Raw genomic sequence first — 114,317 nt, 5'->3', positions numbered from 1 at the left:
ATCCTCGTCGATCACGGCCTCGGCGGTCGCGCGAAGAAGTTGTGGCTGAAAGAGCGGCTGGGCTTGTTCGCCGCCTTGGAGCATTACACCGCGATCGTCGGCCAGTGGCTCCTCGATGCCGACGAACTCGACGAGGCCGGCATGCATCCGATGATGCTCGACCTGCTCCGCTGGCACGGTGCCGAAGAAGTCGAGCACCGCAGCGTCGTCTACGACGTCTATCAGCACGTCGACGGCAGCTTTGCCCGCCGTGCCCGGACCGCAATTCTCGCCAGCGGCACACTCGCCGCGCTGACCGCCTACAGCGTGACGTACATGATGCGCCACGATCCGTCACCCAAGGGAAAGCCCTGGCCGGTGCAGTTCGTCAGCGCGGCCGCTCGAGGGCTCATCCCTACGGGTCTGCACTTCCTCACCGAGATTCCGGTGTACCTGCGGCCAGGGTTTCATCCTTCGTCGATGGGAAGTCTGGATCAGGCATTGCGGTATCTTGCGACCTCGCCCGCGGCGAATGCCGACGCGCAGTGAGCGGATTGATCCGCGGCGCAACGAAACTCCCACCGCCGCGCGAAGGCACCGTTGGACCGGGCCTCAAGCTTGTCGCCGCAGCGGTAGGCGGCTACCGGCGTCTTGTTGCCGACAGCAGGCTCTCGCCGTTTCTCGCCCGCTCGAACAAGCTGCGGCATAACGACTTCGACATGGATCTCGTCGTAGAACGAGTGAAGGTCGAAGCCGACGATGTGGTGAGCCTGGCACTGGCAGCCCCCGATGGCGCCGATCTACCGGTATGGAGTCCGGGCTCGCACATCGACATATTTCTGCCGTCAGGTCGGCAGCGTCAGTACTCGCTGTGTGGGAATCCGCACGACCGCAAGCATTTCCGTATCGCAGTCCGGCTGATCCGCGACGGCGGTGGAGGTTCTCGGGAGATTCACCAGGCGCTGAAAGCCGGTGACACGCTGCATGTCCGCGGACCGCGCAACGCCTTCCGCATGGTCGAAGCGGACTCCTATCTCTTCATCGCAGGCGGAATCGGCATCACGCCGATCCTACCGATGGTGAAGGCTGCCAACGCACGTGAAGTGCCATGGCAGCTGGTGTATCTCGGGCGAACACGTGAGTCCATGCCGTTTCTCACCGAACTGGTGCGTTGCGCCAATGGTGTTGTCGAGATTCGGCCCGACGACGAGGTCGGGTTGCCCGACATCGGCGATCTGCTCAGCCGGGCGCAGCCGGGCGGTGCCACCTACGTCTGCGGACCGCCGCCCGTGCTGAACGCCGCGCGCCGGCTGATGTCGACCCTGGATTCCACGGGATCGATGCACACCGAACGGTTTTCGGCTCCACCCGTTGTCGGGGGTACACCCTTCGACGTGCAACTGCTGCGCACCGGAATCACCGTCGCTGTGGGCGCGGACGAGTCGGCGCTTGCCGCAATCCGTCGCCAAGTCCCCGCGGTGACCTACTCCTGCCAGCAGGGCTACTGCGGCACATGCAAGGTCGGCGTGCTCACCGGGGGAGTCGACCACCGTGACAACAAACTGCTCGAGTCCGAACGCGACGACTCGATGCTCATCTGCGTTTCCCGCTCCGACGGCGGGCCCCTCGTCCTCGATCTGTAAAGGAACCTCGTGACGGAAACGATTGCTTTCACCGCCGACTCTCTGACCTTCGACGTGCTCAGCCCCGCTACCGGTGCTGTGGTGGGGACGTTTCCGTCCCACACAGCCGATGACGTCGCCGCGACCGTCGAACGCGCACGCTCAGCTGCGGTGTGGTGGGCGGGGCTGTCGTTCGCACAGCGAGCGAAGGGTCTGGCGAGGTGGCGCAGCGAAATAGTCCGCGGCACAGACGAACTGGTGGAGCTGATCAATTCGGAGATGGGCAAACCGGTCTCGGATGCCAAGCTCGAGCTTGCGATGGCGCTCGAGCACCTGGCGTGGGGTGGCAAGAACGCGGCGAAGGTGCTCGGTCCCCGGTCGGTGCCGTCGAGTCTGCTGACCATCAATCAGGCTGCGAGCGTGGAGTTTCCACCGTTGGGCGTCGTCGGCGTCATCGGCCCGTGGAACTATCCGGTGTTCACTCCGCTGAGCTCGTTGTCGTTTGCGCTCGCCGCGGGTAACGCCGTCGTCTTCAAGCCGAGCGAATTCACTCCTGGGGTCGGCGCGTGGCTGGTCGCGGCGTTCCAGCGAGCGGTCCCCGAACATCCGGTGCTGCAGGTGGTGACCGGCGGTGCGGAAACCGGTGCAGCGCTGTGCCGTTCGGGCGTCGACAAGATCGGGTTCACCGGCTCGACCGCGACAGGCAAGAAGGTCATGGCCGCGTGTTCGGAGAGCCTGACGCCGGTTCTGATGGAGTGCGGTGGCAAGGATGCGCTGATCGTCGATGCGGACGCCGACATCGAAGCAGCAGCCGACGCTGCGGTCTGGGGCGGACTGTCGAATGCGGGCCAGACCTGTCTCGCGGTCGAGCGCGTGTACGTTCACGAAGCCGTCTACGACGCATTCGTGACCGAGGTCGTCAAGCGGGCGAAGGCGATTCGCGCCGGCACCGACAACGGTTCGAAGATCGGCCCGATCACGATGCCATCGCAAGTCGATGTCATCCTCCGTCACGTCACGGATGCACTCGAACGAGGTGGGCGTGCTCTGATCGGCGGGCTCGACACGATCGACCGGCAATTCGTTCAACCCACAATTCTGGTGGACGTGCCGGAGGATTCGCTGGCCGTCACCGAGGAGACGTTCGGTCCGACGTTGACCGTGGCGAAGGTGGCCGACATGGATGAGGCGATCGACCGCGTCAACGCAAGCCGCTATGGGCTTGGTGCGACAGTCTTTTCGCGCGCACGCGGAGTCGAGATCGCTCGTCGGCTCCGGGTCGGTGGCGTGGCGATCAACGCGTTCGTCGCATACGCGACGATCCCGTCGCTCCCGTTGGGCGGCGTCGGCCAGTCCGGATTCGGTCGCGTGCACGGACCGGAAGGTCTCAAGGAGTTCACCTACGCCAAAGCGATCTCGCGGCAACGGTTTCCGTCGCCGCTGGCACTGACAACGTTTGCCCGCACCGAGCGGACTGACGCAATAGCAGGAGCGCTTGTGAAGCTGCTGCACGGAAGGAACTGACAAGATGAGCGACATCGACGTTGCCATCATCGGCGCCGGCTTCGGCGGCATCGGTCTGGGTATCAAACTGCGCGAAGCCGGATTCGAGAACTTCGTCATCCTGGAGCGAGCAAGTGAGCTCGGCGGCACGTGGCGCGACAACACCTATCCCGGATGCGCGTGCGATGTGCCGTCGCACCTCTACAGCTACTCGTTCGAGCCGAATCCGGACTGGTCACGCACCTACAGCAAGCAGCCGGAGATACTGGAGTACCTGCGCACGGTCGCGGCAAAGAACGGCGTCGTCGGGCACATGCGCTTCGATACCGAAGTCCTGGAGGCGAAATGGGACGAGCGGTCGCGGCGCTGGACCGTCACGACGAACAACGGTGAGCTCCACCCGAGAATCCTGATTTCAGCCGCAGGTGTCTATGGCGAGGCCCGCTACCCCGACTTACCGGGCATCGAAAAGTTCGCAGGCACCGCATTCCATTCGCTGCACTGGAATCACGAGCACGACCTGTCGGGGGAGGTGGTCGCGGTACTCGGAACCGGCGCGTCCGCAGTGCAATTCGTGCCCGAGATCCAGCCGCTCGTCGATCGGCTGCTGGTCTTTCAGCGCTCCGCGCCGTGGATCATTCCGCGGCTGGACCGTACGACCTCGCGTATCGAACGTGGGTTGCTGCGCCGGCTCCCGCTGATCGGCAAGGCCATGCGCGGCGGCTACTACACCGGCATCGAAGGTTTCGGGTTGGTCGGCTTTGTAGACAAACGATTCCGCCACCCCTTCGAGGTCATCGGAAAGCTGCAGCTCCGCCGTCAAGTCCGTGATTCGGCGTTGCGTAAGCGGCTGACCCCGGATTACATGATCGGCTGCAAGCGCGCGATCTTCTCCGACTCGTACCTGCCCGCGTTGGCAAAGGAGAACGTCGAGGTGATCGACGACGCGATTGCCGAGATCCGTGAGCACTCGATCGTCACGCGAGGCGGTGTCGAGCATCCGGTCGACACCATCATCTACGGCACCGGGTTTGTCGTTCCGCCTGCGGTGGCAGAACGGATTCACGGCACCGACGGGCTCAGCATCGGCGAGCTCGTTGCCAAGCGGCCGCAGTCCTACCTCGGCACAGCGATGGCTGGGTTTCCGAACTTTTTCAGCACGCTTGGGCCGTTCGGCGCCGTGGGGAATCAGTCCGCGATCTACATGATCGAATGCCAGATCGCATACATCGTCGACGCGTTGGCAACGATGCGCGACGAAGGACTCACCCGCGTCGAGGTGCGCGGAGAAGTTCAGGAAGAATTCCTGGACGAAGTCAACGATCGCAGCGAGAACACCGTGTGGTTGACGGGCGGGTGCGCAACCACCTACTACCGGACGGCGGACGGACGCAATGCCGGTCTGTACCCGGGCTGGAGCTTCGAATATGCAAGGCGCACCGCCAAATTCGATCGCGATTCCTACGAGATGAGTGCAGTCTGATGTTTCCGTTCAACAGCAGTCCGTCCTACGACGTTCGCGACAAGGTCGTCCTGATCACCGGAGCGGGCCAAGGCATCGGGCTTGCGCTGGCGACCTTGCTGCACGACCGTGGCGCGTCGATCGCGATGGTCGATGTCGACACCGATTCTGTCGTTGCCGCCGCGGACGCGTTCGGGGAGCGTGCCTTGCCGCTGACCGCCGACGTGCGCGACCGGGCAGGCATGAAAGCCGCTGTCGCGCAGATCGTGGAGCGCTTCGGGAGGCTCGACGTTGTCATTGCCAACGCAGGAATCGCACCGCCCCCTGCAACCCTGCGGACCATCGACGAGGACGCCTTCGACCGCGTCATCGACATCAATCTGACGGGTGTGTTCAACACGGTCCGTCCGGCTCTGGAGCAGGTGATCGAGCACAACGGTCATGTGGTTGTGGTGTCGTCGGCGGCCGCGTTCGCGCCAGGTGCGGGTGGATCCCCGTACATGATCAGCAAGGCGGCGGTCGAGCAGTTCGGCCGCGCGCTGCGGATCGAGCTTGCTGCCGTCGGCGCGAGTGCCGGTGTCGCGTACTTCGGCATCGTGGACACCGCCATGACCCACGACACCATCGACGAGGACGACCTTGTCGGCGAAGTCGCCGCGTTGCTGCCGTGGCCCTTGAGCCAGCGGATCAGTGCAGCCGAGGCAGCGAAGTCGATCGCGGACGGAATTGCCGAGCGAGCAGCTCGCACTATCGCTCCCGCGTCGTGGCAGCCGTACTCGTTGCTGCGTGGCGCTGCGAACGTCCTCATCGATCAAAAGATGGCGGGCGACAAGGGTGTTCATGCACTCATCCGTAAGGTCGAAGCTCGCGTGATTGCACAGCGCCGGTAGGTCCGTCAGGCGTCGAGATCCGCTGCGACCAGCTCGGCGATGGCTGCGACCGCCTGGGGATCGTCGCTGCTGACGATGACTTCGGTTCCGACCGAGGCGCCGAGCGACATGATCATGAGCGCTGAACCGGCGTCCACCGGCTCGTCATCTTCGTCGGCGCCGACTACTGCAAGGGTGACTTCGTAGCCGAAGTTGTTGACCGTGTCGGCGATGATTCCGGCGGGACGGGCGTGCAGGCCGATGGAGGATCCGACGACGACTGTGGTGCTGGGCATTGCATTCTCCTGATTGTTGTTGGTTGTTGTGCTGAGATTTATGCGGCGACGAGGACGGGGGTTTCGGCCTCGACCGGCTTGCGATGGATGAGTTTTTTGGCGATGACGACGCAGGTCGCTGCGACGACAGTCCCCGCGACGAGGGAGGCAACGAACCACACCACGTGGCCGATCGCGAAGAAGACGAAGATACCGCCGTGTGGTGCACTGAGTGTCGTGCCCGTGGCCATGATCAGCGAGCCGGTGACCGCGCCGCCGATCATCATGGACGGGATCACGCGAAGCGGGTCGACTGCAGCGAACGGGATAGCACCTTCGGAGATGAAGGCTGCGCCGAGAAGCCAGGCGGCCTTTCCGTTTTCACGCTCTCCGGTGCTGAACAATCCGGGTCGCACGGTCGACGCCAGAGCCATCGCGAGTGGCGGAACCATTCCAGCTGCCATGACCGCGGCCATGATGCGCAGCGACGCAGGATCGTTGACGGACAGTCCGGCGACCGCAAAGGCGTAGGCAGCCTTGTTGACCGGTCCACCGAGGTCAAAGCACATCATGAGGCCGAGGATGATTCCGAGCAGGATCACCGAGCTGCCTGACAGTCCGTTGAGCCAGTTCGTCAGGCCACTTGTGATGGCGGCCAACGGCTTACCGAGTACGACGAACATCAAGGTGCCGACGGTCAGTGTCGCGATCAGTGGGATGACGACGACGGGCATGAGGCCGCGGGCCCAGCGGGGAACGCCGATCCGGCCGATCCAGAGAGCGGTGAATCCGGCGATGATGCCACCGACCAGACCGCCGATGAATCCGGCGCCGACGAACACCGCGACCGCGCCCGCAGTGAATCCTGGTGCGAGACCTGGTCTGTCGGCAATCGCGAAGGCGATATACCCGGCAAGGGCTGGTACGAGGAAGCTGAACGCCAGCGAGCCGAGTTGGAACAACACGGCGCCGAGGTAGATCTTCACGCCGCCGTCGGGTAGTTGGGTCAGCGAGTTGTCCAGCACGATCTGCTTTGCGCTGTCGGCGATCTCGTAGCCACCGAGCAGGAAGCCGAGTGCGATGAGAAGGCCACCCGCGGCGACGAACGGGATCATGTAGCTGACGCCGGTGAGCAGAATCTGACGCAGTCGCGTCCCCCAACCGATCGATCCGGCGGCCTTTTCAGGAGCGGTCGATGCGGCGCCCTCGACCTTCGCGGCGGACGGATTGAGTCCTGCCCGTAGGGCCTCGGTGATCATCGCGTCGGGTTCGTTGATGGCGCGTTTCACTCCCGACGCGACGACCGGCAGGCCTGCGAACCGCTCCTTACCCTTGACGCCGACGTCGGTGGCGAAGATGACGGCTTGTGCGGACGCGATGACCTCGGGTGCCAACGGCGTACTGCCGCTGGAGCCTTGGGTTTCCACGTGCACGGTGATGTCTGCTCGCTTGCCTGCCGCGACGAGCGAGTCTGCCGCCATGTAGGTGTGCGCGATGCCCGTCGGACATGCGGTCACTGCGACGATGTGCTTGGCGGACAACGGTTCTGGCGTGGGAGCTACGGTCTTCTGTGCAACGGCGGCCTTGGGTGCGGGGTTGACCACGCCTTGGACGAGTGCAACGACCGCGTCGGGCGTCGCGGCGGCCCGCAGGTCGGCGACGAACGTGGGCTTGACGAGGGCTCGTGCCAGCTTGGACAACAGTTTCATGTGCTCGGCGCCTGCACCTTCGGGTGCGGCGATGAGGAACACGAGGTCCGCCGGACCGTCGGGCGCGCCGAAATCGACCTTCGGGTCCAGCCGGGCGAAGCCGAGCGACGCCGTCGTCACGGATTCGCTGCGGCAGTGCGGAATCGCGATGCCGCCGGGAAGTCCGGTTGCCGACTTCGCCTCACGCGCGAGCGCGTCGTCGGCGAGATCGGTGGGACTCGTTACCCTTCCGGCGTCGGCAAGTCGCGTCGCAAGCGCGGCGATGACGGCGTCCTTCGAGTTGCCCAGATCTGCGTCGAGCGCGATGAGGTCCGGGGTGATGATGTCGGGTCGAGTTGTCGGTGCAGACATTGTGGGTCCTTACTTGTCGGCGGATCGGGGCGTCAGCCGAAGATTTGGGTGATCGACACCGACGCCGGGTCGGTGTCGTGGCGAGTTGGCAGGGCGGTTCCGGGCAGCGCAGCGGCTGCGGCGCCGTACGCAATGGCGTGTCGCAGGCATTCCTCGGGTCCGTCGCCGTCGATGTGCGCGAGCAGGTAGCCGGCGAGTGAGGAGTCGCCGGCGCCGACGGTGCTCCGCGGGGTGATCGGCGGGGGAGCGCCGTGCCACGCGCCGTTGGAGGTGATCAGGACTGCGCCTGCCGATCCGAGCGTCGCCAGCACGGTGTCGACTCCCCGATCGACCAGGGTGCGACCGGCCTTGGCTGCCAACGTTGGATCACCGTGTGCGGCAGAGCGTTCCAATTCGTCGGCGTCGATGCCCGTGAGCTGCGCCAGTTCGTCCGCATTGGGTTTGAGCAGGTGTGGTGCCGAGATCGGAAAGCGGGCCGCAAGGGCGCGGAGTGGCCCGTCGGACGAATCGACAGCGATACGAGCCGGGCTCAGCGCGAGCATCACGACCAGGTCCGCGTACCAGGTTACGGGTGCGCCGGGTGGCAGCGAGCCTGACAGCACCACCCAATGCGCTGTTGCCGCAGCCTCGCTGAGTACACGCTCGAGCCGCGCCAGATCGGCGGCGCCGAGTAGGTTGCCGGACTCGTTGATCTTCGTCGTGGTGCCGTCGGGTTCGGTGATGGTGAGGTTCGTGCGGGCATGCCCAGCAACGTCGACGTGCCGATGCTCGATGCCCAACTCCGTCAGTGTGAGCAGCAACGGATCTTCGAGGTTGCCGGGAAGCACGGCGACGGACCGAACTCCCGCCGCGCTGACAACCCGGCTGACGTTGATGCCTTTGCCGCCGGGATGCGAGGTTGCCGCTTGCGCGCGATGCAGAGCGCCGCGTTGCAAAGCTTCGGTGAGTGCGACCGTCCGATCGATGCTCGGATTTGCGGTCAGGGTGACGATCATGCGACGACGACCTCGACGCCGAGTTCGCGGATCGCGTCTCTGTCGGCGTCGGCGATGTCGGAATCGGTGACCAGTACGTCGATTCGATCGAGTGAGCCGAAGCTGATCAGAAGTTCGCGACCGATCTTCGACGAATCGGCTACGACGACGACGTGGTGGGCTGCGGCGACCATTGCTCGCTTGACGGCGGCTTCGTCGCTGTCGGGCGTCGACACTCCGTGACCGGTGCTGATGGCGTTCGTTCCGATGAACGCGACATCGACGCGCAGCGTGGCGAGGGCGCGGAGCGCCTCGTCGCCGACGGCGGCCTGGGTCAGCCCGCGGACCCGTCCGCCCAACACCTGCAGTGATACGCCGCCGAGTGTGGAGATACGCGCGGCGATCGGAATGGAGTTGGTCACCACCGTCAGATCCCGATCTGCAGGCAGAAGCGCCGCGATCCGGCCCGTCGTGGTTCCGGCGTCGAACAAGATGCTGCCGCCGGCACCAGGCAAGAAGTCGAGGGCAGCTTTGGCGATGCGGTCCTTCTCGTCTGCGTGCGCGACCTCGCGTTCTGCAATACCTGGCTCCAGTGCCGTCAACGCGGTAGCGGGCACTGCTCCGCCGTGGACTCGGCGGATGACGCCCATCCGGTCGAGCACCGCAAGATCGCGGCGCACCGTCTCGGTCGTGACGCTGTAGAGATCGGATAGGTCTGCTACCGAAACGCGGCCACGCTGACCGACAAGCGAGGCGATCGCCTGTTGGCGTTCCTCTGCGTACATGTCCGTCTCCTTTGTGTTTGATTTGGTTATATGTTGTTTTACGCCCGACTCTGTTGCTTTGTCAAGAATTTTGAGTAAGCTAGGTCACGTAAGGCACAAGACGTGACGAGGAGCTCACATGACACATTCGGTCCGGGATATAGCGCTCACGGTGTTGCGCGGCACCCCAGTGGTCCCCGGCGTCGGCTACGCGAGGGCGATCCGGCCGGGTGTGCGTCCCGTGCTGGATATCGATATCCGCCCTGTTGCCGAAGCCCTTCGATCCGCTCAGCGTGAGGAATTCACGCGCGCCACGTCGGCCGTGGCTGCGCGGTTGAAGGAACGAGCAGGCCACGCGAGTGGCGCAGCCGCCGAGGTGCTGGCCGCCAATGCAGCGATGGCCCAGGACCGTGGTTGGTTGCGTGCTGCCGAGAAACTCATCGACGCGGGAACTCCGGCTGCGGCCGCCGCGGCCGGCGCGACCGAGAAATTCGCCACGATGTTCACCAAACTCGGTGGGCTGATGGCCGAGCGGGTCACCGACCTGCACGATGTCCGAGATCGCGTCATCGCCGAACTCGCAGGTGCTCCCGAGCCCGGCATCCCGATACCCGATGAACCCTCGATCTTGCTTGCCGACGACCTGGCCCCCGCAGATACCGCTGGGTTGGACGCGTCGCTCATCCTCGGTCTGGCGACCTCACGCGGCGGGCCGACGAGCCATACCGCGATCATCGCTCGTCAGCTGGGCATTCCGTGCATCGTCGCCGTAGACGGACTCGACGACGTTCCTGCAGGTGCGGCTGTGCTGGTCGACGGTACGACGGGCGAGGTCCAGGTGGCCCCGGACCCGCAAGCTGCTGCCGCAGCCGTCGCCGCGTATCGAGTGAACGCGCAGGCTTCGGCGCGCTGGTCGGGTCCGGGCGCGACGAGCGATGGACGTCGCGTCGACATCCTCGCGAACGTGCAGGACGGGGCTGGGGCGCAAGCGGCCAGCCAGACTGCTGCCGGGGGAGTCGGACTCTTTCGCACCGAATTGTGCTTCCTCGACCGCGATACCGAACCGACTGTCGACGAGCAGGCGACGATCTACGAAGCAGTGCTCGACGCGTTCGGCGGCCGGAAGGTCGTCATTCGTACGCTGGATGCTGGGTCCGACAAGCCGCTGCGATTCGCGAGCCACCCCGACGAGCCGAACCCAGCCCTCGGTGTGCGCGGCATTCGAATCGCCATGCACGACAGCGGGATTCTCGATCGCCAGCTTGACGCGATTGCGCAGGCCGCTGCCGCGACCGGCACCGCACCGTGGGTGATGGCACCGATGATCGCGACCCCGGCCGAGGCGGCGTCGTTTGCGGCGAAGGTGCGGTCGCGCGGATTGTCGCCGGGCGTGATGATCGAAGTTCCCTCCGCGGCGCTGCTGGCGGAACGGATCCTGTCCCACGTGGACTTCCTGTCGATCGGTACCAACGACCTTGCCCAGTACACAATGGCCGCGGACCGTCAGTCGGCTGATCTCGCAGCGTTGACCGACCCTTGGCAGCCGGCAGTACTCGCGCTCGTTGCGCGAACCGCTGCGGCGGGTGCGGCGGTGGGCAAGCCGGTCGGAGTGTGCGGCGAGGCCGCTGCCGATCCAGTTTTGGCCTGCGTGCTCGTCGGTTTGGGTATCACTTCGTTGTCGTGTGCGGCTGCCGCAGTAGGGTCCGTCGGCGCGCGGGTGGCGTCTGTGACGTTCGACGAGTGTCGGCGCGCCGCGGAAGCGGTGCTCGCTACCGACGACCCGACGCAAGCGAGGGCGGTCGCGACGGGCATCCTGGGCTGACGGGTATTCTCGTTGGCAACGTGCCAACACCAATATTCAGGAGCCGCAATGGAGCGCACCCTTTTCGAGCCCGAACACGATCTGTTCCGCGAGTCGTACCGAAAGTTCTTGGAGCAGCACGTCGCCCCGAACCACGACAAGTGGGAAGAACAGCACATCGTCGACCGTGACGTGTGGCTGGAAGCAGGGAAAGAGGGCTTCCTCGGGATGGCTGTCCCCGAGGAATACGGTGGCGGCGGTGTCAAGGACTTCCGCTACAACGCGGTCATCACCGAGGAGACGACAAAGGGTCGTTACAGCGGATTGGGCTTCACCCTGCACAACGACGTGTGTGCGCCGTACTTCATCGACCTGTGCAACGACGAGCAGAAACAGCGCTGGCTGCCCGGTTTCGCGAGTGGCGAACTGATCAGCGCAATCGCCATGACCGAGCCTGGCACAGGCAGTGACCTGCAGGGAATCAAAACTCGCGCGGTTCGTGACGGCGACGACTGGGTGATCAACGGATCGAAGACCTTCATCACCAACGGCATCAATTCCGACCTCGTGATCGTGGTCGCGAAGACCGATCCTGACAAGGGAGCGCAGGGCTTCAGCTTGTTCGTGGTCGAGCGCGGGATGGCCGGCTTCGAACGGGGGCGTCACCTCGACAAGATCGGCCTTGTTGCCCAGGACACCGCCGAACTCAACTTCACCGATGTTCGAGTACCGGCGGCAAACCTGCTCGGCCAGGAGGGGATGGGCTTCATCCACCTGATGCAGAACCTGCCCCAAGAGCGGTTGTCCATCGCTGTCATGGCAATCGCCGCGATGGAAGCATCACTCGAGACGACCATCCAGTACTGCCGCGACCGCAAAGCATTCGGAAAGCCGATCGGCGCGCTCCAGAACACCCGATTCGTGCTCGCCGAGCTGGCGACCGAGACGACGATCGTGCGCGTCTTTGTCGACAAGTGCATCGAGCTGCTCAACGCAGACAAGCTGACCGTGCAGGAAGCCGCCATGGCGAAGATGTGGAGCTCGGAGGCACAGGTCAAGCTGATCGACCGCTGCCTGCAGTTGCACGGCGGCTACGGGTACATGAAGGAATACCCGATTGCCAAGGCGTACATGGACGCCCGCGTGCAGACCATTTACGGCGGCACCACCGAGATCATGAAGGAAATCATCGGCAGGGGCCTGAACCTGGCCTGAGCGCGAGCGTCGGGCAGCGTCACAGCTTGCGGATGACGGTGACCACCTTTCCGAGGATTGCCGCGTTGTTGCCGTTGATCGGTTCGAAGAGCGGGTTGTGGGGTAGCAGCCACACCTGCTTGCCGGACTTCTTGAAGGTCTTGACCGTGGCTTCGCCCTCGATCATCGCAGCGACGATGTCACCGTTGTCCGCGACGTTCTGCTGCCTGACGACCACCCAGTCGTCGTCGCAGATCGCGGCATCGATCATCGACTCACCGACCACCTTCAGCAGGAACAATGACCCGTCGCCGACGAGTTCGCGGGGGAGCGGGAAGACGTCTTCCACGGCTTGTTCGGCGAGGATCGGCCCGCCGGCGGCGATGCGACCGAGCACCGGCACGAACGTCGGCGTCGGCAGCTCGTCGTGTTCGGCGGACGGTGGTTGTGAATCGTCGTGCGGCGGCGGGCCGAACGATTCGTCGAGTCCGCGAACATCGACGGCGCGCGGCCGATTGGGGTCGCGACGCAGAAATCCCTTGCGCTCCAACGTGCGCAGCTGGTGTGCGACCGACGACGTCGACGTCAATCCGACCGCGTCGCCGATCTCGCGGATGCTGGGCGGGTAGCCACGCTCGTTGACCGATGCCCGGATGACCTCGAGAACCTTGCGCTGCCGATCGGTGAGACCGGACGCGATATCCGGCCCGTCGTGGTTGTCGTCGCTCATTGGTGTCCGTCCTTCATTTTCGTCGACCGTCCTCCCAGTTGGCTTGCTCGCGTTGAGCGAAATCCCGAGCGAAATCCCGGCCCTTGCGCCGGTGCTCGCCGACCTCGGTGTGTCGGTGTTGAATCTAGCGCGATCCACCGACTGTTTCAAACACCTGTTCGACACGTGTCGCGAATCTAGAGACTTTGTCGGTGGGCCGTGGTAGAAAATTCGAACAGGCGTTCATCGAACGCTTGATCGAACACTAGACGGACTATCGGAGGACGCGATGAGCATCGCAACGCACGAGTACCGCGACATCGACACCACGGCGCCTGCCCGAACACGCACTCGCAGCCGGGATTTCAGCAGGCCCGCGAACGGGCTTGTCGAATACGGCCACCACAGCGACGGTTTTTCGACCGCGCCGCATCGCAGCGCGGTCGGAACCGGGCATGGCTTCGGTGTCGCAGTTGCCACCGCGTTGCTCAGTGCGCTGGTCGTGTGCGGTCTAGCCGGTCTGTGGAATATGAAGACCGGTGCGCTCACCGACGGTCCCGCAGACACTGTGGTCGTCCAGGTGCAGGAAGGCGAGTCGTTGTCCGACGTCGCAGCCCGTGTTGCGCCGGATCTGCCGGTCGACCAGACAGTTGCACGGATTCTCGATCTGAATGCAATGTCGACCGCGAGTGTCGCGCCGGGGCAGTCGCTCATCACACCGGCCACGGTCGCCCAGTAGTTCGTGGGTCGGCCATGTTCGAGTCATTGGCCCAGGCCAGGTCTGGGCTCGCGCCACTGCTTGTGGGCGTTCGCGATGGGTTGGCAGTCGGACGGGTATCCTCGGATCCTGTTGGTCACGCCACGCCGAGTGGTCGCGTCGACTTCGCTGTTCCGCTTCGTGAGTTGTTGTTCGACGGCTCCCGAGCGGTTGCGCTGGTCGGTCGCGAGCATGTCGGCATCGAAGAAGGACTCGGCATGCACTGCCCATTCTGTCGACACCCTGATTCCAGAGTCGTCGATTCACGAGAGGCAGAAGAAGGCGCCGCGATTCGGAGACGACGGTCTTGCCCCAACTGCGGTAGGCGGTTCACCACGGTCGAGACTGCAGTGCTTGCGGTGGTCAAGCGAAGTGGCGTCACCGAACCGTTCAGTCGCGAGAAGGTCATGCGAGGCGTCAAGCGGGCATGTCAGGGCCGGCAGGTCGACAACGACGCGCTCAATCTCCTTGCACAGCAAGTCGAAGACACAGTTCGCGCGTCAGGGTCGGCCGAGATTCCCAGTCATGAAGTCGGATTGGCCATCCTCGGTCCGTTGCGTGATCTCGACGAGGTCGCCTATCTCCGATTTGCCTCGGTCTATCGGTCGTTCAGTTCGGCCGACGACTTCGAGCGCGAAATCGAAGATCTGCGGGCCCACCGGGCATCCGCGCCTATCGAATAGCGTTGCGGTAGCTGGTAAGTCAGCGGCCGGCTTCGGCGATCGCACGCTCGATGCGTTTCGCCGAGATCGGATACGGCGTCCCGAGCCGCTGCGCGAACAAGCTGATTCTCAGTTCCTCGATCATCCACGATATTTCGACCACGCTCGCAGAGCTGCGCCGGGCTTCCGGCAGCGCCTCGAGCAATCGGTCGTAGGCGGCGTATACCCGGTCCAGCACAACCATTCCGGCACGGTCGCGGTCCGCGCTTGCGGGCAAGGCGTCCAGGCGCGCGATTGCACCGTCCAAATATCTCGGCAGCTCACGCAGTCGAGCGCGGCCGAGATCAGTGACGAAACCGGCGAACACCAAGTTCTTCAACTGATCGGCGACGTCGTCGGCCGGCTCGCCTCGCGCTCCGTCGAGCCGACTTCGCAGCTCGCCCGCCTTGGTCAGGATCGGAACGACCGCCCGGACCAGTTCGCTCACCGCGGGAAACAGTTGCGGTCGAATTGTGGCGACGAGCTCAGCGAATCGCTCGGGGGAGCGCACGGGTCCACGGGCGGCGCTGAGCAATTCATCGACGGCGCATGCTCGGCAGTCGTCGATCAGCGCGTCGATTGATCCATGCGGGTTCTGGCTCAAGACGACTCGGGCGGAGGGCGACAGTCCGGCTGTGAGCTGCTTCGCGGGAGTCGGCACCGCAGCAAGAATCAGGGCGCGGGTGCCGGCCCGCATCGACGCGGCCTGTTCACCAGGCGTGCTCAGCACCCGAACAGCCACGCCAGTGCGTTCAGGAACCAGCGCTGGATAACCGGTCACCCGTTGGCCACCGACATCGCGGGTGATCGTGTCGGCGATCGTCCCGAGCGTGTCGGCGGTCCAGGTCGACGCCGGCGCGCGTTCGACCCCGTCAGCTGCACGCGCGACCGCGGTGGCGACCTCGGTGGCCAGCTGTCGACGCAGCGCGGTCAGGTCTTTCGAGCTGCCGACGATCTTTCCCGAGGCGTCGATCGCGGCGAAGGTCATCCGGACGTGGTCCGGCAGCGCGGCGACGTCGAAGTCGGCGGGCGCGATGGGGGAGCCCGCGAGGCGAGTCAGCTCCCGAGCGATGGCGTTGACCAGCGGTTCCGACCGCGGCCGAACGGCCGCAAGTGCCGCGCGAGCAAAGTCCGGCGCAGGAACAACGTTGCGGCGCAGGTGTTTCGGGAGGGTCTTGATGAGCGCGGTCACCAACTCCTCGCGCATGCCGGGCACCGACCAGTCGAAGCCGACTCCTTGCACGCGCGCGAGCTGCGCGACCGGAATACGCACGGTCACGCCGTCGTCGGCGGCGCCCGGCTCGAATTGGTAGGTGAGGCCGAACTGCAATTCACCCTGTCGCCACGCGTCCGGGTAGTCGCCGCTCAGAACCGGTGCAGCCGATTCGTGGAGGACCGCCTCGGGAGTGAAATCGAGCAGGGTCGGTTGTGTGCGGCGCGTCTTCTTCCACCACGTGTCGAAATGCTGCGCCGAGACGACCTGGGGTCCGATTCGTTCGTCGTAGAACGCGAACAGTGTCTCGTCGTCGACAACGATGTCGCGTCGGCGAGCACGGTGTTCGAGACCTTCGAGGTCGTCGAGCAACGCGACGTTGCGGCGGAAGAACTCGTGGTTCGTCCGCCACTCGCCTTGCACCAGGGCATGTCGAATGAACAGCTCGCGCGACGCTTCGGGATCGATCTGGCCGTAACCGACCGGCCGATTAGTCACCAACGGGATGCCGTAGAGCGTCACCCGCTCGTAGGCCATCGCCGAGCCGCGTTTGCTCGACCAATGCGGTTCGGAATAGGTCTTCTTGATCAGATGTGGCGCAAGCCTTTCCGCCCATTCCGGCTCGATGCGCCCGGCCATCCGGCCCCACAGTCGCGACGTCTCGACCAATTCCGCGGCCATAACCCACCGCGGCGGCTTCTTGAACAACGACGAGCCGGGAAATATCGCGAATTTCGCGCCGCGGGCACCGAGGAAATCGCGGGTCTCGGCGTCGCGCAGTCCGATGTGGGACAGCAGCCCAGCCAGCAGCGCCTGATGCACAGCGTTGTCGCCTGCGGGCGTGGAGTTCTCGTCCCAGCCGAGTCCGCGCGTGATCGTGCGGAGCTGGCCGTGCAGGTCCTGCCATTCGCGAATGCGTAACCAGTGCAGGAATTCCGACTTGCACATTCGCCGAAACTGGCTCGACGACAACGAATGGCGTTGCTCGGCGAGGTAGTCCCACAGCCGGGAAAAGGCGAGGAAGTCCGAGTTTTCGACGTTGAACCGTGCGTGCGACGTGTCAGCGGCTTGCTGGTGCTCCGACGGTCGCTCGCGGACGTCCGGAATCGCCAACGCCGAGACGATGATGAGCATCTCTTTCAGACACGCAACTTTGTGTGCCTCGGCGAGCATGCGTGCCATCCGCGGATCCACGGGCAGCTGGGCGAGTTCGCGACCGACCTTGGTCAGCGCGAGACCGTTGGTCGTGGTGATGGCGCCCAATTCTTCGAGCAGCGCAACGCCATCGCGGATGCTGCGGTTGTCGGGCGGCTCGACGAACGGGAACTTCTCGATCTCGCCGAGGCCGAGTGCGGTCATCTGCAGGATGACGGCAGCCAGGTTGGTGCGAAGGATCTCCGGCTCGGTGAACTGTGGGCGAGCGTCGAAGTCGTCCTCGGAATACAGCCGGATGCAGATGCCGTCGGCGACGCGCCCGCACCGCCCGGACCGTTGTCGTGCCGAGGCCTGCGAGATGGGCTCGATCGGCAGCCGCTGGACCTTGGTTCGCTGGGAGTACCGCGAAATTCGGGCGGTTCCGGGATCGACGACGTAGCGGATGCCCGGCACGGTCAGTGACGTCTCTGCAACGTTGGTCGCCAGTACGACGCGCCGACCCGTATGACCGGTGAAGACGCGATGCTGTTCGGCCGCAGACAAGCGTGCGTAGAGCGGTACGACCTCGGTGCGGGCGAGCTTCAGATCGTTCAATGCATCGGCGGTGTCTCGGATTTCACGTTCACCGGACAGGAAGACGAGCACGTCGCCGTCGCCTGCCGCGAACAACTCGACGACCGCATCGCACACCGCGTCGACGGGATCGCGATCGATCGTTTCGGTACTCGTCTCGACGGTCAGCGGTCGGTACCGGATCTCGACGGGGTACGACCGCCCGGATACCTCGACGATGGGCGCTGGTACGCCGTTGCGAGCGAAGTGCCGGGCGAACAGCTCGGGATCGATGGTCGCCGAGGTGATGATCACCTTGAGGTCAGGTCGGCGCGGCAGCAGCTGCTGCAGATACCCGAGCAGGAAGTCGATATTGAGGCTGCGTTCGTGCGCTTCGTCGATGATCAGCGTGTCGTAGCGGCGCAGCAGCCGATCTCTTTGAATCTCGGCGAGCAGAATGCCGTCCGTCATCAATTTGACGAGGGTGCCCTCCGACGCGTGGTCGGTGAACCGCACTGTGTAGCCGACGACGTCACCGAGTTCGGTGTCGAGTTCTTCGGCGATCCGCTCGGCGACCGTGCGGGCGGCGATCCGCCGCGGCTGGGTGTGGCCGATGGTTCCGCGAATGCCCCGGCCTAGCTCCAGACAGATCTTCGGAATCTGCGTCGTCTTGCCCGAGCCGGTTTCGCCTGCGACGACGACCACCTGGTGTGCGGCGATCGCCGCAGCGATGTCTTCTCGACGTGCGGTGACAGGCAATGCTTCGGGATAGCGGATCACAGGCACGGACGCCCGCCGGTTGGCGACGCGCACTTCGGCAGCGGCGATGTCGCGTTCGACCTTCTCGATCGCGTCCGGGGTGGCCGCGCGGTCGACTTGCCTGCGCAGCCGATGCTCGTCGCGGAAAGTGAGTGCCGCCAGTCTCGCGCGTAGCTCCGGTGCGTTCGATGTCCTGGTCATGGCAGGTCCAGGGTATCGAAGGAGACGGCCGACCTTCGCGCGCGACCGGCGACATGGGATAGTCGCCACACAGATCGTCAGGCTTGCGAAGGGGTCGCGACATGGGTTCGCTGTGGCACGGATTTGCCGATATGGGGGCCGTCGAGAAGGGCGCGTTCGTCATCGCACGTGGCGAAGGCGCCTACATCTGGGATTCCGCAGGGACCAGGTATCTCGACGCCACCGCAGGGTTGTGGTTCGCGAACGTCGGCCACGGCAGGCGTGAAATCGCTGACGCGGTCGCCGATCAGCTCGCGAAAGTGGCCCACTATTCGAACTTCGGCGACTTCGTCCCCGAGGTGACGCTCGCGCTTGCCGAGCGGCTGGGCGCCATCGCGCCGGTTGCGGGAAGCAAGGTGTTCTTCACTTCCGGAGGCTCGGATTCGATCGACACCGCGGCAAAGTTGGCCAGGCGGTACTGGGGTGAGGTCGGCAAGCCGTCGAAGCGAATCATCGTCGGCAGACAGAAGGCCTACCACGGCATGCACGTCGCGGGCACGGCGTTGGCGGGCATCCCGCCGAACCGCGAGGGCTACGGCGAATTGATGGCCGACGCGCGGACCGTGGCGTGGGACGACGCGAAGAGCCTGCTCGCGCTGATCGAGGAGATCGGGGCCGACAACATCGCGGCGTTCTTCGCCGAACCGATCATCGGTGCTGGCGGGGTCTACCTGCCGCCCGAGGGCTACCTCGCCGAGGTCCGCCAGATCTGCCGCGATCACGACGTCTTGTTCGTCGCCGACGAGGTCGTGACCGGTTTCGGTCGAATCGGTGGATCCTGGTTCGCGTCGTCGCGATTCGACCTGCAGCCCGACATCATGACCACGGCGAAAGGTCTGACGTCCGGATATGTGCCGATGGGTGCTGTCTTCATCGCGCCGCACATCGCGGAACCTTTCTTCGCCGGGGGAGTGTGGTGGCGCCACGGCTACACCTACGGCGGTCACGCCGGTGCCGCGGCTGCCGCGATGGCCACGCTCGACATCATGGAGCGCGAGGACTTGCTGGTCGAGTCGAAGCGGCTGGAAGCGTCACTGCACGAACATCTTTCGCCGCTGGCCGACGAGCCTCGGGTGCAGGAGGTCCGTAGCGGGATCGGTGCGGTCGCGGCTGTGCAGCTTGCCGACCCCGCCGAGGCGCTGCCGTTCGTGAAGACCCTCCGTGAGCACGGCGTGTCCGGCCGGGCTGCCGGTGTGGGCGCGTTGCAGTTCTCGCCGTCGTTCGTGATGACCGACGAGCAGGTCGCCGAGATGGCGGCGGCGGTCCGTCGGGCGCTGCGCGCCTCGTAGAACCGTGCGCGAATTTCACCCTTGCAGGGGTGAGACGCGCGCACGGGGTTAGAGGGTGAAGGTCCGCTCCGGCACGGTCCGGCCGCCGATGGTGACCCAGCCGTCGCCGTTGTAGGTCGTGAAGATCTGCGAGCCCCGACCTTGCGTGATCACGAGGTCGCGCTGCAGGCGCGACGTGATACGGACCGCGTCGGCACCGGTGGCCTCGTCTTCGCGAATCCCGAGGTTCGGGGCGAACATTCGTGAGCGGATCGCGCCTGCCGATTCGTCCGACCATGCCCATGCATAGTGGTGGCCGTCGGTGAAGGAGTCGGGATCCAGCGCGACGACGTCGTCAGCGGTCGGCAGGTCGAGGAAGGTGGCTTCGGCAGCCCACTCAGCGCGGGCGCGAACCTTCGTCAGACCGTTCGTCCGCGTCACCGCAACGAGGCCCGCGGGCACTTCGAGGCTTTCGACCGGTGTGCCCCTTTCGCTCAACCACCAGCCGAGCCCGACCGTGGGATGGCCGGCGAAGGCCAGTTCGGTTGCGGGAGTGAAAATTTGCGCCCGGACCGTGGAACCGAGGGCGGCGAGCTCGACGAAGACGGTCTCGCTGTAGCCGAGATGTTTTGCTACGGAGAGTCTTTGGTCTTCCGGGACCGCTGCGGCATCGATTATTCCGAGGATATTGCCGAACTCTCCTGTCGGATCGGTGAATACGCGTACGACGTTGACCTCGACTCCCATGTCGGCAGGTTACTGGAAATGCGAAACGACAGGCACGACGCAACAGGCGTCGTAGTCTTATCGGTATGTCGGACCAAGCGCATCAACCGACGTTGTCTCAGGTGCGCGCGTTCGTCGCTGTCGCCGAGTACCGGCATTTCGGAACTGCCGCGACGCGTCTGAACGTGAGCCAACCGACGCTGTCTCAGGCGTTGGCGTCCTTGGAACATGCCCTCGGCGTCCAATTGATCGAACGCAGCACGCGAAAGGTGCTGGTGACGACCGCGGGCAAGCATCTGTTGCCGGATGCACTGGCGACTGTCGAGGCTGCGGACCGGTTCTTCTCGGCCGCGGCTGGCGTCGGCAACAGCCTGACCGGCCGGATCCGCATCGGCTTCATACCGACCATCGGGCCTTACGTGTTGCCCGAGTTGTTGCCCGCGTTGCGGGAAAATGTGCCTGGACTCGCGTTGCAGGTTGTCGAAGACCAAACGGCACGACTGCTCGACGACCTTCGTGCGGGTGCGCTCGACCTCGCGACCGTGGTTGTGCCCGCCGACTCGCACGGACTGATCGAAATTCCCCTCTACCGTGAGAATTTCGTACTGGTGGTGCCGCAGGCTCATGTCTTGTCGGGCAAGACCGAGCTGCCGATCGACGTGCTCGGTGAGTTCGGGTTGCTGCTGCTCGAAGAGGGTCATTGCTTGCGGGACCAGACGTTGGAGCTGTGCCGATCGGTCGAGGCGCACCCCGACACCGTCGGAAGTTCGCGGGTGAACTCGTTGACCACCCTGCTGCAATGCGTCGCCGGCGGGCTCGGTGTGGCCTTGGTTCCGGAGATGTCGGTCGGGGCGATCGCGGGTGCGGGGCTGGCGATCGGTCGATTCGCCGAGCCGGTCCCGGGGCGGACGATCGGCCTCGCGTTCCGTGGATCGAGCGCCCGTCGTCAGGACTACGAACTGGTAGCCGAACTGCTGCGGGCTACGGCTCCGGCGACCGCCATTTTCGGGTCCAGTCGGATATCGGCTGATACACCGTCAGTAGGTCGTCCCCTGCCGCAGTGAGGCGGTAGCCGTCGTCGTGCTCGATGATCGCTGCGTCGCGCAGCTCTTGCAGGCGCGCGGCGAGCACGCTCGGCGACACGCCGTCGCACCGTTGCTGCAGTTCACGAAACGTTGCTGCGCCGGTGCGCAACTCCCAGATGATCCGCAACTGCCAACGCTTGCCGAGTAACTCGAACACCTCGGTCACCGCCCGGCCGTGCGCGCGCTCTTCTGTCGCCACGATCGTCTCCTCCCTTGTGCTACGGAAATAGTAGCGTTACCGTGGATGCTACTGAAACAGTAGCGCAACGAAAGGTCAGAACGATGGTCAGAATCGCTCCGGTCGAGCCCCCTTACGAGCCCGCTGTCACGGACATGTTGTCGAAATGGATGCCGCCGGGAAACGACGGCATCGAACCGCTCGCGTTGTTCCGCGTGCTCGCGATTCACAGTGATCTGTTCGGTCGTATGCGGCCTCTCGGTGCGGGGCTGCTCGGCAAACCACGCCTGACCGTCCGGGAACGCGAGCTGCTCATCGCGCGCACCACCGCTCGCTCAGGTGCGGGTTATGAGTGGGGCGTACACGTGACGTCGTTCGCGCGACCCCAGGTCGGACTGAGCGAGGCTCAAATCCGTTCGACCGCGGTTGGTTCCCCGGACGACGACGTATGGGACGACGAACACGACCGCGCCGTGCTGCGGCTTGCCGACGAGCTCCACGAGACCACGTCGATCAGCGACGAGACGATGCGGGTACTGCGCGAGCGGTGGAGCGACGACCTGCTGCTGGAGGCGGTCATTTGCTGCGGGTGGTATCGACTGCTGTCCGGGGTGATCAACGTCGCGGACCTGGAGTCCGAAACGTGGGCCGAGCCGTTCCCGTTGGCCGTCAGCCCGCGGTGACCGTGAGGTCCTCGAAGACCACCTCGCCTGCGGCGTCCGATTCGGCAACATCGACGACTGCATCGATCGACCAACCGTGATCGCCCGCGGGATCGTCGAGGACCTGACGCACCGTCCATGACGTCGGGGACTGCTCCAGTTGAAACAGCTGCGGACCGCGCGCACTCGGGCCGGTGCCGATCGTTCCGTACTCCTCGAAATACGGGTCGAGGAGCTCGGGGAAGTCGTCGGGCAACTCGTCCCATCGGCGAAAGGCCGCAAGCTCGACGCGCCGGAAGACGGCATTGCGGACGAGCACCCGAAAGGCGCGCACGTTCGCCGAAATAGGGCGTGGTGCAGCGGAGTCGAAGGCGATCTGGTCCGTGTCGGTTTCTGCGCCGGGGTTCGTCAGCTGTTCCCACTCGTCGAGCAGGCTCGAATCGACCTGTCGCACAAGCTCGCCCAGCCACTCGGTGATGTCGGTCAGCTCTTCGGTCCGTGCCTGCTCCGGGACCGTGCGGCGAAGAGCCCGGTAGGCATCGGCGAGGTAGCGCAGCACCAGACCCTCGGACCGCGTCAGCCCGTAGTGTGCGATCAGTTCGGTGAACGTCATCGACCGTTCGACCATGTCACGCACCACAGACTTGGGGGACGGCGCGAACTCTGACAACCAGGGGTGCCCGCCTCGATAGGTCTCGAACGCGGGAATCAGCAAGTCGGACAGCGGCTTCGGCCAGGTGACCTCTTCGAGAAGCTCCATTCGCTCGTCGTATTCGATGCCGTCGGCCTTCATCGACGCGATCGCCTCACCGCGGGCGGCATGCTGCTGTGCCATGAGGAGCTGCCGCGGATCCTCCAGTGTCGACTCGATGACCGACACGACATCCATGGTGTAGGTCGGTGATTCGCGGTCCAGCAATTCGAACGTGGCGAGGGCGAACGGTGACAAGGGCTGGTCGAGAGCGAAGTCCCGCTGCAGGTCGACCGTGAGTTGCGCATGGCGACCTGTCGCGTCCGGTTCGGGAAGTTGTTGCACCACACCGGCATTACGCAGACCGCGGTAGAGCTGGATTGCCCGCAGGATGTGGCGGCGCTGTGCGGGGCGCGGTTCGTGATTGTCTTCCAGCAGATGCCGCATCGCGTCGAAGCAGTTGCCCGGACGCGCGATGACGTTGAGCAGCATCGAGTTGGACACAGCGAAGCGCGAGGTCAACGGCTCCGGCGGCGCTGCAACGATGCGTTCGAACGTCTGCTTGCTCCATGACACGAAACCCTCGGGCGGTTTACTGCGTTGCACGCGTTTCAGCTTCTTCGGATCATCGCCTGCCTTGGCGACGCGCCGGGCGTTCTCGACCTCGTGCTCGGGTGCCTGCACGACGACGGTGCCCATGGTGTCGAACCCCGCTCGCCCTGCGCGGCCGGCGATCTGATGAAATTCGCGTGCCTTCAGCTGCCGCGTGCGGACGCCGTCGTACTTGGTCAGCCCCGACAGCAGGACCGTCCGGATCGGCACGTTGATGCCGACGCCGAGCGTGTCGGTGCCGCAGATGACCTTCAAAAGTCCGTCCTGCGCGAGCTTCTCGACCAGGCGACGATATTTGGGCAGCATTCCCGCATGGTGGACACCGATGCCGTGCCGGACCAGTCGCGACAGGGTTTTGCCGAATCCGGTCGCAAATCTGAAGTCGCCCAACGCGTCCGCGATGGCGTCTTTCTCTTCGCGGCTGCTGAAGTTGACGCTGGTGAGTGCCTGAGCGCGCTCCAGTGCGGCGGCCTGGGTGAAATGGACGACGTAGACCGGAGCCTGATGGGTGCCCACCAATTCCTCGATCGTTTCCCCGATCGGGGTCAGTGCATACGAATAGCTCAGCGGCACCGGACGTTCGGTGCCCTCGACCACTGTGGTCGGTCGGCCGGTCCGGCGGCGCAGATCGTCGGCGAAGAATTCGACGTCCCCGAGCGTCGCCGACATCAGCAGAAACTGCGCTTTCGGCAGTTCGATCAGCGGAACCTGCCATGCCCAGCCGCGGTCGGGATCTGCGTAGTAATGGAATTCATCCATGACGACCTGGCCGACGTCGGCGTCGGCACCCTCGCGCAATGCGAGGTTCGCCAGGATTTCGGCGGTGGCACAGATGATCGGGGCGAGCGGATTCACCGAGGCGTCACCGGTGATCATGCCTACTCGGTCCGCGCCGAAGATCTCGCAGAGTGCAAAGAACTTCTCGCTCACCAGCGCTTTGATCGGCGCGGTGTAGAACGTTCGCTGCCCTTTCGCCAAGGCCGCGAAGTGCGCTCCGACAGCGACCATCGACTTACCCGAGCCGGTCGGTGTGGCAAGGATGACGTTCGCGCCGGACACAAGTTCGATCAACGCCTCGTCCTGCGCGGGATACAGTGCGAGGCCGCGCTCGGTGGTCCACGCGGTGAACGTGTCGTAGAGCCAGTCGGGTTCGACGCTGCCGCCTGCAGGCAGTTCCTCGACCACGCTCGATAGTTGCACCGCTCCAGGCTAGTGGTGCCCTCGATCTAGGTTGCGCTTCGCTCGGCCGAACCGAGCGCGTTGAGCACCGCCATCCGCGCAGCAGTGCCGCCGGTCACCTGCGCGACCGCGAACCCCTCGGCCAGGGATTCGCGCCAGACCGATTCGTCGAACATGGCCGGCTGCGTCGAATCGATGAACTGCTCGACGAGTCGGACGAACCGAAGGGGATCGTCCCGGAAAGGGAAGTGGGCTGCGTCGTCGAAGATTTCGAGCCGCGAACCTGGCATGGCCGCATGTGCCAGCCGAGCGTGACTGACCGGTATGACCGCGTCTCGCGCGCCCCAGACGACCTGCACCGGCACGTGTTCGGTGAGGTAGCACCGGTCGAGAATCGTAATGGTCTGCCCACGCCAATCCGCCCCTGCTCGCAGCGTTTTGACGAAAGCGCGGTGCCCCATCACGTCGCTCTGCCCTTGCAGGACACGCAGCGCGTCGACGGCGTCGTGCATGATCGACGCGCTGGATGCGCCGGTCGCGGCATACAGCGCTGCGGCTTGCCGCCCGAGCAACCCGAGCAGTGGCGTGGCGCCGGGGAGTTGGAGAAGTTGCAACACGGACGCGACGCCAGGCAACGACGCGAGCCGAAACACTGGATGGACGTCGGCCCGAATGCCCGCTGTTCCGACTAGCACCAGGCGCTCGACCAGGTGGGGAAACTGGTACGCGAATTGCATGGCGACGCCGCCACCAAGGGAATGGCCGACGATGGTGGCGCGCTCGACGCCCAGAACGGTCAGCAGATCACGCAGCCCGTTGGCGTAGGCGGCCACCGAATAGTCCGCGCGCGGTTTGTCGGAGCGTCCGTGACCCAGCAGGTCCGGGGCGATCACCCGGTGGCTCGCCGCGAAATGCGGGATGACATCGCTCCACGTTTCGGAGTTGTCGCTGATGCCGTGGATCAGCAGCAGCGGCGGCCCGTCGCCGGCGATGCGGACGGCCCGACGGTACCCGTGAATGGTCCGAAAGATGAGCCTGGTGTCGATTTCCGATACCGGCCGCAGCGTCGGTGAAGTGCTCATGTCGACTCCTTGGTTCTTGGCGATTCGAGGAGGACGGTCGCGGCGCTGCGAATCCGAATCCGGCGGTGCGAGGGTCAGGTTGCGCTGCGTTCGGCGGTGTCGAGCGCGTCGAGGACGGCGATGCGAGCGGCAGGTCCGCCTGCTGCGATCGACTCCGCGACACCGTCGACCAGCGTGGTACGCCACGCGTCAGCGTCGAACGTTGCCGGTGAGGTCGAACCGATGAAGGATTCGACGACGCGCAGGAAACGAATCGGGTCGTCGAGAAATGGATAGTGACCGGCGCGATTGAAGATCTCGATCCGCGAACCGGGCATGGCCGCATGAGCGAGATACGCATGGTTGACGGGAAAGACCGAATCCTGCGCACCCCAGACTATTTGCACCGGAATGTGTTGATTCAGATAACACCGGTCCAGCAATGTGATGACCTGACCCCGCCAATCGACGACCGCTCGAAGTGTTTTCAAGAAAGCGAGATACGCGGTGCCGTCCTTGATATCGCCGAGTATTCGGACGAGGTCGGGCGTCTCGTTCAGAATGCCCATCGGCCGCAGCGTCGCAGCGTGTAGTTGTGCAGCGACATTTCCGGCGAGCTTCGCAGCGAGCCGTCCACCGGGGAGCCGGAAGAGGCGTAGCGATTCGTTGACCAGCGGAACCGAGATCAACCGAAGCAACGCGTGAATATCTTTGGTGACCGCGCTTGTCGACGTCAGCACCAGCCGGTCCACGAGCTGCGGAAACTGGTAGGCGAACTGCATTGCAACCGCCCCGCCGAGGGAATGGCCGATGACGGTCACCCGCTCGATGCCCAGCACGGCCAGCAGGTCCCGCATGCCGTTGGCGTATGCGGCCACCGAGTAGTCGGCGCGGGGCTTGTCGGAACGACCGTGACCGAGCAGGTCGGGGGCGATTACGGTGTGGTGCTGCGCGAGGTGCGGAATTATGTCGCTCCACGTTGCCGAACTGTCACCGATACCGTGAATCAACAGGATGGCTGGGCCTTCGCCCGCAATACGAAATGCACGGCGATAACCGTGAATTGTGCGAAATACCAGCCTGGTGTTCGCGTCCGGGACTCGACGGAGTTTGCGCACTCGCGGATCGGGCATGTCGCCTCCTGGCCTTATTTGACCAGTACCCTAATCCGCGAACTCGCTTCGTATGGGAACGACAAGTAACACCGATGTTTCGAACAATGGCGGTCAGACCGGACCGTCGCCGCCCTTGTTTTCGTCGTATCCACCCTGCTCGGCAAGGAATCGCTCGAACTCTGCGCCGATTTCCTCACCGCTGGGTAGCGCTTCGTCGCCCGCGAGCAACGTCGACTGCTGTTCTTGAGCGCTCACGAAACTGTCGTACTGACGCTCCAACGCGGCGACGACGGCCTCGACCTCGGTATTGCCCTCGATGTGCTCGTTGACCTGCTCACGCATGCGCGCGGCTGCCTCGCCGAGTGCGGCGAGCGGCAGTTCGAGCCCGGCGTTGCTGGCGACGTTCTCCAACAGCGTCTGCGCGGCCTCTGGGTAGTCGGTCTGGGCGAGGTAATGCGGAACATGCACCGAGAAACCGACGGACTCGTGCCCGTGCTGCGCCATCCGATATTCCAGCAGCGACGACGCGCTGCCGGGAACCTGCAGCTCACCAGCCCAGCGTTGATGGTCGGCGACCAGATCGCGGTTGCTCGAATGTGCCGTCATGCCCAGCGGCCGAGTGTGGGGGATCGCCATCGGAATCGCGTTGAGCCCGATCGTCCGACGAACACCGAGCTGCTCGGCCAGCAACCGCACCGCAGTGGTGAATCGCTCCCACTTCAGGTCCGGCTCCATGCCTGCCAGCAGCAAAAACGGCGTCCCGACGGTGTCTCGAAGCGCATAGACCTTGAGCTCAGGCTCGGCGTAGTTGGAAAAGTGGTCGAGCTTGAAGGTCATCGTCGGCCGACGCGAGCGGTAGTCGAGCAACTCGTCCACGTCGAACGAGGCCACAAGTTCGTGCTCGAGGCTGTCGCGCAAATGCGAGGTTGCCAGCCGGACAGCGTGGCCGGCATCGGTGAAGCCCTCCAGACCGTGAATGAGCACGGGGCCTGCGCCGTCGGCAGCAGACAATTGGGGCGCTGGAAACTCCAGTTCGTACATTCTCGACTGCTCATCCATGACGGACCCCTTCCTGCGGAATTATCTCCAGTGTCCCCTACGAAGACACCAACGCACGCCGATCTTCTAGTTGTTCAACGTCGGGAGGGTGCCAACACATTCCAGGACCGACACCCGGTTCTCTTACCGGGGTGGGAGGCGTCCGGATGGCACAGTGGGCGACAAGGGCTGAAATGTAACAGGAGGACAGACGTGAATCGACGAACGCGCAAGCTCCGCGTGGGCTTGTGCGCGAGTGTCGTGGCCGTCGCCGTGGCCGGATCCGGCTGCTCCGCGACGGTGAACGGCAAGGCCATGCCGAGTGCAACGACGGCTGCCGCCCACGTCGCAGGCGAGCTCGGTGGGTTGCTCCTCGACACGTCGAGTTTCGCGCCTCCGTACGACGCGGTGAAACTGCCTGGTCCCGCGGTGTCGCAGGCTTTGGGCGACCTGGTCGGCGATGCCGCAGGCGCTACGGTCGAACCGGCCGATTGTGCCCAAGACCTGATCGACCTCGACACTGCCGACGCTGCGATCGTGGTGGGGACGGACAATTCGACCCGCTCGACGATTTCGGTGGCGCTGGCGCGCACGACAGGTTCGTTGGCAGATCAGCGGGCACGGTTCGAGAAGTGCCCCGACGTCACGTCGACGGAGAACGGCACCGTCACGAAGATCCACGTGGCGTTGACGCCTGCAGCGCCTGTCGACGCCGACGAATCGCTGGCATTCAAGCGGACAGTCACATCAGGGTCGGGAAGCAAACCGCTGACGCAGACGAGTGTGCAGCTGTGGGCGCAGGTCGGCGACGTGATCATCGTGACCGCACACATCTCCTTCTCGAATGCCAAGCCCGATTCCGCTGCGTTGGACGAGTTGTTCACCGCACAGGTGCTGAAAGTCAAGAAGGCCTGACTGCACCCTGCTACCACACGCCGCCGACACGATCCCATTTTCAGGGCGCTGAAACCCGCCGAAACGCGCAGTTCTTCCACACCCCGACGGGTTATCCACAGATGAATTGAAACCGGCCTCTCGAGGCGTGTTTCGTCGGCGCGTTGGTACACGCTCTGACCCATGACAACTCGAACATCACCGCCCGATCCAGCAGCGACGGCGCATCGGCTGCGTGTGTCCGATCCCGCCGATGTGCTGGCTGCGTTGCCCGCGCTGCTCGGCTTTACTCCCGAACGGTCGCTGATCCTCGTCTGCCTCGGTGGGCCTGTGGGCACAGCACTCGGAGCAGTGCTACGTCACGACCTGATCCTGCCCGACGAATTCGACGACCCGTACGTCATCACCGACGCGATGGTGGCTGCGATCGACCTGTTCGCGAGTGTCTGCGCCCGGGAGCGCGCCCGAAAGGCCATCGCTTTCGTTGTCGACGAGGCGTCCGACGACGAATACGACTCTGCGGCAGTAGCTTACGAAGCCGTGGCGGAGGCTTTGTTCGACAGACTCGATGATGTCGGCACCGAGCTGGTCGGGGTCCACTCAGTTGCCGAGATCGCGAAGGGACGATTCTGGTGGAGTCTGCTCGACGATCCGAGGTCGGGCTTTCTGCCGGATCCGCAGACTTCTGCGATCATGGCTGCCCACGTTGCCGAGGGTCGGCAGATACGCCGTTCGCGCGACGAATTGGCAGCAACACTGCAGCGGGCCAGCGCAATCGAACGCGCGACGATCGCCGACCACATCGACAACGCCAGGGAATCGAGCGTCCTGGCGCGGAAACTTGCTACGGCCAAGCCGGATCCGACAGAGAGGAGTCGGCGCGAGTTGAACATGGTGCTCGCCCACATTGCGGTCGCGGAGTCGGGCCAGCGCCTCCTTGCACCCGAGATCGCCGAATTGAGTCTCGCTTTGGCCAATTCGATGGTGCGGGACGCAATGCTCGCTGTTGCTGTCGGTCCGTACGCGGTAGCCGCGGAGCAGCTATGGCTCACCATGGCGCGAGCGCTGCCCGACCCGGAACGGAGTACCGCGGCAACACTTCTCGGTTTCAGCGCCTACGTACGTGGCGACGGTCCGCTGGCGGGCATCGCCTTCGAGGCCGCGCTCGACTCGGATCCGGTCCACTATTTGGCACGATTGCTCGATGGCGTACTGCAGACGGGGATGCGGCCCACCGAGCTACTCCCGATCGCCGACGCAGGCTTCGAGGCCGCCCGTCTGCTGGGTGTGACGTTGCCGCCGGCGGTAATCGCGTGAACGCGTCGTCAGGCCCGCTTGGCCGCGTGGGAGCGGTCGCCGAGAGACTGCAGGAATTCCCATGCGTCGGAGACGATCTCGTCGAGCCCAGTGGAGGCAGGCCGCCAGCCCAGCTCGTCCATCGCGAGCGTGCTCGACGCAATGAGCACGGCTGGATCGCCGGCGCGGCGGGGGGCGTCCTCTGCCGCAATCGGCTTACCGGTCACGCGTTCGCACGCCGTAATGACCTCGCGCACAGTGAATCCGGCGCCGCTGCCGAGGTTGTAGATCCGGTGCGCGCCCTTCTCCGACGTCTGCAACGCGAGCAGGTGCGCGTTGGCCAAGTCGCGAATGTGGATGTAATCGCGCACCGCGGTGCCGTCTTTCGTCGGCCAGTCCGTACCGAAGACCGAAATCTTGTCACGCACTCCCGCGGCGACTTGGAGGACCAACGGAATCAAATGCGTTTCCACGACGCGATTTTCGCCGAAACCGGCGTATGCGCCCGCCACGTTGAAATAGCGGAGGCTGGTCGCGGCGAGGCCGTGGGCGATCGAATACGACGTGATCGCGTGGTCGATCGCGAGCTTGGAGGCGCCGTACGGGTTGGTCGGTCGGGTCGGTGCACTCTCGGTGATCGGCGACGCTTCCGGCTCGCCGTACGTCGCCGCTGTCGACGAGAAGACAAGCCGAGGTGTGTTCGTCGTCCGCATGGCGTCCAGCAGGGCCAGCGTCTTGACGACGTTGCCCTGCCAGTACTTCTCGGGTGCAATCACGGATTCGCCGACCAACGATTGCGCCGCGAAATGCAAGACGCCGTCGAAGGTGTCGCTGCCGAGGATCTCCGCGGCCAGGTCACCGACATCGCCCTCGACGAACTGCGCCCCCGAAGGGACTCCGTCAGCGTTGCCCGTCGAAAGGTCGTCGACGATGACGACGTCGTGGCCCTGTTCGAGGAGTACCTGAGCACACACACTTCCGACGTAACCGGCGCCGCCGGTGACGAGCAGTTTCATCACACGCACTTCACGGCGACAGCGTGTGCCATCTCGTCCGGCAGGTCGAATCCTTCGTGTCCGGGCACGGTGATCGTCACGACGCCGGACTTGTTCTCCACAGTGACCCTCGCATCCGGAACAACGCCGGCTTCGCGCAACTGCCCGATCACCTCTGGGTCGGTCTGAATATGTTCGGCCAAGCGCCGGACGACTACTGCGGTCGGCGTGCCAGGAGGAATATCGGTGAGGCGCACGAGCACCTCGCCGTTGTCGGCAGGCTTGTCGACACCGAGCTCGTCGAGGCCGGGAATCGGGTTTCCGTACGGCGACGTGGTCGGATTCTTGAGGACGACAACGAGCCGTCGCTCGACTTCCTCGCTCATCACATGCTCCCACCGGCAAGCTTCGGCGTGCACGTTCTCCCAGTCGAGCCCGATGATGTCGACGAGCAGCCGCTCGGCAAGCCGATGCTTGCGCATGACAGCCACAGCAAGGTTGCGGCCCTTGGCGGTCAGTTCCAGATGGCGGTCGCCGGCGACGAGCAGCAGGCCGTCGCGCTCCATACGCGCAACGGTCTGGCTGACCGTCGGGCCACTCTGCTCCAGGCGTTCGGCGATGCGGGCGCGCAGCGGCGTGACGCCCTCTTCTTCGAGGTCGTAAATGGTCCGGAGATACATCTCCGTGGTATCGACAAGATCCTTCACCCAATACCCCTTCGTCAGTCAAGGATTCTACCGGCCGCGCGGTCGGCGATAACCACACGCAATTCTCTGCCGCTCATCCTAGGAACACGACGACCGCCCTTTACCTTCCCACCGGGCACAGTAGCGTGAACAGCATGGTCTCGCCGCCGCGCAACGATGCCAATACCGTCATCTGGTGTCCGCAGTATCTGGGGTACAAATGGTCGCCGACGCACCCGATGAATCCCATCCGTCTCGATCTGACAATGCGTCTTGCGACAAACCTCGGATTGCTGGAAGGCGTGGAAACTATCGAGCCTGCGGCAGCGGGCGAACCCGACCTCCTTCGCATCCACACCGCGAGCTATATCGAGGCGGTCAAACACGCAGGCGACAACCCAGCCCAGCCACAAGGCCTCGGCGCACCGTACGGACTCGGCTCCGACGACAACCCGATCTTTCCCAAGATGCACGAGGCTGGGTCGATCGTCGCGGGCGGCACGTTGACCGCCGCACGCGAGATCGCGGCAGGCCGAACCAAGCGAGCGGTGAGCATCGGGGGCGGAATGCACCACGCGATGGCGAATATGGCTTCCGGGTTCTGTATCTACAACGACATCGCGGTTGCGATCTCCTGGTTGCTGGACAACGGCTTCGATCGCATCGCCTACATCGATGTCGATGTTCATCACGGTGACGGCGTGCAGGCCGCGTTCGCAGCCGACCCTCGGGTGCTGACGATTTCGCTGCACCAACATCCGGCGAGTTTGTGGCCCGGCACCGGGTTTCCCACCGAAGTCGGCGTCGGTGCGGCGGAAGGCACCGCCATCAACGTCGCCTTGTTGCCGGGAACCGAAGACTCCGCGTGGCTGCGGGCATTTCACGCTGTCGTTCCGGGAGCGATCGCGGCGTTCCGCCCCCAGATCGTGGTGAGCCAATGCGGTGTCGACACCCACCGGGAGGATCCGCTGGCCGACTTGCGGCTCACCGTCGACGGTCAACGCGCGGCGTTCCGGGCGATGCGCGACCTCGCAGACGAGCACGCAGAAGGCCGTTGGCTTGCCGTCGGCGGTGGCGGATACGGCCTGATCCGCGTGGTCCCGCGGTCGTGGACGCATTTGCTGGCGGCCGCGCTCGACCGCGATATAGACCCGGACACGCCTGTTCCACAAAGTTGGCGCGACCATGTCGGATCGATTGCGCCGCGCGCGGACCTTCCAACGACGATGGGTGAGGGGGCAGACGTATCGTTTCGACCGTGGGACGGCCCCGGCGGTGTCCAAGAAAACCTGGCCACCCGGCACGTCGATTCGTCGATAGCAGCGACCCGCCGCGCGGTCTTTCCGTTGCTCGGCCTGGATCCGGACGACCCACGTGACTGAACCCGAACCCGCGCCCGCGTTTCCAGACCACTGGATGGCCGACGTCCTCGCATCCGACGGCGGCGTCGTGCACATGCGGCCGATCACGCCCGCCGACGCCGATCGGCTCGTCGCGTTTCACAGCGGGTTGTCGGAGCGCACTCGCTACCTGCGATATTTCGGTCCGTACCCGACGATGTCGGCGAAAGATGTTGCGCGGTCGACGAATGTCGATCACCGCAACCGAGTCTCCCTCGTCACGATCCTCGGTGGGGAGATCATCGCGGTCGGACTGTACGAGCGCCTGAAAGACCCGGACTCATCGGAAGCGTGGTCCAACTCGGCCGAAGTCGCCTTCGTCGTTGCCGACGCACACCAGGGGCGCGGCCTCGGCTCGATCCTGCTCGAGCATCTGGCAGGCGCAGCGGCGGAAAACAGTATAGACGTGTTCGTTGCGGAGGTGCTAGCGGAGAACCGTGGGATGGTGACGGTCTTCAAAGAGGCCGGCTACCAGGTGAGCCGCAGCATCGACGGCTCGGTCCTGCATCTGGAATTTCGGATCGATCCGACCGAAGCGTTGTTGTCGGTCCGCAATTCGCGAGAGCGTGCGTCGGAGGCGCGCAGCGTGCGAAATCTGTTGTCGCCCACATCGGTTGCGGTGATCGGTGCCTCGACTCAGGTCGGGAAGGTCGGTAACACCGTCCTGTCCAACCTTCTCGGTGCGAACTTCACCGGTCCGGTCTTCCCGGTCAATACCGACCGCCGCTCGGTCCAGGGGGTGCGCGCCTATGCCACGGTTCGCGACATCCCGGACGACGTCGACCTTGCCGTAGTTGCGGTCCCTGCGACGCAGATCGACGCTGTGCTCGACGACTGCATGGAAAAGGGCGTCAAGGGTCTGATCGTGCTCTCGGCCGGGTTCGCCGAGACCGGCCCGGACGGGTTCGAAGCGCAGCGACGCCTCGTACAGGAAGCGCGTGGGCATGGGATGCGGTTGGTCGGGCCGAATGCGCTCGGTATCGCCAACGCCGATCCCGCTGTGGCCCTCAACGCCACCCTCGCGCCCGTGATGCCCGCCAGAGGGCGGGTGGGCTTCTTCTGCCAATCCGGTCCACTCGGTGCCGCCATTCTCGGCGAGGCACACGCCCGCCGACTTGGGTTGTCCACGTTCGTTTCTGCTGGAAACCGAGCCGACGTCTCCGGTAACGACCTGCTGCAGTACTGGGATTCCGATCCCGAAACCGACGTGATTCTGCTGTATCTGGAGAGCTTCGGTAATCCGCGCAAGTTCTCTCGGATCGCGCGGCGCGTAGCTCGGACCAAGCCGATCGTCGCCGTACGAAGTGGGCGAGGGGCCACGCGCGCACGAGGAGCGCATACGGAGATCATCGACAACTCGATCGCGGCGGACCTATTCGCTCAAGCCGGGGTCATTCAGGTCGAATCGATTTCCGAGCTGTTCGACTGTGCCGTGCTGGTCGGCTATCAGCCTTTGCCGACGAGTTCGCGACTGGCTGTTGTCGGGAACAGCGCCGCGCTGGCGTGGCTCGCTGTCGGTGCCGCCGAGGCGGAAGGTCTCCTCGTCGACGACCCGATCAATTTGCCGCCGGAAGCGGGTCCGGACGATTTCGCCGAGGCTGTACGGTCCGCGATCGCCGCGCCCGACATCGGCTCGCTGATCGCCATTGTGGTGCCGCCGGTGTACGTGCAGATGGCGCCGTTTGCGGCGGCTCTCCGGTCGGCCGTGTCAGGCTTCGACAAGCCTGTCGTGACCACGTTCTTCGCCGAGCAAGGCATTGCGCAGGGGCTGGAGGTCAACGGTCCGGACGGCAACCCCATCGCGGGGTCGATTCCCTCCTACCCCGATCCGGAGCGGGCTGCGCGGGCACTGGGGCGGGTGTGGCGGTACTCGCAATGGCGGTCCAGGCCGGCCTCGCGGGTCGTTCGGCCGACCGGTATCGATGCCGATCGGGGTCGAGAACTCATCGCCGGATGGGCGGAGAATGCCGGCAGTCGCTGGCTGTCCGATCTCGAAGTCGTCGAGTTGCTCGCCGCCTACGGGATCGACATCGTCGACTTCCGCGAAGTCTCGTCTGCCGACGAAGCAGTCGCTGCCGCCGCCGAGCTCGGCTACCCGGTGGCCGCAAAGGCGACCGGCGAAATGTGGCGGAGCAGACCCGATCTCAGCGGAGTGCGCCTCGACTTGAACTCCGAGGAGTCGGTCGGGACCGCCTATCACGACCTGGCAGCAGTCTCCGGCCAGCCGCTCCTGCACATCCAGCGGATGGCGAAGAGGGGAGTGGGGTGCGTCGTGCGCGTGCAGGACGATCCGTCGTTCGGGTCCGTCGTCTCGTTCGGCCTCTCGGGGCTCATTCTGGACCTGCTGGGCGACCGCGCCTACCGAGCGCTCCCGCTGACCGAAGACGATGCGCACATCCTGGTCGACGCCCCGCGAGCGGCTCCGCTGCTGTCGGGAACCGCAACGACCGAACCGGTTGACAAAGAGGCGCTTGTCGATGTGCTGCAACGGATTTCGGCGCTCTGCGACGATCTGCCGGAGATCAGGGAATTGCTCTGTGAGCCGATTCTCGCCTCCCGGCACGGAGCAGAATTGTTGTTCGCCAGAGTGCGAATCGGACCCGAGCCGAGTCATCTCGACTTGGGTCCGCGTCGATTGAGCTAATCGATATTTTCGCGTCGGTCGGATCGTCTGCCTGAGGGGGGCTACAGGCGATCCGACCGGCGCGGAGGGTGACCGTCGGCGACCGTGGTCTACCGCCAGCACACCAGCTTCCGGTGGCTAACTCGCATACGCGCGCAGTCGTTCGGCGCGATCACCCTTGCGGAGCTTGCCCATGACCTCGCGCTCTATCTGGCGAACACGCTCACGGGACAGTCCGAACAGTTTGCCGATCTGATCGAGGGTGCGTGGCTGACCGTCTTCGAGGCCGAACCGCAACTTGATCACCTGCTGTTCGCGCTCGTCGAGCGTGGCCAGCACCGTGCGTACGTCGGAGTGCAGCAAGCCGGCAATGACCGCGCTTTCCGCCGAGGTCGCCTCGGAATCCTCGATGAAATCGCCGAGCGGAGCTTCCTCGTCGCTGCCGACCGGCATGTCGAGGCTCACCGGATCGCGGCTGTGGTCGAGGAGGTCGGCGATCTTGCCGACCGGGATGCCCGACTCGCGAGCGAGCTCGTCGTCGGTGGCCTCACGCCCGAGCTGCTGGTGCAGCTCGCGCTTGATGCGCGCCAGCTTGTTCACCTGCTCCACGAGGTGGACTGGCAGGCGAATGGTGCGGCTCTGATCAGCCATGCCGCGGGTGATGGCTTGCCTGATCCACCACGTCGCGTACGTCGAGAACTTGAAGCCCTTGGCGTAGTCGAACTTCTCCATCGCGCGGATGAGGCCGAGGTTGCCCTCTTGGATCAGGTCGAGCAGTGGCATGCCGCGGCCGGTGTAACGCTTGGCCAACGACACGACGAGGCGCAGGTTCGCTTCGAGCAGATGAGCGCGTGCGGCTTGACCTTCGCGGACAATCTGCGCGAGATCGTGCTTGCGGGTCATCGACAGGCGCTTCGCGGTCGCGAGGACGTTCTGCGCGTACAGACCCGCTTCGATCCGCTTCGCGAGATCGACCTCTTCTTCAGCGGTGAGCAGCGCTGTACGGCCGATCCCGTTCAGGTACACGCGTACCAGGTCGGCTGCGGGGCTCTGTGCGTCGAGATCGGCTTCGCTCGGTCGCAATCGAGTGGTGGTGGGTCGGGTCATGACGGTCCTCCCTCGTCGGTGGTGTCTCACTCAGATCAACGGCGCGAACGTGTGAAAAGTTCCCGGACTGCTGCAGCCCAAAAGCGCGCTGAGCTGCAGCTTCATGCCCGTCGTCCTGAGAAGTTGCTGAGAACCACAGAAGATGTCGAAGTCGCGGGAACGCGAGCCGAACCGGACCTATCGAGGTGCGATCACGCCGTGCCGAACCAGCGCCTCGGCAAGCTGTTTCGCGGCAGCCACAAGCTCCGTATCCGGCAGTTCCCCTGTATGTGCGATCGCGAGCATCGCAATCAATTCGTGCAACGAAAGTCCGTCGCCGCGCATTCCGCGAACGAGCGCGGTGGCCAATTCGTCGAGTTCGTGCTGCCAGCGCGGTCCGGTGGTTCGGTGCAGCCGCGTCGCCACTTCTTCCCACCCATCACCTCCTGGCTGGTAGATACGTTCCAGCGCGACCGCCGGTTCGATCGAAAAACTCGTCTCGAGAACGTCGTTGTCCCGTAGCCATGCCGAACGTTCGAAGTAGGCGAGCGCTTCGTCGCCGAGCGGGTCGTCGTAATCGTGCGTTAGGTCTTCGGCGAGCACATCGGATGTTCCGTCGATCTGTCTGAGGAATACGTACCCGAATCCGATGCCGTTAACACCTGCCGCGGCGAAATGGTCCAGCCAGCGCTCGGCCTGCTCCTTCGCAGCGCTGTCGCGCGGATCCAAGCCGGCATCGCGCAGCCACGTGCCGACGTACAGCGCTGGATCGGCGACGTCGCGCTGGACCACCCACGCGTCGATTCCTTCGTCCGGGATCCAGGACGCGACGCGCGAGCGCCAGTCTTCGCCCGCCACATGGACCCACGATGCGAGCAGAGCTGCCGTGCCGCCCTCGGCGAGAAACTGTGGAACCTGCGAGACGACCAGCTTGCTCGCGCCGTCCAGATCGAGCCCGGAGTCTCGGTAGGTGTGCTCGACCCGAGCCGGCCCGACCACGAACGGCGGATTGGCCACGATCTGGTCGAATCGCCTGCCCGCGATCGGCTCGAACCACGAACCTTTCAGCAGTTCGATATCCAGACCGTTCAGCGCGGCTGTCGCCGCAGCCAGCATGATTGCGCGCGGATTGACGTCGGTGGCCGTGACCCGTTTCGCATACCCCGCGGCGTGCACTGCTTGGACACCGCAGCCGGTGCCGAGATCGAGGACCGAATCGACCGGCGCTGTCGGTGTCGCCCGCAGCAACGAATACGACGCGTGGCCCAGACCGAGCACGTGATCGGCCGTGATCGACCGCGCTGCCATCGCGTCGTCGAGGTCGGAGATGATCCAGCGATCGCCCGAGCCGAGATCCACCGGCCGTAGGTCGAGCGCGGTCCGCACCTGTGTCCCGTCCCGTTCCAGCAAACCGGCTGCGACCGCGAGGTCGGTCTCGAGCGGTGCCAGGGCCGCCGCAACCTCGTCCTCGGGGCAGTCGTCCGCCAGCAGGAACAACCGAATCAACGTCCCCAGTTCACCAGCGGAGCGCGAGACCCGCCGTGCGGGCACCGACTCCGAGCGCGTCAACGCCGCGTGGGCATCGGGTCCGAGCAGGTCGACAAGGCCATCGGCGGTGAATCGGTTACGGACGAGGGCGGCACGAAGCGGTCCGCAGATTTCGGTGAGCACGCCAACATTGTTGCGTGGCGACTCAGCCGTCGATGATCGTGTGCCGTGCAGGCTCGATCGCTGGCGCCGCAATCGGTCCGGCGGTGTAGGCCAGTCGTTCCTTCTTCTTCTTGGCTGGCCGATCGTTAGCGCCGAGAACGGCGATCCACGGGATCGGCACTGACGCAACGATGATTGCGATTGCGACCCACGGGTTTCCGAGCTCGCTGTAGGCGATTCCTGCCAGTATCAAGGCGGGAATTCGGATCGACATGAGAATCGTGTACCTGCGCACGCGGGCGCGGTGCTGGACCTCGAACGACTCCGCCGCCTCAGTGATGACTGCAGGATGCCGCGCAGACCCAGTGTCGTCCCACGCTTCGAATCCGGCTCGTGCCATAGCTCCACCTTCCCACTCCTGTGACCGAAATGCACCAGCCCGGGCGTGTCGGTCATAAGGCATCATGGAAGCCGTGAGCACCGAGACCAAGGTAAGGCCGGATTCGACGACCGACGAATCGACCGACGACGACACTCCCAAATTCTTCCACTACGTCAAAAAGAACAAGATTGCGGAGAGCGCGGTGATGGGCACCCACGTCGTCGCTCTCTGTGGCGAGGTGTTCCCCGTCACGCGATCCGCCAAACCCGGATCGCCGGTGTGCCCCGAGTGCAAGAAGGTCTACGAGGGGTTGCGCAAGGGGGAGTGATCCCTGGGCCGAGCAATCGGCTCCGTTTTGCTGTCGGCGATGGTGTCGTCGCTGTCGGAATCCTCACCCCACCCGACCGCCCTGGTCGCGACTCGGATCGGACCGGTCGCCAGCTGTTTGGCAAGGCTGACCGGGCCGATCGTCGCAGGGTCCTCGCCTGCTTGGTTGGCGAGCCATTCCTTGACCTGCTCCATGCGGGTCGGTCTGGCCGGCCAGAACTCTTGGATCGTCGCATTGAATTCCGCGCCCAGGATGACCGCGAAGCCGAGGAAGAACGTGAAAAGCAAGAACGCGATCGGTGTCGCCAACGCGCCGTAACTGACCCCGGACTGCGACGCCCAACTGAGGTAGCGCCGCAGTGTGGCACTGGCCCCCATGAAGAACACGCCCGCGACGAGCGCACCGAACAGCAGGCGATGCCAGGGCAGCGATTTGTGGAGCGCGAGTTTGTACAGGGTCGTGAGTCCGACGATCAGCAGCGCGCCGACGCCGGGGTAGTAGAAGAAATCCAGCAATCGGGTGCCGACCTCACGCCAATCCTCCGGCAGCCCAGCAGAGATCCGTGCAGGTCCCAGCGCGACGAGCGGGAGAATGAAGACCGAGGCGATGAGGAACTGGATGTAGAGCAGCAAGGCGAAGATCCGTTGCCACAAGGGGTTCCGGGCGTCCTGTTGGCCGTGCGCGTCGACGATCGAGTCGACGAATGTCGACATGGCCGACGAACCTGCCCAGAGCGACAGGATGAAGCCGACCGAGACGATGCCGACGCGCCCGCGCTGCAGGACGTCGGTCACGGTCGGTTTGATGATTTCCTCGACCACGTTTGCGCTGAACGTCCGGTTGCTGAAACTGATGATCTTCTCGTGAATGATGTCGACGGTGTCCGGCCCGAACCACCCGCCGACGTAGCCGAGGCAACCGAGTAAGCCGAGCAGTAGCGGTGGCAACGACAGCGTTTGCCAGAAAGCGGCGGTCGCCGACTTGGAGAAGATGGAATCGTCCCAGGCTTTGGTGATCGTTCGCCAGAAGACCTGCCAGGTGCGCACGAAAGGCGATACGCGCGCTACTGCGACCGCGCCGCCCGGTTGCGCAGCGGCGTCGCGACCGGTGTCGGTGGGGCTCGAATCGCTCATGATGACTCCAGCATTCCTGACAAACACGCATTGCGCCTGCTAGACGCCGCCGTGTCCTTTTTCTCACCGCGCTGACTTCACGATCTGTCGGTTCACCCCGCTAAGCTCACGTGGCAAACGTAAACCAACGCAAAGGAGTCCGGCGGTCGTGCTGACAGAAGGACGCGAGTCAGCAACATCTGCGGGGCCCAGCACTGGCGGTGGCCTTCGCGTGTGGCAGCGCCGCGCTCTGACGAAATATTTGTCATCGAAGCCGCGCGATTTTCTTGCCGTCGCCACACCAGGTGCAGGAAAGACGACGTTCGCCCTGCGTATCGCTGTGGAGTTGCTCGCGGACCGCACGGTCGACACGGTCACGGTCGTGGCACCGACCGAACACCTCAAACACCAGTGGTCCGAGGCGGCGCAGCGCGTCGGCTTGGCGCTCGATTCCAGGTTCTCCAACTCGACGGGCTCGACGTCAGCCGACTATCACGGCGTGGTGCTGACCTACGCCCAGGTGGCTGCTCATCCGACCCGGCACCGAGTGCGCACCGAGAATCGCAAGACGCTGGTGATCCTCGACGAGATTCACCACGGCGGTGACGCGAAGAGCTGGGGCGACGGAGTCCGGGAGGCCTTCAGCGATGCAACCCGTCGCCTGGCCTTGACCGGAACGCCGTTCCGCAGCGACGACAGCGCGATTCCATTCGTCACCTACGAACCGGATGCCGACGGCTTCCAACGATCCAAGGCGGACCACTCCTACGGCTACGCGGACGCGCTGAAGGACGGCGTTGTGCGGCCCGTGGTGTTCCTCGCCTACACCGGCGAAGCGCGATGGCGCGACAACGCAGGCGAGGAATTCACCGCGCGCCTGGGCGAGCCGTTGTCGGCAGAGCAGACGGCCCGTGCGTGGCGGGTGGCGCTCGATCCGACCGGCGACTGGATTCCGGCGGTACTGAGTGCGGCAGATACCCGCCTCAGCCAACTGCGCCGCGACGGCATTCCCGATGCGGGCGGCTTGGTCATCGCAACCGATCAGGCGACCGCTCGCTCGTACGCGGATCTGCTCGAAGCGTTGACGGGGGAGCGGCCCACGGTCGTGCTGTCCGACGATCCGACGGCGTCGAGCCGCATCGCCGAATTCGGCGGGTCCGACAAGCGGTGGATGGTCGCGGTCCGGATGGTGTCCGAAGGCGTCGACGTGCCGCGCCTCGCGGTCGGGGTGTACGCGACGAGCGCTGCCACCCCGCTGTACTTCGCCCAGGCGATCGGGCGCTTCGTGCGTGCGCGTCGCGCTGGGGAGACGGCGAGTGTGTTCCTTCCGTCGGTCCCGGTGTTGCTCGACCTCGCGAGTCAGCTGGAAGCCCAACGCGATCACGTGCTCGGCAAGCCGCATCGCGTCAAAGAAGGTTTCGACGACGACTTGCTGGCCGACGCCAACAAGCAGAAGGACGAGCCAGGCGAGGACGAGAAGTCCTTCGAATCTCTCGGCGCTGATGCCGAACTCGACCAGGTCATCTTCGACGGCTCATCGTTCGGAACGGCGACTTTCGCGGGCAGTGACGAGGAAGCCGACTACCTCGGATTACCGGGCCTACTCGACGGCGACCAGATGCGGGCGCTGCTGCGCGACCGCCAGGACCGGCAGATGGTCACCAGGCAAGCGGGCAGCGCACAGACCGCGATTGCCCAAGAAAAAGCTGCCGGACGTGTTGCTGCCGCGCAGTCGTTGTCCGACTTGCGCCGGGAGCTGAACGGTCTCGTCGCTATGCACCACCACCGAACCGGAAAGGCGCACGGCATCATTCACGGCGAGTTGCGTCGCGAGTGTGGTGGTCCGCCGACGGCTATCGCCAGCGCCGAGCAACTCACCCAGCGCATCGCTGCCCTGCGCCGCTGGTAACGCTTCGAGGTACAAAACAGCGGGCGACCCGAAGGCCGCCCGCTGCGATTGTTTCTCGACGAAGGGTCTACAGCGCTGGGACTGGTTCGGCCTCGATGGTTGCCTGAAGCTCGCGAAGCTTGTCGTTGTAGGCGTTCGCGTGGTGCTGGCAAAAGAGAAGCTCTCCACCGGAGGCAAGCACTGCGCGTACCTTTGCGGCGGCACCGCACCGATCACACCGGTCCGCAGCGGTCAGCGGGGTGATTGTCAGGGTTCCTGGCATGACTCCTCCGTCCTAGCTCTCGGTCTGCACCGATTGCATTGGGCCTCGTCCACCGCATCTTCTGAGCGGTAGAACTACTGTGTCAGACGTTTGGGACGAAGGCTTTGTTCCCAAAGGCGTTTCACTGTGTTGTCACTAACACGAAACACGGTGGTTTCGTGCCGTGTGAGAAAGGACTACCCACGGTGCCCAAACTTCACACACTTCTCCATATCTGTTCTGCCGAGGATTGGTTAACAGCGCGTGGCGAGAGCGAGTATCGGCCCAGTTCACTGGTCTCCCAGGGTTTCATCCACCTGTCGACGCCGCAACAAGTCCACCTTCCGGCGAACCGGATTTTCGCCGGCCGTACCGACCTCGTCCTCCTGCATCTGGACCCCCGCCGCCTGAATTCGCCGGTCCGGTGGGAAGCGGGCGTGGAATCGGATCCCGCTGATTCGAAGTTCCCACATCTGTACGGACCGCTCCCGACAGCGGCGGTGACCGCCGTCGTGGAGTACCTGCCCGACTTGGACGGCCGCTTCGCACCCTTACCCGGATAAATCGCCCCCTCCTCGGTGCACAGGGATACTCTCGAAATCGTGAACGTGGAAGTGACTCCGCTCCCCGGAATCGGAGTTCGAAAAGATTTCGAACTCGCCTCCGGGCGGCGTATCGGTGTCGTCTCGCACCGCGACGGAACGACCGATCTGATCGTGTCGAAGCGCGACGATCCGGACGCGTGCGCCGCACAGGTGCCGCTGTCGAACGAAGAGGCCGCGGTCCTCGGCAACCTGCTCGGCGCGCCGCAGCTCGTTGCGCAGTTGCAAGAAGAGCATCGCGACCTTCCTGGAATCAACACCAAGCAGCTGCCGATCGGGGACGGGTCGCCCTACGACGGTCGGACGCTGGGTGACACCGCGATGCGGACCCGGACCAAGGTGTCTATCGTTGCGGTCATGCGCGCCGGCCAGGTACATCCGTCTCCTGGGCCGGATTTCACGTTCACAGCCGGCGATCTCCTTGTCGTCGTCGGAACTTCAGAAGGCCTCGACGGCGCAACCAAGATCCTCGCCCACGGGTGAGGCCGGTGTCCCGCGCACCTTCAGCGAGCACCAGTCCCGCACAAGCGACGGGCTGATCGGCGATGGGCAACAACGCGCTCGCACTGGTGGAACTGGGCGCCGTGTTCTTCGCCCTCGGTGTACTCGGCCGTCTTGCAGGCCGCTTCGGCATGTCTCCGATCCCGCTTTATCTGATCGGTGGGCTCGCGTTCGGCTCGGGCGGCGTGATTCGACTCGACGTCGCAGGCGGGGAGTTCAGTCACGTCGCGGCCGAGATCGGTGTCGTGCTGTTGCTGCTGCTCCTCGGTCTCGAATACACCGCCCCGGAGTTGGTGACCGGACTGAGACGGTCATGGCCTGCGGGTCTCTTGGACGTCGTCCTGAACTCGACGCCAGGTGCTGTCGTCGCACTGATTCTCGGCTGGGGACCGGTCGGTGCCCTTGCCATGGCAGGCGTCACCTACATTTCGTCGTCGGGGATCGTGGCAAAAGTGCTCACCGACCTCGGCAGGCTCGGTAACCGCGAAACACCGGTCGTGCTGTCGATACTCGTGTTCGAAGACCTTGCGATGGCGCTCTACCTGCCGATTCTGACCGCGATCCTCGCCGGGGTCGGCTGGCTCGGTGGCTTGAAGGCACTGGGTATCGCCTTGTTCGTGATCACGTTCGTGCTCGTCGTCGCCCTGCGGATGGGCCACTACGTCTCCTGGATCGTCGACAGTTCCGATCGCGAAGTCTTTCTGCTCAAGCTCCTCGGCGCTGCGTTGCTCGTCGCAGGAATTGCCTCGTTCCTCCAGGTTTCCGCCGCTGTCGGTGCGTTCATGTTGGGCATCGCCATTTCGGGCACGACCGCTCGCGATGCCGCCAAACTGCTGGAACCGCTGCGTGATCTATTTGCCGCGATGTTCTTCGTCGTGTTCGGGCTCAGCACCGATCCCGCCAGCATTCCGCCCGTCCTCGGCTGGGCGATCGTGCTGGCAGTCGTCACCACCGCGACGAAGATCGCAACCGGATGGTGGGCGGCAAGCAGGCAGCGCGTCGCGAAGATGGGTCGCGCCCGCGCAGGCGTGGCACTCGTTGCGCGCGGCGAATTCTCGATCGTCATCGCAGGCTTGGCTGTCACGGCGGGTGTCGTCGAGAACGAGCTCGCCGCGCTCGCGACGACTTACGTTCTGCTGATGGCCGTCATCGGACCGACGGCCGCGCGGTTCGTCGAGCCGGTCGTGCGGTGGGTCCAGCGTTCCAAGGGCGATCCTCGCGAGGCCGGCAAGGATCCGTTCTTCGCCGGATAACAATCTCCGCAGGACAGCGGGGTAGCGGCTTACTCTGAACACACCCAGTGAATGCTGGCCTTTCATGAAGCGAGTTGCGGTGCACGACGCGATAGACGATCTCGGGATCCTGCGCTCGGTGTTGGATCGATCGCGCGACGGTATCGCCGTGTCGGACATGTCGGGACGGATTCTCTACGTCAATCCAGCCGGTCTCGCGCTGGTCGGGTTGGCCGAAGTGCCCGACGACGGGTCGGTGACGACCCGTGGCTTCTTCACTCGCTCTGGAATGGCGGTCGCGGGCGAGGTCGAGTCGGCGCTGCAACGTTTTCGAGAGTGGCGCGGTCTCACCGAATTGCAGCACTTCGGCACCAAGACACCGATCCCGGTGGAGGTGTCGGCGTTCGTTGTCGACCGCAGCTGCGGTGGACAGAGCGTCATTGTGTCCATCACGCGGGATCGGAGCGAAGGCCACAGCCACGTGCAGTGGCAGGCTGCTGTCGAGGCGTCGGAGTACCGCGCCGCCGAACAGCAGGCGGTGGCAGAGCTGAGCACCTTGGCTCTCGACGGCGAACTCGACCAGCTACTCGCCGCCGCGACCACAGCTGCGTCGAAATTGATGGGCGTGCATCGATCGATGATCACCCGACCGATCGACGGTGACGACGTCAACATCGCGGTCGTGGCATTCGCCGGCCAGCAGCCGCGCCCGGCCATCCTGCCCGCGGGCTCGAACTCGTTGATGGGCTACGCGCTGGTCACCAACAGCGTGATCATCTGCGAAGACCGTGACCTGGAGACCCGCTTCTCGACCGTGGCGATGGCCTCTTACGGCTTCCGCAGCGGCGTCTGCGTCCCCATTCCAGGGGCGGACGGGCCGTGGGGTGCCCTTTCGGTGCACGCCAACCAAAATCGGATATACAGCGACCGCGATGTGTCGTTCTTGCAGACAGTGACCGGTGTGCTGTCGGCGGCGATCCGTCGTATCGACCTCGCCACGCTGCTCCACGAGCGCAGCATGCACGACCCGCTTACCGGCCTGCCCAATCGAACGTTGGCGTACGAACGGATCGAGCAGGCACTGGCGCGGGCCGAAGTGGCCGGCACGTCGATTGCGGTGTTCTTGCTCGACATCGACGATTTCAAGATCATCAACGACAGCCTGGGTCACGAGGCGGGCGATCGTGCGTTGCTGCGCTTCTCCAGTCGGTTGGCCGCTGCCGCGCGGCCAGGGGACACGGTGGCGCGCGTCGGCGGCGACGAATTCCTGATAATTGCCGAAGGCGTCGGCGGTGTCGACCACGCGCAGCAGTTGGCCAACGTTTTGTCGGAGTCGATCAGCAAACCACAGGCACCGGGGTACGAACCGACACCGCTGAGCGCGAGTATCGGCATCGCGATCTCCGACGCGAATTCGACTCGGAAGGAACTCATCCGCCGCGCCGATCTCGCGATGTACAGGGCGAAAGACACCGGCACGGGCGGCCACGCCGTTTTCGATCACGACGATGTGTACGACGCGGACCGGACACGTCGCCTGTCCGTCGACCTGCGCTCTGCGCTGGGTCGGGGCGATCTCAGTCTGCGATATCAGCCGATCGTCGACATCACCACGCGGCGGATCGTCGCGATGGAAGCGCTCGCGCGCTGGACCCATCCCAGTCTCGGTGTGATCGATCCGGGCGAGTTCGTCGCCGTCGCCGAACGGACCGGCTTGGTCGGCGATCTCGGCGAGTGGGCGCTGCACACCGCGTGCACGCAGGCTGCGTCGTGGCAAGCGTTCTCGGATGTGGGCGTTCGCGTCAACGTCAGCGCGTTGCAGCTGCGCGATGCCGCATTCGTGGGGAAGGTTGCCACTGTGTTGGCGTCGACCGGCCTCGACCCGGCGGCGTTGGGATTGGAGATCACCGAGACTGTGTGGGTCGCCGACACCGTTCGGGTGGCGGGCACCCTTGCCGCGCTACACCGGATCGGTGTCGGGATTTCGCTCGACGACATCGGCAGCGGGTACAGCTCGATCGCCTATCTGAGCCGGTATCCGGTCTTCGAATGCTTCAAGATCGACCGGTCCTACGTCGAAGACCTTCCCGCCGCGCGGCCCAAGGCCATCGTCGGCGCCATCGTGATGCTGGCGCGTGCATTCGATCTCACCGTCGTCGGTGAAGGAGTCGAGACCGTCGAGCAACTCGACACTCTGCAGGCCTGCGGCTGCGACCTAGCCCAGGGCTATCTCCTCGGCAAACCGATGACTGTCGACGAAGCGACCGCCGAACTTCGCAAGCAAAGCACCTGAACCCACGCGTGCACACCCCCCGCGCTGGTCAGCCCTCGGGCTGGCACCGGCTCCTGCTGAGCGGGAGAAAGTCGCCGTCGCAGTAGCGTGACGACCCGTGCGCGCGTCTTACCTCCAGAGGGGTAAAAATCGCGCACAGTTGCGCTGGTGGGCTCAACCAGAACTGTGTGCGATTTTTACCCCGGGGAGGGTGAGACGCGCGCACAGTCGCCGAAGGCGCGCAAACTGTGTCAGTCGCGCCCGGTCTCGCCGAGCTGCTGTTCGAGGTAGTCGAGATTCTGACGAAGCAGGCTGATCGCGCGGGCCGGTCCATCGACGAACTTCGCGGTGTCGCCAGGCTGGAGCACCGACTGGATTGCCATGTCTGCCAGTTGGTTCGCGACCGACTTCGCGTGTGCCTCGGACTCGGGTTGATACCACCAGGCCATCCAGTTCAGCATGCCGATGATGCCGAGCGACGCGACCCGGGGATCGACGGGACGAAACAGTCCAGCGTCGATGCCCGCGCGGATGACGGCGATGAACTCTTTGAGGACCCGTCGGCGGCTCTGATCGTAGGTCTTCGAAAGATGTTCGGGTAGTTCTGCTTCCGAACGAATGATCAGTCTGAAGCGATCGGGAGCGGCGGCCTGCAGGAGTGCGATCGCCTCGGCCATGGCATGCAGCTTGTCGATCGGTCCGAGATCGGTGCGCTTGTTGATCGACGCCAGAATCACCGCCGGTTCTTCCGTGATCTCGGTGACGAGTCTTGCCAGCACCTCATCCTTGTTGGCGACGTAGTGATAGAGCGCGGGGCGAGTGAGCCCCATGGCGTCGGCAATGTCCTGCAGGCTGGTGCCCGCGAAACCCTTCTCGGCGAATAACGCGGTGGCGTGCGCCATGATCTGCTTCTCGACGAGGTCGCGACGGGTACTGCTCGACGCGCGTTCGGGCGCTGACTCTGCGGGCATGGCGGAAGGATATCGGCCCGCACGGGCGGCACGAGTCATGCCGACCCTCGTTCACAAAAAGCAACGAGGTGGGTCCGTCCACTCGCAAGTCCGGCAGCGAGGTCGCCGACGTGGTCGCGCGGTCCCTCCACGACGATGAGTGCGTCGGTCTGCCAGCTCAACCGTTCGGCGACGTCGAGCCTCGTGAGCAGCGCGGACCGGTCCGGTGACCCGGTGAGCCACAACGTTTTCGCCGCTGGGGGATTGTCGACCACCTTGTCCGCATCCGCACCCCATGCGGAGTCCAGATCCACCTGGACAACCGCCGTGGTCGCCGCCGTTGCGAGGGTGTCGTCGGCGATCCGAGTGCTCAAGGTGACGCCGTCGCGCGTGAGCGGGCGACCGAGTACCCAGTCGGTGAGGTCGGTGTCGGGGACGTCGTCATAACCGACACCGGCGTACGCCGCGAGTCCTTCGCGAGCAAGGCGCGGCGCCGAGTGGGCGTAGCGACCGATATCGACCTTTCCCGCTCGCGTCATGTAGGCCAGCATCAGTTGCTCGACCGGGAGATCCAGCCGATATGGGAACGACTCCCACCACAGCTCGCTGCGGTGGGCTATCTGCTGCAGGTGCGTCACCGCAGGTCGACGTCGCGCCTCGTAGGTGGCGAGCGCCGTTGCCAAATCAGCGGATTCGTCGATGGCGACGTCGAGTGCAATCGCGTCCTCCATCGCGAGTTTTGTCCCGGAGCCGATCGAATAGTGCGCGGTGTGCGCGGCATCGCCCAGCAGTACGACATTTCCGCGGTGCCAGGCGTCGCACCTCACTGTCCGGAATTGCGTCCACCGCGTGCGGTTGCCGACCAAGCTGTGCCCGTGCAGCGGTCCTTCGAACGCCTTCTCGAGGTAGCGCAGTGCTGCCTCGTCGTTCTCGGTGGGCGCGGTCCGGTCGGTGGTTTGATCGAATCCTGCTTTACGCCAGGTTGTTTCGTCCGTCTCGATCAAGAAGGTGCTGCGATCCGGCGCGTACGGGTACGCGTGGGCGACGAACGTTCCGTGCTCGGTCGTCGCGGGAACGAAAATCGCACTGGGCAAGGCGAATTCGGTCCCACACCAGAGATACAGCCCAGCGCCGGTCTCGACTGTGACGCCGAGATCGTCGGCGAGCGCGTTCCGGGTCGCACTACTGACCCCGTCGGCGGCGACGACGAGATCTGCTGTCAGACCTGCGATATCGCGTCGGGTGCCGAACTCCAACCGCACGCCTGCGTCCTGGGCTTGCGCTTGGAGCACAGCAAGTAACTGGGTCCGAGCGATGGCGAGCAGGTTCCGCTGCGCGAGCCGGGCGACCTGGTCGCCGACCTGCATGGACATGTCGTGTGGGTAGGCGACGTCGACGATCGCGGCTAGCGACGCAGGGTCGGCGTCGTGCAGGTTGCGCTGTGTGCGCGAAGCCAATCCGACCCCGAAACCAAAGGTCTTGTCGGGGTTTCCCTGTTCGTGGACAACCACGTCGGCGTCGGGATGACGCAACTTGAGCAGTCGTGCGACGTACAGCCCCCCTGGGCCGCCGCCGAGGACCGCGACGCTATCGAGTCGCATAGTGTTCACTTTCGCTTGCGGAACGTTCGGCATCGAGCTTCGCGGCGACTTCCGCACGCAAGCGCTTTTTGTCGACTTTGCCGACGTTGCTGCGTGGCAGGGCGTCGACCCATTCGATTCGTTCCGGCCATTTGAATTTCGCGACGCCGAGTTCGGCGAGATGGTGCTGGACGGCGTCGAGGCCCAGCGGTACGCCTGTCGCCGAAACGATGTAGGCGCAGGTCTTTTCGCCCAAACGTGGATCGGGCATGGCGACCACTGCCACATCGGTGACGCCGGCAATTTCGGCGAGGAGCAGCTCGACTTCCTCGGCGTTGATCTTTTCGCCGCCGCGGTTGATGAGGTCTTTGATCCTGCCTTCGATGGACACGTAACGCTTGCCGTCGATCACGGTGATCTTCGCCAGATCGCCGGTGCGGTAGAAGCCGTCCGAGGTGAACGCGGTCCGATTATGTTCGGGCGCATCGAAATACCCGACGATCGTGTACGGACCTCGACAGCACAGCTCGCCGACCGTGTCGTCACCGACTTCGGTTTCGCTGCCCGGTTCGAGGATCCGGATTTCGTCCTGGGCGCAGATCGGAGTCCCGACGGTCGCACGACGTGCCGCGGCCGGCGCGTCCAGCGGCGTTGCAAGGAACATCCCCTCCGACATTCCGAACAACTGCCCTGCCCATACACCGCCGGTCTGCACGCGGTCGAAGAGTTCGGCGTCGACCTTCGCGCCCGACAGCACGACCTGCCGCAGGTGCGGCCGCGTTGCGTCGAACGCGGGAAACCGGACCGCTTGATAGTGGCCGTGCCCGAGCAGCACAGCGGTCGCTTTGGCAGTTGCCATGAGTTGGAACGCATTCCGTGCGTCGGCCGTGGCGAGTACCAGACAGGCACCGACGGAATGGGCCGCATGGACTCCGCACGTGATCCCGGCGTTGTGGATGATCGGAATCAAGTGCGCAACACGGGTGTGCTCGTCCCACCCCAGCCTCTTCGCGTAGAACTCGGCGTTGTTCCAGTACTCGGCATGGAGGCGGGGAATCACTTTGGGGACGCCCGTCGTGCCACCGGAGAGCTGAAACGCGACGACGTCTTCGGGATCGGTGTCGCGCTCGATCTGCTCGACCAACTCCCTTGCAGCGGAGGGAGATACGTCGGCGCCGAGTGTGTCGAATCGGGTGACCGCATCGGTGTCGCCGACGGCGATGATGTGTCGGATCGTCGGGTGACCCACGGCGTGCTCGAGAGCGAAATCGACGAGGTCGAAGGGCAGTCCGGCCTCCACGATGTGCCCGACAGCGCCGAGTTTGGTGCTGATGTAACCGATTTCGTGGCGGCGGTGGGCGGCCAGCGTGGCGACCGGAATCAGTCCGGCCTTGATCGCGCCGTACCAAGCGAGCACGGTCTCCAGCCGATTGGTCAGTTGAAAGATCACCGGGTCTTTGGGACGCAGCCCTAGCGCTGCCAAACCGGCAGCGATCTGGTCGGTGCGCCGGTCCAGTTCCGCGTACGTGATCGTCGCGTCCGCCGTGATGACGGCGAGGCGATCTGGAAACCGGACGGCGACGCCGTGGAGCCGCCGTCCGGTGGTCTCGGTGCTCCAGGCTCCGCTGGTGCGGTAGGCGTGTGCGCGTTCAGCTGGGTAGCGCACGAGGCGCCCGCGCCAGTCGGAGACTGTCACTTCCATTCCTTGTCGTCAGCTCGCCGGCGCCGCGGGGAGCAACCGGGCGAGGTCGAGGGCATGGTCGGGATGATCGGCAGGGACGATGCTGGAGTAGAAGGCGGTCCAGCAGCCCGGGCACGACAGCTGGCGGAATACCACCGGAGCGTCGACGTACTCGGTCGGATCGGACGTCACCTGCGGACCTGCGAGGCTCGACGGACCTTCGAACCGTGCGAGGTGCAATTCGGTGTCGTTCTTGTCGTCGCCCAGCAGTCGGCCGCAGTGTGCGCACGCGATGACGTGGGTATCGCCGATGGTCAGCTCGGCGAGGTTGTCGTCGAGGCGCCTGGCGGACGTCAGATCCATTGTCGGGGCGTCAGCCTCGTAGCCGGACGAGCGGTCCCTGCGTTCGTCACGCATCGAGGTCCGCAGCCGGGTGGTGGCGTCGTCGTCGCCCAGAACCACGCCGTAGACCGACTCGGCCGCACCGGCTGTGACTTTGCCCTCGCGGACGTCGACCGCCACGGCCTCCGGATCGCGCAGTAACGGATCGCCGTAGCCGCCACCGCCTTGCCAATGCATGTACAGCACTTCGCCTGGGGCGATGTAACTTTCGGCGTAGCAGGCGCCGAGCTCGCTGTGACCGTCCAGCTCGGCGAGGCTGCCGGGAATCGTGCCGTTCGCGAACTGTTCGTTGACGCCACTACCGCGGGCCAGAATGTCGACGCCGGTGTTGCCGGGGTAGCCGCCGGACAGTCCGTTGTTCTGCGCCACGGCCTTTCCGGCCGAGGCGAGGACAAGTCCCATCGGCAGGCTGGTGCCGTAGGGCGTGATCGCGATGGACGCGCTGACGCCGCCGCGCTGCCTGCCCGGACCGCCGGAGTCGGGTTCCTCGCGCCGCCACAGCGTGAGCACGGGATAGAGGAACTCGGTCATTTCGGTGTCGGGAACGCGGCCCATCGGGATACAGAACAAGCCGCCCGTATCCATGCCGTCGGCGGCCGGACGCGCGCCGTAGCCGCCTGCCATCGGTTCCATCAAGATGTTCAGGAACGGTACTGGCTGTTCGGGACGTTCGTCGAGACCGGCGATGACGGCCGTGTCCCAGGTTCCGCAACACGCGGCTTGGACGCTGCGGCCCAGGTCGACGGACCGGTCCAGCATCTGCGAGAGGCACTCGGCGATAAGGGTTCCCGTCAGCCACGCGGGACCGATCGGTCCGCGGCTGACGGCGGCCGGATAGGTGGCGTTGTTGATCGTGCCTTCCTCGGAGATGAGGTCGAAGCAGCGCATCAATCCGCCCGCGGACCAAGGGATGTCGCCGGCCAGGATCGGCAGCAGCGCGAGCATCACACCGCCGCGCATGCCTGCGTAGGTGCAGTTGATGACGCCGACCTGCTTGTCGGTCCCGGTGAAGTCGAAGACGAGATGGTCGTCGCGCTTGGTCATGGCAACGGTGATCTTGTGCAGTCCGCGGTCACCGGTGTGCGACTGGTCTTGGTAGCCGGTCGCTTTCCACGTGCCGTTGGGCAAGCTGGTGAGCTTGCCGCGCAGGCGCCCTTCGGCGTCCGACATCATGCGCTTCATTACCGCTTTCACGGTGTCGGCGCCGTACTGCTCGATGACGGCGTGGATGCGGTTCCGGCCCACAGTGTTTGCGCCGATCTTGGCGCGCAGGTCCAGCCCGACGAGCATCGGTACTCGTGAACGGCGCACCCAGGCGTCGGCGACATCGGACTGTAAGACGTTGTCGCGTACCACTTTGATGGGTGGTGTCGGAAGTGATTCGGAGAAGACGTCTTGGGCCGCGGGGGAGAAGGAGCCCAGGCCGACGCCGCCGAGGTCGGGTTCGTGGCAGATCGCGCTCGTCCACGCAAAGAGCTTGCCCTCGTGGAAGATCGGCTGGTAGACGATCACGTCGCTCTGGTGCAGACCGCCACCGACCCACGGGTCGTTGCACAAGAACATGTCGCCCTCGGCGATGCCGGGGTTGGTCGCACGATGTTGCAGCGTCCAGTAGATCGCGAGGTCGACAGCACCGACGAGCATGGTGTTGTACAGCCCGACCTGGACTTCCTGACCGACCTCGTCGCTGATGGCGAAGTCGAAGTCGTTAGCGTCGGTCACGATCGGTGAGCCGGACATGCGCTTGAGCGCCTCGCCCATTTCTTCGGTGACCGACCAGAGCCGGTGCCGCACAACCTCGTACGTGAGGGGGTCGATGTTGTCGATCTGTTCCTGCGTGACGGTGTGCACCGGAAGTGACGGCGGCAGCGACCGTGTCAGCACGTCCGGGTCGACGGGTCGGCTCGAGAAGATTTCCGAGCCGGGGATGGCCATGGTCATTACTGTGCTCCTACTTGGCGACGATGTTGAGGTTGCCGAGACGGTCGACGGTGCCGGTGGTGTCGTGTGGGACGACGACTGTCGTGGTGGGAACCTCGACGATGGCCGGACCTGCGAGGACGTGCCCGGCGCGCAGCAAGCTGTAGTCGTAGACGTCGGTGTCGACATACCCGCGTTTGCCGTCGAGGCAGACCTTGCGGCTGCCGATCCGCGCCGACCGAGCGTCGGGGGAATCGGCCGATTTCAGGTCGGGAAGTGCGGGGGAGAAGGGCAACACGCCGGTGGCGCGGACGCGGAACGTGATCGCCTGAATCCCGGCTTCCCGGAAACCGCTTCCGGCGCCGTACAACTCGGCGTAACGCTCTTCGAACAGATCGGATGCCAGCGCGATGGCGCCGGAGTCCAACGTGCCACCCGGAATGGGCGTCGCCACCTCGGCGAGTTGCATGGCGAAACGCATGTCGATTTCGCGTTCGATCTCGACGCTCGAGTAGTTCAGGCCCTGCCGGTCGAGCTGTTCGCGGACCTGGGACTCGAGCCGGTCGAAGTTGCGCTCCGCGCGGAGCGGGTCCATGGGCATGGGTGCCGGGTCCGACATCTCCGCTGCGAGAACGATGTTCGACGCTGCCAGCCCGTACGCGGAGAACGCGGAGGCGACCTGGCCGAGCGGGACGATCACCTCGCGGACACCGACTTCTGCGGCGTACGCGGCACAGTGCGCTGGGCCCGCACCGCCGAATGCGTAGAGCACGAATTCGCGCGGATCGTGCCCAGCCTCGACGACGGTCTTGCGGAGGAGGTCGCCGGTTTGCGCGTTCTGGACGGCGTAGATCGCCGCCGCGGCATCCTCGACCGAAAGGTCCAGCGGCTCGGCAATTTTGGTACGGATCGCCTCGCGAGCGAGCGCCTTGTCCAGCGGCTTGCGGCCACCGAGCAGGCCGCGTTCGGGCAGGATGCCCAAGACCAGGTTCGCATCGGCGTTGGTCGGTTCGACGCCACCTTGGCCGTAACAGGCAGGACCGGGGACAGCTTGCGCGCTGTGCGGACCGACCTGCAGGTTGCCGCCTGCGTCGAGCCATGCGATTGCGCCACCGCCGGACCCGATGGCGTGCACCTTCAGGGTCGGGACGTTGATCGGGTGATGGTTGATGATCGTGCTGCTGGCCCGGACCGGTTCGCCGTCGACGACGAGTCCGACGAGGAAGGTCGTGCCGCCGACGTCGGTGGCGATGATGTTCTTGTGGCCGAGTTGCTTGCCCAGTGACACCGCGCCGACGACGCCGCCGGTGAGAACCGAGCCGACTGTGCTGATGGCGTTGCGCGGCGCCTCGGCCGCGGCGACGGCGCCACCGTTGCTCTGCATGACCAGCAGTGGCCCAGCGAGCTTGCGGTCACGGAGCTTCGATTCGAGGTTGCCGAGATAGTCGCGCAGACCCGGTCCGATCTGCGTGCTCATGATTGTTGTTGCGTTACGGGCGAACTCGCGGATCCGCGGGCTGACCTCGCTGGACAACGACACGAAGACGGTCGGATCGATCTCGTGGACCAGCTCGCGGATGCGCTGCTCGTGAGCGGGATTGCGGAACGACCAGAGCAGCGACACTGCGATCGCTCGGAGGCCGTCGGCAAGGAGGGTTTTGATGGCGTCGCGTGCCGCATCCTCGTCCAGCGCAACGACGACCTTGCCGTCGCGGTCGAGGCGTTCGGTGATCTCGAGCGCGTGCTTCTTCGGCACAAGCCCGTGGGACTTGGCCTGCCCCAGCACATTCTGCAGCTCAGCGGGCGAGCGTCCGAGGTATCGGCCTTCGACGTTCATGATGTAGATCGAGTCTCGATGCCCCTTGGTCGTGAGGAACCCGACCGGCGGAACGTTGCCTGTAACGAGCGCGTTCAGCGATGACGTCGTGCCGTGCGCGATGTGATGCGTCTTGGCGAGCATCTCCTCGATTGGCATACCCAGCTGCGCTGCAAGGGCATCGAGAACGTCGAGCACTCCTTGCGAATAGTCCGGCGGTGTCGACGGGGCCTTCGCCGCGAAGATCGTTCCGGCATCGTCGTCGAGTACTGCATCGGTGAACGTGCCACCGACGTCCACACCGATCACATATCCCATGGCCGTGATTCTCCTCAAGGTTTGCTGCTTACGTATGCGTCAAGTATTTGACGCCAGTGAAGACATGTCAATAGGCAATGTGAACAGGGTCACCGGAGCTCTCGATCCTTGACTTACTTTCGTTAACGTCGAATAATTGTCGTAGACGTAAACAACTGGAAGGGGTGCCGGATGGGCATACATCGCATCGGCCTCGTCGTGCCGAGTTCGAACGTCACCGTCGAGACCGAGCTGCCTGCTCTGCTGTCTCGCCATGGCGTGTCACAGTTCTCGTTCCACTCGACCCGGATGCGGATGCACACGGTGTCTCCGGAGCAACTCGCCGCGATGAACGCACAGCGGGAGCGTTGCGTCATGGAGATCGCGGATGCGGCGCCGGAAGTGATCCTTTATGCGTGCCTGGTGGCGCTGATGGTCGGTGGACCCGGTGAGCACCAACGGGTCGAAAGCGCTGTGGCCGAGCAATTGGCGGCAGGCGGCTCACCTGCACTGATCAGGTCCAGCGCGGGCGCGCTCGTCGAAGGGCTGCATGCGCTCGACGCGAAGCGGATCGCACTCGTGACGCCCTACTTGCGTCCGCTCGCCGAGAAGGTCGTCGAATACCTCGAGGCCGAGGGCTTCACGGTGGTCGACTGGCGAGCGCTGGAAGTCGCCGACAACGCCGAGGTCGGCTGCATCCCCGGCGATCGAGTCCTGGCCGCTGCACGGTCACTGAACTTGGACGGCGTTGACGCCCTTGTGATTTCGGCATGCGTACAGATGCCGTCGCTGGATCTCATCGATGCCGCCGAGCAGGAATTCGGTATTCCGGTCCTGTCTGCCGCCACCGCGGGTGCCTACAGCTTGTTGCGCAGCCTCGGCCTGCCCGTTGCGATTCCGGACGCAGGCGGTCTGCTTCGCGCCGATCTCGCGACCGTTCCCGCATAGAAGGGGTGCACACGATGAAGCATCTGGTCCGTGGTGTCGACCACGCCGCATTTCCCACATTCGACCCGGCGGCGACCGTCAAGTTCTATCGCGACGTGCTGGGTTTCCCTGTCGTGCATTCGATTTGCGCGGCAGGGTGGGGTCCGGACAAGCATCCGGACTTCATCCACTTCTTCTTCGACATCGGCAACGACGACCGGCTCGCGTTCTTCTACTACTTCGGCCTCGAACCGTTCGACGGCGGACCCCAGGGCGACGTCTACGCGAAATTCGACGAGCACATCCCGATCTGGTTCATCCGGTCTCGCCACCTCGCGATTCACGTCGACAACGAGGCCGACCTGCTCGAGTACCGGCGTCGGCTCGACGGCAGCCAGTGGCCGGTGGAAATGCAGATCCAGCACGAGACAATCGAATCCATCTACACGCACGACCCCAACGGCTACATGATCGAGATCACCCGCGCGTTGCGGCCGGTCACGCCGCAAGAAGACCTCGACGCGAATCTGACCATCGACGCGCTCGTCGACGTCGTTAGCGGACCAAACCCGAGCATGGCGGCGCTGCTGACCCGCAAGGCGGAACTGATCGTCGAGCGTGCTGCTGCATGGGAGTTGACCAGCCGATGACCACCCTGTTCATCCTCGATGTCCCAGAGAACACTCCCGTTGTCGACGTGGCGAGCCGCGACGGTGCGGTCACGATCGACCGCATCGGTCCGTACTTTCGGATCGCGTCCGACACCGCCATCGCAATAGATCGCCGGGCAACCGGATGCCGCCACGCGGTTTGGTACAGCTGCGTGGCAGGCCTGGAGCAGTCGCGAATCACTCAGTGGGACAAGGACGCAATGCGGATCGAGCCACGATGACTCGGACCGTGCAGATCAAGACCCAGCAACGGCTGGGCGCGGGCCGCTACATCGAGGCCGCGCAGGCGCCGGCCAACACGGTCACGGCGGTGCACGAACTGACCACTCACGACGGCGCGAAGGTGTCGGGCGTCCTGCGCGTGGTTCCGCACGCCACCACGGTCGTCACGTTGATGCACCCGCGGCAGGACCTGACCCACCACGTTCTGGTCCCTGAATTGCTTGCTCGCGGCTTCGCGGTGTGGACGCAAGGCACCCGGTCGGTGAACAACGACGTGGCGCTCGTGCACGAGCAGGCGCTGCTGGATGCTGCTGCTGGGCAACGGTTTCTGCGTGACCGCAGGTTCGCCAACGTCGTCACCCTCGGGCACTCCGGTGGCGGAACGTTGTTCGCGTTCTACCACGAACAAGCCGGCCTGCCGCCTTCCGAGCGCGTCGCCGCAACTCCAGCCGGTCGCCCGGTGGACCTCGCAGGCGCCGACCTGCCGCTGCCCGACGGCGCCATCTTCATGGCACCGCATCCGGGCCAAGGGGCGCTGCTCATGCGGCTGATCGACCCGTCGGTGATCGACGAAACCGATCCGCTCGCCGTAGACCCCGAGCTGAACCCCTTTTCCGCCGAGAACGGCTTCGCCGAACCACCCGGCAGTTCGACCTACTCGCCCGAGTTCGTCGACAAATACCGTGCGGCCCAACGGGACCGGATAGCTCGCCTCGATGCGGTCGCTCTCGAGCGCGTCGCGGAAGCCGACACGGCACGTCGGCGCTTCAAGGCCACCGGCGACCCAGCCGACCGCCGTGCGGCTCTCGCTCCAAGGGTGCTGACCGTCTACCGCACCGACGCCGATCTCAGGTTCACCGACTTGTCGCTGAGCCCGAACGACCGACCATATGGGTCCCTGTTCGGCCGGCGCCCGGACCTGACCAATTACGGTCTCGTCGGCTTCGCGCGCTTCTCGACTCCCGACGCGTGGTTGTCTACGTGGTCCGGACTGTCCACGAACGCCGACTTCGTCCGCTGCGCTCCACACGTCACGGTGCCCACGCTGTTCGTCGAATTGTCCGGTGATCAAGCATGTTTCCCCGAGGACGCTTCCGCGATGACCGACGCTCTGGGAGCCGACGACAAGACCTTCGCCCGGCTACCGGGAACGCATTTCGGCGGACCGCTTCGTTCAGGCGAACCGAGCGGGGCGAGTCTGGCCGCCGCCGACATCGGCGCGTGGCTGCACGACCACTTCGGCGACTAACCCCCTCGTGAGTCTTTTTGGAGTCCAGGGACTCCAAAAAGACTCACGAGGGTGGGGGTCGGCTCACGCGCGGTTCGAGCCGAGATAGGCATCGGCCCACGCGCCGATGATGCGGCCTGCCCGCTGCGCTTGACCGGGGCGGGTGAGGAAGTGTTCGGAGCCTTCGAGCGAGACGAAGCTACGCGGGTGGCGTGCGGTCTGGAAGATCGCGCTTGCGTTCGCGATGCCGACCGTGTTGTCGGTCGGGGAGTGCAGGATCAGCAAGGGCAGTTTCAGACCCCGGATCTTCTCCTCCAGTCGCGCGTTGCGGACGTCTTCGACGAATGCCTTTTTGAGCGTGAGCTTCCGTCCGCCGACCAGCCATTCGGCGCTGCCTTCGGCAAGAACTCGGTCGACGACGGCGTCGTACTGCTTCTCGGCATGCGACGGGTCGACCGGTGCGCAGACGGTGACGACCGCGCGCACGCCGGGTGATTGGCGTGCCGCGGCGATCACTGCCGCGCCGCCGAACGAGTGGCCGATGAGGATGTCGGCAGGCGTACCGCGCTCGGCCATGAATTCGCAGGCCCGGACCACGTCGTCGACTTTGACTGTGAACGAACCGTCGCCCCAGTCACCCTCGGAATCGGCGAGGCCGAGAGCATCGAAGCGCAGCATCCCGATTCCGTCGGCGGCCAACTGCTTACAGATGCGCGCCGATGCGGGGGAGTCCTTGCCGAGCGTGAATCCGTGCGAGAACACACCCCAACCACGGATCTCGCCTGTCGGGCGATCGATGATTCCCGCAAGTCGCGGTCCGGTGGAGCTTTCGAACGTCACACGCTCAGCCATGTAGGAGTTTGTATCACTGTCGATAGGCGACCAACCCGCTTACCGACCGGCCTGTCCCGCTTGAACAGCGGAATTACGGGTACGCCTTCGAGATGACCAATGACGACAAAAGGTCGACAGACCTGATAGAGCAGGCGCAAATCCACGCCGAAGAAGCCCGCGCGACCATGGACCGGAAAAGGGACGAGCAGTCCGACGGTGTCGCCGGGTGGATCACCGCTCGAGCAGGGAAATGGGACCTTCGCGGACCGGACCAGGCAACGATGCAGCGGCAGAAATACGTCTGGAATGCGTTGATCGACTACTGGTTCCGCATGGAGATAGACGGCTGGGAAAACATTCCCGAGCCACCTGCCCTGCTTGTGGGCATCCATTCCGGCGCGCCGTTCGTCTGGGACGCATGGACCGTCGGCGTGCAGTGGTGGCGCCGGTTCGGCGAAGAGCGGCCGCTGCACGGCACTGCACACGACGCGCTCATGGCGATCCCGCTGATCGGGAACTACTTCCGTTCGATGGGAGTGCTTCCGGCGGCGCCCGATTCCATCGCGACTGCTCTCGCCGAAGGCCGAGACGTGGCGTTGTGGCCCGGTGGCGAAGTCGACTCGTTGCGGCCGTGGACCGAGCGCGATCGCGCCGTCCTCGCTGGGCGGACGGGATTCGTGAAGATGGCGATTCGCGCAGGCGTGTCGATCGTGCCGATCGCGACCGTCGGGGGCGCCGACGCCATGCCTGTGCTGATCCGCGGTGACCGACTATCTCGAATACTCAAACTGGACAAGCTGTTTCGGTTGAAGGTCTTCCCGATCGCGGTCTCGCTGCCGTGGGGTATAGCGCCCGCCGCACTGCCGCAGTTCCCATTGCCCGCGAAGATCCGGACTCGCTTCATGCCGCCCGTCGAAGCCGATCACGATCCCGAGCGCGTCAAAGACGATCAGTACATCGAAGCCAAGTACCACGAAGTGCAGGACAGTATTCAGTCCGGCATGGACGCCTTGGCACGCAAACGCGCGCTGCCGCTGTTCGGCTGACACTCGTGAGTCTTTTTGGAGTCTCTGGACTCCAAAAAGACTCACGACTGGTGTCAGTCCAGGTAGTCGCGAAGAACCTGCGACCGCGACGGGTGGCGCAGCTTGCTCATGGTCTTCGATTCGATCTGACGGATCCGCTCACGCGTGACGCCGTAGACCTGACCGATTTCGTCGAGGGTGCGTGGCTGGCCGTCGGTGAGGCCGAAGCGCAGCCGGACGACACCGGCTTCGCGCTCGCTCAGCGTCTCCAGGACGGATTGCAACTGATCCTGCAGCAGGGTGAACGAGACAGCGTCGACGGCAACGACCGCTTCGGAGTCTTCGATGAAGTCGCCGAGCTGGCTGTCGCCTTCGTCGCCGATGGTCTGGTCGAGCGAGATGGGCTCACGCGCGTACTGCTGGATCTCCAGCACCTTCTCCGGCGTGATGTCCATTTCCTTGGCGAGCTCTTCGGGAGTGGGCTCGCGACCCAGGTCCTGAAGAAGTTCGCGCTGGATACGGCCGAGCTTGTTGATGACCTCGACCATGTGCACCGGAATACGGATGGTGCGGGCCTGGTCGGCCATCGCGCGGGTGATGGCCTGCCGGATCCACCAGGTGGCGTACGTCGAGAACTTGTAGCCCTTGGTGTAGTCGAACTTCTCGACCGCGCGGATCAGACCGAGGTTGCCTTCCTGGATGAGGTCCAGGAACGCCATGCCGCGGCCGGTGTAGCGCTTGGCGAGCGACACGACGAGGCGAAGGTTGGCTTCGAGCAGGTGGTTCTTGGCGCGGTTACCGTCGCGGCAGATCCAGTTGAGATCGCGACGCTGGGCAACGGGCAGCTTCTCGCCCTTGTCGGCCAGCTCGCGCATCTTCTCGGTGGCGTACAGCCCGGCCTCGATGCGCTTGGCGAGCTCGACCTCCTCTTCGGCGTTGAGGAGGGCAACCTTGCCGATCTGCTTGAGGTAGGCACGGACCGAGTCGGCCGAAGCAGTGAGTTCGGCGTCCTTGCGGGCCTGCCGCAGGGCTTCGGACTCTTCTTCGTCCCAGACGAAGTCGCCAGACGCCTTGTCGGCACTGGTCGGTTCATCGACCGCGCCGTCCTCTTCTACCTCGGCACCGACGGCGACGACCTCGACCACGTCGGACTCGACGGCTGCAAGATCGCCTTCGGGGACGTCGAGCTCGCTGATGTCTTCGATATCAGCTGGCTCGGCATCGGGATCGATATCGCCGGGTTCGGCAGGCGAGGTGGCCTTGGCGTCAGTCGCCTTGGCAGGTGCTTTCTTTGCTGGAGCCTTCTTTGCTGGCGCCGCCTTCTTGGCGGGAGCCTTCTTCGCAGCCACTTTCTTCGCCGGCGCCCGGCGTGCAGTCGGGGCGACGGCTCCGTTCGGGTCCTCGGGAGCTGGTGAATCAGTGGTCTGTCGGGTCGTGGCTACCACGTACACCCTTTCGTGACGGTTCGTGCGGCGTCACGCCAGAGGTTTTCCGGCGGAGAGGTCTGACGGCTTTTCACCGGCTAGCCGCCGGGCATCCACCATTGTAACGATGTATTTGCGATCGTTACGGCGCGATGCCATTCTCTGCTGCGAAAGCTGCGCCGACGATGCCCGCGGTGTTGCGCAATTCAGCCGGCACAACTGGGGTTCTGTTGGTCAACATCGGTATCCAGGTCTCGTATTCACGGCTGATTCCACCACCCGCGATGAACAGATCCGGCCAGAGCAGGGCCTCGTAGCGAGACAGCACGAGTGAGACTTCCTTCGTCCACTCTTCGAACGACCAGCCCTTGCGTTCCTTGATCGACGCTGCGGCGCGGTGCTCTGCCTCCATGCCGTCGACCTCCATGTGACCGAGCTCCGAATTCGGCAGCAACACACCGTTGTTGAGGATCGCCGACCCGATTCCGGTCCCGAAGGTCAACAGAATGACGATGCCCTTTGCGTCCTTTCCCGCACCGAAACGGTCCTCGGCGATGCCTGCCGCGTCGGCATCGTTGAGCACGTTCACCTGGTGGCCGGGCAGCGCTCGCGCGAACAGTTCGCGGGTGTCGGTACCGATCCAGGACTTGTCGACGTTGGCTGCCGACAGTGTGGTCGCGCCGACGACGACGCAGGGGAGTGTGACGCCGACCGCACCTTCCCAGCCGGCCTGTTTCACGATCTGGGCAATCGTGTCGGCTACGGCATCGGGCGTTGCGGGCTGCGGTGTGGCGATCTTGAGCCGATCGTGGGTCATCTCGCCGGTCGACAGATCGACGATGCCGCCCTTGACACCGCTGCCACCGACGTCGACACCGAATCCAAGTTGGCTCATGGCGGCCACCTTAAGCGCGGTGCGGGGGTCGTGTGATGCGATTGGCGGGTGCGTTATCCGGATGAGAGAACAGAATTCACGTCCAGTTCGTCTACCCACCCCAGCGATCTTCGCGCTGTCGCGGTCCGAATCGCGACCGATGCCGCAGCTCATGTGCGAGCGCGCCGCCACGAACTGTTCGCCACCACGGGGACCGCTGCGCTCGACGACGAGCCCGGGACGGTGGCGACGAAGAGCAACCCGACCGACCCGGTCACCATCGTCGACACCGAGACCGAAGCCCTGGTGCGACGCCAGCTGGCGGATCTGCGGCCACATGACCGAATCCTGGGCGAAGAAGAGGGTGGCGCGCCGGCGGACCTCGCCGGACTGCGATGGGTGGTCGACCCGATAGACGGAACCGTCAACTTCGTTTACGGCATTCCGGCCTACGCGGTGTCCGTCGCGGCTCAGATCGACGGGCGCTCGGTGGCGGCCGCCGTCGTCGACGTGCCGAACAACGTGACCTACTCCGCCGCGGCCGGCCAGGGTGCGACCCGAACGGACTCCGACGGCATTGTCACCGACTTGCGGTGCAACAGCGTCGACTCGGTATCGCTGGCGTTGGTGGCAACCGGCTTCGGCTACGGGGCGCAACGACGCCAGCGGCAGGGTGAGTTGATCGCCAAACTACTGCCACGCGTCCGCGACATCAGACGCGTCGGGTCCGCGGCCCTGGACCTGTGCATGGTGGCATCGGGACTGGTAGACGCGCATTTCGAACACGGGCTGGGACCGTGGGACTGGGCTGGAGGCGCGCTCATCGCCGCCGAAGCAGGAGCCGTCCTGCGAGTGCCGTCGGCAGCGACGTCGAGCGACGCAGGGGAAGTCGTGGTGGCATGCGCACCGGGGATCGCGGACGAACTCGACGCCGTGTTCAGTGAGTTGGGCGTGTACGCGCCGATGCCCGACTACTGACGGGTCAGCACTTGGCCCGTCGCGCAGCGGCAAGGAGATCGAGGTCCAGCGGGGCTGGAGCCACGCCGGGCGACGGATCCTTGAGGGTCCGCAGAACCTCCTCGGCGTCGGTGTTCGGCGCGACCTCACGGAAAACGGTGCCGAGCGCAAGATCGGCGCCATCGTCGGTCCGCGTGTCTTCGCGCAGTTCCGCACACGGTGCGACGAGCTGCAGCGATGCGGCGGTAGCGCGACCGCTCGGGCCGAACCGGATCTGCCCGTAGCAGTCGAGATTGAGGTCGACGTAGATCGGATCGTTGTCGACGGGTGAGCTGGGGAAGCCGTAGTCGCTCAATTGCTGCGCGACTTCGGCAGCCTGACCGTGTTCACCGTTGGCGTTGAACACCCGGACCTTGGTCGCCGAGAGGGCGGCGGGCTCGACGTCCTGCAACCGGGACGCCCCGACGCGAGTGCCCAGCGCAGGCGGCGTCGGCGAACCGGGAGCGGCCGACGTCGTCGCTTTCGGGCTGTTGCACGTGATGGGGGTAGCGCTCGACTCGCTTCTGGTCAGTACCTTCGCCCACACGAAGAGCGCGAGGACTGCGAAGACCGCAACCATTACCAACCAGGGCGTGCGACGCCGCCGGGGAAAGGGTTTTCCCTGCGGGTCCGTCGAGCTGCCGTCGGTGATCAGTGAAACCACAGCGTCCCCTTTTTTCTCGGTGCCGGCCCACTCTAGTAGGCCCGAAGTCAGCCGAACTATTTCGACTGTCGTGGCGCGGAATGTCTCGCATTCCTGTGGTGTTGGTGACGATTGTCAGACAGTTTCGAATCGATTCGGGTGTGAATCCCCACTTCCCGGTCAGCATCCGCTATTGTCTGGCGGCCCAGGTCGATCAGTTGGAGCTTCCAACCGTTCGAGGAGAAACCCTCAGCGAGTGCAGATGGGGTTTTTCTAGTACTGGTTTCGGGCACTTCCAGTGCATGCGAAACGTTACGCAACTACGGGGCGATGTGCACCACCGGCGGTCCCGCACAGGTTCGTTCGAACAGTCCCGTTCGAACCGCTGAGCAGGGCCGGGCTACACGAAAGAGAACGAGGGGAAGCGACATGGCAACCGACTACGACGCACCGAGGCGAACCGAAACCGACGATGTATCCGAGGATTCGCTGGAGGAGCTGAAGGCGCGACGCAACGAAGCGCAGTCCGCGGTCGTCGACGTCGACGAATCCGACACTGCGGAATCGTTCGAACTTCCGGGCGCCGACCTATCCGGCGAAGAGCTCTCGGTTCGCGTCATACCGAAGCAGGCCGACGAGTTCACCTGTTCGAGCTGCTTCTTGGTTCACCACCGGAGCAGGCTCGCCAGTAACGTCAACGGCCAATTGGTCTGCATGGATTGCGCGGCCTGACAACAGGCGCAGTGTGATCAGCGCTGGGGTTGCTCCGGTAGCCCCAGCGCAACAAGCAGTTGTGCTGGACGACGGGTGCTGAACAGCCAGTATGGCGTCGGATCGTCCGGATCATCGAGGACGGCGAGCACCATCTCCTTCACCCACGGGCGATGTTGGACGTACGCCGCAGGGTCGAGCTGCCGACCCATTGCAGCACTCTTCGCAGTCACCGGCACCAAAGCTCCCCGGGCGATCACGTCGACCGGCATGTGCGCCCGGCCGACCCGCAATTCACGACCCCCGCCGTCGAGTGCGACGACGTCGACGCGCAGCCTGCTCAACCAGATCAAGACGAACGTGGGCAACGGCAAAAGCAGGACATAAGGAAGCCAAGCCCGGATTCCGGGCGCGCCCATCGTGATCTCCGCCGCGAGGATCGCCGTTATGGCGAATGCCACCGGCCACCACCACCACGGAACCCACAATCGCTCGGCAAAAAGCACAGCGTCACCGCTGTGATTCGCGGGGGCAGCCGACTGCGATTGCTCTGACACAGGCTTCAGCGTAGTCAGTACGTCATTACGCGTAGTCTCGGACCACGTGAGCGGTCTTCCTGCCGTCGCCCTTGTGCGACTCGATCCCGATATTGCGATTCCTGCGCGCGCCCACGCCGGCGACGCCGGCGTCGACCTCTGTTCCACCATCGACGTGACGATCGAGCCGGGTGAGCGGACGCTGGTGGGAACCGGTATCGCGATTGCCCTGCCGATCGGGACCGTCGGCCTCATTCATCCTCGGTCCGGGTTGGCCGCGAAATCCGGCCTGTCCGTTGTCAACACACCGGGCACGATCGACGCAGGCTATCGCGGTGAAATCAAGGTCTGCCTCATCAATCACGACTTGCGGACGCCGATCGTCGTGCGCCGCGGCGACCGCATTGCGCAGCTCGTCGTACAGCGCGTGGAGCTCGTCGACTTCGTCGAGGTCGAGTCACTCGACGACACCACTCGCGGCGCTGGGGGATACGGCTCCAGCGGCGGTCATGCCAGTCTGGCCGAGAAAGGGGCTTGAGCATGTTCGGAAAGCGTAAGAAACAAGCCGAGTCCGCCGAAGCGCCGGACACCACCGAAGACGCCGCGACGAGCGAGCTCGGCAGTGGCAGCGGTCCCTACGACATCGACGATGTGGCCGAGCAGCTCGAAACGCAGTCCGAAGGTCGGCTGGACCTCGGTTCGGTCGTCGTCCCGATGCCTGCCGGTGGCCAACTGCAGGTCGAAATGTCGCCCGACGGCAGCCCGCAAGGTGTGCATCTCGTCACAGACCACGGACGAATCACGATCGCTGCCTATGCGGCGCCGAAGTCGCCGGGGCAGTGGCGAGAAGTGATCGGCGAGCTCACCACGGCGTTGCGGGCCGACAACGTCACCTCCGTGACCATCGAAACCGGCCCGTGGGGACGCGAACTGGTAGCGACCAATCCGGCTGCCGATCTGCGCTTCATCGGCGTCGACGGCTACCGCTGGATGGTCCGACTCGTGGCCACCGGCCCAGCCGGTTCGGTTGTCGAGGGTAGTCCGCTGGTCGAAGCGGCCAGAGCGGCACTGCGCGAGACGGTGGTCAGGCGCGGGACCGATCCGCATCCGGTTCGGACGCCGCTTCCCATTGCGCTTCCGAAGGAACTCGCAGACCAGCTCGTCGCCGCGCATCAACAGCAGCTCGCTGCACAGCAGGCGGCGGAGACAGCGGCGGCAACCCCTGTTCAGCCCCAGGCAGCGCCGCCGCCCGTGCGGAAGGCTCGCCGCGGCGCCGAAGGTTCGGCGATGCAGCAGCTCGGTAAGTAAGCAGCTAGGTAAACAACTGCTCCAGCGCCGCCATTGCGCGGTGCCCGAGCACGCCGTTGTCTGCGCCGATCTCGTCCAGCGTCACGCGGGTAATCGCAGCGTGTGCAAGGTGATCGGCCCATTCCTGGGCGACGGCGAATGGATGAACTGCGTCGTCGGTGGCGCCGACGATCCCGACCGGCACGGAGATTGCGGCCAGCTTCTCGACGGTCGGCGCGATGTTGGCGGCGGCTTCATCCAGTGCGTGTGGGAAGTCCGGCCACTGCGATTGCCACGATCGCGCGAGGATGTCGCCGAGCCACGCCGGGCTGCTGGACCGCATCACCGCGGTCACTGCGTCGATGCCGTCCGCCCGCAGCAGTCGCGCGGTCAGCGCCGCGCTGAGGGCCGCAGGGGCGTCTGCGGGCGGACCGGTCCAGCCAGGCATCACCGCGAGCACCGCGGCGGCGTCGCCTGGTTGGTCGAATGCCCAGTTGAGTGCGGTATGAGCGCCGATGGAGACGCCCGCCACAAGGATCGGCCCGTGCGCGGCGACTGCGGAGTCCAGCGCGTCCAGATAGCTGCCGACGACACGGCGTGGATCGGGTTCGACCGCAATGAATTCCACTCCTGCACTGGTCAGGGCAGGTCCGAAGGCGTCGGTGATGAAGCGGGCATCAGTGCCGGTCCCGGGCAGCAGAACGGCTGCTGCGGGCAGCGTGGTGTCCTTCATCACTCGATTGTGCTGGGTGGTTGCGGCCGGGTGGTTAGGCGGGGTCTATGGGTCTACAGTGGCGATCGAAGGCCCTACCAGTGGCGCGAGAACCGCGCCACGTTTTGCTCCAGGAGCGCGCTATGGCACCCGCTGCCGCAGGCTACTTCCGCCGACTTACCCGTCGGCTGACAGAAGACCTCGATCAACTCGACGCCGAGGAAATGGCGGAGACTGCTGACGCCTCCGGCGCATGTCGCGCATCTGATTGCGCACGTGGTGACGAAGTCGAGATGCTCGGAAGATTGCGCAGTGTCGATTCCTGCGCGAAGTCCTCTGGGGCGAGCATGGAGGCGGAATTCTTCGACGGGACCGACGCGGTCACGTTGGTGTGGATCGGTCGGCGGCGCATTCCCGGCATCGAGCCCGGGAAGGTGCTGAGGATTCGCGGACGGGTCGGCGACCGCGCCGGGCAAAAGGTCATCTACAACCCCGCCTACGAGCTACAGGGCGATACGCAGGCTTAGCATTTTCGACCCGCCAGCCGCTGATATGGCACCCTCGTGAAGTGACAGAGCACCAGCAAGAGCCGTCCGAGCACGAGCAAGAATCACCACGGCAGCCGGAAAAGACCGTCCTCGAGCAGATGGGCGGCGTCAGCGGCATCATCTACTCGTCCGTGCCCGTGCTGATTTTCGTTCCGGTGAACGGCGTGTGGGGTCTGGCTGCGGCGATCTGGGCGGCGTTGGGCGCTTCGGTCGCAATCTTGGCGTGGCGGCTGTATCGCAAGGATCCGATCCAGCCGGCAATCTCGGCGTTCTTCGGTGTCGGTGTCTGCGCATTCATCGCCTACCGGACCGGAGATGCCAAGGGCTACTTCCTCTTCGGGATCTACAGCAGCCTTGCCTACGGCGCGGTGTTTCTGGTGTCGATTCTCGCGCGCTGGCCGCTGGTCGGGGTCATCTGGGGGTTTCTCAACGGACACGGCAACGATTGGCGGACCAGGAAGTCGGCGCTGCGTGCCTACGACCTCGCAACGCTGGCCTGGGCCGTGGTGTTCGGCGCTCGCTACCTCGTCCAGTCGAATCTGTACGACACGGACCAGACCGGGTGGCTTGCGTTCGCCCGCATCGCGATGGGGTGGCCGCTCGCAGCGGTCGCGCTGGTCGTCTCGATCTGGGCTGCGCGACGCGCGGACCACCTGACAAAACCGGCCACCGACACCGCGACCGAGTCGCACGACGCAACGAAATAGACCGCGCGGCGGTTCAGTTCGATCTTCAGGGTGGTCACTTACCACCCCTGGGGGGACTGGTTGGAAGTACTGCTCACACACGACGATCGACATGTACCCCGAAATTGCGGGGTACGCGATTACGTCCGAATGTGGGGAGAATTCGATGGCCGACTTGGCTACGTCCAAAGCGTTGGAAGCTTTGGTGCCGTACGCAGCCGCGGGGGACGAAGCAGCGGTGACCGAAATCATCCGTCTCGTACACCCTCTGATGCGCCGCTACTGCTCCAATCGTCTCGGCCGGCCTGGCGACCTTCAGGTCACTGCCGATGACATCGCGCAAGAGATCTGCATCGCAACAATTCGGGCGATTCCGCGGTACGAAGACCAGGGAAAATCGTTTCTCGCGTTCGTGTACGGAATCGCCGCCAACAAACTCGCGGACGCGCGGCGCCGCAATCAGAGTCATTCGCTGCAGTCGGTCGACGAACTGCCGGAGCGAATTTGCGAAGAGCACGGGCCCGAAGAATTGGCTCTCGCCGGTGAGCAGCGCGAACACATTCGTCAGCTGATGGACGTGCTCTCGCCGAAGCACAAGGAAGTACTCGTGATGCGCCTTGTCATGGGGTGGTCCGCCGCGGAAACCGCCGACGCGCTCGGCACGAGTGCGGGCGTCGTTCGGGTGATGCAGCACCGCGCGTTGAATCGGCTGCGTGCGCAGATCGGCAGCACCGCGCTGGCGATGGCCGGGTAGCGCTGGGTGGTTCAGAGGCCGACGGCCGTCCGTAGCGCGTCTTCCACTTCCACCGACGCGACGAACAGCAGTTCGTCGCCACCTTCCAGCGAGTCGTCCGCCTGGGGCACGATCACGCGCCCGCCGCGCAGGATCGTCACCAGCGCTGCGTCGCGCGGGAGGGTGACGGTCAGCTTCTTGACCGCCTTGCCCGCCAGTGGCGTGTCGGCAGGCAGCGTGATCTCGACGAGGTTGGCTTGGCCTTGGCGCAACGTCATCAGTCGCACCAGGTCGCCGACCGACACCGCTTCCTCGACAAGCGAGGCGAGGATGCGCGGGGTCGACACGGCGACGTCGATGCCCCAGGAAGGGTCGAACAGCCACTCGTTGCGCGGATCGTTCACGCGGGCGACGACGCGGCGGGTGCCGAACTCGGTCTTGGCCAGCAGGCTCAGCACGAGATTTACCTTGTCGTCGCCGGTCGCGGCAATGACGACGTCGTAGGTCTGTAGCTTCGCGGCTTCGAGCGAAACCAGCTCACACGCGTCTGCGTGCACCCATTTCGCCTCGGGTACCGAGCTGGGGTCGACGTGCTCGAGCGAGCGCTCCAGCAGCATCACCTCGTGGCCGTTGCGCAGTAGTTCCCGCGCGATCGACCGTCCGACAGCTCCCGCACCTGCGATTGCGACTCTCATTTGCTTCCCTGCTCCTTCAGCTATCTGCAGGTGGGGGATTGCCCGCGAGCGCGACGGCTTCGCCGACTGTTCCCGAGACCGCGGCGACGAACACCGAATCGCCGGCTTGAATCACCGTCTTGTTCGTCGGGAGCAACCCGTCGCCGTACCGAATGATGAACGCAACACGCGACCCGGTGGCCGATTGCAGTGCGCTGACCGTTCGGCCCATCCAGTCTTCGTGCAAGTTCAGCTCAGCGACCGCGACGGCGCCGGATGGATCGCGCCACTTCGTGGTCTGACCGTCCTGAATCAACGTGTGAAGGAACCGGTCGACGGTCCACGGCACGGTTGCGACGGTCGGGATGCCGAGTCGCTCGTACACCGCCGCGCGTTTCGCGTCGTAAATTCGGGCGACGACGCGTTCGACGCCGAACATCTCGCGGGCAACGCGCGCCGAGATGATGTTCGAGTTGTCGCCCGACGAGACGGCTGCGAAGGCTTCGGCGCGCTCGATGCCCGCCTTGATCAGCACATCGCGGTCGAATCCCATACCGACGACCTTGAGACCGGTGTATTCGGCGCCGAGGCGCAGAAATGCGCTTCCGTCACGGTCGATCACCGCAACTTCGTGCCCGATCCGGACCAATGCAGTGGCGAGCGACGAACCGACTCGCCCGCAGCCCATGACAACGACGTACAACGCCCAAACCCCATCTCCATGCGAAACATGCTCGCTAACGGCCGGGAAGAACCGTACCGCCGATTCGTTCGGCGTGTCAGCTTCCTCTGACACTTTCGGCAGCCTCGCCGATGCTGCCCGACGCTACCGAGCCAACACGGCTTACGCTTTCCCGGTGTCCAAGCTCACCACCGCCACAAAGCGGCTGCTGCTCGGTAGGCCCTTTCGCAGTGAACAGTTGGGCCATACGTTGCTGCCCAAGCGGATTGCGCTGCCGGTTTTCGCGTCCGACGCCATGTCGTCGGTGGCGTACGCGCCGGAGGAGATCTTCCTCGTCCTGTCGACCGCGGGGCTCTCGGCCTACGTCTATGCGCCGTGGGTCGGGTTCGCCGTCGCCGCCGTCATGGCCGTCGTCGTCGCAAGTTATCGCCAGAACGTCCATGCATACCCGTCCGGCGGTGGTGACTACGAGGTCGCCACCAAGAACCTCGGGCCGACTGCCGGGCTGACCGTCGGCAGCGCCCTGCTGGTCGACTACGTCTTGACCGTCGCGGTCTCGATCTCGTCGGCGGCATCGAACATCGGCTCGGCCGTCCCGTTCGTCGCCGAACACAAGGTGCTCTTCGCTGTCGTCGCGATCATTCTGCTCACGTCGATCAACCTTCGCGGCGTGAAGGAATCCGGGTTCGCGTTCGCAATTCCGGTCTACGCGTTCATCATCGGCATGTTCTTCATGCTGATCTGGGGATTCGTCCGAATCGAGATCTTCGGTGACAACGTCCAGGCCGAATCGGCCGGGCTCGGCCTCGATGCCGAGCACGAGCACCTCTACGGCATCGCATTCGCGTTCCTCATCGCTCGGGCATTTTCCTCCGGCTGCGCCGCCTTGACCGGTGTCGAGGCCATCAGCAACGGCGTACCGGCCTTCCGGAAGCCGAAGTCGCGCAACGCGGCAACGACGTTGTTGCTGCTCGGCGCAATCGCGATCGTGATGTTCATGGGAATTCTGTTCCTGTCGCAGAAGATCGGCGCTGTCATTGCCCATGACCCGGCTCACCTGATCGGCGCACCCGACGGCTACCAGCAGAAGACGTTGATCGCGCAACTCGCGCATGCAGTGTTCAGCGGGTTCCCGATCGGCTTCTACTTCCTCACTGCGGTCACCGCTCTCATCCTCGTGCTCGCCGCAAATACCGCCTTCAACGGCTTTCCGGTGCTCGGCTCGATCCTCGCGCAGGACCGCTTCCTGCCACGTCAGTTGCATACGCGCGGCGACCGGTTGGCGTTCAGCAATGGAATCTTGTTCCTGGCCGGCGCGGCGATCGCGTTCGTCGTGCTGTTCGGCGCCGAGGTCACCAAGCTGATTCAGCTCTACATCGTCGGTGTGTTCGTGTCGTTCGTGCTCAGCCAGACCGGGATGTTGCGGCATTGGACGCGCCATTTGAAGACCGAAACCGAGCCCTCGCAGCGTGCACGGATGAAGCGGTCCAGGGCGATCAACGCGGTCGGTTTGACGATGACGGCGGTCGTGCTGGTGATCGTCCTCGTCACGAAGTTCCTGGTAGGCGCTTGGATCGCGATCGTGACCATGGCCGCGATCTTCGTGGTGATGCGCATGATTCGCCGTCACTACGACTCCGTCGCACGTGAACTCTCCGAAACCGAATGGAACGGCGTGCTGCCGAGCCGAACCCATTCGATTGTGCTCGTTTCCAAACTGCACATGCCGACCAAGCGCGCCCTGGCCTATGCCCGGGCCACGCGGCCGGACACGCTCGAAGCGATCACCGTCAACGTCGACGAACCAGATACGCGCGCGCTTGTCCGGGAATGGGAGCGCAGCGACATCGCGGTGCCGCTCAAGGTGATCGAATCGCCCTACCGCGAAATCACGAAGCCCGTCCTCGACTATGTGCATCGGGTCCGCAAGGATTCACCGCGCGATGTGGTGACCGTCTTCATCCCCGAGTACGTCGTCGGTCATTGGTGGGAACAGGTGCTGCACAACCAAAGTGCGCTGCGGCTGAAGGGGCGGTTGTTGTTCGAGCCCGGCGTCATGGTCACGAGCGTTCCGTGGCAGCTCGCGTCGTCGGAGCGCGCGAAATCCCAGGAGTGGCAGGACGCGCCCGGGGCGATTCGGCGCGGCTATCAAGATCCCAAGTGAGACGGGGCGAGCGAAGCGACGGGGGAATGTCACTGTTCGGGCAGGAATTTCGGCTGGAACTAGGTAATCCGGGCCACGGCGGGTTCTGCGTCGCCAGGCACGACGGCAGGGTTGTGTTCGTGCGACACGGTCTGCCGGGTGAGACGGTCGTCGCACGGATCACCGAGGACCGCGGTGGCTCGTTCTGCAGGGCCGATGCGATCGAGATTCTCGAACCCTCGCCGGATCGGGTGCCTGGGCTGTGCCCGGTGTCGGGTCCGGGTGGTGCGGGGTGTTGCGATTTCTCCCACGCCACGTTGCCCGCGCAGCGGGCGATCAAGGCGACCGTAGTGGCCGAGCAACTGCGGCGAATTGCGCGCGTCGATTGGGATGTCGAGGTCGAGGAGTTGCCCGAGACCGGGGCAGGAACTGGGTGGCGTACGCGCCTACGACTGGCCGTCGATCGCGAGGGCAAGGCTGGTGTGCACGGCTATCGCAGTAGCGAGGTGATCGCCGATCTGCGCTGCCCGCAACCTGTTTCGGGCGCGACCGACGGACTGAGCGACCGGCGCTGGAAGGCGGGTGTCGAGTTGGCCGTGGCGGTGGACGCGACCGGTGCCCGTCACGTCGTCGAACTCGGTCCGTCGCAGGTGTCCAAGGCGCGCAAGCTCGACCGCGGTCGTCGCGGCGCAACGGCTCGCCGGGCGGCTGCCAGCGCACCACGGCCGGAGCGAGTGGCGATCGGGAGCGGTCGCGTGGTCGAGCGGGTGGGGGAGCGCACCTGGGAACTGGGAGCGACGGGGTTCTGGCAAGCGCATCGCACCGCCGCGCAGACGTATTCGACCGTCGTCGCCGAGTGGGCGGATGCTGCGCCGGGAGCGACGGTGTGGGATCTGTACGCAGGCGTCGGCGTGTTCGCGGCGGCGCTGGCCGAGCAGGTCGGCACAGCGGGAATTGTTGCGGGAGTGGAGTTCTCGCGCCACGCGGTCCGGGATGGTGCCACGGCGTTGGCGGATCTGCCGCAGGTGCAGTTGATCGCCGACGACGTCGAGCGCGCGCTCGCGAGCTTGCCCGGTTCGCCGAGTGTGGTCGTCGCGGATCCGCCACGGTCCGGAGCGGGTCGCGGCGTCATCGAGGCGGTCGGTGCGCACGGTCCGGCGCGGATTGTTCACATCGGTTGTGATCCAGCCGCTTTCGCGCGCGACGTAGCGCTGTACATCGCGAACGGCTATCGGCTCGAGCAGCTGCGCGCGTTCGACGCTTTCCCGCTCACTCACCACGTGGAGTGCATCGGGTTGCTGGTGCGGTAGCTCGTCAGCGCACCTTGCGCGCGGCGTCGACGGCGGTGACGAACAGTTCGGCGAGTTCGTCGATGAACTCGTCGCGGGGGAGATCGATTGTGCCGCGCAACCATTGGGCCGCCGCGTCGGCCTGGCCGCCGACGATGATGATGACGGCCAGCAGCACCCGGGTCTGCTCCCGCTCGGTGAACGGGCCCGCGGTCGATATTACTTGTCCCACAGCATATTCGGCGAATCTGTGCACTGATTCGGTTTTGTGTGCAGTGACCACGTCGGCCGTGGTTGCTTCTGCAAATACCCTCGCCTTGCGTGGATCCGATGCGAAAAAGTCGACGAAGACTTCCATCGTGGCGTGGGCGCGAGCGGACAGGTCCGGTGGGGCAGCTTCGACGGCATCCTGGACGCGTCCGAAGAACTCGTCGAAAACGGTGTCGAACAAGGCAACGACGAGCTCGTCTCGATTGCGAAAATGCTCGTAGAAGTAGCGCTGAGTGAGCCCTGCACCTTCGCACACCGCGGTCATCGTCAAGTTGCCGATGCCGCCGCTGCCGACCAGGTCCAGCGCGGCATCGATGAGGTCGGCACGCCGCTGGGTGACGCGATCTTCAGCGCTCACACCTTTGAAGGGGCGGACGACATTGGGCATAGAACAATCTTGACATATGTCTGTGTCAAGTTCACTATCAAAAGCAAGTTGACATGGCAGAGTGTCAACTACACGAGCCTGAGGTGACATCGATGTCGACGTCGTTCGTAATGCCCGCTCCAGCAGCCGCGCCCGCAGGGAGCGGACTCGCTTCGATTCCTGGTTCAGCGGGGCTACCGCTGATCGGCGATAGTGTCCAACTCCTCCATGATCCGGTCGGTTGGGCCACGAAACGATACGAGCGCTACGGGCCCGTTTCGTGGACGAGCGCATTCGGCAAGACCATCGTGACGCTGCTCGGTCCCGATGCCTGGGATGCGCCGATCATGAATCGCGACAAGTTGTTCGCGAGCGGCGACGCATGGAATTACCTCATTGGACCGTTCTTCCCGCGCGGTCTGATGCTGCTCGACTTCGACGAGCACCTCTTCCACAAACGGATCATGATGCAGGCATTCGCCAAGTCGCGATTGACGAGCTACCTCGACGGGATGAACCCGGTCATTGCCGACGGGTTGGCGGTGTGGTCCGAATCCGACCGTTTCCGCACCTATCCGGCACTCAAGCAACTCACGCTCGATATTGCCACGCGAACGTTCATGGGAGCACCGCTCGGCCCTGGTGCCGACCGAATCAACCGTGCCTTTATCGATTGCGTACACGCCGGTACCGCGTACGTGCGGTTTCCGGTTCCCGGACTTCGCTGGTCGCGTGGTCTACACGGACGGAAGGTGCTGGAGCAGATGTTGCGCGAACAGCTTCCGTCGAAGCGTGCGGGTGATGGTGCGGACCTGTTCAGCGCGCTGTGCCACGCCGAAAGCGATGACGGACACAGCTTCTCCGACGACGACGTCATCAACCACATGATCTTCTTGCTCATGGCTGCCCATGACACGACCACGATCACGATGACCACGATGATGTACTACCTCGCAAAGCATCCGGAATGGCAGGAGCGGTGTCGGGCCGAGAGCCTCGCGCTCGGTTCGCCGACTCTGGACTTCGGGGGGCAGGAGTCGCTGCACTCGCTCGATCTCGTGATGAAGGAATCGCTGCGGTTGCTCGCGCCCCTCCCGGAAATGCCGCGCGCCACGGTCGCCGACGCCGAAGTGCTCGGCCACTTCCTCCCGGCCGGGACATTCGTCATGGTGATGCCCCAGCTCAACCACCTCATGTCCGAGTATTGGCCGGAGCCACGCAAATTCGACCCTGAGCGATTTGCCGACGATCGCCGAGAGGACAAGGTGCACAAGCATGCATGGGTGCCGTTCGGTGGTGGCGTCCACAAATGCATCGGTCAGTTCTTCGGCGGAATGCAAGTCAAGGCGGTCTTGCATCAGGTGTTGCAGAAGTTCGAATGGTCGGTTGATCCGAATTACGAGATTCGGTGGGACATGACCTCTCTACCTGCACCGAAGGACGGATTGCGCGTACGAATGCGTGAGTTGAATTCCTCACACTAGGCGGTACCACCAGTAACGGGTATGCCACACTTCCTTGAATCCGCCACGTGAATCAAGGGAGCCGAACGTGAGTGTCGTCGCAACTGTAGGTACTGCTGCGCGTAATGCGTGGGCACTGTCGTTCGGTGACGGTGTCGAGCAGTACAGCCCGACACCCTCGACCGTCATCTGGGACGAACCGCACAAGACGCTGAAGCGATTCGGCACCGAGCACGACGGCAGCCGCCGACCCGTTCTCCTGGTGCCGCCGCTCGCCGCGCCGGCCAGCTGCTTCGATCTGCGCCCGGGCCAGAGCCTCGCCGAATACCTGCTCGACAGCGGCCGGACGCCTTATGTCATCGACTACGGCACCATCTCGTTCGAGGACCGTCGCCTCGGTTTCGAGCACTGGATCGACGACATCCTGCCGGAGGCGATCAAGCGCGTGTCCGAGGACAACAACGGCGCACTCGTCGACGTCGTCGCCTGGTGCCTCGGCGGGACGATGACGCTCATGACCGCCGCCGCGCACGATGACCTTCCGCTGCGGTCGATCGTCACGGTCGCCACGCCGATCGACTACACGAAGATGTGGTCCGTCGCGCCGATGCAGTTCCTGGCGAAGTTCACCGGCGGATACGAGCAGACCTTGTTCAGCCGGATCGCCGGCGGGATCCCGGGATCGATCGTCCAGCTGAGCTTCCGCGCGACAGCTCTGGAACGTGAGATCACCAGGCCCTGGTTCATCGCGCGCAATCTGCACGCCACGGAGACCTTGGCGCAGATGGAAGCGATCGAGCGTTTCATGAGCCGCATGCCGGGCTACCCGGGCCGGTTGTACGGACAGTTGATGAGCCGCATCACCCTTCGCAACGACCTTGCGAAGGGACGGATCAAACTCGGATCGCGTCGAATCGAATTCGCCAACGTCACGGTCCCGGTCCTCGCACTGGCAGGCACCACCGACGCCATTACGAGTGTCGACGCCGCGCAGTACATCGTCAAAATCCTCACCGGCGCCCCGTCGGTGCAATTCGAAACCGTGCCCGGCAGCCACCTCGGCGTCCTAGCCGGTCCGGGGGCGAAGAACACGACCTGGCCGCACATCGACGACTTCCTCGCCGCCTAGCCCTACCCCTTCCGCGGTGATCATGGACTTTGTCACCCATCGGCCGAGACCGCGGGGTGCTTAACTCCATGATCAACGGGTTTGGGGGATCAGGAGTTATGCGAGGCGCCAGCGGACCCGCACGTCGACGCTGATCTCTGCTTCGCCACGTTCGATGGGCATCGCGAATGCCATGGACTTCATGCCGCGTGCCATGGGCTGCGGATCGCTCGGACCGACATCCTCGGTGATCTCGATGACCTCACCGAGTTGGCGGTGGGCGAGTCCCGCGTATTGCTCAGCCTTCGCTAGAGCGTCTTCCCAGCCTGCATCACGTGCCTCGGCGAGCAGTCCAGCTTGGTTGGCGAAGCCGAGTTCGAGGCCGCCGAAGCGCACGTCGTCGCCGCCCGCCTCGACGCACAATCCGATGATCTCCGCGGGCGCGGGATGGGCGTCTTCCCGCAGGTCACGCAGCACGACCGCCATCGACGTGGTGGCGAGGTAGCCGGTGACTCTGCTGCCCTTGCCTTCCTCCCACGCTGTTTCGGTCTGCAAGGTGAGCCCTGTCGTCGCGATGTCTGCAGATCGCACACCGTTCGCGCGCAGCGATTGCGCGACGGCGTGGGCACGTTCGCTGGCACGTCGGTACGCGGCGGCGACATCGGCCTGACGGGACTCGACCGATACCGTGACGCGCATCAGGTCAGGCGCTGCCGACGCCCTGCCATGCCCGACGACGGTGATGCTGTCGCTCGTCATCGCCCGATCGCTTCCTTCCACGAGACCTTCGCTCCGGTTCGTAGCACCGAGCGCTGATAGATGCCTGCCGCGAGCCATGCGCACGCAGCAGTGGCGGCGGCCATCACCACAACGCTTGCCGCGACCTCGACGAACGACGCGTTGCCGACGGCGACCTGCATCGGCATCAGCACCGCAGAGAACGGCGGCACGAAGCTCATCACGGTATAGAACGTCGTGTCGAGGTTGTCGACCCCGAACAGGCCGAGGTAGAGGGAGGCGATGAGGACGAGCAGGACTGGCATGGTCGTGGACTGAATTTCCTCCTGCCGCGACACCATCGAGCCGCCCGCCGCATACAGAACCGCGTAGAAAGTGAACCCGAGCACGAACCAGACGAGCAGCGACAGTGCCGACACGATTGCCGCACCCGGAACGTCGAGTTGCCCGGTCGCCTGACCGGTGATGAGGCCAACGGCCGCAAACACCGCGACCTGCGCGAGCCCGACCACCCCGAGCCCGAGGACCTTCCCCCACAACAGATGCAATGGCTTGATCGTGGACAGCAACAGTTCGACCACGCGGCTGGACTTCTCCTCGACGACGCCGACCCCGACGTACGGCGCGAACGTCGCGACCGCCAGGAACAACAGCATCGTCCCGATATAGGCGAGGGCGAGCCGTTGCGACCGATCGTCGGACTTGGGGTCGGTCGGTGTGACGATCAACGCAGTGTCCTTCACCACCGTCGCCAGCCGGTCGATGTCGACGCCTTGGCGGAGCAGTTCCGCATTCGTCGCCTCCTGCTGGACCGCCGCCTGCAGGACCGTGCGCAGCTCACTATTCAGCGAATCCTTGACGACGACCTCGTTGCCGTCCAGAAGCGCGGCCTCGAGATCGCCGTCCTTCACCTGGTCGCGCGCGATGTCGGCGTTCTCGATCGGCCGGGCGTCGATCGGCGTGCCTGCGGCTTCGCCGATCGCTTCCAGTCGCTGCTCCAGTGCGGTCGATGCGCCGACCAGCCCGACCTTGGTCGCGTCGGAATCGTTGTTCTTGGAGACGATCGACAGGACGACGAGACCTGCGATGAGGACGACGAGAATGAGCGCGTTCGAGACGACGAACGACTTCGTGCGGACCCTGGTCAGGAGTTCGCGCCGGGCGACGAGCAGGATCGGATTCATCAGGCCACGACCTCGCGGTAGAGCTCGGTGAGTGTCGGTCTGCGCGTCGCGAATTCACGGACCGGGCCAGTCGCCAAAGCGGTCCGCAGGATCAGCTGATCATCTGCGCCGGGCAGCAATTCGAGAATCGTACGGTCGGCGTTGTGTTGCACCACAACAGTATTCGGAAGTTCGTCGGCCCAGCCCGCCGGTGCTTGCGGCGCGACCACATGCAAGTGCGCGTTGGCGCGCTCCTGCAATTGCCCGACCGAGCCCAGCGCTCGCATGCTTCCGCTGACGATGATGCCGACTCTGTCGCACAGGCTCTCGACCAGCGCAAGCTGGTGGCTGGAGAACAGCACTGGGACGCCCTCGGCTGCCTTCTCCTTCAGCACGTCGCTCATCACGTCGACGGCGACAGGATCGAGCCCGGAGAACGGCTCGTCGAGCACGAGGACTGCGGGGTCGTGCACCAGCGCGGCGGCCAACTGGACCCGCTGCTGGTTGCCGAGCGAGAGCTGGCTGACCGTGTCGCCGAGCCGTCCCTCGACGCCGAGCCGCGCGGTCCAGCGCGTGACCGCGCTGTCGGCTGCCGACTTCGACAGTCCGTGCAGTCGCGCCAAGTAAGACAGTTGCTCGCCGACCTTCATCTTCGGATACAGGCCGCGCTCCTCGGGCATGTAACCGATTCGCTTGCGAGTCTCCAGGTCGACCGGGTGACCATCGATGGAGACGTTGCCGGAGTCGGCGGCCAAACGCCGAGTGCGATACGCATCGTGGTGGTTTTGCCTGCCCCGTTGCTGCCGACGAAGCCGAAGATTTCGCCGTCGGCGACCTCGAAGCTGATATCGGTCAGCGCCCGCAGACTCCCGTAGTTCTTGCTGATGTGATCGATGGTCAACGCCACGTCGACAACCCTCCCCGTTGGTGGTCTCGCCCAAACTCGACCCTAGCCGTGTGATGCGGCGTGATCTCACTCACTCCGTCCGGCATAATGGGCAGACGGCGCCCGGCTGGCGACTCGTTGCACTCCCGAAGCTCCGTAGACTGACGGGAAATGTTCACGCCGACAGACCCCGCCAGTCGAAGTCGGACGTCCGAAGGGAGCGATTCGTTGGGTGTTCTATCCCGGGTCGACGCACCGGCGGATCTACGCGGTCTCACGCAAGCCGAGCTCAGCGAGCTGGCAGACGAGATTCGCGACTTCCTCGTTCAGAAGGTCTCAGCAACCGGCGGGCATCTTGGCCCGAACCTCGGTGTCGTCGAACTGACGATCGCGATGCACCGGGTGTTCGATTCCCCGAACGACGCCATCATCTTCGACACCGGCCACCAGGCCTACGTCCACAAGATCCTCACCGGCCGCAGAGACCGGTTCGACGACCTACGCAAGCAAGGCGGTCTGTCGGGTTACCCGAGCCGTGCCGAGAGTGACCACGACTGGGTCGAGTCATCGCACGCGTCGGCTTCACTGTCCTATGCAGACGGTCTCGCGAAGGCCTTCCATCTCACCGGCCAGCAGCGCCATGTCGTCGCCGTCGTCGGTGATGGTGCGCTGACCGGCGGGATGTGCTGGGAGGCGCTCAACAACATCGCCTCGGCCAAGGACCGGTCTGTCGTCATCGTCGTCAACGACAACGGCCGTTCGTACGCGCCCACGATCGGTGGGCTTGCCGACCGGCTGGCGGCGCTGCGGTTGCAGCCGCAGTACGAGAGAGCCCTCGAAACCGGTCGACGCTTCGTTCAGCGCATGCCATGGATCGGGCAGTCCGCATACTCGATTCTCCATGGCGTCAAGGCTGGGCTGAAGGACGCGATGAGCCCGCAAGTGCTCTTCACCGACCTCGGCATCAAGTATCTCGGTCCGGTGGACGGTCACGACGAGCGTGCGATGGAGGCTGCGTTCCATCGCGCGAAAGCGTTCGGCGGTCCGGTGATCGTGCACGCCGTCACTCGTAAGGGGATGGGCTACGCGCCCGCCGAGAACCACGAGGCCGACCAGATGCACGCGTGCGGCGTCATCGACCCCCTCACGGGCATAGCGACCACCACGTCGGCGCCGGACTGGACTTCGGTGTTCTCCGCCGAGCTCATCAAGCACGCGGAGCAGCGCAAAGACATCGTCGCAATCACGGCGGCAATGGCCGGCCCCACCGGTCTCGCCGCGTTCGGCGAGCGGTTTCCCGACCGGATGTTCGATGTCGGTATCGCCGAGCAGCAGGCCGTCACGTCCGCGGCGGGCTTGGCGCTCGGCGGCTTGCACCCTGTCGTTGCCATCTACTCGACCTTCTTGAACCGCGCGTTCGATCAGTTGTTGATGGACGTCGCGCTGCTCGACCTGCCGGTCACGTTGGTGCTCGACCGTTCGGGTGTCACCGGTCAAGACGGTGCCAGCCATAACGGCATGTGGGATCTGTCGTTGCTCGGAATCGTTCCCGGCATACGGGTCGCGGCGCCGCGGGATGCGGTCACGCTGCGCGAGGAGTTGGCAGAGGCGCTCGCCATCAACGATGGTCCGACTGCGATCCGCTTCCCGAAGGGTGCTGTCGTCGAGGACATTTCCGCGATCGATCGCATCGATGGCGTCGACGTTCTTCGCATGCCGAGCGAGAACCATGGTGACGTATTGATCGTCGCCGTCGGTCCGTTCGCCAGCCTTGCGCTCGAAACCGCGAATCACCTCGCCGAGCAAGGTATTTCCGCAGCGGTCGTCGATCCGCGGTGGGTGCTGCCGGTGCCAGAGGCTGTGGTGAAGCTGGCCGAGGATTTCCGCTTGGTCGTCACGTTGGAAGACAGCGGCGTCCACGGTGGCATCGGCTCGACCGTCTCAGCAGTGCTGCGCGCGGCAGGCGTCGATGTGCCGTGCCGCGATCTCGGTGTGCCGCAGCGATTCCTGGACCATGCCTCGCGCGACCAGATTCATCGCGACCTCGGGCTCACCGCCGCGGACCTCGCCCGCAAGATCAGCGGCTACGCCGCCTGTGCGCGCGCCTTACCCTCCCAGGGGTGAAATTCACTCACAGTTCGTGGAGTGCAGTGCTGAGCCTGGGAGCCGTCAATTCCCGTTGCCACGGGCGTGCGTTGCCGGCCGCCAGGTAGGCATCGATCTCCGCTTCGGTGTGCGCGGTGCCGTCCCAGCACAGCCTCCGCAGCAGGTCGGGTGTCAACAGGTTCTCGACCGGGATGTTCACCTCGGCACTGAGCTCCGTCATCACCGCCCGAGCCGCTGTGATCCGGGCAGCGGCTTCGGGATTGCGGCGCTCCCACCGATTGACCGGCGGCGGACCGTCGAACGGCTTCGCCAGCGGCGGCAGTTCGTCGTCCGGTAGTGCCCGCGCCGCCCGCAACGCGTCGAACCACAGTCGCGCGGACCGTCGTTGTCGCGGACCGCCGAAGACCGGCAGTTTGCGGAGCTCGTCGATGGAGCGCGGGTCTGCGACCGCTGCGGCGACGATGGCAGAGTCCGGCAGGATCCGCCCGGGTGCGACGTCGCGTTCGGCGGCGACGGCGTCGCGTGCCTGCCACAGCGACCGCACAGCCGCGAGTTGGCGGGCCTTCTTCAACGTGTGGATCTGCGAGGTTCGGCGCCAGCGATCGGGTTTGGGTTTCGGCGGGCCCATGGTCCGGACGTACTCGAATTCCTGCGCTGCCCAGTCGGCCTTACCTTGCTCGGCAAGTTCCTTCGCCATTTCTTCCCGCAGTTCGAGCAGCACTTCGACGTCAAGCGCGGCGTAGTTGAGCCACGCATCAGGCAACGGCCGGACCGACCAATCGGCCGCACCGTGGCCTTTGCGCAGTTCCAGCCCGAGTGTCGACTCGACGACGGCGGCCAGCCCGACTCGTTCGAATCCCGCGAGGCGTCCGGCTAGTTCGGTGTCGAACAGCTTTGCGGGCGCCAAGCCGAGCTCGGCCAAGCCGGGTAGATCCTGGTCGGCGGAATGCAGAATCCACTCGAGCGGATTGATTGCAGCTGCCAGCGGCGCCATGGCGTCGGCGGTGGGGATCGGGTCGATCAGAAAAGATCCGGCGCCCGCGCGCCGAAGTTGGATCAGATACGCGCGGCCCGAATAGCGGAATCCCGAGGCTCGTTCGGCGTCGACGGCAAGCGGTCCGGTACCGGCGGCGATCGATGCTGCGGCCTCGGCGACCTCGTCTGCGCTGGTCAGGACGTCCGGCACCCCGTCGGCAGGTACCAGCAGCGGCACCGCCGTCGATGCGGGGGTTTCCTCTTCCCGCTCAGCGGTCGTATCGGACATAGAGGAAAACCTTACGTGTTTCCGCCAGCATGTGAATTTCTTGCACATTTTAGAACGTGTTCTAGTTACGATGGCGCCATGGTGTCATTGGCGACCGTTGCCCCCGTCGGAACTCTGCCGGTAGGGGAGATGGTCGACGTTCCGGGGCGCGGAAGCACGTTCGTCGTCGACACCGGACCGACGTCGAGCACCGCGCCACCGCTGCTCCTTCTGCATTCGATCGCGTGCACGGGAATGCTCACCTGGTACCCGCACTTCGACCGATTGGCGGCGAAAGGCCGCGTCGTCGTCTTCGATCAGCGCTGGCACGGACGAGGATTCCGGACGCCGTCGTTCACGCTCGAGGACTGCGCTGACGACGCCGTCGCATTGGCGGACGTTCTGGGCATCGATCGGTTCATTGCCGTCGGCTATTCGATGGGCTCGTTGGTCGGCCAACTGTTGTGGCGTCGCCACCCCGAACGCGTCGCGGGCCTCGTGCTGTGTGCTGCTGCAGCCAATTTTCGGCTAGCTCCACGCGAGCGGGTGTCGATGGACATGATCTCCCGTGCGGTCGACGCGTTCGCGCCGAAGGCAGGGTCGTTGCCGCCCGACTCGGCGGCACCCGCGAAGGGCGACCGTGCGTGGGCGATCGGGCAGTTTCGCCAGACCAGCCCGGGTGCGGTCGGCCGCGCGACCGCTGAGGTCGGGAAGTTCGATTCGACCGGCTGGATCGCCGATATCGACGTCCCGACCGCAGTCGTCGTCACGGCGCGCGACCGTGTACTTCCACCCTCGCGGCAGCGCTGGATCGCCCGGCAGATCAGGGGCGCAGCAAGCTACGACGTCAACTGCGGGCATGCCTCGTGCGTGCTGGAGGCCGACGAGTTCAGCTCTGGACTGATGCCGGCTTGCGCTTCCGTGATTTCGCGCGCGCGACTTTGACGAGTTCGTCGAGGGCCTCGGGGAACGCGTCCGCGAGCGACCAGAGGTTCGGCGCCAGTTCGGTACATGCGATGAGACCGACGTTCAGCTGATTCTCGATCGACAGCACGGTGACCGTAAGTCCGGCGCCATGGAACACCGGACCGAGCGGATACATGCCTTTCACTCGCGCGCCCAAGAAGTACAGCGGCACCGGCGGTCCGGGAACGTTGGACACGACGAGGTTGTGGATGACGGGGTGCCGATCGGCAAGTCTCAGCTTCGCGTACAGCCGCATCGCAACACCGAACGTCGCCGGACCCGCGAATTGGGTCCAGTCCTGCAGCATGTTGGCGTCGAGTGCCTCTTGGTGCAGCTTCGCTACGACGTTGGCTTCGGCGATCGCTTGAATCCGCTCCGCTGGGTCTTCGATGTCGGTCCGTAATTGGCTGAACATGCTCGACACCTTGTTCGTGCCTGGCCGGTCCGACTTGTCGTGAACAGACACCGGGACGACGGCGACCAACGACGAATCCGGCAGTTCGCCGCGATCTTCGAGATACATCCGTAGGGCACCGGCGGTCAGCGTGAGGACGACGTCGTTGACCTTGGCTCCGAAGGCATTCTTCACGAGCTTGACCTTGTCCAGATCGAGCTGGGCGTAGGCGATGCTGCGGTGACCTGTGATGGTTCCGTTGAACGACGTGCGCGGTGCCGTGAACGGCGCGGGCATCGCCACACCGCGCCGCGCCCGCGAAATCCATTGCGGTAAGGCGACTGCCGTCGGTAAAACTTTCGCGAATTTCAATGGCCGAGTTGCGAATTCGAACAGCCCGCCGACGGCGATATCCCAGGTGTTACCGCCGCCGACATCCGCAGCGCCGCTCGGACCGAGCAACGGCGATTCGGGTTCGAGGCTGCACAGCTGCGACATGACGTTGGCGCCGGTAACGCCGTCGACGCCTGCGTGGTGCATTTTCGACATGATGGCGATGTGGCCGCCTTCGAGCCCTTCGATGATCCACATCTCCCACAACGGCCGCGTGCGGTTGAGTGGTTGGCTGGCGATGTGGCCGCAGAGGTCGGCGAGTTCCTCGCGACCGCCGGGAGCCGGAACCGCAACCCGATGGACATGCCGGTCGATGTCGAAATCGGTATCGTCGACCCAGACCGGATGGTCGAGATTCAGCCACGAATCGGCGAGCTTCCGGCGGAAAATGGCAATACTGCGCGACCGGGCCGCTAGGTTGATTTTGAGCGCTTCGAAGTCGTAACCACCCGGGATGGTTGTCGGATCGAGCTCGATCAGGCCGCATACGTGTAGCAGCTGCGTGGACGTCTCCATGTACAGGAAGCTTGCGTCGAGACCACTGAGTCGTTCCATGGATCTATACTAGAACGTGTTCTAATATTTCGTCCAAGTAAACCGCAAAATCAGTGGTAATCAACGCCTCAGAGGGGCTGGACACATGACCGAAAAGTTCATGTTGAGGCAAGCGACGGGGCTGGCGCTGGCAGCGAACGCAGTCCGGCCGCTGCCGGGAATGCCGGCGTCGGTACCTGTGATGTTCGCGGGGTGGCTGACCGCGGAGTTGGCTCCGCACCTGCTGGCCGCCACGGTTGCCGACAGCGCCGTGACAGTGATCCGGCACGGCGTACGCGACCGCAGTACAAAGGTCGGCCTTGCCGCTGCTGGGCTGTCGGCGGTGGGCCTCGGTGCCGTGATCGCTGCCGGCGTGGGAGCAGCGGTCGAGGTGGAGGGTGCACTCGCAGCCGCGCTTGGGGCTGACTATCGAGTCGGACTGCCCGCGTGGACCCTGGAGCCCGCCGTGCAATGGCAGCGGATCGGCTACCCGTTCCGACCCAAGCGGCCCGATGTCGTGCGGCTACGCAATGTCGCCTACGCCGAGGGTGGGAAGCGATTTCGACTGGACCTGTTCCATCGAAAGGACATCCCGACCAACGCTCCGATTCTGCTCAACATCCACGGCGGCGGGTGGGTGACGAGCAACAAGGACCATCAGGCTTTGCCGTTGATGTTCGAGATGGCGGCGCGCGGCTGGGTATGTGCGTCGATGAACTATCCGCTGGCGCCGAAAGCGAAATGGCCCGAGCAACTCGTCGCCGCAAAGCGGGCGATTGCATGGCTACGCGAAAATGCGGGTACCTATGGTGCGGCACCGGAGTTCGTGGCAATCACCGGTGGCTCGTCCGGCGGTCATGTCGCGACGATGACGGCCTTGACCGCCAACGATCCCTCGCTGCAGCCGGGGTTCGAATCCGCGGACACGACTGTTTCGGCGTGCGTACCGCACTACGCACCGATGGACATCGCTGGCGAGACGGATATCAGGAACGTTCGGCTGCGCGTGAAATCACGAATCATGCCGATGGTGTTCGGCCGTGATCCGGACGGCTACCGAGCTGCGTCGCCGTATGCGCGCGCGCATGTGGACGCGCCGCCGTTCTTCGTGGTGCACGGCACCAACGACTCGTTGATCCCGGTGGCCGAAGCCCGTGCTTTCGTCGACAAATTGCGGTCGGTCTCGCGAAATCCAGTTGCGTACGCCGAACTTCGCGGCGGGCAGCACGCATTCGATGTGTTTCCTTCGATTCGAAGCGCGCACGTGGTTGCCGGCGTCGCCAGGTTCCTGGAATGGGCGCGGGCAGACGCCGGCTATGCGGGCTCGACGACAGAACAGTTACGGCCGGCCAACTTCGCGTGATACAGCCCGACATCCGCGCGGTAGACGAGCATCGACGCCGAATCGCCGGGCTGCCACGTCGCGATACCTGCCGATAGTCCCAGCGGACTGTGCAGTCGCAGCCGGGCGGCAAGCTCGGTGGCCTCGGTTTCTGTCGCATCACCGGCCATCACGGTGAATTCGTCGCCCCCGGACCGGGACAGGAATCGATTCGCGCCCAAGATCGTCGACCACGTGTCGGCGATATCTCGCAATACTGCGTCGCCTGCCGCGTCGCCGAAACGATCGTTGTACGAGGTGAAGTCGTCGATGTCGATGAGCACCACGGTCGGCCGTGCGCCATGAGCAAGTTCGAGGTTCAGTGCGCGATCGAGTCCACGACGGTTTGGCAGTCCGGTCAACGTGTCGACCTCGCCCTCGGTCGCCAGCCGGCCCAAGATGCCGATCAACACGCTCACGGCCGTGGCTGCACCTCCGATTGCCAGACCGGACCACCACGGCACACCGTGTGTGGTCAGGACCCAAATGCAACTCGCGATGGCAAATGCAACCTGCGCGGTAGCCGCGAACCAACCGAAGAACGCGAATGCGTCGCATGCGACCAAAATGTAGAAACTCGCAATCGCGAGCGCCGCGGTATCGCTGGGCGCCGAATAAATGGCGACCGTTATCAACGTCGTCGCGATGACGATGAAAAATTGATACGAGCACGGCCGAAGCCGCTCGCCGTACACCAATAAGACGGCTCCGACGCAGACCCCGATGAGCGCTGCCGTGCACATCACCACGACACCGGACGAGCCTGCAGGCATCTGCGCGGTGACCACCGTGGCCAGCGAACCTCCAGCCAGGAATAGTCCGCCCGTGGTCTTCGCCATCAGCGACGGAGTTGCCACCGCTGGACACTCTCGCAGCCAGACTCCGATACTGCGCTGCGCCCGAGCGCTGACCACACGAACCACGCTGATCACTCGTTCCCGTTCTTCCCTCATTGGCGAAACAATTCCGAGTCTCGGCGAGGGTATTCCGATTTGTTATTGGTATCCAGCGAAACGCCGCCTGCGTTACCCCTAAATTGCGCCGGACTGGAATCCCCGATTTGTGGGGCATAAACGAACTGGACGTACGATTGAATTGTCGGATTGTTCTTACATCTACGTTGGATAACAAACCCGACGGCATGTGAACGCCGCCGGACGCCGATGCGTTTGCGTATAGGTGATCGAGAACATTCGGCGCCATCGAACGGCGCTCATCGTGCTCCTGGCTGCGCTGGTTGCGTCGTGCGCGACTGTCCACGGCACTGCGACCGAGCCGCAATTGCGCACCGACCTCGCGGCGAAGATCGACACGATCGTGCAGGCCCGGCTGGATGCGTTCCTGATTCCGGGCGCGGTCGTCGCCGTGTCGGATCCCGAGCGCGGCAGTTACATCCACGCCTACGGCACCGCCGACGTCGAGACCGGACGAGCGTCCGCAGTCGACGATCACTTCCGAATCGGCAGTATCACAAAGACTTTCACCGCAACTGCGGTGCTTCGGCTAGCGGACGAGGGCAAGCTCACTCTCGACGACTCGTTGAGCAAGTTCGTCGACGGGGTGCCGAACGGCGACGCCATCACGCTGCGGAATCTGCTAGGCATGCGGGGCGGCGTCTACGACTACACCAGCGATCCGGAGTTTGCCGAACACTATTTCGCCGACCCACAAACGCCCGGTTGGAAGGCCACGGACGGGCTGCGCATCATTCGCGCGCACCCCGACAAGGCGACTGCTCCCGACAAAGCGACGGTCTACAACAACGCCGAGTATTACTTGCTCGGCCTGGTCATCGAGAAGGTGACCGGCACACCAGCGCGCGACGTCATCAACGACCTGATGGCGGATCTCGGACTGAAGAACTCGTCGTATCCAGCAGGTTCCGCTGTGCCCGCTCCGGCCAGCCACGGGTACAAGTACGTCTACGACGTGCAGACCGACGTCACGGCGTCGACGCCACCCTCGGAGTTCACGGCAGCGGGCGCAGCCATCTCCACCGTCGGTGACCTCCTGAAATATGGAAAGCTACTCGCGACCGGCACGCTGTTGAAGCCCGAGACGCACGCAGCCAGAACGCAGTTCACCTCGTTGGGCGAGGGCGCCGACTACGGACTGGGACTGTTCGACATGTCGGGCTGGCTCGGCCACGGCGGAGACGTTCTCGGATACAGCACCGCGGTCTACTACCTGCCCGAGCACGACGCCACGATCGCCGTCGCGGTCAATCGGTACGACCCCGGACTGACGTTGCCCGAAGGCGCCGACTCGATCTTTCGGGCGATCGCCGAGGAGCTGTATGCAGATTCGATGCCGCGCGAGGGCGATTCGGTGACGTCACCGCCCACCCCTGATGCCGTCTCGCTCAACGCCGACCTACAGGAAGCGCTGGACCCGACCATCGCCGCACGGACGAAGACCTTGCGAGTCAAGGGTGACGAGAAGGATCCCGAGCTGATCACCCAGGTGGCCAACGCATTCGCCGACGCGCAGCAGACCGTTCAGGTGGATCGCGTGACCGACCTCGGCGGTGGCAGGCTCGCTGCCACGGTGACGGTGGCGCTCGCAGACGGTCACAAGACTCCGTCGGTCATCGGCTTCGTCGCGGACGACGGGGAATGGAAGATCTCGCAGGGCTGGGCGTGCTACATCACAAGTGCACAGGCAACCCCGTCCCCTGCCTGCGTCTAAAGGTCTAAAGCTCGCCGTACCTGCCGAGCGTGATCGCGCCAGCCACTGCGAGGGCGAAGCCGACGAGACCGACGATGCCCAGACCTGGCCGGGTGTGGTCACCGAGCACCAGCACTCCGACCAAGGCCGGGGCGAAGGTCTGGCCGGCGACGGTCGCAGCGGTCGCAGTGGTGACCGCCCCGCGTTGCAATGCGGTGGCGAACAGCAACATGCCGAGCAGGCCACCGAGGGCCACGGCGTAGGCCGCGGGATCGGTGAGTAGTCCGGATACGGTGATGGGGTCTCGCAGCACGCGTGTGGCGACCCCGACCAAGCCGAATCCAAGCCCTGCCAGAGCACCGATCAGCAGCGCGCCGACTCGTCCGCTGACGCTTCCGATTGCCCACGCCACGATCGCGAGGAGCACTCCGAACGCGAGGAGAGCCCACCGACCAGGCGTCGCCAGGGTCGCAGGGCCTTCTGGTCCGGCCGAGAAGGCAAGCAAGATCAATCCGAGGACGACTACGCCGATCGCGAGCCACTCGGTCCGGCCGAGGCGTGCATGCAGGAACGACACCGCAAGGACGGCCACAACCGCGAGATACGACGAGACGATTGCCTGAACGACGAACAACGGCAGGTCCCTTAGTGCGACCAGCGAGACCAGGAAACCGAGGACGTCGAACGCCACTCCGATGACGTACGGCAGTGACTGTGCGAGGCGAATCATGAGGCGAGGGTCGACGGTGGCCGATGCCTCCGTCTTGCGGGCGCCGATCGATTGCAGAACGCTCGCGATGCCGTAGCAGAGGGCTGAGGCTAGCGCGCTGACCAGTGCGAGGCTCATCGCCGCACGATATCCCCAATTAGTCAGTTTGGGACGTTAGGCGCGAAGCTCGGTGATTCCGGCAGGGGGAAGTCCGGCCGCGTACGCGAGCACCTCGCCGAAGGCCTCGACGTGTGGTGCGAGGGCAGCGTTGACGGCGGTCCACGATGCGCGCAGTTCCAGTTGGTGGGCGCGGGGCGGTCCGGCGATGTCGCCGTAGCGGACCGAACTGGTCGCGGTCACCGTGCCGCCGAGGGCGTTGAGGGGTTCGCTGCGTGACTCGAGCGCATCGACGAGCCAGCTCCAAGCAACCTCGGGGAGGAGCGGGTCGGCGGCAAGAGCGGCGTCGAGGTCGGCTTGGATATAGGCGACCAAGCGGAGAGTGCCGTTCCAAGCTTCGTCACCGTTGGGGTCGTACAGCAGGATCAGTCTGCCGAAGGCGTCGCCTTCGGATTGTTCAGGAATGCTGTCGCTGTCCGGGTGCTTCACCTCGGCGCCGATCGCATAGGAATACGGCGCAAGGCGCTGCGGCGGCCGGATGGGTCCCAGCTCGATGCTGGGGTGCACCGTCGCCGAAAGCATCGCGTCGATTGCGGCGCGAAACGGAGCCGGTTCGGCGGCAGACGTCGTCACAATCTCGAACGGTAGTCTCACTCGCCAGCCCGCGCAGGTAGGCGCGCCGATTCGTGAGAGCATGGCACCGATGAGCATTCCGACCCGCAGACTGCTGAGCAACGCGCCGTTCCTCGCCGCCGCTACAGGGCAAACTCCCAGCCATCGACCGGTGTGGTTCATGCGCCAAGCCGGGCGGTCGTTGCCCGAGTATCGAGCGATCAGGTCCGACGTGGGCATGCTCGAATCGTGCTTCAACCCCGAGCTGGTGTGTGAGATCACGATGCAGCCGATTCGACGGCACAAAGTCGACGCTGCGATCTTGTTCTCCGACATCGTCGTTCCGCTCAAGGCCGCAGGCATCGACCTCGATATCGTCGCAGGCGTCGGACCGGTCGTGGCCAATCCCGTCCGGACCACCTCGGATGTGGCCGCGTTGCCCCGGTTGCTCCCGGAAGAAGTCGGTGCGGTCACCGATGCGATCACGCTGCTGACTGCCGAGCTGGGGGATACCCCGCTGATCGGCTTCGCAGGTGCACCGTTCACGCTCGCGTCCTACCTCGTCGAGGGTGGGCCGAGCCGCAACCTCGAACGCACCAAAGCGCTCATGCACGGCGATCCGACGACGTGGAACGCGCTGCTCGGAGCGCTGACCGACATCACCATCGCGTTCCTGCAGGCGCAGGTCCGGGCCGGTGTCGACGCGATTCAGCTGTTCGATTCCTGGGCGGGCTCGTTGTCGCTCGCGCAGTACCGCGCGCACGTTCTGCCGCACAGCGAGCGGGTCTTCGCCGAACTCGCGAACGCAGGCGTCCCGCGGATCCATTTCGGCGTCGGGACTGGCGAACTGCTCGGGGCAATGGGGGAGGCAGGCGCAGACGTGGTCGGGGTCGACTGGCGGATCCCACTCGACGTCGCCGCCGGACGCGTCGGACCCGGTAAAGCGTTGCAGGGCAATCTCGATCCCGCCGTCCTGTTCTCAGGGCCGGCGGCGGTCGAGTCGGAAGTGCGCAGAATCGTCGCCGAAGGCGACCGTGCCATCGAGCTCGGCTCGGCCGGACACATCTTCAACCTCGGTCACGGCGTGCTGCCTGCCACCGATCCGGGCGTCCTGACCGCTGTGGTGGAGCTGGTGCACTCGCTGTGAGGTTCGCTGTCGTAGGCGGGGGGATTTCTGGCCTTGTCGCGGCATACAAGCTGCGCCAATCGCTCGGTCCTGACGCGGAAATCGTGATCGCTGAGGCGTCGGACCGCGTCGGCGGCAAACTACGGACCGTTTCGCTCGCGGGAGACGACATCGACATCGGTGCCGAGGCGTTCGTCGGACGTCGCCCCGAGGTGCCCGCTCTGCTGCGTGAGTTGGGGTTGGCAGATCAGCTGGTGCACCCGTCGGGGCTACGGCCGGTGATCTGGGCGGACGGAGATGCCCGACCGCTGCCGCCAGGCACATTGATGGGCATCCCGGCAGGTCCGGAGTACCTGGACCGGCTGGTGGACGGCGAAACTCTGGCCAAGATCGAAGCCGAACCCACCACCCAGTTCGCCTGGGACCGCACGTCCGACTGCACCGTCGAAGAGCTCGTCGCGGCACGGTTCGGCGAGCAGGTGGTCCAGCGGTCGGTGGACCCGTTGCTCGGCGGCGTCTACTCGGGGTCATCCCGGACGATCGGCGTGCGAGGCGCATTGCCCACGCTCGCAACAGCATTGGACGACGGCGCCCCTAGCCTGACCGAGGCGGTCCGGCGGGCGTTGCCGCCGCCGTCCACGGCACCGGTGTTCGGCGGGATTCGTGACGGGTACGGCGTGCTGCTCGACGCGCTGGTCCGCGAGTCCGCAGCAGACGTCCGAGTGGGAACGCGAGTACAGACGATCACTCGCGTGCCAGGCGGTCAGTGGGCGATCGGCGGGATCGGCCCCGTCGACGGCGTGGTGTTGGCACTGCCTGCCCGCTGGGCGGCCGAGTTGCTCTCCGGGCTCAACCACGCCGCCGCGCAAGCCCTGCGTGAGGTCCCACTCGCATCATCGGCGCTCGTCGCGCTCGCATTTCCTGCCGGCGTCGAGCTACCCCAGCGGTCCGGGATTCTGGTCGCCACCGGAGAGCCGTTGCGGGCCAAAGCATTCACGTTGTCCAGCCGAAAATGGCCGCATCTCGCCGAGCGCGAGGTGAAGTTGGTCCGCGCGTCGTTCGGCCGGTTCGGCGATCCGGTCAGCGCCTGGTCCGATGCGGAACTGATCGGCGCGGCACGCGAGGACTTCGCGGTGGTCTCCGGAGTACTGGCCGAACCGGTCGACGCGCTCGTCCAGCATTGGCCCGACGGCCTGCCGCAGTACGGTCCGGGGCATCTCGACCGTGTCGCCGCGGTCGAGGCAGGCATCGCGGAGCTCGACGGCATCGAGATCGCGGGCGCGTTCCTGCACGGTGTGGGAGTGCCGGCCTGTGTGGCCTCCGGCGCGGCGGCGGCCACGAGGCTAGTGGCACGATAGAGCTATGGCACGCCTCGATTACCAAGCATTGAATTCGACGATCCGCTACCTGATGTTCTCGGTATTCCAAGTTCAGCCGGGCGTTCTCGGCGACGACCGTGAAGCTGCGATCAAAGAAGCGCGGATCTTCTTCGAAGGACTCGAGGACAAAGGCGTTGTGGTCCGGGGGATCTACGACGTCGCGGGTTTGCGCGCCGATGCCGACTTCATGTTGTGGACCCACGCTGAGCACGTCGAAGACCTTCAGACCGCGTACTCCGATTTCCGCCGCACGACAGCGTTGGGTAAAGCCAGCGCGCCGGTATGGAGCAACGTCGCGATCCATCGGCCCGCAGAGTTCAACAAGAGCCACGTCCCGGCGTTCCTCGCGGGGGAGGAGGCGGGTAACTACATCTGCGTCTACCCCTTCGTCCGGTCCTACGAGTGGTACCTGCTGCCCGATGAGGAGCGCCGCAAGATGCTCGCCGACCACGGCAAAGCTGCGCGCACCTACCCCGATGTTCGTGCCAACACCGTCAGTTCGTTCGCGCTGGGCGATTACGAGTGGATCCTGGCGTTCGAGGCTCCTGAGCTGCACCGCATCGTCGACTTGATGCGTGATCTCCGTGCCACCGAGGCGAGACTGCATGTGCGCGAAGAGATTCCGTTCTTCACCGGTCCGCGCGTCGACGTCGACAAGCTGATCGCCGCACTCCCGTAGCACCCAATCCTCGTGAGTCCTTTAGGAGTCTATGGACTCCAAAAAGACTCACGAGTCAGTTGCCGCGCGGACCGAATTTCGCGCGGTACGCGATCGCCTTGTCCGACACCCGGACCGCGAGGTCGAGTCGTTCCGCTGGCGTGCCGGTCAACAGAATCCAGGATTGACCTGCGGCGGTGAGTGCGTCGACCAACCTGGTGGTGGACTCGTCGTCTTCATCGAGAACGAGATATTCCGAGCCGGGGGGTCGGTGCTGGTATGGATCGACGTCCCGGATGAGGACCGGTGAACTTGGCGTGTCGTCGGTCTTGGCCCAAATTCCGCCGCGGCCGCGATAATGCTCGGTCAGTTGGCGACTCATATCAGCGGCGCCCGTGCCGACGACGACGATCTGCGTGACCAACCCAATCCGGACCGGTTCGCTCAACTGCGACCACATGCCAGCCAGATCGTCTCGACAGGCACTCGCCGATATCGGGACATGCCCGCGGTCCGGGTCGACCGAGACGTGCTTGGCGCCGAACCAGCCGGCCAATTCGTCGCCGTAGGCCTCGCTGGTGAACACCGCGTCCACAGGTTCGGTGTTGACCACGCGGACCGCAGCTTTCATACATGCCGTCTGCGCGGCCCACACGGTGCGGGAAGTGAGGTCGAATGGTGCGTCGCAGGTGATTCCGCTGATGGCGACTCCCGGCACGCCTTCGTGCTCAGCGCGCAGCCACGTGATCCGATCGGCCAACGACACCGATTCGGTCACCGACGCCATCACCACGACGGTGACATTCTCCGCTGCGGCCGCCGCCTCGAGGATCAGATAGTGGTGACCGGCGTGCGGCGGATAGAACTTGCCGATGATGACCCCGTGGCGGAACACTTGCCGACCATAGCTGCGCCCTCGGCAACTGTGCGTGAGTTTGGCCCCTCCGGAGGCCAAACTCACGCACGGGCGGCGCAGCCGCCTAGCCTTCGGCCGGCTTCAAACGCAACGAAATGCTGTTGATGCAGTACCGCTTGTCGGTCGGGTTGTTGTAGCCCTCGCCTTCGAAGACGTGGCCGAGGTGGCTGTGGCAGTTCGCGCACAACACTTCGACGCGGCGCTGAAACAGCGACCGGTCCTCCCGCAGGATGACGGCGTCGGAATCCTTAGGGTCGAAGAACGACGGCCAGCCGCAGTGCGAGTCGAACTTCTCGGTGCTGCGGAACAATTCGGCTCCGCAGGCGCGGCACTCGTAGACGCCTTCGGTCTTGGTATCGGTGTATTCGCCGGTGAATGCGCGCTCGGTGCCAGCCAGGCGGAGAACCTTGAATTCCGCTGGTGTCAGGCGCACGCGCCACTCATCGTCACTCAGCTGGACGGGAGGCTTCGATTCGGTTGAACTCATGCCTCCACGCTAATAGGTTTCAGCGAAGAGAGTCTGACAACTCTGTGACACTGGCCGGCGCTGGAGCTGGCTCGACCGGGTCGAGCGACACGTCGAGGCGGCCTTCGCGCCGAGCCGCAAGGTATCGATCGCCCAGGACCGAGAAGATCACGATGATCAGCAGACTCCAACCCAACGTGGTCCGCATGTATTCGGCGAGCCTGCCTTCGGCAGGAAAGCGAGTCGAGAGCCAGCCGTCGTAGGACATGAAGGCGTAGATCGCGAACCAGGCAGGCCAGTTACGCAACACCGAATTCTTCAGCACGACCGTCATGAGGAACGGGAACAGCATCATCGAGTAGTACATCTGGCCGAGCGAGGGCAGCAGGAACGAGGCGGTCAGGACCAGCCCGGACGTCGTCGTGACGAAGAACAGTTCGTCGGTGCGGTAATAGCGGTACAGGATCCACAGCGAGATCAGAACCATCGCGCCGAACAGCAAGCGAAGGCCCCAGGTCAGCCACGGCGGCAGACCGTAATACTCGCCGTTGCCGCTGATCGAGCTGTTGAAGTAGTCGCGAGTTTCGAGAATATAGGGCCCGGTGCGCTTGAAGAAGTTCATCGGATCCACCGAAAGCGGCCACGCGATGGCGGTCAGAATCAGCGGAATGCCGAATGCGGTCACGAAGACTTTCCATTGGCCGCGAACGAACGGAAGCAACAGCAACGGAATGAGAATGGGTTTGACCGCGATGGTCAGACCCATCGCCGCACCTGCCCACAGATCTTTTCGCCGCAGCAGCAACATGATGAACACGACTTCGGCGAGCAGCACGACACCGTTGATGTTGGTGAAGATCAACGTGTTGGTGACCGTCTCTGACGAGAACATTCCGAACAGCAGGATCGGTGCGGCGACGGACTTGATACCCAGGTCGAACAGCTTTAGCAGCAAATATCCGGCAAGTATCACTGCTGCCGCGTTGACCGAGATGAAGATCCAGCGCGATTTCTCAGGATCGATGATCGCGATCGGCGAGATCAGCAGTGTTCCGCTCGGCGGATACAGGTAGTGCGGGTCGACGGAATCGAAGTTCGCGTTGTAGACCTCGCGCCGATTGAGAAAGGCGAGGGCGGCCTCGTACACCGGCTTGAAATCGTCGGTGATGTAGCCGCTGACGGCCTTGACCAGCACCCGATGCAGCACGGTCATGATGGCGAGGGGCCACATCGCGTATCTGATCGCGTCGGCGGTCGTGCGCGCAGTCCGCGGCTCGAGCTGTCCTAAGAACACTCGGGAACGGTACACCGATCGGCTACCGACGCCGGTCGGACACCCCGGTCAAGCCGGGCAGACTGTGCCGTTCTTCGGCAGTTTGCCCGACTCGATGTACGCGGCGACCGCTTGCTGTACACAACCAGAGTGCGCCGAAGCCGGGTGACCCCAGCCGCGCCAGCTGATTGCCGCAACCCGGGCCCCGCCACTGTTCAGCGCACCCGTCACCGACGCCAGTCCGCCGTTGCCGGTGATCGGGTCGGCATCGGAACTGAGGACGAGGACCGGGAGTTTCAGGTCCGTCGGGGCCTTCTGCGGCGACGCAACAGGCCAGGCTGAGCACGCCAGCATCCCGGTAGCGCCGTCGCGGCCGAAGATCGGGTACTTCTTCCCCCACTCGGTTTGTAGTTCGCGGACCTTCGCCGGCGTGGGCCATTGCTGGCCGTCGCTGCAACGGTTGACGAACTGCCCGTCGCTGTTCGTCTGTGCTTCCGCTCGCATGATCAGTCCGTTGAGTGCGGTGTAGTCGCCGCGATCCGCGGCGCTCAACGCATCGGACAGTTCGGCAACGCGAGTGCCTTGATCGGCGCGCGGCGAACCGAGGAAACCCGAAATCGCGGTGACGAGTGCATTCGACGAGATGGACCCCAGTTGACCCGCCCTCGCTTTCTCGACGAGGTTGATGATCGCCTGCCGCGGATCGGCGCCGAGCGAGCATTTGATGCCGGTGCATCGGCCTGCGAATCCGGTGATCGCCGCTTCTGCACCCTGCAGGCGCTGTTCGGTGAGGGTCGTCGCGTCGAGTCCGAAGCCTTCGGGGGAGTCCAGAATCAGCCGCGAGACGTTCTTCGGGTGCTTCTGGGCGTAAGCGAGTGCAACCTTTGCGCCGTTGCCGGTGCCCATGATCGCGAGCGTGTTGACCTCCCACACCTTGCGCAACTGCTCGAGATCGTCCGCGCCATGGCCGGTGTCGAATGCCATCTCCTGCGGCTGCAGGTAGTCCTTGCACGCGATCGTCGCGTCCTGACTCAGGGCCGAGACCGTGTCGACCGCGTCCTGCCCGTTCGCGGTGGTGAACTGGCCGAGGTCGTTGAGGCCGCGCCGCGTTTCGGCCTTCATGCAGTCGATTGCCATCGAGTCACCGATGCCGCGACGGTCGATTGCGACGATCGGCCGTGCACTGAGGATCGCGTTACCTTGACCCGACGCCAGAGCGGTGAGCGTCATCGTCGACGGGCGATCGGACCCGGACGTGAGCACCAGCGGCGGCGCATCGGCAGGAGTGTTCGCCAGCTTGGCGCGCAGCACGCCGATCGCGACCGAACCGTAGACCGACCCGTTCGATTCGACGGGCGCGTTGAACTCCGCACACTGCAGAACCAGGCCGTCCGGTCCCGGACCTAGACCGTAGAGATTGAGCAGGGCTTTGCAGTCCCGCCATTCGAGGTCGCCTTTCGGCGTCTCGAGGGCGGGCGCCTGGTCGGCGGGCTTTGTCGTCGTCGGATTCGGGTTGTCGCCCCCCACACCTTGCTTCACCGCGACCACCGGTCGGTCCGATGGTCCGGCGCCGCAGGCGGAGCACAGCATCGCGACGGTGCCGACGACGGCCGCCAAGGTTGTCCAACGCATATGCACAGCCTGCCAGGTTTCCCGGCGCTACCGGGCGCGCACCCATCTGGTGAGCACAGTGCCGTCGTCGTCGGCGAGGATATGACCGCACGCCATAGCGTTGTCGACCGACTTCGGCGAGAACGAGATTCGGCCCGTCGGACCTCCCGCGAGGACGGGTGACGTCGTCAGACACAACTCGTCGACCGCATCGTCGGCAAGGAACTGACCGAACAGCGACGGGCCGCCTTCGCACAGAACTCTGTGCAGGCCCAGGTCTGCAAGGGTGTCGAGGATGGCGACTGTCGACACCGCGTCGGCGCCGAGTTCGAGCACGCGCGCGCCTGCCTCGGTGAGCCGGTTCTTGGCCACGTCGGAAGCACGCTGGGAGGTCAAGACCAACGGTGGCACGCTCGTGTCGGTGAAGAACCGCGCGGCCGGGTCGAGGTGGGCGCTGGCCGACACCACCGCGACGGGCGGGACGGCTGCGAGGCCGTGTTCCAGCCGCCATTCCCGCAGACGCTCGTTGGTCCGGGCACCTCGATAGTCTTCGGTTCGCACGGTTCCGGCGCCGACGAGAATGACGTCCGTGAGCTCCCGTAGCGCGGCGAAAACTCTTCTGTCCGATGGTGTTCCGAGTCCACCTGAGCGTCCGTCGACGGTGACCGCACCGTCGATACTGCAAATGAAATTGACCCGAAGCCAAGGCTGACCGAGTTCGGCGGGATAGGCGTAGAGGTCGCGGAGTTGGTCGGCGTCGAGCGAGGATGCCCGTGTGAGGTGGGTCCCATTATCGTTAGGCTGCACAAGACAGATAAGAGCACGTCGTTAGGGTTTTGCCCATGCCCGAACGTCTCGTCGATCGCAATCCGGTTGTGCCTGCCGACCAATTGGTCGCGCAATTGGTGCCGCCGCCCATGTTCGACGACGTCAGTTTCGCGTCCTACATTCCCAATCCGGACGAGCCGACCCAGCGGGTCGCAGTGTCGAAGGCAGCGGAGTTCGCCGAAAAATTGCCGAAGATCCGGTCGGGGAAGCGCGGACTTTTCGGCAAGAAGTCCCAAGGGACCGGTATTGGCCTGTATCTCGATGGCGGATTCGGTGTCGGCAAGACCCACCTTCTCGCGTCGATCTTCCACAGCGCGCCCGGACCGAAGTCCTTCGGCACGTTCGTCGAATTGACCCACGTAGTCGGTGCGCTCGGATTCACCAAGGCCGTCGAAGAGTTCGCAGCGAACAGCCTGCTGTGCATCGACGAGTTCGAACTCGACGATCCGGGCGACACGATGCTGATCTCACGGCTGCTCGCCGAACTGACCGCTCGCGGTGTGTCGATCGTCGCGACGTCGAACACGCTGCCCGGCCAACTGGGCGAAGGCCGGTTCGCTGCCCAGGACTTTCTGCGCGAGATCAAGAAGCTCGCGGCGATTTTCGAAACGATCCGCGTCGACGGTCCCGACTACCGGCATCGCGACCTGCCGCCCGCACCCGAACCTGCCACCGACAGCATGTTGATCGATCGGGCCAATGCCACGCCCGGCGCCACACTCGACGATTTCGACGCACTGTGCAAGCACCTGAGCACGTTGCACCCGTCGCGCTACGGCAAGCTCGTCACGGGCGTGACGTCGGTGTTCATCGAACATGTGCATCCGGTGGAGGATCAGGCGGTTGCGCTGCGGTTCGTCGTCCTCGCCGACCGGCTCTACGACGCCAGCATTCCGGTCAAGGTGTCCGGCGCCAAGCTCGACCAGATTTTCACGCAGGAAATGCTGGATGGTGGTTACCGCAAGAAGTACCTGCGCGCGACATCTCGGCTCCTAGCCCTGTCTCGCTTCGAGGCTGCAACCAGCTAGACCGCGCGTTGCATCACGAAGTCGTGCTGGGTTTGCGAACCCACCTGGAACGTCTTCGTCCCCACGGTTTCGAAATGGTTCTTGGTGTAGAACCGCTGCGCGCGCTGGTTGTGTTGGTTGACGCCGAGCCAGACGCCGGCGAAATCACCACGGCGCGCGAACTCGACGGCCGCCGACATCAACGCAGTCGACACCCCTTTGCCGTGCTGGCCGGGCAGGACGTACATTTTGCTGATCTCGAGGACCGGCCGGAGCGTCACGACCTTGGCGACGGCGGGATCCTCGGGTGGACCGTCGACGAGCATCGCGTACCCGACGATCTTCCCGTTCTTTGTTGCTTTGAGAACTGTGCGATTCGGGTCGGAAAGGTACTCGCCGAATCGCTCGTACGACAGGGCCTCATCGATGAAAACCTCGATGTCCTCTGGCGTGGCATTCGGGGGGCACGCAAGCGGGAATGTTGCTGCCGCAACGTCGCTCAGCGCCTCGGCGTCCCATAATCCAGCCCGGCTGACGTCGACGGCAACCATGGTCATACTTTCAGTAGAACACGTTCCCCGCTTGAATGGCGATATCTGACCGTTTGCCCGTTCGGGCGTCAGAATTGTGTCCCATGTCCAGCGATTCCGAGCACCCGACGCACGAGCTACACCTGACCGAGGACGCCTGGCATCACTCGACCGACTGGCCGATGATGGGGGCGGCGCTCGCGTTCTTGGTCGCGTACGCGTTCTCGGTCCTCGCGCAACCCAGCGGTACGCCACGCACCGTCGTCGAGTCGCTGATGTACGTGACCTGGTTCTTCTTCGCCGTCGACTATCTGATCCGGCTCTACCTGTCCGAAGAACGGGGCCGATGGTTCGTTCGCAACTGGTACGAATTCGCGATCGTCGTCCTCCCGTTGGTGCGGCCGTTGAAGCTGCTGCGCCTCGTCACCCTGGTCGGGGTCTTTCAGCGATCCGTGGGAACGGCGTTTCGCGGTCGTGTCGTGCTCTACGCCGCGGGCGGTACCGGACTCCTGATTTTCGTGTCCTCCCTTGCGGTACTGGAGGCGGAGCGTGTGGACCCGGCGTCGAGCATCAAGTCGTTCAGCGACGCGCTGTGGTGGGCGGCCGTCACCGTCACCACCGTGGGCTACGGCGATTTTTATCCCGTGACGGACACCGGCCGGCTGATCGCGCTCGGGTTGATGACCGCGGGGATCGCCTTGCTCGGTGTCATCACCGCGACCTTGGCGTCGTGGATGATTCAGCGGGTCGCCGAGCAAGACGAGCGGTCCGAGGCGGCGACGCGCGCTCAGGTCGCGGATCTGTCGAACCAGATTCAGGCATTACGGACAGAGCTCGCACAGTTCGATGTGCCTCGACGGTCATGACTGTCCGACCTAGAGTGGCTCCGTGACGACAATTACCAAGGGCGGCAACGTCGGGCTCCCCGCAGGAGTCCGGAAAGTCAACGTCGAGGTCGTGTGGGCAGGTGGGCCGAATCTCGACGCAACGGCCCTGCTGCTGACCGCGGCGGGCAAGGTCCGCTCCGACGCGGACATGATCTTCTACAACCAGCCGAGCTCTGCCGAGGGCACGGTCCGGCACCTCGGGAAGTCCGGTACGAGGGACGCTCTCAGCGTCGATCTCGCAGCGATGCCCGCCGCAATCGAAACGGTCGCGGTCACCGCATCGGCAGACGGCGCGCCGTTCAGCCAGGTCGGGGGTCTGGCGGTCCGGGTACTCGACGAGACCGGCGCCAACGAGCTGGTCCGCTTCGATGTCCCGCCTGCGGCAACCGAGACAGCGTTCGTGCTCGGGGAGCTGTACAAGCGCAACGGCGCGTGGAAGTTCCGCGCTGTCGGGCAGGGATGGGCCTCTGGATTGGCTGGACTTGCAGGCGATTACGGCATCACCGTCGACGACGAGCCCGCTGCCGCCCCGCCGCCACCCCCACCGACGCAAGCGCCGCCCCGGCAAGCGCCGCCCCGGCAGGCGCCGCCACAGCAGGCTGGCGGTCAGTCGATCAGCATGAGCAAGGGGGTCCGCCTGCAGAAGCAGCTGCAAGGCCAGCCGCCCAACATGGTGAAGATGGTCCAGAAGGCGGGCATCTCCCTCGAGAAGAAGGGGTTGAGCGAGCACCGGGCAAGAGTTGCGTTGTGCCTGGATATCTCGGGTTCGATGCACCCGCTGTACCGGTCCGGCAAGGTGCAGCAGTTGTGCGAGCGGATTCTCGGTCTGGCTGTCCAGTTCGACGACGACGGCGCATGCGACGTATTCACCTTCGGCACAGGGGGATACGAGGAGGGTCCGCTCGATCTGAAGAACTATGGCGGTTGGGTGGACGGTCTGCTGCGCAGGCGTCCGCTCGAAGGCGGCACCAATTACAACCACGCGATGGAAGCGGTCCGGCGGTTCTACTTCCCGGAATCCGGTGGGGGACCTCGTAATACCCCACGCCCCGACAAGCTGCCCGTCTACGTCATGTTCGTCACCGATGGTCAGACGACCGATCAGAACGGCACCCGCAACCAGGTCACGTGGTCGTCGTTCGAGCCGTTGTTCTGGCAGTTCATGGCGCTCGGACAGTCCACCAAGAACGTCATCCCGGACCCGGCGTACGACAACGCCAAGCACCTCAATCCGCTCCAGCCCAGTGCACCGCCTCCGCCACCGCAGCAACGAAAAGGCATGTTCGGTAGGACCAAGCCTGCCGGCGGCGGCTTGGGCGCCAGGCTCGCGGCGCTCGCAACGGGCGACTTCAAGTTCCTCGAAGAACTCGACGACCTGCCGGGCCGATTCCTCGACAACGCCGACTTCTTCTCGGTCGCCGACCCGGCGTCGCTTCCCGACGGTCAGCTCTACGACCTCATGATGAACGAGTACCCCGGCTGGGTCGTGCAGGCGAAGCAGAAGGGACTGCTCCCACCCTCGTGAGTCTTTTCGGAGTCTCTGGACTCCTAAAAGACTCACGAGGGGTGGGTGTCAAGACGTCAGCGTGACCGAGGCGATCGGGGCGGAGGTCGGGGCAGGGGAGCCACCCAGGGGCTCGACGGTGATCGCAAACGCCGTTGCAGGACCGAGGTCGGTGATCACGCGTCGCGATCCGAGATCGCTCGCCGCCACCGTGCCCGCCGATTGCGGCGGACCCTTGAACAACCACAATTGATAGACCTTGCCTGCCTCCGGAGGCGTCACACCTTCGAACTCCAGGACCGCCGAGTCTTTCTCGTGGGAGTAGGTCAGGGTTGCGGTGCCACCGGCGAGCCTGACCGTTGCGGTCCTGCCGTCCGGTGCCTGCATCACGAGGTCGACGACGCTGCCGCGCTGATTGGCCGTCAGCTGGACTGCTGCGACGCCGCCGAGTCCGACGACGGCAGCTGCCGCGGCGGCGATGGCGATGCGCCGCCACTTGCGGTTGTCGCGCACTTCCGGCTCCAGCAGGCCGACCGCGTCCATGATGCGGGAGCGCAGCTCGGGCGGCGGTGACGTCGTGGCCGCTGCGGCGGCGACTGCCATCGTCTCGTGCAGCTCTCGGACGACTCGGCGGAAGTTCTGCCTCATATCGCCGCTCGCCGCTTTGAGTCGAGCTTCGATATCGGCACGTTCGGCGGAATCGATTGCATCCAGCGCGTATCCGTATGCCGCGCTGAGCAGGCCACGATCGAACATGTTCACCGCATTACCCGATCGTCCGTCTTCATCGTCATTCATCGGTGGACACCCCCAAACAGTTCTTGAGTTTCAGAAGCCCTTCGCGGATGCGGGACTTCACAGTTGGCAGAGCGACGGCAAGCTTTTCGCCGACTTCTCGGTACGTCAGGCCGCCGTAATAGGCGAGCCGAACAGCTTCCTGCTGCGTCGCGGTGAGAGTGTGCAGGCATGCGATGACTGCGTCTGATTCGTCGCGCTGCGCGACCGTTTCGACGACGCTGTCGTGGTCAGGTGTGTAGGTGCTCCAGCCGTATTGCGCTTCCCGATTGGCGCCCGACTGCTCGGAGCGCACGCGATCGATCGCCCGACGATGCGCCATCGTCATCATCCACGCGAGCGGCGAGCCTCGGTTCGGGTCGTATTTCGACGCGGTGCTCCAGATCTGGAGGTAGATCTCCTGCGTCGTCTCCTCGCTGTAGCCAGGATTGCGCAGCACCCGCAGCACCATTCCGTACAACCGCGCTGCCGTGGCGTCGTACAGCTCGGCGAATGCGTCCCGGTCCGACTTTCCGACCCGCCGCAGTAGTTCGCGAAGGTGGTCTGCCTCCTTGGCTCTCGCGGAGATTACGTCGCTGTTGGGCAACGGGCAGGCGTCGTACGTCGTGTCAAGATCGGGTGAACCGGCAGGGTCGTTGTTCCCAAGGCGATGTCGGCCAACGATGCTCAACGGCGTGCACCTCCGCAGCTGTAGTCGGTGGCGATCGCGTTGGTCCGGCGCAATCGTCTGTACCGAGTGTTCGTTGCCGAGGACGCTCTGGACTGGTGTCATCTCAATCACCCGAATGTGAACGAGAAAGCTTGGAGGCCGGCGCCGAGTTCGACGACCAGATTTCCTGGGTCGTTTGCGCTGCCGTCGTGGATCTTGTAGAGCGTCGGCGGACCGCTGATCGGGATGGTCTCCCGGCGCCCGTTCTGATCGACGGTGATCGTGCCCTGCCCGCCGACGACGATGAACACCTGCTTCGCGTGATACTTCAGCTGGATGGCGGCCTTGTCGTCGACTGCGGTAGCGCCCTGGAAATCGACGTTCCAGCGCCCGCGCAGCGCGAACGTATCCGCTGCCTGCATCGAGGGGAATTCGAAGCCGCCCTCGCCTTCGACGAGTCTGGGGGAGCCGCCGTAGTTCACCTGCTTGCCGACACTGAGATAGGTCTCGGGCGTCGTGCTCGAGGTCGGAGTTTCATCGGCGTTCGCAGTCTTCTGCGGCAGGTTCGCGTCGGGCTTGGCCGTCTCGAGCAGTTGCCGAATGAGATTCTCGGTGTCGGCGTAGCCGCCTTCGCCGAATTTGACGTGCCGCACCACTCCGGTTGCGTCGATCAGATAGTGCGCAGGCCAGTACCGATTGCGGTAGTTGGTCCAGGTGGACAGAGTGTTGTCCAAAGCGATCGGATAGTCGATGTTCAGCTTTTCGGCGCCCGACGCGACATTGCGAGCTTCCTTCTCGAATGCGTACTCGGGGGAGTGGACTCCGATGACCTCGAAGCCGACGTCCTTGTACGTGTCGTACCAGTCGCGGACGTGCGGGATGGATCGCTGGCAGTTGATGCACGAGTACGCCCAGAAATCGATCAGCACCACTTTGCCGCGCAAGCTGGCGAGATCGACGGCTTGCCCGTCCGGTGTGTTCAACCACTGTGTGATCCCGGTGATATCCGGTGCAGTGCCACAGCTTTCGAGCTCGGCATTGCCGTTGGTGCACTTGTCGAGGTCCTTGTTCTGGTCGTTCACCAGCCCACCGAGGTCCAGTTTTTCGCCGACCTTGTCCTGCAAGGCGCTCGTGTAATCAGGTATCGCGCGCTGCAGCAGTGCTGGCAGATCGAAGACCAGTCCGATGGCGAGAGCGATCATCAGAACGCCTCCGACGAGTCGGACCGTCCGTTGCCGCTGCCGGAACGCCTTGACTCGCTCGGCGATTCGGCGGCCGGCAAGAGCGAAGAACAGCAACGGAATTGCCGCGCCGATCGAGAAAGAGACCGTGAGAATTACTGTGTCGGTGCCTATTTCACCGGTCGATCCGGCAACGGCGATCGCGGCGAGGACCGGTCCTGCGCAGGGCACGTAGACCGCTCCCAGCGCTAGCCCGAGAACGAATCCACCACGTTCGGCGCTGACCTGACGCTGTGGAATCCAGGAGAACGGTTTCTCCAGGATGTATTCGAATTGCGGGACGATCAGCCCGATGCCGATCAACACGAGCACTACCAGGCCGAACCATCGCAACACGTCCTGCGGCAGTCCGAGCGCCGCCAACAGAGTCGACCCGAGCAGCGTGAACGCCGAGAAACTGACGACCAGACCCAGGATAACGAGGTACGGCCGCAACTTCGACGGCTCTCCCTCTTCTGCCCCAGGAACCCGTGCGCTCTGCGCGCCGCCGGAGAAGAAGATGACCGGAAGCACCGGAAGGATGCACGGTGAGATTCCGGTGACCAATCCACCGAGAAGGCCGATGAGAGCGAGGGTGTTCATGCACAGCATTCGGCACCGAGGCCCAATCGGCTTGGGCCGGAATACAAATGAATTCGGACATATCCGCGCGGGGGAGTGCTCCGAAGACCTTCATGACTCGGTGCGCGACCGCGCGGCGAACGACGAAGGAGTCATTTCAGTGAAAATCAAGCAACGCACGATCGTCGCGGCCAGCCTGGCGGCCATCGGTGTGATCGGCTTTTCGGCCTGTTCCAGCGACGACAGCAAGTCCGATTCTTCCGCGACCTCGACGACGTCGAGTGCTTCGGCGATGACTAGTTCGGCGGCGGACCCGGCGGCAGACCTCGTCGGTCCCGGTTGCTCGGATTATGCGAGCAAGGTACCGACCGGCCCCGGTTCGGTCACGGGCATGGCGCAGGACCCGGTCGCGACGGCGGCGTCCAACAACCCATTGCTCACGACGCTCACGGCTGCTCTGTCGGGCAAATTGAACCCGGACGTGAACTTGGTCTCCACCCTCAACGGTGGTGAGTTCACCGTCTTCGCGCCGGTCGACAGCGCGTTCGCGAAGTTGGATCCCGCCACCATCGAAAGTCTGAAGACCGACTCGGCGACGCTGACGAAAATCCTTACTTACCATGTGGTTCCGGGCCAGGCCAGCCCCAGCAAGGTCGCCGGAGACCATAAGACGGTCGAGGGTGGGACCGTGAAAGTCACCGGTTCGGGTAACGACCTGAAGGTCAACGATGCAGCGGTCATCTGTGGCGGAGTGCATACCGCCAATGCGACCGTCTACCTCATCGACACGGTTCTGACGCCGCCTGCAAGCTGATCACACCTGTTCGGCTCGACCTGGCCTCGTCCGCACTGCGGACGAGGCCGGTTGTGCTGCAGCATTTTTCACGCCATAGCGTAATTCAGATGCAGAGGTAGATGCCGATGGCCGGGAACGGCCAGATCGGTACGTTCGCGCAGATCCCGATGTTGGACGAGCCCACCTGCAATGCGGGGGTGGGTTCGGGGACGTACGACGGACGTTCCGCGTTGGCGGTGGGTGCCGCGAGCGCTCCGATCGACAAGGCCAAAGCGACCGTGGCAACTGCTTTTGCTGTGAGGTTCTTTGTCGACATGTGAAAGTCCTTACCCAGGTTGGTATCCCCGCCACTCTTGATCTTAGCTGTCGTAACGACTTTGGCCCATGCCCTTCGGGGCGTAGCGTTGACTAGTAACGGCGACGCGCTCCCTGGTTTGGGCCCTCGGTCTTGTGTCGCGGTCAGCTGTCCGAGTGGACGGCGTTAACCGAGGGATGTCATGTACGACCAGAAGACCTTTTCCGTCGCGTTGGCTAAATTCACCGAAAAGCTGCCGAGCCCGAACGAGAGCCAGACAGCTCTCGACGACTTGGCTGATGCGGTCGCCGCGATTCTCGGCCTGTCCAGTGCAGGAATCAGCCTTGCTGCCGACGGTCGGCTGTATTTCGCCACCGCCGTGGACAAGAAGATCACCGATATCGAACTGTGGGGCGAGCGTTACCAAATGGGCCCCGCGCAGTCGGCGTTCGAAAGCGGCGCAGCGGCGTCGGCCGGCGACCTCGCGACCTTCACCGAACGGTGGCCGCTCTTCGCCAACAGCGCCGGGCATATCGGGGTCGCGGCCGTGTGCTCGATTCCCATCGTTCTCGGGGGCGACTCGATCGGCGTTCTCGACCTGTATTCCGACGTGGAGCGGGAATGGCTCGCGTCCGACATCGCGGCCGCCACTGCGCTGGCCAACACCGCTACCCGGTATTTGATCAATTCCGGGGTTCGAGATCTGCAGGCGAAGGCGGCTGTCGACGAGCCGGTCGGGGAGCCCGCCGTCTAGGTTTGGGTGGTGGAGAAGGCGGGAAACCGAAAATATGTGGACAATCGTGATTGTGACGTGGCTCGCGGCGTCCGTGCCGATCGCCCTCGTACTCGGCAGGCTGCTGGAAAACACCGAGCGCCCTGAGCGGCGTCTCAGGCACCGGCCCGAGGTGACGATCGACGGACGAGCCTATTCCCGCCCGCACGCTTCGCCTCGTACATAGCCGAGTCTGCGGGTGCCAGGACGTCGTCCAATGCGCACTCGACCGGCGGATCTTCCCTGACGAGTATCCAGGCGCCACTGCTCGCGGTGGTCGGAACCGCGTCACCCGGGCAGTGAACTGCGTTGTGGATCGCGTCGGTCCGCGCTTCGAACTCGTTGGTTCGGCAGAGGAAGAGCGCTGCGAATTCGTCGCCTCCCAGTCGGCCGATCAAGCCGTGTGCCGGGACAGCGCGGGCCAGGCGGGTCGCGACCGCTCGTAGCGCGGCGTCCCCGCCGGCGTGACCGTGGTTGTCGTTGAGTCCCTTGAATCGGTCCAGGTCGACGATCATGACCACTGTCGCAATCGTTTCTGTCGTCGGAACTCCGAGAAGTCGCTGCGCCTCGAATTCGAGTCCGCGCCGATTCAGCAAATCGGTCAATGGATCGCGGAGCGACTCGCGAGCGTCTTCCTTGAGAAACGCCACCCCCGCATGCAGTGAGATCGGGATGAGCACGATCAATCCCATCAAGATCAGCGCGCGGCCGATCAGGATCGGGATATCCGTGTGCGCGCCGACTGCGATCGAGACCGTCAGCGTCGCGCAGACCGACAATGCGAATGCCAAGTGGATGGTGAGGGTGCGCGGGCTGTGCATCACCGCCACGTACATCCCAATGACGACGAAGAGTCCGCATCCCGGTAACGCAGCCAATCTGTCTGCGGTTCCGAAGTAGATTGCGACCGCCATACCTATGTCGGTCCAGCACACGAACCACAGCGACCGATGCTCGGGCGGCCATGGAGCCGTCGGCCAGCGCGCCCCTGCGTAGAACGCACTAGCGGCCAACACGCCGATTACCACTTGCGCGACAGTCGAGGGCGGCCCGTTTTCGCTGAACTGGACCAGCACCGCGCAGATCCCGAAGATGATGCACCACGCGCCGACGACCGCGCGCATGGGGCGACTCAGCCCGCGGCGATCCAGAAACGCAGGAAGCCACGCGTAGTCGAAGTCAGCTCGCCACCATCTGCGAACGAGCGCTAGCAGTGCATCCACCTACCCTCGACGGCAGCCCGACCTCTTTGTATACGAGTTCGCTGAGCATATCGATCAGCACTGCTGACGCGTTCGCGTGCGTCGTAAATCGTCACAGTGATTCGGATTTGCAATCATCGGGTAACCGTTACTGTGACGCCCAACTTACGAGTACCCCCACTTGCCGAACTCATCGGTCGCGTCGCAGGCTGTGACCGTGCCGCCTTCGCCGACCTGTACGACGCCACCAGCGACCGCATTTACAGCGTGGTTCTGCGCGGGCTCGGCGATCCGGGTCGGGCCGAGGACGCCACCGAGGAGATCTATCTACGGGTGTGGACTACCGCCCGCGATTACGACCCTGCCTGCGGCCCAGCAATGGACTGGCTGCTTGCGCACGCCCACCAGACGATCGCCCGACACCTGCCCTACCGCTGTGCTGTGAGCGGCCGGAATTTCAGGGCGTGGCGAGGAGGGCGGTGAGCGAACCGGCCTGGGCGGAGGGCCGCAAGTCTTCGATCGTCCAGAAGGCTCGGGGTGCGAGGTCTTCCACGTCGTCGAGCAGGGCGGAGCGGAGCCGGCCGGGGACGATGATCTGCAGGACCTGGACCGCACCGGAGTTGCCCTGACCGTCGTAGGCGATGACGGGCCAGCCGCGCAGGCGCAGCGCCGAGTCGAGATCGGGCTTGGTCGTCACGAGCTTGACCTCGACGGCTTCGGACGAGAACCTCGTCCCGGCAATAACGCCGATGAGGACCCCACCGCCCACACCCATCGCGTAGGCGGCGACGGTCAGCGGGTCGTTGAGGTTCGTGACAACTTGAGCGATGGCGGTGACCTGCAGCAACGAGCCGAGCACGCCGAGCGTCGCCGGGAGGCCCTTGTGCCCGCGGCCGGTAAGGATGACCCGCCACTGCCACAGGGCGACCTCAGTCAGCACCAGCAACAGGATGACTATGGGGCGCAGCATCTCGGGCATGTCGCTCGACCTCTTCCGTGTCCACCGGCAGCCACTCGTGCCGGTAGTTCAACACTGAAGGATCGAGCCTTCTGCGACATCGGGAGCGAGCACCTATGTTGAGGCGGCGATTCTGGTCTTTGTGCGTCGCGATTGCCTAGGGAATACGCATATGGATGATCGGGAACGGTCGCCCTTCGCCATCGTCCTCCGATCGGCCGACATCCACGAATCCGCGTCGGCGGTAGAAATCGTGAGCTTTCGGATTCTGCTCGTTGACGTCGACGGTGAGTTCGCGATGGTGAGTTGCGGCGAAATCCAGTAGTGCCGTACCGATTCCAGTGCCGTGGAGGTCAGGGTCGACCCACAGTGCGTCCACCGACGGACCGTCGAGCCCGAGAAATCCGACGGCGCGGTCCGAGTCGTCGGCGGCTACCCACAGCTGGTCGAAGGCGTGCGGTAGGTACTCCTCGCGCACCTTGACCTCGATCTCCGCGACGTCGGCCGCCGTGAGGAAGGTGTGCGTCGCTTCCGATGCTCGCTTCCAGATCGCCGTGAGATCGGCGATTTCATTGGGAAAGTGCGGCTTTCGAATTTGCATGGGATTCTTCCTTCGAGATCAGTCGCAAGGCGACAGCGGGGAACACCAGCACCGACACCAGCCCGGCGGTGATGAGGCCGGCTGCGGTAGCCGGATCGATCAGGTCCATTTCGGTTCCGATCTGGGAGACGGTGAGCAGGAATGGCAACGAGGTGGCCTGCAGTAGTCCGACGACGATCACGTCGCGGGTAGCGAGATCGCCGCGAAATGCCAAGGCGGGCAGTCCTCGAACGATGCAGAGGGCGGCCAGAAACACCGGGACCAGCAGGAGCGCGGACGGGCTGTCGACCAGACCACTGAGGTCGAGGTTCAGGCCGCTGGTGATGAAGAAAATCGGCACGAGCAAGCCGAACCCGACCGCCTCCAGCTTGACGGGGTACAGGGGATGGGTCTTCTCGGGTTCGGGATCCAAGCTGCGGACCAGCACACCCGCGAGAAACGCACCGAGAATTGCTTCGAAGCCGAGCCCCTCCGCGGCGAGCGCGAGTCCGGCGACGAGCAAGACCGTGAGCCGAATACGGATCTGGGCGCTGGTGTCGGCACTGCGTCGAATGATGGCGGTGATTCGCATCGAGTGTTCGGCGCCGACGACGACGGCAGCGATCACGCCGAGGCCGAGCAGCAGTAGCCCGAGCAACAGCAGCTTCCCTGCCAGCGGTGTGTCCGATCCGGCCAGTCCGACGGACAGCACGACTACAGCGGCAATCTCACCCGCCGAAGCGCCCGCAACCGTGAGGCGCCCTACCGGCTTGTCGAGCGCACCCGAATCGGCCAGCACGGGAACGATGAGACCGAGTGAGGTTGCCAGCAAGCCGATTCCGATGACGATTCCGCCATCCACGCCTGCGGCCGAGAGCACGACGGCGACGAGCACCGCCGCTACGACCGACATCGCCAACGAGAATCCGACGGTCTTTCCGGTATGACCACGAAACCGTCGTGGATCGACCTCGTAGCCTGCGAGAAACAGCAGAATCGACAGGCCGAGCAAGGCTAGGACCCGGATGGTCTCGTCGGGCTCGACCCAGCCCAACAACGACGGACCAAGTACCACTCCGGCGGCGATTTCGAGCAGCGCGCCCGGCAGGCGCAGCCAGGGTAGGAAACCGAGCAGCAGCGGAACCCCGGCCGCGACGGCGAGAACGATGACGAGACCCGACGACATGATCAGACCAACTCGGCATCGCAATGGATGTGCAGCAGCGCCGGTCCGTTGGCTGCGAACAACGCCGCCATGCCATCGTCCAATTCGGCCGTCGTACGGACCGAGATGCCCACCGCGCCGCAGGCTTTGGCGTACTCGGCGAAATCGGGGTTGACCAGCGAGGTCTGCCACACGGGGTAGGCGCCGGCGAGCTGTTCTTTGCTGATCTTGCCGAGGACGCCGTTGTCGAGCAGCACATGCTTGATGGCGATGCCGTACTTCACAGCCGTCGTCAGCTCGGCAAGGTACTGACCGAAACCGCCGTCGCCGGTCACTGCGACGACCGGTCGCGTGGGGTCGGCGGCCCACGCACCCATCGCGGCTGGATACCCGAATCCGATCGAGCCGAGGTACCCGCTCATCAGGACCGGCTGACCGGAACTCTCGAAGTACCGGCCGAATGAGTACGCGTTGTTGCCGACATCGATGCTGATCACCGCCTCGGTCGGGCAGTGGTCGGTCAGTGCCTTGAATACCGCTGCCGACGCCACACCGTTGCCACGGTCGTCGTCGGCGCGCCGAGCCTTCTCTGCGCGCCAGATCGTCCAGCGCGCAGCGACATCCGCAGTTTGGTCGGTCGCGTTGATATCGTCGCCGAGTTGGTCGACGATGGAGCGCAGGGTTATCGCCGCGTCGCCGAGCACGCCGACCTCGACGGAGTTGAAGCGTCCGATCGCAGCTGGGGTGTCGTCGATCTGCACGATCGGCTTGTAGGGCGCGATGCCCGTATGGTTCGCGAAGGACGCACCGACGACGACAAGGAGATCGGACTCGTTCATCAGCCAGGATGCCACTGGCGTTCCAGATCGGCCAAGTACGCCTGCGCCCAACGGATGCGTATCCGGCACAAGCCCTTTCGCACGGAACGTGGTCAGCACAGGGGCGTGCAACAATTCGGCCAGTTCGCGGACTTCCTCTGCGGCGCCGCGTGCGCCCTGCCCGACGATGATGACCGGTCGGCGAGCGGTCCGGATCGTTTCCAGAGCGCGCGCGAGTGGGCCCACCGGTGGGGCGATCGCCCAGTCCGCCAAGCGTCC

General features: G+C 64.6%; 106 protein-coding genes and 1 pseudogene (2 of these 107 cut by a window edge). 52 read left to right on the top strand and 55 right to left on the bottom strand.

Annotated features, from left to right (window positions below; translation table 11 throughout):
- The 5 genes in view from FGL95_RS03620 to FGL95_RS03600 are tightly spaced (at most 9 nt apart) and all read left to right on the top strand, a layout consistent with a single transcriptional unit that may run on beyond the window.
- A protein-coding gene (locus FGL95_RS03620) for a metal-dependent hydrolase (protein ID WP_169584806.1) crosses the window boundary here: on the top strand, positions 1–528 show its 3' portion. 363 nt of this gene lie to the left of the window's left edge; the window shows 528 of its 891 coding nt (coding positions 364–891); its start codon lies beyond the left edge, outside the window; its stop codon occupies positions 526–528.
- A 5-nt stretch (positions 529–533) separates the two neighbouring features.
- Positions 534–1,622, top strand: coding sequence for a PDR/VanB family oxidoreductase (locus FGL95_RS03615; RefSeq protein WP_206071509.1), 1,089 nt, complete (start codon positions 534–536; stop codon positions 1,620–1,622).
- Positions 1,623–1,631: 9 nt separating this feature from the next.
- On the top strand, positions 1,632–3,125 hold the full coding sequence (locus tag FGL95_RS03610) for an aldehyde dehydrogenase family protein (RefSeq protein WP_338079690.1): 1,494 nt from the start codon (positions 1,632–1,634) through the stop codon (positions 3,123–3,125).
- Between the two features lie 4 nt (positions 3,126–3,129).
- Positions 3,130–4,587 (top strand): flavin-containing monooxygenase, encoded by a 1,458-nt coding sequence (locus FGL95_RS03605; RefSeq protein WP_169584804.1) that lies wholly within the window; start codon positions 3,130–3,132, stop codon positions 4,585–4,587.
- The gene (locus FGL95_RS03600; RefSeq protein ID WP_169584803.1) at positions 4,587–5,456 is read left to right on the top strand and encodes a short-chain dehydrogenase/reductase; all 870 of its coding nucleotides are present in this window, start codon (positions 4,587–4,589) and stop codon (positions 5,454–5,456) included. Before FGL95_RS03605 ends, FGL95_RS03600 begins: the two co-directional genes overlap by 1 nt.
- A gap of 5 nt (positions 5,457–5,461) precedes the next feature.
- Here the strand turns inward: FGL95_RS03600 and FGL95_RS03595 are convergent, their stop codons facing one another.
- Genes FGL95_RS03595 through FGL95_RS03580 form a run of 4 tightly spaced genes read right to left on the bottom strand, consistent with a single transcriptional unit; the run spans position 5,462 to position 9,529 of the window.
- On the bottom strand, positions 5,462–5,731 hold the full coding sequence (locus FGL95_RS03595; RefSeq protein WP_169584802.1) for an HPr family phosphocarrier protein: 270 nt from the start codon (positions 5,729–5,731) through the stop codon (positions 5,462–5,464).
- Positions 5,732–5,769: 38 nt separating this feature from the next.
- Positions 5,770–7,770, bottom strand: a complete 2,001-nt coding sequence (locus FGL95_RS03590) for a PTS fructose transporter subunit IIABC (RefSeq protein ID WP_169584801.1) — start codon at positions 7,768–7,770, stop codon at positions 5,770–5,772.
- 32 nt (positions 7,771–7,802) lie between these two features.
- Positions 7,803–8,765 (bottom strand): 1-phosphofructokinase family hexose kinase, encoded by a 963-nt coding sequence (locus FGL95_RS03585; RefSeq protein ID WP_169584800.1) that lies wholly within the window; start codon positions 8,763–8,765, stop codon positions 7,803–7,805.
- The gene (locus tag FGL95_RS03580) at positions 8,762–9,529 is read right to left on the bottom strand and encodes a DeoR/GlpR family DNA-binding transcription regulator (RefSeq protein WP_169584799.1); all 768 of its coding nucleotides are present in this window, start codon (positions 9,527–9,529) and stop codon (positions 8,762–8,764) included. Before FGL95_RS03580 ends, FGL95_RS03585 begins: the two co-directional genes overlap by 4 nt.
- A gap of 118 nt (positions 9,530–9,647) precedes the next feature.
- Here FGL95_RS03580 and ptsP point away from each other — a divergent pair, with 118 nt between their 5' ends.
- Positions 9,648–11,330, top strand: coding sequence for a phosphoenolpyruvate--protein phosphotransferase (gene ptsP / locus FGL95_RS03575; RefSeq protein ID WP_169584798.1), 1,683 nt, complete (start codon positions 9,648–9,650; stop codon positions 11,328–11,330).
- A gap of 48 nt (positions 11,331–11,378) precedes the next feature.
- On the top strand, positions 11,379–12,524 hold the full coding sequence (locus tag FGL95_RS03570; protein ID WP_169584797.1) for an acyl-CoA dehydrogenase family protein: 1,146 nt from the start codon (positions 11,379–11,381) through the stop codon (positions 12,522–12,524).
- A gap of 19 nt (positions 12,525–12,543) precedes the next feature.
- Here the strand turns inward: FGL95_RS03570 and lexA are convergent, their stop codons facing one another.
- Positions 12,544–13,233 (bottom strand): transcriptional repressor LexA, encoded by a 690-nt coding sequence (gene lexA / locus FGL95_RS03565; protein ID WP_169584796.1) that lies wholly within the window; start codon positions 13,231–13,233, stop codon positions 12,544–12,546.
- A 268-nt stretch (positions 13,234–13,501) separates the two neighbouring features.
- On the opposite strand from lexA, the gene FGL95_RS03560 reads away from it, so the two are divergent.
- Together FGL95_RS03560 and nrdR are read left to right on the top strand one after the other, a co-directional pair.
- Positions 13,502–13,951 (top strand): LysM peptidoglycan-binding domain-containing protein, encoded by a 450-nt coding sequence (locus FGL95_RS03560; RefSeq protein WP_169584795.1) that lies wholly within the window; start codon positions 13,502–13,504, stop codon positions 13,949–13,951.
- A 236-nt stretch (positions 13,952–14,187) separates the two neighbouring features.
- On the top strand, positions 14,188–14,652 hold the full coding sequence (gene nrdR, locus FGL95_RS03555; RefSeq protein ID WP_169585217.1) for a transcriptional regulator NrdR: 465 nt from the start codon (positions 14,188–14,190) through the stop codon (positions 14,650–14,652).
- A 19-nt stretch (positions 14,653–14,671) separates the two neighbouring features.
- Here nrdR and hrpA read toward each other — a convergent pair whose 3' ends face one another.
- Positions 14,672–18,550, bottom strand: coding sequence for an ATP-dependent RNA helicase HrpA (gene hrpA / locus FGL95_RS03550; RefSeq protein ID WP_169584794.1), 3,879 nt, complete (start codon positions 18,548–18,550; stop codon positions 14,672–14,674).
- A gap of 101 nt (positions 18,551–18,651) precedes the next feature.
- Here hrpA and FGL95_RS03545 point away from each other — a divergent pair, with 101 nt between their 5' ends.
- Entirely contained in the window at positions 18,652–19,878 is a 1,227-nt protein-coding gene (locus tag FGL95_RS03545) for an aminotransferase family protein (protein ID WP_169584793.1), read from the top strand.
- 48 nt (positions 19,879–19,926) lie between these two features.
- Here the strand turns inward: FGL95_RS03545 and FGL95_RS03540 are convergent, their stop codons facing one another.
- On the bottom strand, positions 19,927–20,604 hold the full coding sequence (locus FGL95_RS03540; protein ID WP_169584792.1) for a PhzF family phenazine biosynthesis protein: 678 nt from the start codon (positions 20,602–20,604) through the stop codon (positions 19,927–19,929).
- A 65-nt stretch (positions 20,605–20,669) separates the two neighbouring features.
- On the opposite strand from FGL95_RS03540, the gene FGL95_RS03535 reads away from it, so the two are divergent.
- Entirely contained in the window at positions 20,670–21,647 is a 978-nt protein-coding gene (locus FGL95_RS03535; RefSeq protein WP_169584791.1) for a LysR substrate-binding domain-containing protein, read from the top strand.
- Here FGL95_RS03535 and FGL95_RS03530 read toward each other — a convergent pair.
- Positions 21,565–21,867, bottom strand: coding sequence for a winged helix-turn-helix transcriptional regulator (locus FGL95_RS03530; RefSeq protein WP_206071411.1), 303 nt, complete (start codon positions 21,865–21,867; stop codon positions 21,565–21,567). The two genes, FGL95_RS03535 and FGL95_RS03530, sit on opposite strands and share 83 nt — an antisense overlap.
- A gap of 83 nt (positions 21,868–21,950) precedes the next feature.
- Here FGL95_RS03530 and FGL95_RS03525 point away from each other — a divergent pair, with 83 nt between their 5' ends.
- Complete coding sequence (locus FGL95_RS03525; protein WP_169584790.1) at positions 21,951–22,529, top strand: carboxymuconolactone decarboxylase family protein; 579 nt, start codon at positions 21,951–21,953, stop codon at positions 22,527–22,529.
- Here FGL95_RS03525 and FGL95_RS03520 read toward each other — a convergent pair.
- The 4 genes from FGL95_RS03520 to FGL95_RS03505 form a co-directional block, all read right to left on the bottom strand.
- Positions 22,516–24,996 (bottom strand): DEAD/DEAH box helicase, encoded by a 2,481-nt coding sequence (locus FGL95_RS03520; RefSeq protein WP_420838021.1) that lies wholly within the window; start codon positions 24,994–24,996, stop codon positions 22,516–22,518. The genes FGL95_RS03525 and FGL95_RS03520 overlap by 14 nt on opposite strands.
- A gap of 41 nt (positions 24,997–25,037) precedes the next feature.
- The gene (locus FGL95_RS03515) at positions 25,038–26,072 is read right to left on the bottom strand and encodes an alpha/beta fold hydrolase (protein ID WP_169584788.1); all 1,035 of its coding nucleotides are present in this window, start codon (positions 26,070–26,072) and stop codon (positions 25,038–25,040) included.
- 74 nt (positions 26,073–26,146) lie between these two features.
- Entirely contained in the window at positions 26,147–27,184 is a 1,038-nt protein-coding gene (locus FGL95_RS03510) for an alpha/beta fold hydrolase (protein ID WP_169584787.1), read from the bottom strand.
- A 93-nt stretch (positions 27,185–27,277) separates the two neighbouring features.
- The gene (locus FGL95_RS03505) at positions 27,278–28,225 is read right to left on the bottom strand and encodes a proteasome assembly chaperone family protein (RefSeq protein WP_169584786.1); all 948 of its coding nucleotides are present in this window, start codon (positions 28,223–28,225) and stop codon (positions 27,278–27,280) included.
- A 192-nt stretch (positions 28,226–28,417) separates the two neighbouring features.
- Between FGL95_RS03505 and FGL95_RS03500 the strand changes: the two genes are divergently transcribed.
- Together FGL95_RS03500 and FGL95_RS03495 are read left to right on the top strand one after the other, a co-directional pair.
- Entirely contained in the window at positions 28,418–29,119 is a 702-nt protein-coding gene (locus FGL95_RS03500) for a sensor domain-containing protein (protein ID WP_169584785.1), read from the top strand.
- A 162-nt stretch (positions 29,120–29,281) separates the two neighbouring features.
- Positions 29,282–30,415 (top strand): DUF4192 domain-containing protein, encoded by a 1,134-nt coding sequence (locus tag FGL95_RS03495; RefSeq protein WP_169584784.1) that lies wholly within the window; start codon positions 29,282–29,284, stop codon positions 30,413–30,415.
- A gap of 8 nt (positions 30,416–30,423) precedes the next feature.
- Here FGL95_RS03495 and galE read toward each other — a convergent pair whose 3' ends face one another.
- Together galE and FGL95_RS03485 are read right to left on the bottom strand one after the other, a co-directional pair.
- Positions 30,424–31,410: a UDP-glucose 4-epimerase GalE gene (gene galE / locus FGL95_RS03490; protein ID WP_169584783.1), complete on the bottom strand. Its 987-nt coding sequence runs from the start codon at positions 31,408–31,410 to the stop codon at positions 30,424–30,426.
- Positions 31,410–32,096 (bottom strand): iron-dependent transcriptional repressor DtxR, encoded by a 687-nt coding sequence (locus tag FGL95_RS03485; protein WP_169584782.1) that lies wholly within the window; start codon positions 32,094–32,096, stop codon positions 31,410–31,412. The genes galE and FGL95_RS03485 overlap by 1 nt, the downstream gene beginning before the upstream one ends.
- Before the next feature lie 134 nt (positions 32,097–32,230).
- On the opposite strand from FGL95_RS03485, the gene FGL95_RS03480 reads away from it, so the two are divergent.
- Positions 32,231–33,457 (top strand): acetoin utilization protein AcuC, encoded by a 1,227-nt coding sequence (locus FGL95_RS03480; protein WP_169584781.1) that lies wholly within the window; start codon positions 32,231–32,233, stop codon positions 33,455–33,457.
- 34 nt (positions 33,458–33,491) lie between these two features.
- Positions 33,492–36,119 (top strand): bifunctional acetate--CoA ligase family protein/GNAT family N-acetyltransferase, encoded by a 2,628-nt coding sequence (locus FGL95_RS03475; protein ID WP_169585215.1) that lies wholly within the window; start codon positions 33,492–33,494, stop codon positions 36,117–36,119.
- Positions 36,120–36,236: 117 nt separating this feature from the next.
- Here the strand turns inward: FGL95_RS03475 and FGL95_RS03470 are convergent, their stop codons facing one another.
- The 3 genes from FGL95_RS03470 to FGL95_RS03460 all read right to left on the bottom strand — a co-directional run bounded on the left by FGL95_RS03470 (position 36,237) and on the right by FGL95_RS03460 (position 39,234).
- Positions 36,237–37,205: a sigma-70 family RNA polymerase sigma factor gene (locus FGL95_RS03470; RefSeq protein WP_169584780.1), complete on the bottom strand. Its 969-nt coding sequence runs from the start codon at positions 37,203–37,205 to the stop codon at positions 36,237–36,239.
- Positions 37,206–37,382: 177 nt separating this feature from the next.
- Positions 37,383–38,855 (bottom strand): DUF7782 domain-containing protein, encoded by a 1,473-nt coding sequence (locus FGL95_RS03465; protein ID WP_169584779.1) that lies wholly within the window; start codon positions 38,853–38,855, stop codon positions 37,383–37,385.
- A 22-nt stretch (positions 38,856–38,877) separates the two neighbouring features.
- Complete coding sequence (locus tag FGL95_RS03460; protein ID WP_169584778.1) at positions 38,878–39,234, bottom strand: DUF3099 domain-containing protein; 357 nt, start codon at positions 39,232–39,234, stop codon at positions 38,878–38,880.
- 64 nt (positions 39,235–39,298) lie between these two features.
- Here FGL95_RS03460 and FGL95_RS03455 point away from each other — a divergent pair, with 64 nt between their 5' ends.
- Entirely contained in the window at positions 39,299–39,544 is a 246-nt protein-coding gene (locus FGL95_RS03455) for a DUF3039 domain-containing protein (protein ID WP_206071409.1), read from the top strand.
- Here the strand turns inward: FGL95_RS03455 and FGL95_RS03450 are convergent.
- Complete coding sequence (locus FGL95_RS03450; protein ID WP_169584776.1) at positions 39,517–40,677, bottom strand: YihY/virulence factor BrkB family protein; 1,161 nt, start codon at positions 40,675–40,677, stop codon at positions 39,517–39,519. The genes FGL95_RS03455 and FGL95_RS03450 overlap by 28 nt on opposite strands.
- A gap of 148 nt (positions 40,678–40,825) precedes the next feature.
- Here FGL95_RS03450 and FGL95_RS03445 point away from each other — a divergent pair, with 148 nt between their 5' ends.
- Positions 40,826–42,565: a DEAD/DEAH box helicase family protein gene (locus FGL95_RS03445; RefSeq protein WP_169584775.1), complete on the top strand. Its 1,740-nt coding sequence runs from the start codon at positions 40,826–40,828 to the stop codon at positions 42,563–42,565.
- Positions 42,566–42,632: 67 nt separating this feature from the next.
- On the opposite strand, the gene FGL95_RS03440 is transcribed toward FGL95_RS03445, so the two are convergent.
- Positions 42,633–42,827: a DUF7455 domain-containing protein gene (locus tag FGL95_RS03440; RefSeq protein WP_169584774.1), complete on the bottom strand. Its 195-nt coding sequence runs from the start codon at positions 42,825–42,827 to the stop codon at positions 42,633–42,635.
- 185 nt (positions 42,828–43,012) lie between these two features.
- Between FGL95_RS03440 and FGL95_RS03435 the strand changes: the two genes are divergently transcribed.
- From FGL95_RS03435 to FGL95_RS03420, 4 genes are all read left to right on the top strand, one after another.
- Positions 43,013–43,369 (top strand): DUF952 domain-containing protein, encoded by a 357-nt coding sequence (locus tag FGL95_RS03435; RefSeq protein ID WP_169584773.1) that lies wholly within the window; start codon positions 43,013–43,015, stop codon positions 43,367–43,369.
- A gap of 39 nt (positions 43,370–43,408) precedes the next feature.
- Positions 43,409–43,891, top strand: coding sequence for a cation:proton antiporter regulatory subunit (locus tag FGL95_RS03430; RefSeq protein WP_169584772.1), 483 nt, complete (start codon positions 43,409–43,411; stop codon positions 43,889–43,891).
- Between the two features lie 62 nt (positions 43,892–43,953).
- A complete protein-coding gene (locus tag FGL95_RS03425; RefSeq protein ID WP_169584771.1) occupies positions 43,954–45,162 on the top strand; it encodes a cation:proton antiporter in 1,209 nt (402 codons plus the stop codon).
- A gap of 64 nt (positions 45,163–45,226) precedes the next feature.
- On the top strand, positions 45,227–47,434 hold the full coding sequence (locus FGL95_RS03420) for an EAL domain-containing protein (protein ID WP_206071405.1): 2,208 nt from the start codon (positions 45,227–45,229) through the stop codon (positions 47,432–47,434).
- A 230-nt stretch (positions 47,435–47,664) separates the two neighbouring features.
- On the opposite strand, the gene FGL95_RS03415 is transcribed toward FGL95_RS03420, so the two are convergent.
- Genes FGL95_RS03415 through FGL95_RS03395 form a run of 5 tightly spaced genes read right to left on the bottom strand, consistent with a single transcriptional unit; the run spans position 47,665 to position 56,080 of the window.
- Positions 47,665–48,384 (bottom strand): TetR/AcrR family transcriptional regulator, encoded by a 720-nt coding sequence (locus FGL95_RS03415; protein WP_240962646.1) that lies wholly within the window; start codon positions 48,382–48,384, stop codon positions 47,665–47,667.
- Positions 48,385–48,419: 35 nt separating this feature from the next.
- Positions 48,420–49,964, bottom strand: coding sequence for an FAD-dependent monooxygenase (locus FGL95_RS03410; protein WP_169584770.1), 1,545 nt, complete (start codon positions 49,962–49,964; stop codon positions 48,420–48,422).
- On the bottom strand, positions 49,951–51,639 hold the full coding sequence (locus FGL95_RS03405) for an AMP-binding protein (RefSeq protein WP_169584768.1): 1,689 nt from the start codon (positions 51,637–51,639) through the stop codon (positions 49,951–49,953). Before FGL95_RS03405 ends, FGL95_RS03410 begins: the two co-directional genes overlap by 14 nt.
- 15 nt (positions 51,640–51,654) lie before the next feature.
- Positions 51,655–53,967 carry a hydantoinase B/oxoprolinase family protein gene (locus FGL95_RS03400; protein WP_169584766.1) on the bottom strand — a complete coding sequence of 771 codons (2,313 nt, stop codon included), beginning with the start codon at positions 53,965–53,967 and terminating at the stop codon, positions 51,655–51,657.
- A 10-nt stretch (positions 53,968–53,977) separates the two neighbouring features.
- Complete coding sequence (locus FGL95_RS03395; RefSeq protein ID WP_169584765.1) at positions 53,978–56,080, bottom strand: hydantoinase/oxoprolinase family protein; 2,103 nt, start codon at positions 56,078–56,080, stop codon at positions 53,978–53,980.
- A gap of 171 nt (positions 56,081–56,251) precedes the next feature.
- Here FGL95_RS03395 and FGL95_RS03390 point away from each other — a divergent pair, with 171 nt between their 5' ends.
- Genes FGL95_RS03390 through FGL95_RS03375 form a run of 4 tightly spaced genes read left to right on the top strand, consistent with a single transcriptional unit; the run spans position 56,252 to position 59,128 of the window.
- Positions 56,252–57,007 (top strand): maleate cis-trans isomerase family protein, encoded by a 756-nt coding sequence (locus tag FGL95_RS03390; protein ID WP_169584763.1) that lies wholly within the window; start codon positions 56,252–56,254, stop codon positions 57,005–57,007.
- A 14-nt stretch (positions 57,008–57,021) separates the two neighbouring features.
- Entirely contained in the window at positions 57,022–57,636 is a 615-nt protein-coding gene (locus tag FGL95_RS03385) for a VOC family protein (protein WP_206071401.1), read from the top strand.
- A complete protein-coding gene (locus FGL95_RS03380) occupies positions 57,633–57,878 on the top strand; it encodes a hypothetical protein (RefSeq protein ID WP_169584760.1) in 246 nt (81 codons plus the stop codon). Before FGL95_RS03385 ends, FGL95_RS03380 begins: the two co-directional genes overlap by 4 nt.
- Positions 57,875–59,128, top strand: coding sequence for an alpha/beta hydrolase (locus FGL95_RS03375; protein ID WP_169584758.1), 1,254 nt, complete (start codon positions 57,875–57,877; stop codon positions 59,126–59,128). Before FGL95_RS03380 ends, FGL95_RS03375 begins: the two co-directional genes overlap by 4 nt.
- A 63-nt stretch (positions 59,129–59,191) precedes the next feature.
- Here FGL95_RS03375 and FGL95_RS03370 read toward each other — a convergent pair whose 3' ends face one another.
- On the bottom strand, positions 59,192–59,959 hold the full coding sequence (locus tag FGL95_RS03370) for an alpha/beta hydrolase family protein (protein WP_169584756.1): 768 nt from the start codon (positions 59,957–59,959) through the stop codon (positions 59,192–59,194).
- Between the two features lie 92 nt (positions 59,960–60,051).
- On the opposite strand from FGL95_RS03370, the gene FGL95_RS03365 reads away from it, so the two are divergent.
- On the top strand, positions 60,052–60,987 hold the full coding sequence (locus FGL95_RS03365; protein ID WP_169584754.1) for a lysophospholipid acyltransferase family protein: 936 nt from the start codon (positions 60,052–60,054) through the stop codon (positions 60,985–60,987).
- Between the two features lie 53 nt (positions 60,988–61,040).
- Here FGL95_RS03365 and FGL95_RS03360 read toward each other — a convergent pair whose 3' ends face one another.
- The gene (locus FGL95_RS03360) at positions 61,041–62,411 is read right to left on the bottom strand and encodes an RNA polymerase sigma factor (RefSeq protein ID WP_169584752.1); all 1,371 of its coding nucleotides are present in this window, start codon (positions 62,409–62,411) and stop codon (positions 61,041–61,043) included.
- 121 nt (positions 62,412–62,532) lie between these two features.
- Complete coding sequence (ppgK, locus tag FGL95_RS03355) at positions 62,533–63,285, bottom strand: polyphosphate--glucose phosphotransferase (RefSeq protein ID WP_169584750.1); 753 nt, start codon at positions 63,283–63,285, stop codon at positions 62,533–62,535.
- A gap of 48 nt (positions 63,286–63,333) precedes the next feature.
- On the opposite strand from ppgK, the gene FGL95_RS03350 reads away from it, so the two are divergent.
- A complete protein-coding gene (locus FGL95_RS03350; protein ID WP_169584748.1) occupies positions 63,334–64,242 on the top strand; it encodes an inositol monophosphatase family protein in 909 nt (302 codons plus the stop codon).
- A gap of 4 nt (positions 64,243–64,246) precedes the next feature.
- On the opposite strand, the gene cei is transcribed toward FGL95_RS03350, so the two are convergent.
- Positions 64,247–64,924 carry an envelope integrity protein Cei gene (gene cei, locus FGL95_RS03345; protein WP_169584747.1) on the bottom strand — a complete coding sequence of 226 codons (678 nt, stop codon included), beginning with the start codon at positions 64,922–64,924 and terminating at the stop codon, positions 64,247–64,249.
- A 408-nt stretch (positions 64,925–65,332) separates the two neighbouring features.
- On the opposite strand from cei, the gene FGL95_RS03340 reads away from it, so the two are divergent.
- Positions 65,333–65,635, top strand: a complete 303-nt coding sequence (locus FGL95_RS03340; RefSeq protein ID WP_169584745.1) for a DUF4193 domain-containing protein — start codon at positions 65,333–65,335, stop codon at positions 65,633–65,635.
- 17 nt (positions 65,636–65,652) lie between these two features.
- Here FGL95_RS03340 and FGL95_RS03335 read toward each other — a convergent pair whose 3' ends face one another.
- Complete coding sequence (locus tag FGL95_RS03335; protein WP_338079722.1) at positions 65,653–66,120, bottom strand: DUF3093 domain-containing protein; 468 nt, start codon at positions 66,118–66,120, stop codon at positions 65,653–65,655.
- 97 nt (positions 66,121–66,217) lie between these two features.
- Here FGL95_RS03335 and dut point away from each other — a divergent pair, with 97 nt between their 5' ends.
- Both dut and FGL95_RS03325 read left to right on the top strand, forming a co-directional pair.
- On the top strand, positions 66,218–66,688 hold the full coding sequence (gene dut, locus FGL95_RS03330; protein WP_169584741.1) for a dUTP diphosphatase: 471 nt from the start codon (positions 66,218–66,220) through the stop codon (positions 66,686–66,688).
- A 2-nt stretch (positions 66,689–66,690) separates the two neighbouring features.
- Positions 66,691–67,458 (top strand): DUF3710 domain-containing protein, encoded by a 768-nt coding sequence (locus FGL95_RS03325; RefSeq protein WP_169584740.1) that lies wholly within the window; start codon positions 66,691–66,693, stop codon positions 67,456–67,458.
- A 4-nt stretch (positions 67,459–67,462) separates the two neighbouring features.
- On the opposite strand, the gene FGL95_RS03320 is transcribed toward FGL95_RS03325, so the two are convergent.
- Positions 67,463–68,170 (bottom strand): alpha/beta fold hydrolase, encoded by a 708-nt coding sequence (locus FGL95_RS03320; protein ID WP_169584738.1) that lies wholly within the window; start codon positions 68,168–68,170, stop codon positions 67,463–67,465.
- 122 nt (positions 68,171–68,292) lie between these two features.
- Here FGL95_RS03320 and FGL95_RS03315 point away from each other — a divergent pair, with 122 nt between their 5' ends.
- The 3 genes from FGL95_RS03315 (at position 68,293) to shbA (ending at position 70,137) form a co-directional block, all read left to right on the top strand.
- On the top strand, positions 68,293–68,676 hold the full coding sequence (locus tag FGL95_RS03315; RefSeq protein WP_169584736.1) for an OB-fold nucleic acid binding domain-containing protein: 384 nt from the start codon (positions 68,293–68,295) through the stop codon (positions 68,674–68,676).
- A gap of 119 nt (positions 68,677–68,795) precedes the next feature.
- The gene (locus FGL95_RS03310; RefSeq protein ID WP_169585212.1) at positions 68,796–69,404 is read left to right on the top strand and encodes a DUF3159 domain-containing protein; all 609 of its coding nucleotides are present in this window, start codon (positions 68,796–68,798) and stop codon (positions 69,402–69,404) included.
- A 145-nt stretch (positions 69,405–69,549) separates the two neighbouring features.
- Positions 69,550–70,137, top strand: coding sequence for an RNA polymerase sigma factor ShbA (shbA, locus tag FGL95_RS03305; protein ID WP_240962645.1), 588 nt, complete (start codon positions 69,550–69,552; stop codon positions 70,135–70,137).
- Between the two features lie 11 nt (positions 70,138–70,148).
- Here shbA and FGL95_RS03300 read toward each other — a convergent pair whose 3' ends face one another.
- Positions 70,149–70,811, bottom strand: a complete 663-nt coding sequence (locus tag FGL95_RS03300; protein WP_169584732.1) for a potassium channel family protein — start codon at positions 70,809–70,811, stop codon at positions 70,149–70,151.
- Positions 70,812–70,827: 16 nt separating this feature from the next.
- Positions 70,828–71,493, bottom strand: coding sequence for a potassium channel family protein (locus FGL95_RS03295; RefSeq protein WP_169585211.1), 666 nt, complete (start codon positions 71,491–71,493; stop codon positions 70,828–70,830).
- 154 nt (positions 71,494–71,647) lie between these two features.
- Here FGL95_RS03295 and FGL95_RS03290 point away from each other — a divergent pair, with 154 nt between their 5' ends.
- Together FGL95_RS03290 and FGL95_RS03285 are read left to right on the top strand one after the other, a co-directional pair.
- Positions 71,648–73,636: an amino acid permease gene (locus FGL95_RS03290; protein ID WP_169584730.1), complete on the top strand. Its 1,989-nt coding sequence runs from the start codon at positions 71,648–71,650 to the stop codon at positions 73,634–73,636.
- Between the two features lie 26 nt (positions 73,637–73,662).
- Positions 73,663–74,925 carry a class I SAM-dependent RNA methyltransferase gene (locus FGL95_RS03285; protein WP_169584728.1) on the top strand — a complete coding sequence of 421 codons (1,263 nt, stop codon included), beginning with the start codon at positions 73,663–73,665 and terminating at the stop codon, positions 74,923–74,925.
- Positions 74,926–74,929: 4 nt separating this feature from the next.
- Here the strand turns inward: FGL95_RS03285 and FGL95_RS03280 are convergent, their stop codons facing one another.
- Positions 74,930–75,562, bottom strand: coding sequence for a TetR/AcrR family transcriptional regulator (locus FGL95_RS03280; RefSeq protein ID WP_169584727.1), 633 nt, complete (start codon positions 75,560–75,562; stop codon positions 74,930–74,932).
- A gap of 92 nt (positions 75,563–75,654) precedes the next feature.
- Between FGL95_RS03280 and FGL95_RS03275 the strand changes: the two genes are divergently transcribed.
- Both FGL95_RS03275 and FGL95_RS03270 read left to right on the top strand, forming a co-directional pair.
- Positions 75,655–77,025 (top strand): cytochrome P450, encoded by a 1,371-nt coding sequence (locus FGL95_RS03275; RefSeq protein ID WP_240962644.1) that lies wholly within the window; start codon positions 75,655–75,657, stop codon positions 77,023–77,025.
- 67 nt (positions 77,026–77,092) lie between these two features.
- Positions 77,093–78,133 carry an alpha/beta fold hydrolase gene (locus FGL95_RS03270; RefSeq protein WP_169584725.1) on the top strand — a complete coding sequence of 347 codons (1,041 nt, stop codon included), beginning with the start codon at positions 77,093–77,095 and terminating at the stop codon, positions 78,131–78,133.
- Between the two features lie 96 nt (positions 78,134–78,229).
- Here FGL95_RS03270 and FGL95_RS03265 read toward each other — a convergent pair whose 3' ends face one another.
- From FGL95_RS03265 to FGL95_RS03255, 3 genes and pseudogenes are all read right to left on the bottom strand, one after another.
- Positions 78,230–78,871 carry an SIMPL domain-containing protein gene (locus FGL95_RS03265; RefSeq protein WP_169584724.1) on the bottom strand — a complete coding sequence of 214 codons (642 nt, stop codon included), beginning with the start codon at positions 78,869–78,871 and terminating at the stop codon, positions 78,230–78,232.
- On the bottom strand, positions 78,868–80,034 hold the full coding sequence (locus FGL95_RS03260; protein ID WP_169584722.1) for an ABC transporter permease: 1,167 nt from the start codon (positions 80,032–80,034) through the stop codon (positions 78,868–78,870). Before FGL95_RS03260 ends, FGL95_RS03265 begins: the two co-directional genes overlap by 4 nt.
- Positions 80,034–80,920 (bottom strand): annotated as a pseudogene (locus FGL95_RS03255) (ABC transporter ATP-binding protein). The gene FGL95_RS03260 and the pseudogene FGL95_RS03255 overlap by 1 nt, the downstream one beginning before the upstream one ends.
- A 207-nt stretch (positions 80,921–81,127) precedes the next feature.
- Here FGL95_RS03255 and dxs point away from each other — a divergent pair.
- Entirely contained in the window at positions 81,128–83,023 is a 1,896-nt protein-coding gene (gene dxs, locus FGL95_RS03250) for a 1-deoxy-D-xylulose-5-phosphate synthase (protein ID WP_169584720.1), read from the top strand.
- 7 nt (positions 83,024–83,030) lie between these two features.
- On the opposite strand, the gene FGL95_RS03245 is transcribed toward dxs, so the two are convergent.
- Entirely contained in the window at positions 83,031–84,269 is a 1,239-nt protein-coding gene (locus tag FGL95_RS03245; protein ID WP_169584719.1) for an HRDC domain-containing protein, read from the bottom strand.
- Between the two features lie 78 nt (positions 84,270–84,347).
- Between FGL95_RS03245 and FGL95_RS03240 the strand changes: the two genes are divergently transcribed.
- Positions 84,348–85,193, top strand: coding sequence for an alpha/beta fold hydrolase (locus FGL95_RS03240; RefSeq protein ID WP_169584718.1), 846 nt, complete (start codon positions 84,348–84,350; stop codon positions 85,191–85,193).
- On the opposite strand, the gene FGL95_RS03235 is transcribed toward FGL95_RS03240, so the two are convergent.
- A complete protein-coding gene (locus tag FGL95_RS03235) occupies positions 85,138–86,556 on the bottom strand; it encodes a WS/DGAT/MGAT family O-acyltransferase (protein ID WP_169584717.1) in 1,419 nt (472 codons plus the stop codon). The genes FGL95_RS03240 and FGL95_RS03235 overlap by 56 nt on opposite strands.
- A gap of 85 nt (positions 86,557–86,641) precedes the next feature.
- Here FGL95_RS03235 and FGL95_RS03230 point away from each other — a divergent pair, with 85 nt between their 5' ends.
- Positions 86,642–87,898: an alpha/beta hydrolase gene (locus FGL95_RS03230; RefSeq protein WP_169584716.1), complete on the top strand. Its 1,257-nt coding sequence runs from the start codon at positions 86,642–86,644 to the stop codon at positions 87,896–87,898.
- Here FGL95_RS03230 and FGL95_RS03225 read toward each other — a convergent pair.
- A complete protein-coding gene (locus FGL95_RS03225; RefSeq protein ID WP_169584715.1) occupies positions 87,850–88,869 on the bottom strand; it encodes a GGDEF domain-containing protein in 1,020 nt (339 codons plus the stop codon). The genes FGL95_RS03230 and FGL95_RS03225 overlap by 49 nt on opposite strands.
- A gap of 226 nt (positions 88,870–89,095) precedes the next feature.
- Here FGL95_RS03225 and FGL95_RS03220 point away from each other — a divergent pair, with 226 nt between their 5' ends.
- Complete coding sequence (locus FGL95_RS03220) at positions 89,096–90,604, top strand: serine hydrolase (RefSeq protein WP_169584714.1); 1,509 nt, start codon at positions 89,096–89,098, stop codon at positions 90,602–90,604.
- A gap of 4 nt (positions 90,605–90,608) precedes the next feature.
- Here FGL95_RS03220 and FGL95_RS03215 read toward each other — a convergent pair whose 3' ends face one another.
- Together FGL95_RS03215 and FGL95_RS03210 are read right to left on the bottom strand one after the other, a co-directional pair.
- Entirely contained in the window at positions 90,609–91,430 is an 822-nt protein-coding gene (locus tag FGL95_RS03215; protein ID WP_169584713.1) for a DMT family protein, read from the bottom strand.
- Between the two features lie 36 nt (positions 91,431–91,466).
- Positions 91,467–92,042 carry a DUF3000 family protein gene (locus FGL95_RS03210; protein WP_169584712.1) on the bottom strand — a complete coding sequence of 192 codons (576 nt, stop codon included), beginning with the start codon at positions 92,040–92,042 and terminating at the stop codon, positions 91,467–91,469.
- 61 nt (positions 92,043–92,103) lie between these two features.
- On the opposite strand from FGL95_RS03210, the gene hemE reads away from it, so the two are divergent.
- The 3 genes from hemE to hemQ are packed head-to-tail and all read left to right on the top strand — an operon-like array spanning position 92,104 to position 95,205.
- On the top strand, positions 92,104–93,168 hold the full coding sequence (gene hemE, locus FGL95_RS03205) for a uroporphyrinogen decarboxylase (protein WP_169584711.1): 1,065 nt from the start codon (positions 92,104–92,106) through the stop codon (positions 93,166–93,168).
- On the top strand, positions 93,165–94,505 hold the full coding sequence (locus FGL95_RS03200; protein WP_169584710.1) for a protoporphyrinogen oxidase: 1,341 nt from the start codon (positions 93,165–93,167) through the stop codon (positions 94,503–94,505). Before hemE ends, FGL95_RS03200 begins: the two co-directional genes overlap by 4 nt.
- A 4-nt stretch (positions 94,506–94,509) precedes the next feature.
- Positions 94,510–95,205, top strand: a complete 696-nt coding sequence (gene hemQ, locus FGL95_RS03195; protein WP_169584709.1) for a hydrogen peroxide-dependent heme synthase — start codon at positions 94,510–94,512, stop codon at positions 95,203–95,205.
- A gap of 55 nt (positions 95,206–95,260) precedes the next feature.
- On the opposite strand, the gene FGL95_RS03190 is transcribed toward hemQ, so the two are convergent.
- The 5 genes from FGL95_RS03190 to FGL95_RS03170 form a co-directional block, all read right to left on the bottom strand.
- The gene (locus FGL95_RS03190; protein ID WP_169584708.1) at positions 95,261–96,079 is read right to left on the bottom strand and encodes an adenylyltransferase/cytidyltransferase family protein; all 819 of its coding nucleotides are present in this window, start codon (positions 96,077–96,079) and stop codon (positions 95,261–95,263) included.
- Positions 96,080–96,164: 85 nt separating this feature from the next.
- Positions 96,165–96,587: a peptide-methionine (R)-S-oxide reductase MsrB gene (msrB, locus tag FGL95_RS03185; protein WP_169584707.1), complete on the bottom strand. Its 423-nt coding sequence runs from the start codon at positions 96,585–96,587 to the stop codon at positions 96,165–96,167.
- 19 nt (positions 96,588–96,606) lie between these two features.
- A complete protein-coding gene (locus tag FGL95_RS03180; protein ID WP_338079689.1) occupies positions 96,607–97,860 on the bottom strand; it encodes a glycosyltransferase family 87 protein in 1,254 nt (417 codons plus the stop codon).
- 48 nt (positions 97,861–97,908) lie between these two features.
- The gene (locus FGL95_RS03175) at positions 97,909–99,471 is read right to left on the bottom strand and encodes an alpha/beta hydrolase (RefSeq protein WP_169584706.1); all 1,563 of its coding nucleotides are present in this window, start codon (positions 99,469–99,471) and stop codon (positions 97,909–97,911) included.
- Between the two features lie 27 nt (positions 99,472–99,498).
- Positions 99,499–100,257, bottom strand: a complete 759-nt coding sequence (locus tag FGL95_RS03170; RefSeq protein ID WP_338079688.1) for a pyrimidine reductase family protein — start codon at positions 100,255–100,257, stop codon at positions 99,499–99,501.
- Between the two features lie 35 nt (positions 100,258–100,292).
- On the opposite strand from FGL95_RS03170, the gene zapE reads away from it, so the two are divergent.
- Entirely contained in the window at positions 100,293–101,306 is a 1,014-nt protein-coding gene (gene zapE / locus FGL95_RS03165; RefSeq protein WP_169584705.1) for a cell division protein ZapE, read from the top strand.
- Here zapE and FGL95_RS03160 read toward each other — a convergent pair.
- Positions 101,303–101,842: a GNAT family N-acetyltransferase gene (locus FGL95_RS03160; RefSeq protein WP_169584704.1), complete on the bottom strand. Its 540-nt coding sequence runs from the start codon at positions 101,840–101,842 to the stop codon at positions 101,303–101,305. The two genes, zapE and FGL95_RS03160, sit on opposite strands and share 4 nt — an antisense overlap.
- 77 nt (positions 101,843–101,919) lie before the next feature.
- Here FGL95_RS03160 and FGL95_RS03155 point away from each other — a divergent pair, with 77 nt between their 5' ends.
- Both FGL95_RS03155 and FGL95_RS32840 read left to right on the top strand, forming a co-directional pair.
- Positions 101,920–102,681, top strand: coding sequence for a potassium channel family protein (locus tag FGL95_RS03155; protein WP_338079687.1), 762 nt, complete (start codon positions 101,920–101,922; stop codon positions 102,679–102,681).
- 22 nt (positions 102,682–102,703) lie between these two features.
- Complete coding sequence (locus FGL95_RS32840) at positions 102,704–104,227, top strand: VWA domain-containing protein (RefSeq protein ID WP_169584703.1); 1,524 nt, start codon at positions 102,704–102,706, stop codon at positions 104,225–104,227.
- Positions 104,228–104,275: 48 nt separating this feature from the next.
- Here FGL95_RS32840 and FGL95_RS03145 read toward each other — a convergent pair whose 3' ends face one another.
- From FGL95_RS03145 to FGL95_RS03135, 3 genes are all read right to left on the bottom strand, one after another.
- A complete protein-coding gene (locus FGL95_RS03145) occupies positions 104,276–105,004 on the bottom strand; it encodes an anti-sigma factor (RefSeq protein ID WP_169584702.1) in 729 nt (242 codons plus the stop codon).
- Positions 104,997–105,587, bottom strand: a complete 591-nt coding sequence (locus FGL95_RS03140) for a sigma-70 family RNA polymerase sigma factor (RefSeq protein WP_240962740.1) — start codon at positions 105,585–105,587, stop codon at positions 104,997–104,999. The genes FGL95_RS03145 and FGL95_RS03140 overlap by 8 nt, the downstream gene beginning before the upstream one ends.
- Before the next feature lie 191 nt (positions 105,588–105,778).
- Positions 105,779–107,473, bottom strand: a complete 1,695-nt coding sequence (locus FGL95_RS03135) for a cytochrome c biogenesis protein DipZ (protein ID WP_169584700.1) — start codon at positions 107,471–107,473, stop codon at positions 105,779–105,781.
- Positions 107,474–107,618: 145 nt separating this feature from the next.
- Here FGL95_RS03135 and FGL95_RS03130 point away from each other — a divergent pair, with 145 nt between their 5' ends.
- From FGL95_RS03130 to FGL95_RS03120, 3 genes are all read left to right on the top strand, one after another.
- Positions 107,619–108,266 (top strand): fasciclin domain-containing protein, encoded by a 648-nt coding sequence (locus FGL95_RS03130; RefSeq protein WP_420838020.1) that lies wholly within the window; start codon positions 107,619–107,621, stop codon positions 108,264–108,266.
- 101 nt (positions 108,267–108,367) lie between these two features.
- Positions 108,368–108,568, top strand: coding sequence for a YadA-like family protein (locus tag FGL95_RS33110; RefSeq protein WP_169584698.1), 201 nt, complete (start codon positions 108,368–108,370; stop codon positions 108,566–108,568).
- Positions 108,569–108,745: 177 nt separating this feature from the next.
- On the top strand, positions 108,746–109,297 hold the full coding sequence (locus tag FGL95_RS03120; RefSeq protein ID WP_169584697.1) for a GAF domain-containing protein: 552 nt from the start codon (positions 108,746–108,748) through the stop codon (positions 109,295–109,297).
- 134 nt (positions 109,298–109,431) lie between these two features.
- Here the strand turns inward: FGL95_RS03120 and FGL95_RS03115 are convergent, their stop codons facing one another.
- Positions 109,432–110,538: a diguanylate cyclase domain-containing protein gene (locus tag FGL95_RS03115; RefSeq protein ID WP_169584696.1), complete on the bottom strand. Its 1,107-nt coding sequence runs from the start codon at positions 110,536–110,538 to the stop codon at positions 109,432–109,434.
- A 132-nt stretch (positions 110,539–110,670) separates the two neighbouring features.
- Between FGL95_RS03115 and FGL95_RS32165 the strand changes: the two genes are divergently transcribed.
- Positions 110,671–111,000: a sigma factor gene (locus FGL95_RS32165; protein WP_169584695.1), complete on the top strand. Its 330-nt coding sequence runs from the start codon at positions 110,671–110,673 to the stop codon at positions 110,998–111,000.
- Here FGL95_RS32165 and FGL95_RS03105 read toward each other — a convergent pair.
- The 4 genes from FGL95_RS03105 to FGL95_RS03090 form a co-directional block, all read right to left on the bottom strand.
- A complete protein-coding gene (locus FGL95_RS03105) occupies positions 110,975–111,496 on the bottom strand; it encodes a DUF5698 domain-containing protein (RefSeq protein WP_169584694.1) in 522 nt (173 codons plus the stop codon). The genes FGL95_RS32165 and FGL95_RS03105 overlap by 26 nt on opposite strands.
- A 136-nt stretch (positions 111,497–111,632) precedes the next feature.
- Entirely contained in the window at positions 111,633–112,076 is a 444-nt protein-coding gene (locus tag FGL95_RS03100; protein WP_169584693.1) for an acetyltransferase, read from the bottom strand.
- On the bottom strand, positions 112,045–113,241 hold the full coding sequence (locus FGL95_RS03095) for a cation:proton antiporter (RefSeq protein WP_169584692.1): 1,197 nt from the start codon (positions 113,239–113,241) through the stop codon (positions 112,045–112,047). The genes FGL95_RS03100 and FGL95_RS03095 overlap by 32 nt, the downstream gene beginning before the upstream one ends.
- Positions 113,242–113,243: 2 nt before the next feature.
- Positions 113,244–114,317: the 3' portion of a thiamine pyrophosphate-binding protein gene (locus FGL95_RS03090; protein WP_169584691.1), read on the bottom strand. 849 nt of this gene lie beyond the right edge of the window; 1,074 of the gene's 1,923 nt are visible here — the last part of the coding sequence; the start codon falls outside the window, past its right edge — the gene reads right to left on this strand; the stop codon is at positions 113,244–113,246.

The sequence above is a fragment of the Antrihabitans stalactiti genome (genome assembly GCF_012932915.1).
Taxonomy (GTDB): domain Bacteria; phylum Actinomycetota; class Actinomycetes; order Mycobacteriales; family Mycobacteriaceae; genus Antrihabitans; species Antrihabitans stalactiti.
This window is presented reverse-complemented; position numbering and strand designations above follow the sequence as displayed.

Excerpts from the sequence above, each read along its gene's own strand:
- FGL95_RS03590 (WP_169584801.1), bottom strand. The coding sequence starts at position 7,770 with ATGTCTGCACCGACAACTCGACCCGACATCATCACCCCGGACCTCATC.
- FGL95_RS03410 (WP_169584770.1), bottom strand. The coding sequence starts at position 49,964 with ATGCGACTCGATAGCGTCGCGGTCCTCGGCGGCGGCCCAGGGGGGCTG.
- FGL95_RS03415 (WP_240962646.1), bottom strand. The coding sequence starts at position 48,384 with ATGCCCGCAGAGTCAGCGCCCGAACGCGCGTCGAGCAGTACCCGTCGC.
- FGL95_RS03265 (WP_169584724.1), bottom strand. The coding sequence starts at position 78,871 with ATGACGAGCGACAGCATCACCGTCGTCGGGCATGGCAGGGCGTCGGCA.
- FGL95_RS03240 (WP_169584718.1), top strand. The coding sequence starts at position 84,348 with ATGGTGTCATTGGCGACCGTTGCCCCCGTCGGAACTCTGCCGGTAGGG.
- FGL95_RS03245 (WP_169584719.1), bottom strand. The coding sequence starts at position 84,269 with ATGTCCGATACGACCGCTGAGCGGGAAGAGGAAACCCCCGCATCGACG.
- FGL95_RS03460 (WP_169584778.1), bottom strand. The coding sequence starts at position 39,234 with ATGGCACGAGCCGGATTCGAAGCGTGGGACGACACTGGGTCTGCGCGG.
- FGL95_RS03420 (WP_206071405.1), top strand. The coding sequence starts at position 45,227 with ATGAAGCGAGTTGCGGTGCACGACGCGATAGACGATCTCGGGATCCTG.
- FGL95_RS03505 (WP_169584786.1), bottom strand. The coding sequence starts at position 28,225 with ATGGATGAGCAGTCGAGAATGTACGAACTGGAGTTTCCAGCGCCCCAA.
- FGL95_RS03280 (WP_169584727.1), bottom strand. The coding sequence starts at position 75,562 with ATGCCCAATGTCGTCCGCCCCTTCAAAGGTGTGAGCGCTGAAGATCGC.
- FGL95_RS03395 (WP_169584765.1), bottom strand. The coding sequence starts at position 56,080 with ATGGGATATGTGATCGGTGTGGACGTCGGTGGCACGTTCACCGATGCA.
- FGL95_RS03155 (WP_338079687.1), top strand. The coding sequence starts at position 101,920 with ATGTCCAGCGATTCCGAGCACCCGACGCACGAGCTACACCTGACCGAG.
- FGL95_RS03285 (WP_169584728.1), top strand. The coding sequence starts at position 73,663 with ATGTCACTGTTCGGGCAGGAATTTCGGCTGGAACTAGGTAATCCGGGC.
- FGL95_RS03375 (WP_169584758.1), top strand. The coding sequence starts at position 57,875 with ATGACTCGGACCGTGCAGATCAAGACCCAGCAACGGCTGGGCGCGGGC.
- FGL95_RS03230 (WP_169584716.1), top strand. The coding sequence starts at position 86,642 with ATGACCGAAAAGTTCATGTTGAGGCAAGCGACGGGGCTGGCGCTGGCA.
- FGL95_RS03325 (WP_169584740.1), top strand. The coding sequence starts at position 66,691 with ATGTTCGGAAAGCGTAAGAAACAAGCCGAGTCCGCCGAAGCGCCGGAC.
- FGL95_RS03175 (WP_169584706.1), bottom strand. The coding sequence starts at position 99,471 with ATGCGTTGGACAACCTTGGCGGCCGTCGTCGGCACCGTCGCGATGCTG.
- FGL95_RS03275 (WP_240962644.1), top strand. The coding sequence starts at position 75,655 with ATGTCGACGTCGTTCGTAATGCCCGCTCCAGCAGCCGCGCCCGCAGGG.
- hemQ (WP_169584709.1), top strand. The coding sequence starts at position 94,510 with ATGGCACGCCTCGATTACCAAGCATTGAATTCGACGATCCGCTACCTG.
- FGL95_RS03260 (WP_169584722.1), bottom strand. The coding sequence starts at position 80,034 with ATGAATCCGATCCTGCTCGTCGCCCGGCGCGAACTCCTGACCAGGGTC.
- FGL95_RS03105 (WP_169584694.1), bottom strand. The coding sequence starts at position 111,496 with ATGCCCGAGATGCTGCGCCCCATAGTCATCCTGTTGCTGGTGCTGACT.
- FGL95_RS03380 (WP_169584760.1), top strand. The coding sequence starts at position 57,633 with ATGACCACCCTGTTCATCCTCGATGTCCCAGAGAACACTCCCGTTGTC.
- FGL95_RS03300 (WP_169584732.1), bottom strand. The coding sequence starts at position 70,811 with ATGAGAGTCGCAATCGCAGGTGCGGGAGCTGTCGGACGGTCGATCGCG.
- FGL95_RS03475 (WP_169585215.1), top strand. The coding sequence starts at position 33,492 with ATGGCCGACGTCCTCGCATCCGACGGCGGCGTCGTGCACATGCGGCCG.
- FGL95_RS03495 (WP_169584784.1), top strand. The coding sequence starts at position 29,282 with ATGACAACTCGAACATCACCGCCCGATCCAGCAGCGACGGCGCATCGG.
- hemE (WP_169584711.1), top strand. The coding sequence starts at position 92,104 with ATGGCACCGATGAGCATTCCGACCCGCAGACTGCTGAGCAACGCGCCG.
- zapE (WP_169584705.1), top strand. The coding sequence starts at position 100,293 with ATGCCCGAACGTCTCGTCGATCGCAATCCGGTTGTGCCTGCCGACCAA.
- FGL95_RS03145 (WP_169584702.1), bottom strand. The coding sequence starts at position 105,004 with ATGAATGACGATGAAGACGGACGATCGGGTAATGCGGTGAACATGTTC.
- FGL95_RS03600 (WP_169584803.1), top strand. The coding sequence starts at position 4,587 with ATGTTTCCGTTCAACAGCAGTCCGTCCTACGACGTTCGCGACAAGGTC.
- FGL95_RS03135 (WP_169584700.1), bottom strand. The coding sequence starts at position 107,473 with ATGAACACCCTCGCTCTCATCGGCCTTCTCGGTGGATTGGTCACCGGA.
- FGL95_RS03525 (WP_169584790.1), top strand. The coding sequence starts at position 21,951 with ATGGTCAGAATCGCTCCGGTCGAGCCCCCTTACGAGCCCGCTGTCACG.
- FGL95_RS03595 (WP_169584802.1), bottom strand. The coding sequence starts at position 5,731 with ATGCCCAGCACCACAGTCGTCGTCGGATCCTCCATCGGCCTGCACGCC.
- FGL95_RS03560 (WP_169584795.1), top strand. The coding sequence starts at position 13,502 with ATGAGCATCGCAACGCACGAGTACCGCGACATCGACACCACGGCGCCT.
- FGL95_RS03425 (WP_169584771.1), top strand. The coding sequence starts at position 43,954 with ATGGGCAACAACGCGCTCGCACTGGTGGAACTGGGCGCCGTGTTCTTC.
- ppgK (WP_169584750.1), bottom strand. The coding sequence starts at position 63,285 with ATGAGCCAACTTGGATTCGGTGTCGACGTCGGTGGCAGCGGTGTCAAG.
- nrdR (WP_169585217.1), top strand. The coding sequence starts at position 14,188 with ATGCACTGCCCATTCTGTCGACACCCTGATTCCAGAGTCGTCGATTCA.
- FGL95_RS03580 (WP_169584799.1), bottom strand. The coding sequence starts at position 9,529 with ATGTACGCAGAGGAACGCCAACAGGCGATCGCCTCGCTTGTCGGTCAG.
- FGL95_RS03515 (WP_169584788.1), bottom strand. The coding sequence starts at position 26,072 with ATGAGCACTTCACCGACGCTGCGGCCGGTATCGGAAATCGACACCAGG.
- FGL95_RS03385 (WP_206071401.1), top strand. The coding sequence starts at position 57,022 with ATGAAGCATCTGGTCCGTGGTGTCGACCACGCCGCATTTCCCACATTC.
- ptsP (WP_169584798.1), top strand. The coding sequence starts at position 9,648 with ATGACACATTCGGTCCGGGATATAGCGCTCACGGTGTTGCGCGGCACC.
- FGL95_RS03570 (WP_169584797.1), top strand. The coding sequence starts at position 11,379 with ATGGAGCGCACCCTTTTCGAGCCCGAACACGATCTGTTCCGCGAGTCG.
- FGL95_RS03540 (WP_169584792.1), bottom strand. The coding sequence starts at position 20,604 with ATGGGAGTCGAGGTCAACGTCGTACGCGTATTCACCGATCCGACAGGA.
- FGL95_RS03320 (WP_169584738.1), bottom strand. The coding sequence starts at position 68,170 with ATGAAGGACACCACGCTGCCCGCAGCAGCCGTTCTGCTGCCCGGGACC.
- FGL95_RS03390 (WP_169584763.1), top strand. The coding sequence starts at position 56,252 with ATGGGCATACATCGCATCGGCCTCGTCGTGCCGAGTTCGAACGTCACC.
- FGL95_RS03470 (WP_169584780.1), bottom strand. The coding sequence starts at position 37,205 with ATGACCCGACCCACCACCACTCGATTGCGACCGAGCGAAGCCGATCTC.
- FGL95_RS03095 (WP_169584692.1), bottom strand. The coding sequence starts at position 113,241 with ATGTCGTCGGGTCTCGTCATCGTTCTCGCCGTCGCGGCCGGGGTTCCG.
- FGL95_RS03480 (WP_169584781.1), top strand. The coding sequence starts at position 32,231 with ATGGTCTCGCCGCCGCGCAACGATGCCAATACCGTCATCTGGTGTCCG.
- FGL95_RS03120 (WP_169584697.1), top strand. The coding sequence starts at position 108,746 with ATGTACGACCAGAAGACCTTTTCCGTCGCGTTGGCTAAATTCACCGAA.
- FGL95_RS03585 (WP_169584800.1), bottom strand. The coding sequence starts at position 8,765 with ATGATCGTCACCCTGACCGCAAATCCGAGCATCGATCGGACGGTCGCA.
- FGL95_RS03315 (WP_169584736.1), top strand. The coding sequence starts at position 68,293 with ATGGCACCCGCTGCCGCAGGCTACTTCCGCCGACTTACCCGTCGGCTG.
- hrpA (WP_169584794.1), bottom strand. The coding sequence starts at position 18,550 with ATGACCAGGACATCGAACGCACCGGAGCTACGCGCGAGACTGGCGGCA.
- shbA (WP_240962645.1), top strand. The coding sequence starts at position 69,550 with ATGGCCGACTTGGCTACGTCCAAAGCGTTGGAAGCTTTGGTGCCGTAC.
- FGL95_RS03455 (WP_206071409.1), top strand. The coding sequence starts at position 39,299 with ATGGAAGCCGTGAGCACCGAGACCAAGGTAAGGCCGGATTCGACGACC.
- FGL95_RS03215 (WP_169584713.1), bottom strand. The coding sequence starts at position 91,430 with ATGAGCCTCGCACTGGTCAGCGCGCTAGCCTCAGCCCTCTGCTACGGC.
- FGL95_RS03370 (WP_169584756.1), bottom strand. The coding sequence starts at position 59,959 with ATGGCTGAGCGTGTGACGTTCGAAAGCTCCACCGGACCGCGACTTGCG.
- FGL95_RS03225 (WP_169584715.1), bottom strand. The coding sequence starts at position 88,869 with ATGAGGGAAGAACGGGAACGAGTGATCAGCGTGGTTCGTGTGGTCAGC.
- FGL95_RS03450 (WP_169584776.1), bottom strand. The coding sequence starts at position 40,677 with ATGAGCGATTCGAGCCCCACCGACACCGGTCGCGACGCCGCTGCGCAA.
- FGL95_RS03100 (WP_169584693.1), bottom strand. The coding sequence starts at position 112,076 with ATGCAAATTCGAAAGCCGCACTTTCCCAATGAAATCGCCGATCTCACG.
- FGL95_RS03365 (WP_169584754.1), top strand. The coding sequence starts at position 60,052 with ATGACCAATGACGACAAAAGGTCGACAGACCTGATAGAGCAGGCGCAA.
- FGL95_RS03400 (WP_169584766.1), bottom strand. The coding sequence starts at position 53,967 with ATGACCATGGCCATCCCCGGCTCGGAAATCTTCTCGAGCCGACCCGTC.
- galE (WP_169584783.1), bottom strand. The coding sequence starts at position 31,410 with ATGAAACTGCTCGTCACCGGCGGCGCCGGTTACGTCGGAAGTGTGTGT.
- FGL95_RS03235 (WP_169584717.1), bottom strand. The coding sequence starts at position 86,556 with ATGGAACGACTCAGTGGTCTCGACGCAAGCTTCCTGTACATGGAGACG.
- msrB (WP_169584707.1), bottom strand. The coding sequence starts at position 96,587 with ATGAGTTCAACCGAATCGAAGCCTCCCGTCCAGCTGAGTGACGATGAG.
- FGL95_RS03535 (WP_169584791.1), top strand. The coding sequence starts at position 20,670 with ATGTCGGACCAAGCGCATCAACCGACGTTGTCTCAGGTGCGCGCGTTC.
- FGL95_RS03340 (WP_169584745.1), top strand. The coding sequence starts at position 65,333 with ATGGCAACCGACTACGACGCACCGAGGCGAACCGAAACCGACGATGTA.
- FGL95_RS03545 (WP_169584793.1), top strand. The coding sequence starts at position 18,652 with ATGGGTTCGCTGTGGCACGGATTTGCCGATATGGGGGCCGTCGAGAAG.
- FGL95_RS03605 (WP_169584804.1), top strand. The coding sequence starts at position 3,130 with ATGAGCGACATCGACGTTGCCATCATCGGCGCCGGCTTCGGCGGCATC.
- FGL95_RS03510 (WP_169584787.1), bottom strand. The coding sequence starts at position 27,184 with ATGCCCGATCCGCGAGTGCGCAAACTCCGTCGAGTCCCGGACGCGAAC.
- FGL95_RS33110 (WP_169584698.1), top strand. The coding sequence starts at position 108,368 with ATGCCGATGGCCGGGAACGGCCAGATCGGTACGTTCGCGCAGATCCCG.
- FGL95_RS03440 (WP_169584774.1), bottom strand. The coding sequence starts at position 42,827 with ATGCCAGGAACCCTGACAATCACCCCGCTGACCGCTGCGGACCGGTGT.
- FGL95_RS03310 (WP_169585212.1), top strand. The coding sequence starts at position 68,796 with ATGGGCGGCGTCAGCGGCATCATCTACTCGTCCGTGCCCGTGCTGATT.
- FGL95_RS03160 (WP_169584704.1), bottom strand. The coding sequence starts at position 101,842 with ATGACCATGGTTGCCGTCGACGTCAGCCGGGCTGGATTATGGGACGCC.
- lexA (WP_169584796.1), bottom strand. The coding sequence starts at position 13,233 with ATGAGCGACGACAACCACGACGGGCCGGATATCGCGTCCGGTCTCACC.